Origin of the sequence: Streptomyces sp. NPDC089919 (genome assembly GCF_040684615.1) — a bacterium.
Lineage (GTDB): Bacteria > Actinomycetota > Actinomycetes > Streptomycetales > Streptomycetaceae > Streptomyces.
This window is the reverse complement of the sequence record NZ_JBFBGK010000009.1, coordinates 1-115343: the sequence shown is the minus strand read 5'-3', so window position 1 is coordinate 115343 and position 115343 is coordinate 1. Positions and strand designations below refer to the sequence as shown.

Genomic DNA, 115343 nt, shown 5'->3' with positions numbered 1-115343 from the left:
CCACGCCCGCACCCGCTACGGCAACATCGACGTCCTGCGCGCCCGCGACTGACCGCCCGCTCCGGGGGCCCACCACCCCCGGAGCCGGTACGCCCGGCCCCTCGTCATCCGGTACCACCCCGCCCGCCCAGATCCCACCCTTCCCACGGGGGACACCCATGCCTTCATCTGTCATGCCCACGCCCAGGCAGGAGGACGGCCGCCCGGTCGCCGTCTCGGCCACCGGCCTGCGCAAGTCCTACGGCGACAAGACCGTCCTGGACGGCGTCGACCTGCACATCCCGGCCGGCACGGTCTTCGCGCTCCTCGGCCCGAACGGCGCCGGCAAGACCACCGCCGTGAAGATCCTCTCCACCCTCGCCGCCGCCGACGGCGGCCGGGCCGAGGTCGCCGGCCACGACCTGGCCCGGGCCCCGCAGCAGGTCCGTGCCGCCATCGGCGTGACGGGCCAGTTCTCCGCGGTCGACGGCCTGATCACCGGCGAGGAGAACATGCTCCTGATGGCCGACCTGCACCACCTCCCCAAGGCCGAGGGCCGCCGGGTGGCGGCCGAGCTGCTGGCCCGCTTCGACCTCACCGACGCGGCGGGCAAGCCGGCCTCGACGTACTCCGGCGGCATGAAGCGCCGCCTGGACATCGCGATGACCCTGGTGGGCAGCCCCAGGATCATCTTCCTCGACGAGCCGACCACCGGCCTGGACCCGCGCTCCCGCCACGACATGTGGCAGATCGTCAGGGAGCTGGTCGCGGACGGCGTGACCGTCTTCCTCACCACCCAGTACCTCGAGGAGGCCGACCAGCTGGCCGACCGGATCGCGGTCCTGAACGACGGCCGGATCGTCGCCACCGGCACCGCCGACGAGCTGAAGCGCCTGATCCCCGGCGGCCACGTCCGGCTCCGCTTCACCGACCCGGCCGCCTACCGGTCCGCGGCCGCGGCCCTCTCCCACGCGCTCCGGGACGACGAGGCCCAGAGCCTCCAACTCCCCAGCGACGGCAGCCAGCGCGCGCTGCACGCCACCCTCGACGCCCTGCGCACCGCCGGCGTCGAGGCCGACGAACTGACCGTGCACACCCCCGACCTGGACGACGTCTTCTTCGCCCTGACCGCGAACCGGCCCACGGAGGCATCCCGATGAGCACCAGTCCCTTCGCCCTGGCGGTCCGCGACTCGTCCACCATGCTGCGCCGCAACCTGCTGCACGCCCGGCGCTACCCCTCCCTCACCCTCAACCTGCTCCTCACCCCGGTCATGCTCCTGCTGCTCTTCGTCTACGTCTTCGGCGACGTGATGAGCGCGGGCATCGGCGGCGGGGGAGCGGACCGCGCGCAGTACATCGCCTACCTGGTGCCGGGCCTTCTCCTGATGACCATCGGCAGCACGGTCATCGGCACCGCGGTCTCGGTCTCGAACGACATGACCGAGGGGATCATCGCCCGCTTCCGCACCATGGCCATCCACCGGGGCGCGGTCCTGATCGGGCACGTCGTCGGCAGCGTCCTGCAGGCCGTCATCAGCGTCGTGCTGGTCGGCGCGGTGGCGGTGGCCATCGGCTTCCGCAGCACCGACGCCTCGGCCCTGGAATGGCTGGCGGCCTTCGGCCTGCTGGTCCTCTTCGCCACCTCGCTGACCTGGATCGCGGTCGGCATGGGCCTGGTCAGCCCCAGCGCGGAGGCGGCCAGCAACAACGCCCTCCCGCTGATCTTCCTCCCGCTGATCTCCAGCACCTTCGTCCCGATCGACTCGATGCCCGGCTGGTTCCAACCGATCGCGCAGTACCAGCCCTTCACCCCCGCCATCGAAACCCTCCGCGGCCTCCTCCTCGGCACCGACATCGGCCCCAACGCCTGGCTCACCCTCGCCTGGTCCCTCGCCCTCGCCACCCTCGGCTACCGCTGGTCCAAGTCGGCCTACAACCGCTCCGCGGCCTGACCGTCCGCCCTGTGACCCGGCCGGGGAAGTCCCCCGCCGGGTTCCGGGGTCGGGTTCCGGCCGGGGGCGTTTCAAGGGGGATTCGAGCGAGTAGCTTGCTCGCATGGAAACCAAGGCTGGCGATTCCGCGTCCGATTACCGAGCCCTGTTAGCCGCGTCGATCACGGTCGTGCTGTGGGCTTCCGCTTTCGTCTCCATCCGGGCCTCCGCCGACCACTTCGACCCCGGTGCGCTCGCCCTCGGGCGGTTGCTGACCGCGTCGGTGGTGCTCGGCGCGGTGCTGCTCGTCAAGCGGGTGCCGGTGCCGCCGCGGCAGGCCTGGCCCGGGATCCTGGCCTCGGGCCTGCTCTGGTTCGGGCTCTACATGGTGGTGCTCAACTGGGGCGAGCAGCTGGTCGACGCCGGTACCGCCGCCATGGTCGTGAACATCGGCCCGATCGTCATCGCCCTGCTCAGCGGCTGGTTCCTCAAGGAGGGCTTCCCGCCCATGCTGCTCGCCGGCATGGGGGTGTCCTTCCTGGGCGCCGTGGTGGTCGGCCTGTCCACCTCCTCCGGCGGGTCGGCCTCGCTCGGCGGGGTGCTGCTGTGCCTGACCGCCGCCCTCGCGTACGGCGCCGGGGTGGTCCTGCAGAAGCCAGCGCTGTCGTACGCGAGCCCGATCCAGGTCACCGCGTACAGCTGCTTCGTCGGCGCCCTGGGCACCCTGCCGTTCGCCGGCCAGCTGGTGCGCCAGCTCGGCAACGCCCCCGCGCACGCCACGCTCAACGTGCTCTACCTGGGCCTGTTCCCGACCGCCCTGGCCTTCAGCACCTGGACGTACGCCCTGTCGCGGACCACCGCCGGCAAGCTGGGCGCGACCACCTACGCCGTCCCGGCCGTGGTCGTGCTGATCGCGTGGCTGGTGCTGGACGAGGTGCCCGGCTGGCTGACCCTGGTCGGCGGCGCCATCTGCCTGGCGGGCGTCTCGGTCTCCCGCCGCCGCCCGGCCCCCCGCGGCCAGGACCGGCAGGCGCAGGAGCCCTCCCCGGCGGGCGAACCCACCGCCGAGCCCACCGCCTCCGACGCCTAGGGCGTGCCCGCCCAGACGGCGGGCCTGCGGTGGTCCCAGGGTGCGGCCCGCTCCAGTTGCGCGGCGAGCCGGAAGAGCAGGTCCTCGCGCCCGTAGCCCGCGGCGAACTGGACGCCGATCGGCATGCCGGTGGCCGGGTCGCAGGCCAGCGGCACCGACATCGCGGGCGTACCGGCGACGTTGAAGGCGGCGGTGAACGGCGAGCGGTGGAACAGGTGCTCCACCCAGCCCAGCCCGTCGGCGTCCTCCGCGCCCCGGCCGTAGGCACCCAGGGCCACCGGCACCTCGGGGAGCGTCGGCGTCACCAGCACGTCCCAGGAACCGAAGTGGGCCCCGATCGCACGGGCGACGCGGTTGCGCACGTCGAGGGCGCGCACGAACTCCACGCCGCTCACCCCGAGTCCCCACGCGTAGCTCGCCAGCATCTCGGGCTCGACGGTCGACTCGTCCACGGGCCGGCCGAGGGCCCCGGCGAGGTCGTCGATCCACTGCACCAGGTTCGCGCACCACAGGCGGGCGTTGGCGAGCACGAACTCCTCCCAGCTCACGCCGAGGTCCAGGGCTGCCACCTCGACCGGCTCCACCCGGTGGCCGAGCGAGTCGAGCAGCCGGGCGGCGGCCAGGGTGGCCCCGTGCACGGCCGGCTCCACGCCGCGCCCGCTCCAGGGGGTGGTGACCAGGCCGACGCGCAGGCGGCCGGGGTCCCTGGTGATCTCTTCGGTGTACGGGCGCCGGGGGCGTTCGGCGAAGTAGGGGTCGCCGGTCTCCGGGCCCTGGATCAGGTCGAGCAGGGCGGCACCGTCCCGCACGGTCCTGCTGAGCCCGCCGTGCACCGCGAGCCCGTTGAAGACCTCGTCGGCGTCCGGGCCCAGGGAGACCCGGCCGCGGGTGGGCTTGAGCCCGAACAGCCCGGTGGCGGAGGCGGGCACCCGTATCGACCCGGCCGCGTCGGTGGCGTGCGCGAGGGGGGTGATGCCGGCGGCGACGGCCGCGGCCGACCCGCCGCTGGAGCCGCCCGGTGAGCGGGAGGGGTCCCAGGGGTTGCGGGCGGCGCCGTACAGCAGCGGCTCGGTGGTGGTGCTGAAGGCGAACTCGGGGGTGCTCGTGCGGCCCAGCGTCACCAGACCGGCCCGGCGGAACCTGCGCATCAGGAAGGAGTCCGCCGCCGCCACGTTGCCGGCGGCGAGGCGGCTGCCCAGCTCCACGCGCTTGCCCCGCATCGACACGGCGAGGTCCTTGATGAGGAAGGGCACGCCCGCGAGCGGGGTGCTGCCCGGGACCGGGGCGTCCTCGGCGGGCCAGCTCTCCACGACGGCGTTGATCCGCGGGTTCACGGCCGCGATCGCGGCATGGGCCGCCGCGGCGAGCTCCGCCGCGGTCACCTCTCCCCGCGCCACGAGCCCGGCCAGCCCCACGGCGTCGTACCGGGTGTACTCGTGCAGCTCCACGGATGACCACCTGCGTTTCCGATCGGTCCCGTGCGATACCGATCGGTATCGCTTGAGGATGATCGGTAACGTAACATGATCCCGAAGGCACCGGCCGCCGCCGACCGAAGCGAGGCAGACCATGACGAGCAGCCCACCGAGACCGGGCCGGGACTCGAGGGTCGCCCTCCTCCCTCCCCGCGAGCGCATCCTCGACGCGGCCGAAGAGCTCTTCCTCCAGGAAGGCGTCAAGGCGGTCGGCGTCCAGGCCATCGCCGAGCGGGCGAACACGACGAAGATGGCCCTCTACCGCCACTTCGCCACCAAGGACGCGCTGATCGAGGAGTGGCTGAGGATCGTCGCGGCGCAGTACGCGAACGCCTTCGACCGGGTGGAGGCCGAGCACGCGGGCGACGGCCGGGCCCAGGTGCTCGGTGTGACGCGCTTCGTGGCCGAGGGGCTGCCGGACATCGTCCGCAGGGGCTGCCCCTTCGTGAACTCCGTCGCGGGCCTGACCGACCCGGGCCATCCGGCCCGCCGGTTGATCCAGGAGCACAAGGCCGAACAGCGCCGTCGCCTGACGGCCATGTGCGCGCGGGCGGGAGCGCAGGTGCCGGACGAGGTCTCCGCGGAGATCACCTTCCTCCTGGAAGGGGCCCAGGTCAGCGCGCAGAACGGCAGCGTGGACCGCGCGGGCGACCGGCTCGTGGCGGCGGTGACGGCGGTCCTGGAGCGGGGGACGGCCGTGCGGGAGGAGGGCCGGTGAGTCCCGGAGGGCGCCCTCGAGGGCGGCTCGGCACCCGCCGGACCGTGCCTTTCGGATCAGGGCGGATCAGGGCGGATCGGAAAGGCGCGGTCTAGATGACGAAGGTGGCTTCGTTGCGCCCCAGCAGGTACCCGAGCTGGAGCCGGTTCCCGGCGCCCAGTTCCTGCTTGATCGCCGCGATGTGCGCCTGCAGCGAGCGTTCGCTGATGCCGATCCGGCGGGCGATCGCCTTGTCCGAATACCCCTCCACCAGTAAGCGGCTGATCGACTCCCGGATCGCCGGCACCACCTCGTCCGCCGCCTTCGCAGCGTGCAGCGGTACGAAGGGGAACTCCTTCGCCCGGTCCCACGCCTTGTCGAAGGTGTCCCGCAGGAACCGCACGATGGTCGGCTCGGTGATCTCAATGGCCGTCGTGCGGTCCTCGTTCGCAGAAATGAACGCGATGTCGTCGACGATGATGAGCCGGTCGAAAAATTCTTCCAGAGTGCGGACCTGGGCCCCGTATTCCGTCACCCGGCGGACGTATTCCTTGGTCGCCTCGTCGAATCGCGTGGTGTGCTGATAAAGCGTCCGCATCGAAATTCCGGCGGCGATCTGCCGCCGTACGCGTTCCAGCGCGTCCTTCAGCACCGCGCTGGGCCGGGCCCCGTCGGGCTGGGCGGTGAGGATCTCCCGCCGGACCGCTGACAGCGCCTGGTCGATCGCCTCGCCGATGCTCTGCATGCCGTGCAGGTACCGCACGCCCGGCCCGGCTACCTCCGTCCCAAAGGCACCGCCGCCACCAGCGTCGTCGCCGCCCGCGCCGGGGCCCGGGAGAGGCCCCGCGATGGGCGGGTCCCACACCCCGGAGGCGGCCTGCTCGGACGCCTCCCGGGCCAGCCTGTCCAGGTGCGTTGCGAGTTCCCGCAAGAAGGCCTGCGGCGCCCCGCCGGCCGCCAGCGGTGGTGTGTACACCGCGGCGTTCTGCCCGGAATCACCCTGTTCGAGCACGCCAGCCCCACCCCTGTCTGTCCGGTTTGGCGCTCTATGGGGCCTTGAGACCCCGTGGATAACCGCACTGCGGAAACCGGAGCCATCGTAGGCCTGTCTCGGCCCCGCCCACACAGGCAGATTTGGTCTCACCGAAGGAACGAAAGCCGGGGAGCAGCCCGGCGGACCTCCTACGGATAAGGAGCGGAATCTGTGATTCCGATTCTTGTGTGATCAAAAGCCGAACCACGCCGAGGGGATTGATGAAAATGGGGGACCAGCCGATGGCCGTCACCGCGAACCGCGCCCTTTCCGCAATCCGCACCGCTGCCGTCCTCGCCGCCGCCGGAGTGGCCTTCGGGCTCGCCTCGGCGCAGGGCGCCCTCGGCGGCGACGCCGCCACCCACCTGCGCCTGGACGTCGGCTGGAACGGCCCGAAGCCGGTCGTGCACGCCGCCGCCGGCACCGTCCGCGACGTCACCGGGGACATCGGCTGGAACGCCGCCCAGGGCGAGGGCGACGACGTCGGCTGGAACGGCACCACCCCCGACCCGGGCACCACCACCCCGCCCGCCGGCTCCACCGACGACGTCGGCTGGAACAGCACCACCCCCGGCACCGGCACCCCGACCCCCGGCACCGGCGACGACGTCGGCTGGAACTGACCCCTCAGCAGCCCGCCCCGCCGGCCCGCACCGCACCCCACCACCCACGTCCGTCCCTGACTCCCCTCCCGGCCCCGACCGGGCCGGCAGAAGAATGGCCGAACAGCATGCCTCCCCTGGCTCCCTCCCCGTGGTTCCTGACCGCCGACGACCCGACCGGCACCGCCGCCGCAGCCGCCGCGACCACCGCGAGCGCCCAGGCCCCCGCGGCAGCCGGCCCCGACGCCCTCCTCTTCTGCTTCCCGCACGCCGGCGGCAACCCGCGCACCTTCCTCGGCTGGCAGGACGCCCTCGGCCGTGACGGCCGGGTGCTCGCCCTGTGCCCCCCGGGCCGGGGCCACCGCTTCCGGGAGCCGGCCCCCGCCTCCGTCGCCGAACTGGCCGACGGCGCCGCGGCGGCCGTCACCGCCGTCACCGCCGGGACCGACCTGCCCTTCCTGCTCTTCGGCCACAGCTTCGGCGCCGCCCTCGCCTTCGAGGTGGCCCGCCGCATCGACGGCCGGCCCGGCTTCGCCGGCCTGGTCGCCTCCGGCTGCTCCGCCCCCTCGCTGCTGCCCACCCCGCGCGTGGTGGAGACCGCCCGCCTGACCGGCCGCGCCTTCACCGAGGCCGTCGCCTTCTTCGGCGGCCTGCCCCCCGAACTCGCCGAGGACGAGGTCATGCAGGAGCTCCTGCTGCCCCACCTCAAGGCCGACTTCCGACTGGTCGCCGAGTACGCCTACCGGCCCGCCGCCCCGCTCACCGTCCCGGTCACCCTCGTCAACGGCACCGGGGACCCGCACGTCAGCCCCGGCGCCGTCGCCCCCTGGGCCCGCGAGTGCACCGCCGAGCCCGCCCGCCACTGGACCGACGGCGGCCACTTCTACTTCGAGGACCGGCCCGCCGCCGTCGCCGAGGTGCTGCGCCCGCTGCTGCGCGCGGCAACGGCGTCCGCCCGTACCGCGGATGAGTACGTTGAGCTGATCTGACGACCCGTCCGCAGGCAGCGACCAGGCACCGCGAGGAACCGACCATGACCGTGAACCCCCGTCCCACCGAAGCCCGCTACCGCCGGGCGCTCGCCTTCCGGGCCCTGCACGAGGGCCCCCGGCCCTTCGTCGTCCCCAACCCGTGGGACGCCGGCTCGGCCCGGCTGCTGGCCGGCCTCGGCTTCCCCGCCCTCGCCACCACCGGCGCCGGGCTCGCCCACAGCCTGGGCCGCCCCGACGGCACCCTGACCCGCGCCGACATCCTCGACAACGCGGCCGCGATCGTGGCCGCCACCGCACTGCCCGTCACCGCCGACCTGGAGAGCGGCTTCGGCGAGAAGCCCGAGGACGTCGCCGAGACCATCGAGCTGGCCGCGGCCGCCGGCCTGGCCGGCGGCTCGATCGAGGACTCCACCGGCCGCGCCGGCGACCCCGTGCGCCCGCTCGCGGAGGCCGTCGAACGCGTCGCCGCCGCCGTCGAGGCCGCCCGCGGCCTCGACTTCCCCTTCACCGTCACCGCCCGCGCCGAGAACTTCTTCGTCGGCCGCCCCGACCTCGACGACACCATCCGCCGCCTGCAGGCGTACGAGGAGGCCGGCGCGGACGTGCTCTACGCCCCGGCCCTGCCCGACGCCGAGGCGATCGGCGCCGTCTGCGCGGCCGTCTCCCGCCCCGTCAACGTCCTGATGGGCGGGGCCCTCCAACTGTCCGTCGCCGAACTCGGCGCCCTGGGCGTACGCCGCGTCAGCACCGGCTCGGCGCTCTCCCGCGCCGCGCTCGGCGGCTTCCTGCGGGCCGCCCGGGAGATCGCCGAGCAGGGCACCTTCGGCTTCGGCGCCGACACCCTGCCCTACGCCGAGGCCAACGCCCTGCTCGCCGCCCCCGCAGCACCCCACCACCCCGCCGCCGACCCAGAGAGCGATCCGGCACCGTGAGCCTGACCCAGGACCTCCCCGGCGCGGACCCCGGCCACCGGCCGGGCCAGGCGCCCACCCGCCCCGCCGTCCACCTGTCCGCCCCCGCCTACGTCCTCGGCGAGCAGGCGGCCGACCACACCACCATCCCCCAGCTGGCCGAGCGCGCCCGCCAGTTCGGGATGCCGCCCAAGGCCGACCTGTGGGGCTGGGGCACCATCCGCCGCACCGCCCGGGGCCTGGCCGACCTGGCCGTCGAGAGTTCCCGCGCCACCCTGGCCGGGGCCGGCGCCGACCCGGCCTCCGTCGACTGCCTGATCCTGTGCTCCACCCGCTTCCCCGGCGGCCCGCGCACCCACGGCAGGTTCGTGGCGTCCGTGCTGTCCGGCATCGGCCTCGGGCCCGGCACCGCCTTCACCGGCATCACCCTCAACCGCTGCACCAACCTGCTGGTCGGCATCCGCACCGCCCAGGCGCTGGTCGCCGCCGGCCAGCACCGCCGGGTCCTGGTGGCCACCACCGACAAGGTCTCCGACGAGGCCGTCCGGATGGAGAACTTCGCCCTCTTCAGCGACGGCGCCGCCTCCTGCCTGGTCGCCGCCGAACCCCTCGGCGCGGACGCGTACGAGATCGTCGGCGGCGCCAGCGCCCAGGACCCCGGCGCGCTCGACTGGTCCAACGAGATCAGCGCCGACCTCGCCCGGGCCGTCAACGAACGGATCCTCGCCGACGCCGGGATGAAGCCCGGCGACATCCAGGGCGTGCTGCACCCCAACCTCTTCAAGCCCCTGGTCGCCCTCAAGGAGCGGCAGGCCGGCTTCACCAAGGACCAGCTCTTCCTCGACAACATCACCCGTTTCGGGCACTGCTTCGCCGCCGACCCGCTCATCAACCTGGCCGACCGGGCCGCGGCCGGCGGCGTCCGCCCCGAAGGCCACTACCTGCTGGCGTCCAGCGTCCCCGGGGTCCGGGTCGGCGTCCTGCTGCGCAAGCCCGCCACCGTACCCGCGGAGTGCTCCTGATGACCGCCCAGACCGTACAGAGCGCCGGACCCCTGGCCGGGGCGCCCCTGGTGCCCGGCGCGCCGGCCCTCCAGCCGGCCGGCGGCTCCGCCGCCTACCCGCTGCCGGACCTGACCACCGCCCTGCCCCGGGCGCCCTTCGAGGCCTCCCCGGCCGGGGCCGCCGCCGCCGCCGAACTGGCCGCCGCCGAGCCCGCCGAGCTCTTCGCCCGGCTGCTGGCCGACCAGGAGGACGAGCGCGCCCTGCTGGCCGCCCGGCACGTCCTGGCCGGCTTCCTCGACGCCGCGGCCGAAGACGCCTCCGCCGACGACCCGGAAGTCCGCCGGGACCTGCACGAACTCCCCGACGGAGCCGACGCCGACACCGTGGCCCGGTACGTCCTCGCCGCCCGCGCCCCGCTCGCCGTCGACCTCGCCGCCCTGCGCGCCCACGCCGACCCCGAGGCCCGCGCCGCCGTCCTGCGCCAGCGCGCCGTCCTCGCGCTGGCCGGCGGCTGCTGGCTGGACACCGTCTCCCAGGCCGCCACCCAGCCCGCCGAGATCGTCGGCCGGCTCTTCGGCCACCACTGGCTCCTCATGGGCGAGGGCAGCAGCGAGGCCGGCCAGAGCGCCCGCCGGAGCCGGGCCCTGGCCGAACTGGGCGTGCACCTGCCCGCGATCGAGGCCGAGGGCTTCCTGCGGGCCGCCGCCGCCCGCCCCCTGACCGCCCTGCACGGCGCCTTCCGGCTCGCCCTGTCCCGGCTGCCCGCCGCCTTCCTGCCGGAGGTGGTCGGCTTCCACTACGCGAGCCACGCCCTGGGCCTGGACGACCTGCTGCTGGGCACCGCGCCGATGCTCGCCGAAGCGGACGTACGGCCCCTGCTCGCCGAGTACCTGGCCCTGACCGAGGTGTCGCCCACCGGCGCCGCGGACCGCCGCCGCGCGCTGGCCGCGGTCCGCCTGGCCGTCCGGCTCGAGCGGGAGCACACCGCCGCCCTCACCGAACTCGCCGCCTGGCAGGCCGGGCTGTCCCTGGACGCCAAGGTCGCGCAGATCGTCGCCCGGCACGCCCCGCACGCCGGCCGCCAGCACCGCGCCGTCCGCGTCGGCAGCCGCAAGCTGACCGACTGGCTGGACGACGAACACCTCGACGCCGCCGCCTTCGTCGCGGAGTTCCGCACCGCCCGCCAGCTGCGCCCCGGCCGCGACGGCGGACCTTGCCGCTTCCTGCAGTCCATCAAGTTCGGCGGGCCGATGTTCGGCATCTTCGACGCCCGCGAGGCCGCCGTCTTCGCCGACTGGGCCCGCTCCATCGCCGCGGGCGAGAGCGCCGGTCCGGTCGGGGAGCTGGTCCCGCGGGCCGGCGACGGACCGGCCGCCGCCTGGCGGGCCCGGATCACCGCCGCCGCCCCCGCCGACATCGTGGTGCGCGAGGGCGGCCCGGCCGCCGACGACCGCACCTTCTTCCACCGGATCGTCAACGTCGAGCAGTACCCGAGCGTGCTGCCCGCCGCCCGGGCCCGCGCCGAGGCCGCACTGGCCGAGGCGGAACTGCTCTTCGAGCACGGCGCCGGCGGCCGGCTCACCGACGCCTCGTACTTCGACTACACGCCCGAGGCCCTGATGGAGCGGGTGGAGCGGATCTACTGGGACAAGCTCGTCGACCCGTACAAGCCGCTCACCGAGATCCCCGACCGCGACGAGGTCATCTTCGAGCAGTCGACCTTCGCCCTGGGCAGCCTCATCGACGGCACCTGGGCGCACCGGATCGGCAACCTCGGCCGCCGCTCCCGCACCGGCGACGACATGCTCTTCTCCATCTACGCCGACGAGATGGGCCGCGGCGACGGCGCCAAGAACCACATCACGATCATCCACCGGGTCCTGGCCAGCATGGACATGGACCTGCCGCACATCCGCCAGCAGGCCTTCCTGGACCAGGGCGACCTGCCCGACCACCTCTACGGCTTCTCGATCCACCAGGTGTGCCTGTCGCTCTTCCCCGACACCCTCTACGCCGAGATCCTGGGCTACAACCTCGGCATCGAGATGTTCGGCCTGGGCGAGATGCGGCTGCACGAGATCCAGAAGCTGCGCAGCCACGGCCTGGACATCTCCTACGAGGAAGCGCACCTGTCCATCGACAACTTCTCGGCGGGCCACGCCCGCCAGTCGGCCGAGATCATCGTCGCCCACCTCGACGACGTCCGGCGCGCCGCGGGCCCGGAGGCGGTGCAGCGCGAGTGGCGCCGGATCTGGCGCGGCTACGCCTCCTTCGCCTCCTTCGTCGAGTACGCGCTGGTCAAGCAGGCCAAGACGGCCGCCGAGGCCACCGCCGACGCCGACCTGGTCATCTGAGGGGGCGGCGGACATGGACACCCCGACGGGGTACGACACCGAGCTGCTGGGCCTGCCCCTCTACGACGACGCCCACCGCGCACTGGCCGCCGAGGCCGACGCCTGGTGCCAGGCGCACCACGTCCTGTGGGACGAGGTGCGCACCCTGGACCCGCACACCGCGGGCCGCCGCCTCACCCGGGCGCTGGGCGCGGCCGGCTGGTTCACGGGCCTGGACCCGGCGCCCGGCGCCCGGCCCACCGGACTGCGGGAGATCTGCCTGCGCCGCGAGATCCTCGCCCACGCCGAGGACCTGGCCGACTTCGCGTACGCCATCCAGGCCCTGGCCGCCACCCCGCTGCTGCGGCACGGCACCGAGCAGCAGCGCGCCGCGTGGCTGCCGGGGCTGGCCGACGGCACCCGGATCGGGGCCTTCGCGGTCTCCGAGCAGGAGGCGGGCTCGGACCTGGCGGCGGTGGCCCTGGCCGCCGAGAGGCAGGACGACGGCTCGTACGTGCTGGACGGCCGCAAGGCCTGGATCGCCAACGCCACCATCGCCGACGTGTTCGTGGTCATCGCCCGCACCGGCCCCGGGCCCGGCGCGCTCGGCCTGTCCGCCCTGCTGGTCCCGGCGGACACGCCCGGGCTGCGGGTGGAGCCGGTGGCCGCGATCGCCCCGCGCTCCTTCGGGCACCTGCACTTCGAGGACTGCCGACTGCCGGCCGAGGCGCTGCTGGGCCGCCGGGGCCGGGGCTTCGTGGTCGCGGTGGACCTGCTGGAGCGCTTCCGCACCACGGTCGGCGCCGCCGCCCTCGGCTTCGCCCGCCGGGCCTTCGACACCGCCCTGGCCCACACCCGCGCCCGCGCGGCGTACGGTGCCACCCTCTTCGACCTCCAGCTCGTCAAGGGCCGGCTGGCCGACATGGAGATCGAGCTGGCCGCGGCCGGACTGCTGGTCGCCCGGGCCGCCTGGGAGACCGACCGGGGCAGCCGGTCCTTCGCCCGGCACTCCAACATGGCCAAGGTCCACGCCACCGAGGCCGCCCAGCAGGTCGTCGACTCGGCCGTCCAGCTCATGGGCGCCGCCGGCATCGTCCAGGACTCGATCACCGAACGCCTCTACCGCCAGATCCGCTCCCTCCGCCTCTACGAAGGCCCCACCGAAGTCCTCAAAACCGCCATAGCCAACTCCCGCTAACCCGCCCCCCGGGGTGTGGGCAATCGTTCCGCAGGGCGGAACGGGTGGGCACACCCACCCACCGGGCCGCACCCGGCCCGCTCCCCGCACCACCCACCGGCGGCATCCGTACCACCGCAAAACCGCACCGCACCGCACCCGCAAGGAGACCCCGTGACGACCCCGATCGCCGCCGTCCGCGCCCAGGACCCGTACCCGTACTACGCGAGCCTGGTCGCAGACCGCCCCTTCGCGTACGACGCAACGCTGAACGCCTGGGTCGCAGCCGACGCAACCGCGGTCCAAGCGGTACTGGCAGCCCCCCAGCTAAGGGTCCGCCCCACATCAGAACCCGTCCCCACGGGAATCAAGGGCACGGCAGCCGGCGACGTCTTCGCCGACCTCGTCCGCATGACCGACGGCCCCGACCACCACCGCCTCAAGTCCCTCGTGGCCCGGACCCTGGCCGCCGCCGACCTGACCGAGGCCGCCGCAACGGCCACCACCCACACCCAGAAGGCCCTCGCCGAGGCAGGCGGCCCGATCCCCTACGACGACCTCATGTTCGCCGTCCCCGCCCGGACCGTCGCCGGCCTCCTCGGCCTCACGGACGGCGCCGACGAGACCGCCGCCCGCCTGATCGCCGACTTCGTCCAGTGCATCCCGGCCGGCGCCACCGAAGCCCAGTACGGGGCCGCCGCCCGGGCCGCGGAAACCCTCCGGGACCTCCTCGCACCCGGCCTCGAGGCCGGCGCCCACGGCCTGCTGGCCGACCTGCTGGCCGCCGCCCGGCAGGACGACCGGCAGGACGACCGGCCCGACACCGCCCCCCTGCTCGCCAACGCCCTCGGCTTCCTCTCCCAGACCTACGACGCCACCGCCGGCCTGATCGGCAACACCCTGCTGGCCCTGGCCCGCGGGGCCGAACTGCCCGGCACCCCCGCCGCCGTGGACGCGCTGGTCCGCGAGGTGGTCCGGTACGACGCCCCGATCCAGAACACCCGGCGGTTCGCCGCCGAGCCCTTCGGCCACGCCGGCGCCACGGTCGCCCCCGGCGAGCAGGTGCTCGTGCTGCTCGCCGCGGCCAACCGCGACCCGGCCGTCAACCCCGATCCGCACGCCCTGCTCCCCGGCCGGGTGAATCCCGCGGTCTTCACCTTCGGCGCCGCCGCCCACCGCTGCCCGGGCGAGGAGCTGGCGGCGGCGGTCGCCGGCGCCGTGGTCGGGGCCCTGCTCGCGGCAGGCTGGGACCCCGCCGCCCTGCCCGCCGCGCCCGCCTACCGGCCGCTGGCCAACGCCCGCATCCCCGTGCTGTGACCGCCGGGGCCGGGCCCCTCCCGGCCCGGCCCCCCGCCCGCCCCGATCCGCCGTCCGGCCAGAACCGCACAAGCGCCCCGCACCGCGCCCGCCGCCCCCGTGGCCCGGGTGCCGCCCACCCGCATGCCTGAAGACAGGACAAACCAGCAGATGTCGGACCGACCGCACCTCTGGATGCGCCACGAGAGCCGTCCCACCGAACGCCGCGCCCCGCTCGTCCCCGAGGACGCGGCCGCCCTCGTCCGCCAGGGCGTGCGCATCACCGTCGAGTACTCCCCGGGGCGGGCCTTCCCGCTCGGCGAGTACGCGGCCGCCGGCTGCGCCACCGCGCCCGCGGACAGCTGGACCGGGGCCCCCGCGGACGCGTACGTCCTGGGCCTGAAGGAACTCCCCGAGCGCCCGGCCGCCCTGACCCACCGCCACATCTACTTCGCGCACGCCTACAAGGGCCAGGCCGGCGCCCGGGAGCTGCTGGGCCGCTTCACCGCCGGCGGCGGCGCCCTGCTCGACCTCGAATACCTCACCGACGACGCCGGCCGCCGGGTCGCCGCCTTCGGCTACTGGGCGGGCTACGTCGGCGCCGCCCTCGCCGTCCTGCACCGCCGCGGCCGGCTCACCGCCCCGCTGGTGCCCACCGCCCGTCCCGCGCTCGACGCGCTGCTGGCCGAGGAGGCCGGGGACGACACCAAGGCCCTGGTCGTGGGCGCCCTCGGGCGCAGCGGCCGGGGCGCCTGCGACGCCCTGGAGCGGGCCGGGCTGACCCCCACCCGCTGGGACGTGGCCGAGACCAGGGAACTGGACCGGCCCGCGCTCCTCGCCCACGACCTGCTGGTCAACACCGTGCTGACGCAGGCCCCGGTGCCACCCTTCCTCACCCCGTCCGACCTGGACGAGCCCACCCGCCGGCTCGCCCTCGTCTCGGACGTCACCTGCGACGTCACCTCCGACTGCAACGTCCTGCCGGTCTACGACGAGACCACCGACTGGGCCGCCCCGGTCCGCACCCTGCGCGGCGGCGCCGGCCCGCTGGACCTGATCGCCATCGACAACCTGCCCTCCCTGCTGCCGGTGGAGGCCAGCCGGGCCTTCTCCGCCGAACTCGCCCCGCACCTGGCCCGGCTGACCGGCCCCGCCGCCCCCGCTGCCGACCGGGACCCCGTCTGGTCCCGCGCCCTGCACCTCTTCGAGACCCACACCGCCACCGCCCCCCTGGAGGAGGCCACCCGTGTCCGCTGAAACCCCCGCGCCCGCCTCCGGCACCGTCCACTGGATAGGCACCGGCCTGTCCACCGGCGCCTCGGGCCTGGGCCACGTCTGCGACCGCGCCGAGCGCGTCCTGCTGTGGGACCGCACCGCCGAGCGGGCCGCCGAGCGGCTGGCCGCCCTCGGCCTGACCGGCCGCGCCGAGGTCCGCGCCTACGAACCGGCCGCGCTGGCCGCCGAGAGCGCCCCCGGCGACGTCCTGGTCTCGATGCTGCCGGCCGCCGAGCACCCGGCCCTGCTGCGCATCGCGCTGGCCGCCGGCGCGCACTTCGCCTGCACCAGCTACACCTCCCCGGAGCTGGCCGAACTGGCCGGCCGGGCCGGGCGGGAGAGCCGGACCGTCGTCCTCACCGAGGCCGGGCTCGACCCGGGCATCGACCACCTCTACGCCCACGACCTGGTGGCCCGGGCCCGCGCGGCCCTCGGCGACGCCCCGGCCACCGCCGTCTTCACGTCCTACTGCGGCGGCCTGCCGGCCGTGCCCAACGCCTTCCGCTACCGCTTCAGCTGGGCGCCGTACGGCGTGCTGGCCGCGCTCGGCTCACCCGCCCGGTACGTGGACGAGGGCGCCGAGCGCACCGCCGCCCACCCCTGGGAGGCGGTGCGCCCGCTGGTCCTCGGGGGCGAGGCCTTCGAGGTCTACCCCAACCGCGACAGCCTGCCGTTCCTGGCCCAGTACGAGTTCCCCGAGCACTGGCGGGCCGAGACGTTCGTCCGCGGCACCATGCGCTCCGAGGGCTGGTCCGCCGCCTGGAAACCGGTCTTCGAGACCGTCGCCGCCGGTGACGAGCAGGCCGTGCGGGCGCTCGCCGCCGAACTGGCCGCCCGCTACCCGGCCACCGCCGAGGACCGCGACCGGGTCGTCCTCTCGGTCGCCCTGGAGCTGCGCACCGACGACGGCCGCCGCTGGTCCGGCAGCCACCTGCTCGACCTCACCGGCGGGGCGGCCGAATCCGCCATGGCCCGTTGCGTCTGCCTGCCGCTGGCCCACGGCGTGGCCCGGATCCTCGACGGCGCCCTGGCGCCGGGCCTGCGCCGGGCCGCCGACCCCGGCGCCGAGACCGGCCGCTGGCTGGCCTTCCTCGCCGCCCAGGGCCTGGCCACCCGTACCGAAGAGCACGTCGACGTCCACCCCACCGACCCCGCGACTGGAGTTACGGCATGACCCGCACCGCCCCCGCCCCGCACGCCGGCATACCCGCCCCGGCCCCCGAGGCCTTCGTCCTCACCGGCGCCTTCCGGGTCGTCTGCCGCAACCCCCGCTACCTCGAGGAGCTCGCCGCCCGGGGTCTGAAGATCCTGCTCATCACCCCCGAGGAGTACCGGGAGACCGCCACCGCCGCCCGCAAGGACCCGGCGCACCCGGCCGCCCTGATCGACGACGTCGCCTACGTCGACGGCTCGCTGGACCAGGAGGGTTCCTTCACCCCCTCCTTCGCCGCCCGGGCCCGGGAGTGGCACGGCCGCTACACGATCGTCGGCGCCTACGCCGTGGGCGAGACGCTGGTCGAGCAGACCGGCCTGCTCTGCGACGCGCTGGGCCTGCCCGGACCGGGGCTGCGCGCCACCCGGGTGTGCCGCAGCAAGTACCTCCAGCGCTGGTACCTCGACGAGTTCAGCCCCGCCACCCTGGTCGTGCCGCCCGGCGGCCGCGAGGACGCCGACCTGGAGGCGCTGCCGTACCCGGTGGTCGTCAAGCCGGCCACCCGGCACTCCAGTTCCGGGGTGGTCGCGGTGGCCGGCCCCGAGGAGCTGCGCGGGCTGCTGCTCGGCTACCCCGCCCACGAGACCGTGCTGGTCGAGCAGAAGATCACCGGCCAGGAGTACTCGGTGGAGTCCCTGGTCCAGCAGGGCGAGGTGGTCTTCACCTCGGTGACCCGCAAGGAGACCACCGAGTCCGGCGCGCAGACCTTCGTCGAGCTGGCGCACTCGGTGCCCAGCGCCGACGTGGCCGCGCACGCCGAACTCCTCGCCGCCAACCTGCGGATGCTGACCGCCCTGGGCTTCCGCGACGGCATCGCGCACGCCGAGTGGCGCACCGGCGACGACGGCCGCCCCTACCTGATGGAGGCCGCCGCCCGCACCCCCGGCGACGGCCTGCTCGCCCTCTACCACCTGGCCACCGGGCAGCCGATGGAGCCGGAGATCCTGCGCATCGCCCTGGGCGAGAGCGCCGCCTACCCGGCCCCGGCCCGCTACACCCGCCAGGTCTACCTGGAGCACGAGGAGGGCGCCCTGGGCGATGTCCGGCTCGACTGGCCGGGCGTCAGCCCGCAGTGGGTCGGCGAGGGCGGCATGTGGCCCGAGCCGGTCCCGGGCGCCCCCGACGACCCGGCCGCGCTGCGCGCCCTGCTGGTCCTCAAGGAGGCCGGCGCCCGGCTGGCCCCGCTGGCCAGCTCCGACGACCGGGCGGTGACCTTCCTCATCGACGCGCCGAGCCCGGCCGAACTGGACGGGCTGGAGCTGCGGGTGCGGGCCGCCGTCTGCGTCACGGTCGACCCGGTGGTGGCCGATGAGCGCTGACCTGACCACCGCCGAGCCCGGCGAGGACGTCCGGGGCCCCCGGTCGCTTCGGTCGCTCGAGTCGCTGGCGGCCCCGGAGCGGGCCCCCGGGCAGACCGCGCCCGCGGCCCCCGCCGGCCCCGGCGTCTGGGAGACCTTCCGGGAGTCCAGCCCGGCCGTGAAGACCGTGCTCGCCGGGGTGCTCGTCAACCGGCTCAGCGGCTTCCTCCAGCTCTTCCTCGTCCTCTTCCTCACCGCCCGGGGCTACTCCGACGCCCGCACCGTCATCGCGCTGGGCGTCTACGGCGCCGGGGCGGTGGCCGGGTCCCTGATCGGCGGCTCGCTCGCCGACCGGCTCGGCATCCGCGGCGCCACCACCCTCTCCATGGGCAGCACGGCCGTGCTCACCGCGGCCCTGCTCCACCTGCCCTCGTACGGCCTGCTGCTGGCCGCGATCGGGCTGGTGAGCCTGGGCGCCCAGCTGTTCCGGCCGGCCTCGGCCACCCTGCTCGCCGACCAGACCGACGGCGACCGGCAGGTCATGGTCTTCGCGATGTACCGCTTCGGCCTGAACGTCGGCGCCACCGCCGCCCCGCTGGTCGGGTACGCCCTCTACAACGCCGGCGGGCACTCCTACACCCTGCTCTTCTGGGGCGAGGCGGCCCTCGCGCTGGTCTACGCCCTGGTCGCCCGCGCCACCCTGCCGGCCCGGTCCCCCCGTACCCCGGCGCCCGCCGCACCGGCCGGCGAGGCGGTCCGCGGCGGCTACGCGGCCGTGCTGCGCGACCGCCGCTTCCTGCTCTACCTCGCCGCGGCCTTCTTCCACTCGGCCGTCTACATGCAGTACCTGTCCACCCTCCCGCTGTACATGAAGGACGCCGGCCTGGCGCTCTTCTGGTACACCTCCGCGGTCGCGCTCAACGGCGTCATCGTCATCGCCTTCGAGCTGCTGGTCACCAAGCTCTCCCAGAACTGGCCCCTGAAGATCACCGTCGGCCTCGGCTTCGCCCTCGTCGGCGCCGGGGTGGCCTGCTACGGGCTGCCCATCGGCCCGGCCGCGGTGGTCATCGGCACGCTGGTGTGGTCCCTGGGCGAGATCCTGGGCGGCCCCGCCGTCTTCGCCTACCCGGCGAAGGCCGGGCCCGAGCCGCTGCGCTCCCGCTACATCGGCAGCTTCCAGTTCGTCTTCGGCCTCGGCTCGGCGCTGGGCCCGATGGCCGGCAGCTGGCTCTACGTCACCACCGGCGCCCTGGTGTGGCCGCTGGTGGGCGCCTGCTCGCTGCTCGCCACCGTCTTCGGCCTGATCGCCGTACGCCCCCGTCCCGACGCGGCCGCCGCAGCCGCGCACTGACATCGCACCACCCCGTCACCCGCACCACCCCGTCACCCGCACCACCCAAGACCCCTGCGCCCGTTCCACCCCACCCGTCACCGCTTCACACACGAGAGGTCCGATCCATGGGGCACGAGAGCAACCGGTCCGGCGCGGCCGCCCACTACCGCTGCATAGGCGTGGGCGTCGGCCCGGCCAACCTCAGCCTGGCGTCGCTGCTGCACGGCCGGTCCGGCATACCCAACCTCTTCCTCGACCGCAAACAGTCCTTCAGCTGGCACGACGGCCAGCAGATCCCGGGCACCACCCTCCAGGTGTCCCAGTTCAAGGACCTGGTCAGCCTGGCCGACCCGGGCAACCCCTTCTCCTTCCTGGCCTACCTCCACGAGAAGGGCCGGATCTACCACTTCCTCAACGCCCGCTTCGACGACGTACCGCGCCTGGAGTTCCGCAACTACCTCGCCTGGGCCAGCCGCCGCAACGAGAACATCGCCTTCGGCGAGAGCGTCGAGGAGGTCGCCTACGACGAGGCGGCGAACCGTTTCACCGTGCGCACCGACCGCCGCACCGCCACCGCGGACAACGTGGTCGTCGGCATCGGCAGCCGCCCCTGGGTCCCGCCGCAGGGCGCCGGCCGGCTCGGCGCCAGCCAGTTCCACGTCGCCGACTACCTGGCCCGCGCCCGGGACCTGGGCGGCAAGCGGGTGGTGGTGATCGGCGGCGGGCAGTCCGGTGCCGAGGCCTTCCTCGACCTCATCTCCCGCTCGGGCGCCGACCTGCCGCGCCGGGTCTCCTGGATCTCGCGCCGGCAGAACTACTTCCCCATCGACGACTCGCCCTTCACCAACGACTTCTACATGCCGAGCCACGCCGACTACTTCTACCAACTGCCGCGCGAGCGCCGCCACGAGCTCAACGACCGGCACATCCTCACCAGCGACGGCATCTCCGAGTCCACCCTGCGCGAGATCTACCAGGCCATCTACGTGCACCGCTTCATCGAGGGCAACGAGGACCTGGTCGCCCTGCACCCCAACCGGGACGTCACCGACGTCCGCCCCGGCCCGCTCGGCGGCTGGGAGGTGGCCGCCCGCCACAACGGCGAGGCCGCCGCCGCCCCGGAGAAGTTCGACGCCGACGTCATCGTCTGGGCCACCGGCTACCGCCCGGCCGCCATGGACTTCCTCGCCCCGCTCGCCGGCCGCCTGGAGACCGAGGGCGAGGAGCTGCGCGTCGACGAGGACTACGCCGTGTGCTGGGACGGCCCCGCCGACCGCCGGATCTTCATCCAGAACGGCGTCCGCGGCCAGCGCGGCCTGGCCGACCCCAACCTCAGCCTCAACGCCTGGCGCAGCCGCCGGATCGCCGACCGCCTCTGCGGGGTCCGCGGCGACGAACAGCTGTCCTCCTTCATCGAGTGGTCCGCCAAGCCGGCCCCGCGCGCCGAACGGTGGAGCGCATGAGCCCCGCCGCCGCGCACACGGACATCGCGGTGGTCGGCGCCGGCATCCTCGGGGTGCTCACCGCCCGCGAGATCCTGGCCCGCGCCCCCGGCACCTCCGTCACCCTCCTGGACCGGGACCTGATCGGCTCCGGCGCCACCCGCCGCTCCGCCGGCCTGCACTTCCCGCGCGGCGCGAGCGCCACCACCCGCGAACTGGCCGCCGAGAGCCAGCGGTTCTACGCCGACCTGCACGCGGCCCGCCCCGACCTGCCCATCCACCCCCTGGAGATGACCGTGCTCGCGCCGCTGGCGAGCGAGCCGGCCCTGCGGGAGGCCTACCTGCCCGAGGCCAAGCTCCGACCGGTCGAGGAGCTGCCCCCGCAGGTGCCCGCGCTGCCCGCCGGGTACGGGCTGTGGGAGGGCGACGGCTGCCAGTACGCCGACGTCCAGGGCCTGGCCCAGCAACTGGCCGCCGACCTGCGGCCGGCCGTCGCCTTCCGCGAGGGCGTCGCCGTCACCGCCCTGGAACCGGGTCCCGACGAGGTCCGCCTCACCCTGAGCGGCGGGGCCGCGCTGACCGCCGGGCACGTGGTGCTCGCCCCGGGCCCCTGGCTCGCCGAACCCGCCTGGGCCGCGCTGCTGGCCCCGCTCGGCGCCCGCGTCAAGAAGATCGTCGCCCTGCACGTGGACGTGGCGCCCGCGCCCGGCGACCGGGCGATCGTCTTCCACGACGAGGACGCCTTCCTGCTCCCCTTCCACCACCGCGGCCACTGGCTCTTCAGCTACACCTGCCAGGAGTGGGACGTCGACCCCGCCACCGTGCACCCCGAGGTCCGGGCCGGCCACCTCGACGAGGCCCGGGCCCTGCTGCGCCGCTACGCCCCCGACCTCGCCGCCGCCTGCGCCTCCGGCCGGGTCTTCTGCGACGCGTACGGGCCCCGGGGCACCGCCCTCGTCGAGGCGCTGGCCGGCGGCCGGATCGTCTTCGCCGGCGCCGCCGGCGGCTCCGGCTACCGCCTCGCCCCCGCCCTCGCGGCCCGCGCCGCCGACCTGATCCCCGCCCTCCCGCGCCCGCGAAAGGCCACGACATGATCATCGCCAGTTACGACGCCGACGTCCTGGAACAGGCCTTCGGCATCGACATGAGCTCCGTCGAGGGCCTGGGCACCGGCGCCGGCTGGGGCCGGGTCGCCCCCGGCGCCACCTCCGAGCGCCACCACCACGACGAGACCGAGCTGTTCGTCGTCGTCGCCGGCAGCGGCGAGTTCCAGGTCGACGGGGCCGTCCACCCGGCCGCCCCCGGCACCGTCATCCTCTTCGAACCCTTCGAGACCCACGTCCTGACCAACACCGGCGAAGCCGACCTGGTCTTCTTCACCCAGTACTGGCGCGACGCCGAGCGGGCCATGACCTCCGCGACCAGCCCCGTCCGCAAGGGCTTCGGCGACCGCCCCGTCTTCGTCTTCTCCACCCCGCCCACCCCCAACGGCGACCTGCACCTGGGCCACCTCTCCGGCCCCTACCTCGGCGCCGACGCCTTCACCCGCTTCCAGCGCATGAACGGCGCCGAGGCCTACCACCTCACCGGCAGCGACGACTACCAGAGCTACGTCGTCGGCGCCGCCCGCGCCGAGGACCGCACCCCCGCCGAGACCGCCGCCCACTACAGCGCCGAGATCGCCGAGACCCTGCGGCTGATGGACATCCCCCTGGACCAGTACACGGTCACCGACCAGGACCCGCAGTACCGGGAAGGCCTCCAGGACTTCTTCAGCAAGGTCGTCGCCTCCGGCCGCATCGCCGTCACCCCGCATGACGCCCTCTTCGACGCCGCCTCCGGCCAGTACCTGTACGAGGTCGACGTCAAGGGCGGCTGCCCCGGCTGCGGCCACGCCACCTCCGGCAACATCTGCGAGGAGTGCGGCGAGCCCAACACCGTCGCCGACCTCACCGACCCGCGCTCCGCCGGCGGCGCCCCGCAGCTGGGCACCGCGGCCCGCTGGACCCTGCCGCTGCACGAGCACGCCGCCACCGTCCGCGAGCACCACCGGCTCGGCCGGGTCCCGGCCCGGCTGCGCGAACTCGCCGACCGGCTCTTCGCCCGGCCCGCCCTGGACATCCCCGTCACCCACCCCTCGACCTGGGGCGTGGAACCCCGCGAGGACGCCACCGAGGGCCAGGTCATCTGGGTGTGGCCGGAGATGAGCTACGGCTTCCTGCACGGTATCCAGTCCCTGGGCAGCCGCCTGGGCCGCGACTGGCGGGCCGCCGAGCCCGCCGCCGACTGGAAGATCGTCCACTTCTTCGGCTACGACAACAGCTTCTACCACTCGGTCCTCTACCCGGTGCTCTACAAGCTGGCCCACCCCGGCTGGCAGCCCGACATCGACTACCACGTCAACGAGTTCTACCTGCTGGAGGGCGAGAAGTTCTCCACCAGCCGGCGCCACGCCATCTGGGGCAAGGACATCCTGACCCCCGACACCGTCGACGCGGTCCGCTACTTCCTCGCGTCCACCCGCCCCGAGGGCCTGCGCACCGACTTCCGGCGCGCCGCCTACGAGAAGACCCTCGAGGACACCCTCATCGGCACCTGGCAGGCCTGGCTCACCGACCTCGGCGCCCGCGTCGCCAAGCACCACGGCGGCCTCGCCCCCGACGCCGGCAACTGGACCCCCGAGCACCAGGCCTTCCTGGCCCGGCTCGGCACCCGCCTGGACGCCGTCACCGGCGCCCTGTCGGGCGACGCCTTCTCCCTCAACCAGGCCGCCGCCGAACTCGACGGCATCGTCGCCGACACCGTCCGCTTCACCCGCGCCGAATCCCTCCTGACCGACACCCCCGGCTGGGCGAACGAGACCCGCACCGCGATCGCCCTGGAACTGGCCGCCGCCCGCCTGCTGGCCCACGCCGCCACCCCCGTCATGCCCCGCTTCGCCGCGAAGCTGGCCGCCGCCCTCGGCGCCGCCGACGCCCCGGCCGCCTGGCCCCGTACCGTCGAACTCCTCGCCCCCGGCACCCCGGTCGCCCTCGCGGACACCGCCTTCTTCACCGCCCCGGCCGCCGAGGCCGGCCCCGGCCCGCTCACCGACTGGCTCACCCGCGTCGTCCAGGGCGCGCTGCGCCTGGAGCCCGGCGAGCCGATCGCCCACTGCACCCTGCCCCAGCTGGCCGCCGGCTCCCTCCAGGCCGTCACCGTCCAGTACCAGATCCTCGACGCCCTCGACGTCGACCTGTCCATGGACGAGCTGCTGCACGGCGGCACCCTCGCCGAACTGGCCGCCGTCCTCGTCGAGCGCGCCGAGCCGGCCGCCGTCGCCGCCCTCACGGAAGGCGAGAACTGATGGACCGCCACGACCCCACCACCGACCCCGCCCCGGGCACCGACGCCGCGCCCGACCACCTCGCCGTCCTCCAGGACATCACCGACCGGGGCCTGACCGTCGAACTCGTCGACGGCGACCTGCGCCTGCAGGGCCCCCGCGACCGGATGGACTCCGGCTTCATCGCCCGCATCAAGGCCGCCAAGGCCGACCTGGTCGCCCACCTCGCCGCCGAGGCCGCCCTCGGCCCCGGCTTCCCCCTCACCCCGCTCCAGCGCGGCTACTACCTCGGCCGCTCCGGGGTCTTCGAGATCGGGGACGTGGCCAGCCACGTCTACCACGAGATCGAGGGCGCCTGGGACCTGGACCGCCTCCAGGCCGCCCTGGACACCGTCGTCGCCGCCCACAGCGCGCTGCGCTCCCGCTTCCTGGCCGACGACCGCCAGGTCACCGTCCCGGCCGACGCCGCCAAGGTCCGCATCGGCCGACTCGACCTGCGCGGCCAGGACCCCGCACAGCAGCAGCGCACCCGCGCCGACCTGCGCGAGACCCGCTCCCACCGCGTCCTGGCCGCCGACGGCGGCCCGCTGCTGGCCGTGGACGTCACCGTCCTCGCCGACGACGCGATGGTCCTGCACGTCGGCCACGACGGGCTCGTCATGGACGGCATCAGCATGTTCCTCTTCTTCCGCGCCTGGTGGCACGCCTACCAGGCACCCGCCGCCGAACTCCCCGAGGAACTGCCCTACGAGCGCTACGTCGAGGCCCGCGAGGCCGCCCGCGCCAAGGCCCCCGCCCAGCGCTCCCAGGCGTACTGGACCATGCGCGCCCCCGACCTCGCCCCCCACCCCGACCTGCCGCTGCGCACCAGCCCCGCCGCCCTGACCCGGTCCCGCTTCAGCCAGCGCACCGCCGAACTGGACGCGGCCACCTGGACGCAGCTCAAGCGGCGCGGCACGGCCCTGGGGCTGACCCCCTCCGCCGTGCTGATCGCCGCCTACGCCGAGACCCTGTCGACCTGGGGTGCGGGGGAGCGGTTCACCCTCACCACCACCCTCGCCCAGCGGCCCCCGCTGCACCCGCGGATCTTCGAGGCCATCGGCCAGTTCTCCGACACCCTGCTGCTGGAGGCCGAGGTCGACCGGGCCCTGCCCTTCGCCGACCGGGCCCGGGCCCTCCAGCGGCGGCTGCACGCCGACATCGACAACCGCCACCACTCCGGCGTCGAGGTCATGGCCGAACTGGCCCGGCTGCGCGGCGGGGTGGCCGGCGCCCGGCTGCCCTTCACCTTCAACAGCGCCATCGGGCACGCCAGCACCGAGGTCGACGGCTCCGCCCTCGACCTGTTCGGCCCCGAGGTCTTCACCGTCTCCCAGACCCCCCAGGTCTGGCTCAACGCCTTCGCGATGGAGCGCCAGGGCGCCCTGGTCGTCCAGCTCGACGGCCTCGACGAGCTCTTCCCCGAGGGTCTGCTGGACGACTTCGCGCACGGCTACCGGCAGCTGCTGACCGACCTCGCCGAGGAGAGCGCCTGGCAGCGGCACTCCTTCGACCTGCTGCCGCCCGCCCAGCGCGAGCGCCGCGCCGCCGCCAACGACACCGCCGTGCCGCGCGCCCCCGAGATGCTCGGCGACGCCATCGCCGCGCAGGCCCGCCGTACCCCCGACGCCCCCGCCGTCCTGACCACCGGCGGCGTGCTGACGTACGGCGGACTGCTGGAGCGGGCCGCCCGCGCCGCGACCTGGCTGCGCGAGCACGGCGTCGGCCGCGGCGATCTTGTCGGCCTGGTCATGCACCGCGGGCCCGAGCAGATCACCGGCATCCTCGCCACCGTCCTGGCCGGGGCCGCCTACCTGCCCGTGGACGCCGCCCTGCCGGCCGCCCGCCGCGACTACATGCTCACCGACGGCAAGGTCCGCTGCGTGCTCACCAACACCGGCTGGCAGGAGGAGGACCCCGACCGCGCCATCGCCGCCCTCGACCTCACCGCACCGGCGCCCGGCGCCGGACCCGCCGAGGTCCCGCCCCGGCTGCCCGGCTCGGACCCCGAGGACCTGGCGTACGTCCTGTACACCTCCGGCACCACCGGCGCCCCCAAGGGCGTCATGGTCACCCACGCGAACGTCACCAACCTGGTCGCCGACTGCCACGAACGCTTCGCCCTCACCCCCGCCGACCGCTTCATGGCCATCAGCGCCTTCAACTTCGACCTCTCCGTCTGGGACGTCTTCGGCGCCCTGGCGGCCGGCGCCGCCCTGGTCATGCCCGACCGGGACCGGGCCGTGGACCCCGCCCACTGGCTGGAGCTGGCCGAGGAGTTCGGCATCAGCGTCTGGAACTCCGTACCGGCCATCGTCGGCCTGATGCACGACCAGGCCGTCGCCGACGGCACCGCGCCGCCCGCCCTGCGCCTGGTCATGATGAGCGGCGACCGGCTGCCCCCGGCCCTGCCCGCCGCCCTGCGCCGGCTGGTGCCGGGCCTGGAGGTCGTCTCCCTCGGCGGCCCCACCGAGACCACCGTCTGGAACATCCTGCACCCGGTCGGCGAGGACGAGGACGGCAGCGAGTCCATCCCCTACGGCCACCCCAACGCCAACAACCGCGCCTACGTCCTGGACCGCGACGGCCTGGACTGCCCCGACTGGGTCACCGGCGAGATCGTCGCCGCCGGCACCGGCCTGGCCCGCGGCTACTGGGGCGACCCCGCCCGCACCGACGAGAAGTTCTACCGCGACGAGGCCCGCGGCGAGCGGATGTACCGGACCGGCGACCTGGGCCGCTACCTGCCCGACGGGGAGATCCAGATCCTGGGCCGCGGCGACTTCCAGATCAAGGTCAACGGCTACCGCATCGAGGCCGGCGAGGTCGAGACCCGGCTCGCCGCCCTCGACGCCGTCGCCACCGCCGTCGTCGCCGCCCGCCCCGGCCCCCGCGGCGACCGGCTCGTCGCCCACCTGGTCCCGGCCGGCCCGGCCCGCCCGGACGCCACCGCCCTGCGCCGGGAGCTGCGCGCCGACCTGCCCGAGTACATGATCCCGACGGTGGTCCGCTGGCACGACGCCCTGCCGCTCACCAAGAACGCCAAGGTCGACCGGACCCGGCTGGCCGCCCTGGACGAGGGCCCCGCCGAACCGGACCCGGCCGCCGCCGAGGGCGCCGCCGCCCCCGAGACCGAGACGGAGAAGCTGGTCGCCGAGATATGGGCGGGCGTGCTGCACCGCCCCGACCTCGGCGTCACCGACACCCTCGCCTCCCTGGGCGGCGACTCCATCGCCGCGGCCCGCATCCTCACCGCGGCCCGCAAGCGCTTCGGCGTCACCCTCACCCTCGACCAGTTCGCCGAGATCCCCACCGTCCGCGCGATGGCCGCCCAGCTGGCCCCCGAGCAGCCCGAGGACCTGGAGAGCCCGGAGCGCCCCCGATGACCCTCGCCGACACCCGCCCGGCGGCCGGCCCGGCACCGGACTTCGACCCCGCCCCCGCGATCCAACGCCTGGTCAGCAGCCCGCCGGCCGGCGGCCGGCTGACCGTGACCCGGCTCGACGGCACCTGCACCCTGCCCCTGACCGAGCTGTACGAGCAGGCCGGCCGGCTCGCCCTGCACCTGCGCGAGCGCGGCATCGGCCCCGGCTCCCGGATCGGCGTCCTCGCCGCCAACAGCCTGGAGTGGGTGCTGCTCGACCTCGCCGCCCTGCGCCTGAAGGCCCAGACCGCCGGCCTGGAGCCCGGCAAGTTCACCCCCTCCGCCGACCTGATGGAGCGCTACGGCCTGGACCTGCTCTGCACCGACCAGGAGGTCGAAGGGCTGCCGGGCGCCCTGCCGATGGCGCAGGTCCGCGAGCTCGCCGACACCCCGGCGGCCGAGCCCGCGCCGCCCCCGGTCAGCTGGCACCCCCAGGACGTCACCACCGTCAAGTTCACCTCCGGCAGCACCGGCGTCCCCAAGGGCCTGGGCGCCACCGTCGGCAGCATCGACAGCTCCCTGGCCGCCGTCCAGCAGCTCTTCGGCCACGGCCCCGACGACCACCTCTTCGTCTTCCTGCCCCTGTCCCTGCTCCAGCAGCGGTACTGGGTCTACTCCGCCCTGCTGCACGGCCACGACCTCACCATCAGCACGTACGAGGCCGCCTTCGCCGCGCTGCGCCGCACCCGGCCCACCGTCGTCATGGGCGTACCGGCCTTCTTCGACACCGCCCGCCGCCAGATCGAGGCCCGGCACCGCCGGGCCGCCCCCGGCACCCCGCTCGCCGAGACGGCGCAGGTCCTCTTCGGCGACCGGATCCGCTACCTGTGGACCGGCTCCGCCCCCGCCGCCCCGGCCGTGCACCGCTTCTACGCCGAGGCCGCCCTGCCCCTGTGGGAGGGGTACGGCATGAACGAGACCTGCATCGTCACCAAGAACCACCCCGGCGCCCACCGCGAGGGCAGCGTCGGGCAGGTCCTGCCCGGCAAGCAGGTCCTCATCGACGCGGACGGCGTCATCCACGTCCGCGCCAGCCACCCGGTGGGCACCCGCTACCTGTACGCCGGGCCGGGCGACTCGGAGAAGGTCTTCGCCGCCGACGGCACCGTCCGCACCGGCGACCTCGGCCACCTCGACGCGGACGGCTTCCTCTTCGTCCACGGCCGCGCCGACGACGTCATCGTCCTCGACAACGGCAAGAAGATCGTGGTCCGGCCCGTCGAGGAGCTGATGAAGGCCGACCCGGCGATCGGCGAGTGCGTGCTCTTCAGCCCCGCCCAGACCGAGCTGGTCGCGGTGGTCTCGCCGGCCGCCGTCCCCGCCGACCACGCCGCGATCGCCGCCCGGCTGGCCGCCGTCAACGCGGCCACCACCGCCGACGAGTTCATCAGCCGCGTGATCGTCGCCGAGCGGCCCTTCAGCATCGACGACGACCTCCTCACCTCCCAGTACAAGCCCAAGCGCCCGCAGATCCGGGCCGCCCACGCCACCCAGCTGCTCGACCAGGAGACCGGTATCCATGCCTGACACCACGACCACCAGCCGGATCGAGGCCGCCGCCCGCGACCAGCTCTCCCTGGTCCTCACCCCCGAGGTCGCCCCCGAAGCCCTCGACCCGGACGCGGACATGGTCGCCGCCTACGGCCTGACCTCCCTCAACAAGGTCCTCTTCCTCACCGAGGTCTGCGACGAGACCCACGTCGACCTCGGCTGCTTCACCGAACACGACCTCGCCGAGATGACCACCCTGGCGCACGTCATCGCCGCCCTCACCCGCCACAGCGACACCACCGGAGCCTGACCATGACCGCCGCCTGGGCCACCAGCGCCGCCGCGCACCTCGAAGACGACCACGTCGTGGTCCGCCCGATGACCGAGGCCGACCGCGAGGGCGTCCGCGCCGTCGCCATGGACCCCGACATCTGGCGCTACTTCGTCTCCGCCGTCGAGACCGACGCCGACTTCGAGACCTTCTTCGCCGCCAACCTCGCCGACCAGGCCGCCGGCCGCCGCGCCGTCTTCACCATCGTGGACAAGGCCAGTGGCGCCGTCGCCGGCAGCATGAGCTTCGGCAACCTCGCCGAGGCCGACCGCCGCCTGGAGATCGGCTGGTCCTGGCTCGGCAAGGACTTCCGCGGCAAGGGCGTCAACCACTGGGCCAAGCAGCTGCTGCTGCGCCACGCCTTCGAGACCCTGGAGGCGGAGCGCGTCGAGTTCAAGACCGACGTCCTCAACCTCCAGGCCCGCAAGGGGCTCGCCAACATCGGCGCCACCGAGGAGGGCGTGCTGCGCAGCTTCAACTACATGCCCGGCGGCCGCCGCCGCGACGCGATCTTCTTCAGCGTCCTGCGCGCCGAATGGCCCGCCGTCGCCGCCCACCTCGCCCGGGGCCCGAAGAAGACGGTGGCCCACGCATGACCCCCGCCGCCCAGGCGGCCCCCGCGGCGGCGGAGCACTCCGCCGCCGCGCCCGGGGTCACCTTCATCGACGCCGCGGGCAGCCCCTACGAGCTGGGCCTCGCCCACGGCCGGGCCCTCGCGGGCCCGCTGCGCGCCTTCCTCGACGACGGCCTGGCCCGCCTCAACCACCTCACCGCCGCCCCCTTCACCCTCGCCGGGCTCACCCCGCGCATCACCGCCTACCGGGCCGCCGTCACCGCAGCGCTGCCCGCCCTCGCCGAGGAGGTCGCCGGCCTGGCCGCCGGCGCCGGGATCAGCGAGGGCGAGGCCTGGCTGCTCCAACTGCGCCGCGAGATCATGGGCTACTCCCGGATCCCGACCGCCGGGGACTGCACCACGTACGCCCGCACCGGCACCGGCGCGCCCGTGCTCGCCCAGACCGTCGACCTCAACGGCGACCTGGACCAGCACATCAGCGTGCTGCGGCTGGCCCCGGCCGGTGCACCGCGCCGCACCCTGGTCCTCAGCTTCGCCGGCCTGCTCGGCTACCTCGGCGTCAACAGCGACGGCCTCGCCGTCGGACTGAACCTGGTCCTGGGCGGTGAGTGGCGCCCCGGCGTCCCGCCGTACCTGGCCATCCGGCACCTGCTCGACACCGCGGGCAGCGTCACCGAGGCCCTGGACGTGCTCGCCGGGCTGCCGCTGGCCAGCTCCCGCTCGCTGATGCTGTGCGACGCCCGGCGTGCCGTGTACGTCGAACTCCTGGGCGACGAGATGCGGGTGACCGAGGCGGCGCCCCAGGCCGGGGTCCGCACCGCGGTGCACACCAACCACTTCCTGCACCCCGACCTGACGGCCCGCGACGAACTCAACGTCTTCGCCCGCAACTCCTCCCGGCGCCGCCTGGCGGCAGCCGCCGAGGGCCTGGCCGCGCTCCCCGCCGACGCGGCCCCCGGCGACCACTTCGCCCTGCTGTCCCGGCCCCCGATCTGCGTCCCCGACCGCGGTGACATCCGCGCCGAGCGCACCGTCGCCGCCGCCGTCCTCCACCCCGCCGCGGGCACCCTCCACCTGCGCCCCGGGGATCCCTCCCGGTCGGCGACGAGGGCGTTCACCCTGTAAGAAAGGACGGCGCCCATGGACGCCTGGCTGGTCGACCTCGACCGTACGGCCCCCACCGACATCACCCCGCACTACCCCGACGGCCTCACCGAGGACGAACTGCGCCGCGGCGCCGAGTTCGTGCACGCCCGGGCAGCCCACCGCTTCTACCGCGCCCGGCTCGCCGTCCGCCGGCTGCTGGCCGACCGGCTCGGCAGCGACCCGCGGGAGCTGCGCATCGACTACGACCCGGCGGGCAAGCCGCACCTGCCCGACCACCCCGGCACCCACATCAGCTGGTCCCGCTCCGACGGCCTGCTGCTGGTGGGCGCCACCGAGAGCGGCCCGCTCGGCGTGGACGTGGAGCTGGTCCGCCCCGAGACCACCAACCTCGACGTGCTGGCCTTCGTGTACCCGGCGATGCCCCGCACCGCCTCACCGGAGACCTTCTTCCACGCCTGGACCCTCCTGGAGGCGGCGGTCAAGGCCACCGGCCGGGGACTGACCGAGGGCGCCGGCGACGTCGCCCTGAGCTTCCCGCCGGACGGCTCGGTGGCCCTGACCGGCATCCACCGGCACGGCGACCTGCCCTGGCACGGCCACACCCTGCTGGAACCCACCGAGCGCGAGCACTGGGCCATGACCGCCTTCGTCTCGCACGAACATCTGGCGCCGAGGTTGATGCCTTGGCCGGACCACACGCACAGCCACACGCATCACGGGCATGCCCACGTGCATGCGCACATTCATGCGCATGACGGGCATCCGGAGCCGCATACGCATGTGCATGTTCATGCGGGGTGAGCTGCGGGGGGCCGGCGGGTCCGGGGTGCGCGGGGCCCCCGCACACCCCGGACCCGCCGGCCTTGGGGGGTCAGACGCGGCTGAGGAAGTCGGTCATCAGCTCCAGCCACTCCTGCGGGCGTTCGGCGAAGGGGAGGTGGCCGGTGGCCAGTTCGGCGACTTCGGCGTGGGGGATGGCGGCGGCCAGCTGGCGCTGCAGGCCGGGGGCGATCAGCGGGTCGCCGGTGGTGACCACGACCAGCGTGGGCACGGTGATGCGTGCGAGGTCCGCGCGGACGTCGATCCGGCGGACCAGGTCGACGTGGTCGCCGGTGCCGGCCGGGATCACCGGCGCGAGCCCGCGCGCCGCGTCCTGGACCGCGGCCGGGGTCAGGGAGTTGAGCACCGGCTCGCTCAGCGCCATCAGCTGCACGTACTGCGCGAGCAGTTCGTGCTGCCCGCTCTCGAAGAGCCGGTGCCACACGGCCGCCGCGAGGTCGGTGCGGGTGTCCGCGTGGGCGAAGGCGGCGCTCAGCACCAGCGCCGTGACCCGCTCGGGGTGCCGCGCCGTCAGCCGGACCGCGAGCGCCGAGCCCAGCGAGTACCCGCTGACCGCGAACCGCTCCAGCCCCTCCGCGTCCGCCGCCTCGACGAGCCGGTCCACCAGCTCGTCCGCGTCCAGCGCCCCCTCGGACGGTGGAGTCAGCCCGGTACCGGGCAGATCGGCCCCCACCACCCGCCGCACGGCGGCCAACCCGTCCAGCACGGGCCCGTAGTTGGCCTCCACCCCGCCCCCGGCCCCGTGGACGAGCAGCAGCCCCGCCCCGTCCCCCCGGACGGTCCGGGCCAGCGCAGGCGTGGTGGTGGTCGATACGGACATGACGGATCCCCCTCCATCGGCAACAGCTTTAGCGATCGCTAAAGCCAACGAACGAAGATCACCGTAACAGACCTCTTTAGCGATCACTACAGTCGGCCGACCGGGCGCCCCGCCCCCGCGACCGCCACGTCCCGGGCCCGGACGCCCGGGTCAGCTGCCGCAGGCGCATCCCGCGGCGGCCTTGGCCTCGGCCGGCGTCCGGGCCGGGTCGACGGCCTGCTCGTCGGGGGTGCAGCAAGCGGTGGTGCCGCAGCAGGCGTCCGGGGTGCCTTCGGCGCTCTTGCCCAGGGTGTCGGCGTCGGCCTTGACGACGTAGACCTCCCACGGCTCCTTGCCGGGTGCGGTGACCCAGACCTTGTCCTGGAGGGCGTAGCAGCAGGACGTGTCGTTCTCCTCGAAGGTCGCCAGTCCGGCGTCCTTGAGGCGGGTGGTGGCCGCGGTGACGTCCTCGGTGGTGGTGACCTCGACGCCGAGGTGGTCCAGGCGGGTGTCCCCGTCGGACTCGCCCTCGATGAGGACGAGCTTGAGCGGGGGCTCGGCGATGGCGAAGTTGGCGTAGCCGTCGCGGCGCTTGGCCGGCTCGGTGTCGAAGAGCTTGGAGTAGAAGGCGATCGACGCTTCGAGGTCGGCGACGCGCAGGGCGAGCTGGACACGGGACATGGCGGTCTCCCAACGACTCTGTTTCGACGTCTGTCGATACAGCCGACCTTGCCACCGGGATCGACGGCTGTCAATATTGAGGAATGTCGAAACAAGCTGGTCTGCCGGTGCTCGGACAGGACGACGAGACGGCGTGCTGCGCGCCGATGGTCCGCGAGCCGCTCGGCGAGGAAGCCGCGGCCGAGCTCTCGCGGATGTTCAAGGCGCTCTCGGACCCGATCCGGCTGCGGCTGCTGTCGCTGATCGCCTCCCACGAAGGCGGCGAGGCGTGCGTGTGCGACCTCACCGGCCCCTTCGACGTGTCCCAGCCGACCATCTCCCACCACCTGAAGGTGCTGCGCGAAGCCGGGCTCGTCGGCTCCGAGCGGCGCGGGACGTGGGTGTACTACTGGGTGCTCCCCGAGGCGCTGGCGAAACTGTCCGCCCTCCTGGAGATCCCCGGCGTGTCCGCGAAGGTACCGGCGTGAGCGCGCCCGCGCCGCTGGTACGGCGGGCGACGGTCGAGGGGCTGGGGACGGCCGCGCTGGTCGCGGTGGTCGTCGGCTCCGGGATCCAGGCCACCGAACTGACCCGCGACGTCGGCACGCAGCTGCTGGCCAACTCCCTGGCCACCGTCTTCGGCCTCGGCGTGCTCATCGCCTTCCTGGGGCCGGTCTCCGGGGCGCACTTCAACCCCGCGGTCACCCTGGCCGCCTGGTTCACCGGCCGGCGCGCCGGGGACGGCCCCTCCCTGCGCGAGGTCGCCGCCTACCTGCCCGCCCAGGTCGCCGGGGCGATCGGCGGTGCGGTGCTGGCCGACGCCATGTTCGGCAAGCCCCTGGTCGCCTTCTCCACCCACGAGCGGTGGGCCGGGCACCTGTGGCTCGCGGAAGTCGTCGCCACCGCCGGCCTGGTCTGGCTCGTCTTCGGCCTGGCCCGAGCCGGCCGCGCGCACCTGGCGCCGCCGCTGGTCGCCTCCTACATCGGGGCGGCGTACTGGTTCACCTCCTCCACGTCCTTCGCCAACCCGGCCGTCACCATCGGCCGGGCGTTCACCGACACGTTCGCCGGGATCGCCCCCACCTCCGTACTGCCGTTCCTCACCGCCCAGTTGCTCGGCGCTGCTGCCGGTCTCGGCCTGGTCGCCGTCTGCTTCGGCCGCGCGGCCGCCGCAGGCGAGGACGAAGTCGTCCCCCGGACCGGGCAGCAGCCCGTCGCCCCCGCCCGTTCCCCCGAAGAAAGCGCCCTGGCCTGATGAACACCCCCTCCGCCCCGTCCGTGCTGTTCGTCTGCGTGCACAACGCCGGCCGCTCCCAGATGGCAGCCGCCTTCCTCACCCACCTCGGCGGCACCCGCGTCCACGTCCGCTCGGCCGGCTCCGCTCCCGCCGCCGCCGTGAACCCCGCCGTCGCGGAGGCGCTGGCCGAGGTCGGCATCGACATCAGCGCCGAGACCCCGAAGGTCCTCACCACCGAGGCGGTGCAGTCCTCGGACGTGGTGATCACCATGGGCTGCGGCGACGCCTGCCCGTACTTCCCCGGCAAGCGGTACCTCGACTGGCAGCTGGAGGACCCCGCCGGCCAGGGCGTGGCGGCGGTCCGGCCCATCCGCGACGAGATCGAGCGGCGCATCCGCGGCCTGCTCGCCGAACTCGGCATCGAGCCCGCAGCGTGACGGCCCCCGGCACCGGCATGCGCATCGCGCCGATGCGGCCCGAGCACGCCGGGCAGATCCTGACGATCCACCAGCGCGGCATCGACGAGGGCAACGCCACGTTCGAGACCGCCGCCCCGACCTGGGAGGCGTTCGACAAGGCCAAGCTGCCCGAGCACCGCCTGGTCGCCCTGGACGAGAGCGGCCGGGTGCTGGGGTGGGCCGCCGTGGTGCCGGTGTCCGACCGGTGCGCGTACGCCGGAGTCGTCGAGCACTCCGTCTACGTCCACCCCGACGCCCGCGGCCGCGGGATCGGCCTCGCGCTGCTGGAAGCCCTGCTCGCCTCCACCGACGCCGCCGGCATCTGGACGGTGCAGTCCGGCATCTTCCCCGAGAACACCGCCAGCCTCGCCCTCCACCAGCGCGCCGGGTTCCGCGTCATCGGCACCCGCGAACGCCTCGGCCGCCACCACGGCACATGGCGCGACGTCGTCCTCGTCGAACGCCGCAGCCCCCTCATCAACTGACCCCGCACGCTCCGGCCGATCTGCGTAATCGGCCGAGAGATGGCCATGCCGAATGCCGGCCGGGGACCGGGGGCGAACGGGCCGCTGCCCGTTAGAGGTCGGCGGAGACCTTCAAGTCCGCGACGAACGTGCTCCATACCGTGGCATGGAAGATCAGTACCTGGCCCTCGACGTCCTTGCTGTCGCGGACCGGCACGGCGCCGGGGACGGCGTCCGCAACCTCGACGCACCCCCGATTACCCCCCGCCCATGCCGCCCCGCACACCCCATCCGCCCGAGCCCGGAGCGCGGTCAGCCGGTCGGGAGGAGGGGGTCCGTCGGTTCCGGGGCGGCGAAGCCGGGGAGCCAGCGCAGGGCCTCGGTGCGGAAGGGGATCTCGCACTCCAGCTGGCACAGCACCGCCGTCGCCGCCCCCACCACCCGGTTGACCAGCACGTACGACGGCGGCAGGTTGAAGCGCCGCAGCAGGCTGCCCGCGCTCAGGTCCACGGCCTGCACCACCTCCTCGCGCAGCCATTCGCGGGTGAAGCGGTAGCTGTCGGTGCGCGCCGGGGTCGCGATCGGCAGCAGGAACGAGGCGAGCGCGGCGTCGTCGAGGGCGGCGCCGGGCCGGATGAACCCCTCCTCGGCCAGCAGGTCCCGGGCCCCGGCCCAGTCGCCCAGCTGGGCCAGCCGGTTCAGCGTGCCCAGCGCCGGCGGGAAGCCGTCCGGCAGGTGCTTGACGGCCCCGAAGTCGATGACCCCGAGCCGCCCGTCGGGCAGCACCCGGAAGTTCCCGGGGTGCGGGTCGGCGTGCAGGTACCCGGCCCGCTCCGGTCCGGAGAAGAGCAGCCGCGCGTACCGGAGCCCCGCCGCGTCCCGTTCGGCCTGCATGCCCTCCCGGATGACGGTGGACAGCGGTACGCCGTCCAGCCACTCGGTGACCAGCACCCGCTCGGCGAAGGCCACCACCTCCGGTACCAGGATCTGCTCGTCCCCCCGGTACGCGTCGGCGAAGGCCTGCTGCGCCTTCGCCTCCAGCCGGTAGTCCAGCTCCTCGGCCACCCGTACCCGCAGTTCGTCGAGCATCGGCTCGGCGTCCAGGCCGGGGGCGATCACCGAGAACAGCTTGATGACCCGGCCCAGTTGCGCGTAGTCGCCGAGCAGCGCCTGGCCGGCCCCCGGGTACTGGACCTTCACCGCCACCTCGCGGCCGTCCGCCCACACCGCCCGGTGCACCTGGCCGATGGAGGCGGCCGCGGCCGGCTCGTCGTCGAAGGAGGCGAACCGCTCGCGCCAGTCCGCCCCCAGCTGCTCGGCGAGGACCGCGTGCACCCGTTCGGCCGGCAGTGCGGGCGCCGACTCCTGGAGCAGGGTGAGGGCGGCCCGGTAGGGGGCGACGACCTCGGGCGGCAGCGCCGCCTCGAACACCGACAGCATCTGCCCGAACTTCATCGCCCCGCCCTTGAGCTCGCCGAGCACCCGGAAGAGGTGTTCGGCGGTACGGCGCTGGAGTTCGCCGGTGATGAGGTCGACCGGCTGGCCCAGCAGCCGCTTGCCCATCCGCAGCGCGGAGCGCCCGGCGAAGCCGATCGGCAGTGAGGCCAGCCGGGCGTTGCGGCTGAAGGGGGAGCGGGGGATCTCGCGGGTGCGGCGGCGGGCCGCCGGCCCGCCCTGGTGGTCGTGCGCGGTCATCGGACCCCTGCCTCCATCCGGCCGGCGGTCCGGGTCAGCCCGGCCACCGCGTTCGCGATCAGGGTCAGGCCCGCGGCCCGCCCCGCCGTCATGATCGATTCGGGGTGGAACTGGACCGCGGCCACCGGCAGTTCCCGGTGCTCCACCGCCATCACCGTGCCGTCGGGGGTCCGGGCCGTCACCTCGAGGACGTCCGGCAGCGCGGCCGGATCGGCGTACAGGGAGTGGTAGCGGCCGGCCTCGATACGGGCCGGCAGGTGCGCGAAGAGCGTGCCGCCGCCGTCCAGGACGTCCACCGGCGAGGGTTTGCCGTGCACCGGCGGGGAGAGCCGGCCCAGCCGTCCGCCGAAGTACTCGACGATCCCCTGGAGGCCCAGGCACACGCCGAACACCGGCAGCCCGCGGCCCAGCGCCGCGTCCAGCAGGTGCTCGGTGCCGAAGTCCGCCGGCCGGCCCGGCCCGGGGGAGAGGACCAGCAGGTCGGGCGCGAGGCTGTCCAGCAGCGCCGGGGGGAAGCCCGCCCGGTAGGTCACCACCTCGGCGCCGGTCTGCCGGAAGTAGTCGGCCAGGGTGTGCACGAAGGAGTCCTGGTGGTCGACCAGCAGCACCCGCCGCGGCCGGCCGCCCGGGCCGCCCGCCGCACCCGGCCGCGCGTCCCGCAGCGGCCCGCCGACGGCACCGTCCGGCGGGCCCGCGAAGGCGCTGGCCGGGGTCCGGGCCGCCGCCGCACCGGCCCCCGCGTCCTCCACCGCGTCGATCAGCGCGAGGGCCTTGAGGACCGTCTCGCTCTCCTCCGCGGCCGGGTCCGAGTCGTAGAGCAGGGTCGCCCCGGCCCGTACGGTGGCCACCCCGTCGCGGATCTGCACGGTGCGCAGGGTCAGCGCGGTGTCCAGGCTCCCGTCGAAGCCGATCCGGCCCACCGCGCCCCCGTACCAGCGGCGCGGGCTGCGCTCGTGCTCCTCGACGAAGGCGATGGCGGCCCGCTTGGGCGCGCCGGTGACGGTGACCGCCCACATGTGGGTCAGGAAGGCGTCCAGCGCGTCGCGGTCCCCGCGCAGCCGGCCGCGGACGTGGTCCACGGTGTGGATGAGGGTGGCGTACTGCTCGATCTGACGGCGGGCCAGCACCTCCACGCTGCCCGGCTCGCACACCCGGGCCTTGTCGTTGCGGTCCACGTCGGTGCACATGGTCAGCTCCGACTCCTCCTTGCGGGAGGAGAGCAGGGTGCGGACCTGCTCGGCGTCTTCGAGGGGCGTGCGGCCGCGCGCGATCGTGCCGCTGATCGGGCAGGACTCCACCGTCCCGGACACCGGGTCGACCCGGACGAACATCTCGGGGGAGGCGCCGACCAGGTGCTCGCCGCCGGCCAGGTTCGCCAGCAGGCCGTACGGGGCGGGGTTGCGGTCCCGCAGCCGGCGGAAGACGGCCGAGGGCGCCGCGGCGCTGGGCCGGTGGAAGCTCTGCCCCGGCACCACCTCGAACATCTCGCCCTCGAGGAAGCGCTCCTTGGCCGTGCGGACCAGGTCGGCGTACTCGCCCGGCGCGTGGTCGCGGTAGGCCGCGGGCTCGGCGGGCGGCCCGTACGGAGCCTGCGGGGTGTCGCGGGGCAGGCCCGTCGTCGACCGGCCCGCGTAGGCGAACTCGTAGGTGTGCCGCTCGGCGGTGCCGCGCCGCCGGTCGACGGTCAGCAGCGCGTCCGGCAGGTGCAGCACCATGGTGCGGTCCAGCGGGTCCCGCTCCTGGTGCAGCGGCACCGGGTCGAAGCGCAGCACCAGGTCGTAGCCGAAGGCCCCGTACAGGCCCCACAGCGGGTCGTCCGGGCTGGCCAGCCCGGTCACCAGCGCGCGCAGCACGCCGAGTACGGAGGGTGCGCGGGTCCGGTCCTCCTCGGCGACCAGGGCCGGGGCGGTCGCCAGGGTCGTGGTGACCTCCGCCGCGGCCGCGTCCCAGCGCGCCCCGTGCGGCACCAGCAGGTCGGCGACGGCCGGCAGCAGCACCCGGCCGCGCTCGTTGAGGGCGCGGACCCGGACCTCGTCCCCGACGGCGGTCACCTCCACCGGCGGGTCCGCGTGCCCCAGGTCGTACGGCTGGTAGCGGCCGGGCTGTTCGGAGCGGCCCGACATCAGCAGGCCCCGCCGGCCGTCCAGTCGCTCCTCCAGCCGGGCCAGCTCCTCCTCGGCACGGACCGGGTCCAGCGGCTCGGAACGGCGGGTCACCACCACCCCGATCGGTGTGGTCCAGCTCTGCGTACGGGCGCTCATGGTGCTGCGGTCTCCTTCTGGTTCGGGGGCGCTCACGCGGAGCGCCGGACGCCGGCGGCGGGCGCGGGCACCGGCACGGCCCGGCGGCCGGCCGGCTCGGGCCCGGTCACGACGGCCGCCACGGCGGCGGGTACAGCAGGCACGGCAGCGGGCACGGCGGCGGGCAGGACGGCGGGTACGGCGGCGGGCGCCGCCACGGCCTCCGGCGCCCCGGCGGGCACCCGGCGGCCCGCGGCCGGCCGGGCCAGGTCCAGGACGGCCAGCGCGATCGCGTCGGAGTCCCCGAGGGTCACCGAGTTGACCCCCGGCCGCACCCCCGCGGCCGTCACCCAGTGCACGGCCTCGGTCGGCACCCCGTACGCGAAGCGCCGCGGGTGCACCGTCCCGTCGGCCGCGATCAGCCGGTAGGGGCGCCCGGTCACGGCCAGGCCGCCGGTCTCGTGGCCGCCGCTCCCCTGCGCGCCGTGCTCGTCGGCGCCCGCCCGCACGACGTACGGCTGGCACTGGCCGGCCGCGGCCAGCGCGCGCAGCAGCGGGTCCGCGGTGCGCCGCAGGTCCGGCTCCGGGAGCCGGGCCTCCACCAGCGTCGTCACCTCCGTGCGGGAGCCGGGCACCTCCGGCGACTCGACGACGAACGCCCCGGCCCGCTCGTCGGTGTGCACCCGCATGCCGGGCCCCAGGACGTGCAGCACCCCCGCCTCGACCAGGGCGGTCATCTGCTCGATCCGCTCGGGCGGCGGGCCGATCGAGAGGAAGGCGTTGAGCGGGGTGTACCAGCCGTCCAGGTCCTCGCGGTGCGAACGGCCGGTGAGACCGCCGTGGTCCACCACCACCCGGATCTCGTTGCGCAGGTCGCGCAGCACGTCCAGGGCGGCCTTGACCGGGCCGTCGACGTTCCCCTCGGCGGCCTCCGCCAGGTCCCGGCGCAGCGCCTCCAGCAGCCAGGACCGGTAGTCGCCCACCGAGCGGAAGGCGCGGTCGCCGTGCGGGCGGGCGATCCGCTTCCAGTCCCAGCGCTCCTCGGGTCCGATGCCGAACCGGTCCAGCACGTCGGCCTCCGCGGCCGACCCCCAGGGCTGCGCCAGGGTCGCCGCCTCGAAGCGGCGCGCGGTGTGCGCCCCGGCCCGCCGGGTGAGCAGGGCCGCGTGGTGGACCGTCTCGACCTCCTTGGCGATCAGCGGCCACAGGGTGCGGGCGAAGTCCAGGCCCGGCCCGTCGGCGGTGCGCCGCAGCTCCGCCAGCTTCGCCGGGGTGAGCAGCCAGGAGTGGTGGCGGCCGTGCGCGCCCTTTTGGTTCCGGCCCCGCGACCGGTACGGGACCCCGCGCCGGGAGGCCGCGTACAGCGTCGGCTCCCGCCCCGAGGGCCGGTAGACCAGCGTCCCGTCGGCGCCGCGCTCGAAGGCGCCGCCCCGGCCCAGGGTGAACAGGGCCAGGTGGTCGAAGAAGTTCAGGCCCAGGCCGCGCAGCGCCACCGGCTCCCCGGGGGCCACCGCGGAGAGATCCGCATCGGCCGGGTTGGCCGGCCGGACGTGGCGCAGCCCGTGCGCCCGGGCGAACCGGGCAAGCCGCAACTCGCCCTCGTCCGCCGTCACCGGCAGGTGGCCCTGGGCCAGGACCACCGCGTCCAGGGCGCCGAGCCGGCTGCCGTCCTCGAGGGTGAGGCACTGCCGGCCGTCCGCCTCGTCGCACAGGTCCACCGCCCGCAGCGGGTGCACCCGCACCCGCACCTGCGGGGGTGCCTCCCGGACCACCGTGCGGAACACCCATTCCAGGTAGTGGCCGTACAGGGCCCGGGTCGGGTACGAGTCGGCGGTCAGTTCCCGGGCCTCGGCCACCACCGGCTCGTCCCAGCGGCCGAGGTCGTAGCGCCGGTGCTCGTCGTGGCTGAGCGCCCCGTCGCCCGCGGTCGCGATCCGGCGGGCCCACTCGTACAGGCTCGGGCCGGGCGCGAGCACCCCGGACAGCTCCACGCTCGCGTCGGTGAAGAGGGTCACCTGGGAGGCGACCGTGTTCATCAGCAGGTGGCGGGACTGGTCGGTGCGCCAGACGGCGCCCGCGCCGGGCCGGGCCGGGTCCACCACGTGCACCGTGACCGAGGTGCCGGCGGCCCGCTGCCGCGCGTCGGCGCAGATCCGTTCCAGGACGGACAGGCCGCGGGGACCGGCCCCTACGATGCAGACCTCCAGGTCTGTGGCACTCACGTGAAACTCCGTTCCGGCGGTGGATGGACGGTGGGTGGACGGTGGATGGAGCGGGCCCCGGGCGGGCCGGTCAGAGGCCGAGGTCGCGGCCGATGACCTCTTTCATGACCTCGTTGGTGCCGCCGTAGATGGGGTGCACCCGGTTGTCGACGAAGGCCCGGGCCACCGGCGTCTCGCGCATGAAGCCGTAGCCGCCGTGCAGTTGCACGCACCGGTCCAGCACCCGCCGCTGCACGTCGGTGGCCCACCACTTGGCCTTGGCCGCGGCGACCGCGTCCAGGCGGCCCGCGTTGTGCTCGGCCACGGCCCGGTCGACGTAGGTGCGCGCCACGTCCAGCTCGGTGGCCATCTCCGCCAGCTCGAAGCGGACGTGCTGGAAGGCGCCGATGGGCTGCCCGAAGGCGCTGCGCTGCCGGCAGTACGCCAGCGTCTGCTCGAAGGCGGTCTCCGCGGCGGCCACCGCGTAGGCAGCGATGCCCAGCCGCTCCTGCGGCAGGTTGTCGGCCAGGTGCAGGAAGGCGCGGCCGGCCCGGCCCAGCAGGTTGGCGGCCGGCACCCGCACCTCGTCGAAGAACAGCTCCGCGGTGTCCTGCGCCGCCATGCCGATCTTGTCGAGCTTGCGGCCGCGCTCGAAGCCCGGCATGCCCCGCTCGACCACCAGCAGGCTCAGGCCGCGCGAACCCCGGCCGGGCTCGGTGCGGGCGACCACGATGACGAGGTCGGCGTGGATGCCGTTGGTGATGAAGGTCTTGGCGCCGCTGAGGACGTACGTGTCGCCCTCGCGGCGGGCGGTGGTGCGCACCGCCCCCAGGTCGCTGCCGGCCTCCGGCTCGGTCATCGCGATCGCCGTGACCAGCTCGCCCGAGCAGAAGCCGGGCAGCCAGCGCCGCTTCTGCTCCTCGGTGGCCAGCTCCAGCAGGTACGGGGCGACCACGTCGTTGTGGAGGGCGAAGCCGACGCCGGTGGCGCCGACCCGCATGATCTCCTCGCTGATGATCACCTGGTAGCGGAAGTCGCGCACGCCCCCGCCGCCGTACTCCGCCGGCACGTCGATGCCCAGCAGCCCGAGCTTGCCGGCCGATTGCCACAGCTCCCGGTCGACCAGGCCCTCCTGCTCCCAGCGGGGGTGGTGCGGCACCACCTCCCGCTCCACGAAGTCCCGGACCAGGGCCCGGAAGTCCCGGTGTTCGTCGGTCAGTTCGCTCTCACGCATCGCTGCTCCCGGTGCCTTCCGTGACGGTGGTGCCGGCGCTCGCCGCGGCGGGTGCCGCAGCGGTGCGGCCGGCCGTGCGGTGGATGATCTGCTCGACGGTGGCGCGGGCCGCGGTCCGGCCGTGCTGGACGAAGCGCACCTCGGCCACCGCGAGCCGGGTCGAGCAGCCGGTCAGCTCGGTCTCGACGGTGACCGGCCCGGGCACCAGCGGCGCGTGGTAGTCCACGTGCAGTCCGGAGGTCAGGAAGCCGACGCCGTCCGGGATGGCGGAGAGCATCACCAGGCCCGCGAAGTGGTCGACCAGGCAGGCGATCCAGCCGCCGAAGACCACGCCGGGGGTGAGGGTCAGGGCCTCGGGGAACTCCGTCTCGCAGGTGATCAGGCCGGGCAGCCAGCTCGTCGCGGGCGGCAGCGCCAGGGTGTGCGCGGCCGGCGGGTCCGGCACGCTCCCGTCGGCGAGGCCCGCCAGCATGCGGCGGCCGCCGGTGTCGGCGTCGGGCGCGGCCACACCGCGCAGCCGGCCGGGCACGGCGGGGGGCAGGGTCGTTTCGAGCATGGTGGGTTCTCCGCTGGTCCTGGTGCGGCGGGAAGGAAGGCGGGGGAGGAAGGCGCGGGAAGGCGGGCGCGAGAGGCGGGCGCCGGGGGGCGAGAAGGCGCGGGCAGGCGGCCCGGGCGGGGCCGAGGGGCCCCGCCCCGGGCGCGGGCCCGCCGCCGCCCGTCACGGGGGAGCCGGTATCCGGCGCGGCGGCGGGCCGTTCGGGTCCGGCTCAGCCGGCGGCGGGCCGGTCCGCCGCGGCCGCCCCGGGCTCCTGCGCGGTGCGGCCGAGGTCGACCACCGAGGCGATGTCGCGGCGGCGGAAGTCCATCTCCCGCGCGGTCAGCGCGTCCACGGCCGCCTTGTCGTCCAGCTCGCGCAGCGCGGCCTCGTCCACCGACTGGAAGCCGAGGACGCCCATCTTCTGCAGGGCCTCCTGCACCCGCGGCCCGAACATCCCGATCTCCTTGAGGCCGGGCACGATCCGCATGAAGACCAGCCGGCGGAACTCCCGCTTCGCGGGGGAGCGCCGGGAGGCCTTGATGGCCTCCTCGCCGTAGCCGAGGGTGTTCCAGATGTCGTCGTCGACGTACCGGTCGCGCAGCGCCCAGCAGCCCTCGACCACGAAGTCCTCGCGCTCGCGCAGCTCCGACTCGCTCAGCTGCGGGTAGTACTCGCGCAGCAGCAGCCGCCCGAAGGCCACGTGCCGGGCCTCGTCGCGTGCCACGTACGCGCTGAACGCCCGGGCCAGCGGGTCCTGCAGCCGCTCGCGGTGCACCCCGAAGGTGGCCAGGCCCATGTTCTCGACCAGGATGTGCGCCGCCAGCACGCCGAAGTCCCAGCGCGGTTCGCGCATCGCGTGCTCGAACATGGACGCGATCGAGGGGGACAGCCCGTACCGCAGCCCGATCTTGGTGTGCAGGAAGCGGTTGAACCCCTCGACGTGCCGGGCCTCGTCCATCAGCTGGGTGGCCGCGTACAGCTTGGAGTCCAGGTCGTCGACGGTCAGCAGGATCTTGCCGACCGCGATCAGCGCGGCCTGCTCGGAGTGCAGGAACTGCGAGTACAGCCAGCCGCTGGAGTGCTTGCGCACCAGCTGCCGCTCCTCCGGCGGCAGCCGGTCCCACAGCTTCGAGCCCGCGATGGAGATGAAGTCGTCCGGCAGGCCCAGCGGGTCGTCCGGGTCCACCTCGTGGTCCCAGTCCAGCCGCTCGTCCATGTCCCACTGACGCTGCTTGCCCTGCGTGTACAGGCGCACCATCTTGTCGTTGCGCCGGTCGTAGTCCCACTGGATCACGGCGTTGCCGTGGACCGGGACGGCCCACTCGCCGGCCAGCGCCGTCAGGATCTCCGGACGGGTGTAGTCGGTGGTGGTGGTCATCGGGGGTCCTCCGGTTCGTTGATCGTCCGGTGGGCCAGCTCCCGCAGCCGGGGCCGCAGGGCCTTGCCCGCCGGGTTGCGCGGGATCGCGTCCACCCGCAGGAAGTGGCTGGGCCGCTTGTAGGCGGCCAGTTGCCCGATGCACAGCGCCAGCAGCCCGTCCTCGTCGAACTCCGCGCCGGCGGCCGGCACGACGAACGCCACCGGCGTCTGGCCCCAGACCTCGGAGGCCACCGGGACCACGACCACGTCCGCCACGAGCGGGGACTGCCGCAGCACGTGCTCGACCTCGGCCGGGTAGACGTTCTGCCCGCCGCGCAGCACCAGGTCGTTGCGCCGGTCGACCACCCACACCAGGCCGTCGTCCCCGACGCACCCCAGGTCGTGGGTGTTGAGCCAGCCGTCGCGCAGCACCTCGGCGGTGGCCTCCGGCTTCTTCCAGTAGCCCTGCATCAGGCCGGCGCCGGCGACGTGCAGCTCGCCGACGGTGCCGGCGGGCACCGGCGCCCCGGCGGAGTCCGCGACCTTCAGCGCGGTGCCCAGCATCGGCCGGCCCACGCACACCGCCCCGGGTACGGGCGGCTCGCCCACCGGGGTCCCGGGGGCGAGGGACACCACCGGGCCGCCGCCCTCGGTGATACCGAAGACCGTCTGGAGCCGCACGCCCAGCCGGCCGGCGGCCTCCCGGGCCAGGTCCGCGGGCATCGGGGCGGCCCCGTGCAGCAGCAGCCGCAGCGCCGCCAGATCGGTGCCGTCCAGGCCCTTGGCGTCCAGCAGCAGCCGGACCATCGAGGGCACCAGGAAGGCGTGCCCGATCCGCCAGCGCTCCAGGGCCGCCAGGCAGCCCTGCGGGGTGAAGCGGTCCAGCACGCAGACCGTGCCGCCGGCCGCCAGGTGGTCCAGGGCGATCACCACGCTGCCGTGGAAGAGCGGCCCGGCGTTCAGGAACGCCGTGTCCGCGTCCGGCCGGACGTCCGCCAGCCAGGACAGCGCGTTGAGCTGGAGGGAGCGCTGGTCGACGACCACGCCCTTGGCCGCCCCGGTGGTCGCCGAGGTGTGCAGGATCATGACCGGGTCGGCCAGCGTGCCGGCCCCCTCGGCCACCGGCTCGGCGGCGTCCGGCAGCGCGGCGACGGTGGCGACGTCGGTGAGCACGAGCATGGGGTAGAGCCCGTCGAGCCGCACCAGCTGCTCGCCCTCGGCCACCGCCGCCACCGGCTCCACCGCCTCGACGATGTCGCCCAGCTCCCGGTCGGTGAGCGCCGGGTTGACCGGTACGGCCACCAGACCGGCCACCGCGCAGGCCAGGTACGTCTCCAGCACCTCGACCCGGTTCCCGCTCAGGACCAGGACCCGGCTGCCGCGCGGGGCGCTGCGGCGCAGCCGGGCCGCCAGCGCGGCCGTGTCCCGGTGCAGCTGCCGCCAGCTGACGTCGCGCCGGACGTCGCGCAGGGCGAGCGCGTCGGGGTCGCGTTCCAGACCCCGGCGGATGATGTGTGCCAGCCACATGGTCAGGCCGCCTCGCTGCCCAGGTCGCCGGCGCCGCCGGCGAGCAGTGCGGCCACCGCGCGGACCGAGGTCAGCTCCAGCAGCTCCTCGTCGTCCAGCGGACGCCCGAGGTGGTCCTCCACGTGCAGGGCCAGCCGGATCAACTCGCCGGAGCCCACGCCGGCCTGGGCCAGGCTGTCCTCGTCGCCGAGGCGGTCCAGCAGCCGCGGGTGGTCCAGACTCTGTCGTACCAGGGATCGGGCCAGGCTCATGAGGTCCTCCGCGGGCGGGCGCCGACGCCGACCATGGCCCAGTACGGGGCCGGTTCGCCGTCGAAGTACACAAGGGGTTCGGCGCTGTCCGTCACGCACGGCAGCAGCCGGTTGAAGCGGCTGCCGAAGCAGGCCGCCGCGAACTCGGGGGAGCGCGCCACACCGCGCTCGTCCCCGACGGTGGCCACGAAGGCGAAGACCGGGTCCAGCGACTTGTGCACCCCGTCCTCCACCACGTCGCACCAGGCGTGGTCGCTGCCGAACAGGCCCAGCAGGTAGCCGCGCCGGGCGGTGGCCTCCAGGCCCTGCGCGCGCAGCCGGTCCGCCAGCAGCCGCGAGGCCACCACGCAGTCCGCGACGCCCAGCTCCCAGGCCCGGTGGTGGTCGGCGCGCAGCGGTTCGGGCACCGTCTGGTAGACGACCCGGCGCGAGGCCAGGCCCTCGACGACCTCGTTCCAGGCCGCGTGGATGCGCGGGTCGCGCACGTTCTGGTCGGCGCCGGTCAGCCGGACGGCCGCCTCGTAGCCGCCGGTGCGCAGCGCGCCCTCGAACGGCCCGCCGCCCACCAGCTCCACGCCGGGCGCCGACAGGTCGGGCACCCGGACGGTCACCTCCGGCAGGCCGGCGCCGGCGGCGAGCGCCGCCTCCGCGCCCACCGGGTCGCCGCCCGCCGTGCGGGCCGGGTAGACGCCGACCTCCCACTCCCGCGGCGCGTACCAACTGCTGCGCGGGGCGGCGGCGAACCGCATCAGGAAGCGCAGGCCCAGCTCGGGCACGGTCTGCCCGGTCCCGCAGAACATCCCCACGTTCATCAGGTCGTCGTAGTCGAACAGCGGGCCCCGCTCGGGGTCCACCACGTGCGGCAGCCCCTCGGCGGCCAGCAGGTCCACCTGGCCGGGCGCGGCCCGCAGGGCCTGCGCGGCGGTCGCGGCGTCGGTGTCGTACCGGCCGATGTCCCGGGGGACGGTCCGGAAGCGGCCCAGCGCGCCGACGAGGGCGTCGGGGGCGGCGCTCTCCACCGTCATGCGGCGTCGTCCTCCCGCTCCAGGGAGGCCACGAACGCGGCGAGTTCGCGCACGGTCGCGGTCTCGAAGAGGAAGTCGTCGGGGATGACCACCCCGCACTCGTCCTCGATGTCGGTGATGGCGCGCAGCGCCTTGACGGACTCGATGCCGGGGACGGCCGAGAGCGGCTTGTCGGCGTCGATGCCGGTGGCGGGCACGGCGGCCTGGGCGGCCAGGGCGCGGACGACGATGTCCAGGGTCTGGGCGGCGGCACTCACGGGGTGGTTCCTTCCGAAGCGGAGACGGTCTGACGGGGGGCGGCGGGCTCGAGGGGGCCGGAGCCGGCGCCCGCCTGCCGGTAGAGGTCGGCGGCGCCGGAGCGCTTGACCTTGCCGGAGCTGGTGAAGGGGAGGGACTGGGGAGAGACGGCCAGGGTCTCCACGGCGCCCAGGCCCAGGTGTTCGGCGAGCCGCTGCCGGATGGCCTCGCCCACCGCCGCGGCGGCCTCGGTGCCGAGCTTGGTCTCCCAGATGACGATCATGCGTTCCTCCCCGTCGTCGTCCCAGGCGAAGGCCGCGCAGTGCCGGCGGTCGACCCCGGGCGTGGCCTTGACGATCTCCTCGACGTCCTCGGCGTAGTAGTTCTGGCCGCGGACCACCGCCATCGCCTTCTGGCGGCCGATGACGTAGAGCTCGCCCTCGTGCAGGAATCCGATGTCCCCGGTGCGCAGCAGTCCGTCGGGGGTGAAGGGCTGCTCCTCAGCCGGCAGACCCAGGTATCCGGCGGCCACCGGCGCGCCGCCGATCTGGATCTCGCCGACGACCCCCTCGGGGGAGGCGGTGCCCGCCTCGTCGCCGATGCGGACCTGGATGCCGGCCACCGGGGCCCCGCAGGAGACCACGGTGCGCACGGTGGGGCCGTCCGCGGCCGCCTCGGTGACCGCCTCGCCCACCGACAGGCCGGCCCGGTCCACCAGGAGGCTGCGGTACGGCGAGCGCGGCACACCGGTGGAGACGATCAGCGTGGCCTCCGCCAGCCCGTAGTTGGGCTGGACCACCTGCGGCCGCAGCCCGTAGGGGGCGAAGGTCTCCTGGAAGGCCTCCAGGCTGGCCCGGCGCACCGGCTCCGAGCCGTTGCCGCCGTAGCGCCAGGCGGACAGGTCCAGGTCGTCGGGGATGCCCTTGGCCGCGGCGGCGACCAGGTAGTCGTAGAAGAAGTTGGGGGCCGGCAGCACCGTCGCCCGGGAGGCGGCGAACTGCGAGAGCCACTGCATGGGGCGGCGGACGAAGTCGCCGGGCTGCCACAGGGTCACCGAGGTGCCGTTGCGCAGCGCGGCCAGCATCGTGAACAGGCCCATGTCGTGGAAGAGCGGCAGCCATTCGCCGAGGCTGTCCTCGGCGGTCCACCGGGTGCCGGCCTGGATGGCGTCCAGGCCCGCGTCGACGTTGTCGTGGGTGACCACCACGCCCTTGGGCGCCGAGGTGGAGCCGGAGGTGTACTGGATGACGGCCGGGCGGTCCCCGCCGCGACCCACCGGCGGCAGCGGCCGCATCTCGTGCGGCGGCTCGGCGATGTCGACGAGCGGCAGGTCCGGGACGGCGGCGGCGATCCGCGAGATGATGCGGCTGCCCACGCTGCCGTCCACCAGCAGGGCGTCGAGCTGCGCGTCGGCGGCGATCCGCCGGATGTGCCCGGCGTAGGCGTCGGCCCCGCCGAAGGCCACCGGCAGCGCCAGCGGCACGGCGGCCGCGTCCAGCCGCAGCAGGGCGAGCAGCCCGCGCACCCACGGCTCGCCGTTGGCCATCAGGAGGCCGGCCCGCAGCGGCGGGCGGCCGCCGCAGGCGGCCAGTACGGCGCCGGCGGTGCGCTCGGCGCGGGCGAACAGCGCCGGTCCCGAGACCGGTTCGGCGCTGCGGGTGGGGGTGTGCAGCCAGGTGGTGTCGTGGACGGAGTCGCGGAGCAGGTTCCACAGCTGGACCATGGCGGTCAGGCCTCCTTCACGGCGGTCGTCGCGGAGTTCTGGACGGGGGCGGCGGCCGGGCCGCCGCGCTGGATGCGGCCGGCGAGCTTGCGGCGCAGGACGGAGCGGCGCACCTTGTACGAGCCGGTGACCGGCATCGCCTCCCACTCCCAGAAGCGCACCTGGAGGTCCGGCAGCCCGAAGGAGGCGGCCACCTCCTGGAAGCGGGCGGCGTCGGGCACCGTGCCCGGCCGCGGGCAGGCCACCGCGAAGACCGTGGCGTCGTCGGCGTCCTCGGCCTTGACCAGCACCAGTTCCACCAGCTCGGGCAGCGCCTCCAGCAGCTGGTCCTCCTTCTCCAGGAGGCTGCCGACCCCGTCGACGTGCTCGACGATCCGGTCCAGCAGCTCCAGCGAACCGTCCTCCAGGCGGCGGCCGATGTCGCCCATGGGCCACCAGGAGTCCTCCGGGGGCATCGGGTCGCCGCCGACGTAGCCGCGCATCCGGCCCGGCGAGCGGGTCTCGATGAAGCCGGGCTCGTTCACCGCCGCCGGCCGCCCCTGCTCGTCGACGATGCGGATCTCCATGCCGCCGCCGGCGTGCCCGACGTTGCGCGGCGAGTAGTCGGCCGACTCCTCGCGGCTGACGATGCGCAGGCAGATCGGCCCGGACTCGGTCTGGCCGTACGCCTGGAAGTAGTGGGCGTCGGGGTGTTCGGAGGCGCCCAGCAGCTTGCGGACGGTGCGCGGGTGCATCGCGTCGAAGGTGGAGATGAAGCGCTCGACGTGCCGGAAGGGGCGGTCCGGGTCGTCGGCCAGGCCCTCCCACTGGATGTAGACGTTGGGGTGGGTCTCCAGCGAGGTCGGCCGGTGCTCCAGCATCAGCCGCTTGACGTTGGCCGGGTCCGGGTCGGCGATGGCCAGGGCGGGCATCGCGGTCTCCAGCGAGGCCAGCGTGCCGGCGCAGGTCCGGGCGTGCACGAAGGACAGGTGCTTGGCGTTCAGGTCGCTGGGGGAGTACTGGTCCCGGAAGATCATGATCATCGGGGCGACCATGCCGAACAGCGAACGGGTCGAGTGGGCGGCCATCTTGGGGGAGCCGGTGGTCCCGGAGGAGTGGGTGATGACGAACCACTCGTCCTCGTCGCGCGGATCGGCCGTGTGGGGCAGCCGGTCCTGCAGCGGGACCACCCAGTTCTCGCCGCTCTCCTCCAGGCACAGGACGTTGCGCACCAGCAGCCGCAGCGCGTGCCGGGACTCCGCCAGCCGGGACAGCCCCAGCGAGTCGACGACCAGGTACGGGTTCTCCAGCCGGGCGAAGCACTCCAGCAGCTCGCCCACCTCCATGGCGGAGGACAGCAGCGCCGGCAGTGCGCCGAGCTTGCCCAGCGCGCACATCACGGCCTCGACCTCGATGTGGTTGCGCTGGACCACGGCCACCACGTCGTTGCGGCGGATGCCCGCGGCCCAGAAGCGGTCCGCGTAGTCGTCGACGGCCCGGGCGAACTCGGCGAAGGTGCGCACCGGACCCTCGTAGGTCCGCCAGGGCGTGTCCGAGAGGAAGGGCGTGTCGGGGTGCTTCTCGGCGGCCACGGCGGGCAGGACGCCGAGCGACGCGGTGGGCTCGGGTATCACGTCGAGGTTGAGTGCGGATACGTCGGGCATTCGTCTTCCCTCTGCTCGGCCTGGCGATCGCGTCCGGGCAGCACGAATGCGGCCCAGCGGCGGATGGATTGAGGTGGGGGGTGGTGCGGAAGCCGGGTGCGCCGACCCGAACGCTTCCGACACCAGACAAGAGTCGGCACCGGGCCGGGACACTCCACCGGACTTCGAGAAATTTTCCGGAGGACCTGGATCCGGCCCGGCGCCCGCCCCGTCCGGGCGCCGGGCCGGCCCCGCGCCGCCCTACCGGGCCCGGCCGAACAGCTCCCGGGCGGCCTTGGCCACCAGGTCGGGCCGCTCCTCGTGCACGTAGTGCCCGCAGCCGTCGACCACCTCGACCCGCAGGTCGTCCGCGTGCCGTTCGCCGCCCGCCAGCACGCCCGGCGGCAGCATGAAGTCCTGCTCGCCCGCCAGGATCACCGTCGGCACGCGCAGCCGGTGCTTCTTGAAGGAGCCCAGCAGCAGCCGGGCGATGTCCCGCAGCGCGAAGGCCCGGTGCAGCGCCTCCCCGGCCCGCGCCCGGTCCGGCTCCCGGCTCGAGCGCACGAACTCCGCCATCGCGGCCGGCTCCCACACCGCCTGCTGCACCACGCCCCTGCGCATCAGGTAGCGGGTGAACCCGGGCCGGTTGCGCAGCACCCAGCGGCCCAGCAGCGGCTGCTCCAGCAGCGCGGTGTACCAGAAGCGCCAGGACTGCGGCATCAGGCGGCGGTGCAGCGGCCAGGGGTGCAGCATGTTCAGCGACAGGAAGCCGGTGAAGCGCTCCGGCGCCTTCAGGGCGGCGTGGAAGCCGGTCCAGGCGCCCCAGTCGTGCCCGAGCAGCCCGGCCCGCTCCACCCCCAGCACGTCCATCAGGGCGAGCACGTCCGCCACCCGGCTGTCGGTGTCGTAGCCCCCGGCCGGCGCCTGGGACCAGCCGAAGCCCCGCAGGTCCGGACAGATCAGCCGGTACTCCCCGGCCAGCAGCGGGATCAGCCGCCGCCAGCCGTACCAGTGCTGCGGGAAGCCGTGCAGCAGCAGCAACGGCTCCCCCTCGCCCGCCTCCGCGATGTGCAGCCGCACCCCCCGCACGTCGGCATAGGTGTGGCGGACGCCTTCCAGCTCGGGCATCGGCGGTGTGCGGCTCTCCATGACGGCTCCCGGGGAGTGGTTCTCGAATCGGTCGCCAGGTCAGGAGGGGCCGCGCGCACCAAACGTTCCGCAGAGGTCGAAGCCGGGATTCCGGGCCGCCCGGAAAATCTCGGACCCCGGGGGAACATTTCGCGGCGCCGCCCCCTCCTGACCCTCCGCAACCGGCCCCGAAGGCCGGACACCCCACGCACCCCCGTCGTCAGGAGAAGACCGTGACACGCAGGCGAGGCTTCGCCGAAGCCGCCGGACGCTGGAGCGCCACCCACCGATGGGCGGCGGTGCTGCTGTGGCTGGCGTTCGTCGTCGTCGCCACCCTCGCCGGCTCCGTCCTCACCCAGCAGTCGCCCACCCCGGCCGAGTTGACCAACGGCGAGGCCCGCCGGGCGGAGCGCATCCTGGAGGACGTCGGCCTGGACCTGCCCGCCCACGAAGTGGTGCTGGTGCGGTCCGCACACGAGAAGGCCGGCTCGCCCGCCTTCGCCGCCGCCCTCACCGATGTGGTGCGGCGCCTGGACGCCACCGGCAAGGTCCGCGACGTCGTCTCGCCCCTGGACCCGGCCGGCCGCGGCGCCGTCGCCGCGGACGGGCACGCGGCGCTGGTCCAGTTCGACATGGCCGGTGACGCCGTGAAGGCCAAGGAGGAGGTCCAGCCGGTCCTCGACGCCGTCGCCGCCGCCGGCCGGGCCCACCCCGGCATCACCGCCGAGCAGTTCGGCGAGGCCTCTTTCGCCCACACGTACGAGGAGAAGCTGCACACCGACTACTCCAACGCCGAGCTGGTCTCCTTCCCGGTGACCCTCGGCATCCTCTTCGTCGCCTTCGGCGCCCTGGTCGCCGCCCTGCTGCCGGTGGTCCTCGCGCTCACCAGCGTGGTCGCGGCCGGCGGCCTGCTGGTCCTGGCCAGCCAGGTCGTGCACATCGACCAGAACGGCGGCTCCGTCATGTCGCTGATCGGCATCGCCGTCGGCGTGGACTACTCGCTCTTCTACATCCGCCGCTTCCGCGAGGAGCGCGCCCTGGGCCACGACGCCCGGGCCGCCGTCGCCGCCGCGGCCGCCACCTCCGGCCGGTCGGTCGTGGTCTCCGGCCTCACCGTCATGGTCTCCCTGGCCGGCCTCTACCTCTCCGGCAACGGCATCTTCCTCGGCATGGCCACCGCCACCATCATCGTCGTGGCCGTCGCCGTCCTCGGCTCGGTGACCGTCCTGCCGGCCCTGCTCTCCCTGCTGGGCGACCGCATCGAGAAGGGCCGGGTGCCCTTCCTGCGCCGCGCCGGCCGCGAGCGCCCGGCCGGCGGCCGGCTCTGGGGCGCCGCCCTGGGCACCGTGCTGCGCCGCCCCGTCCTCTCCCTGGTGCTGTGCGCGGGAGCCCTCGGCGCCCTGGTCGTACCGGCGTTCACCCTGCACACCTCCGACCCCGGCGTGAGCGACCTGCCGGCCGGCAGCCTGCCCGTGCTGCGCACCTACGAGCGGATCCAGCAGGCCTTCCCCGGCTCCTCCACCCCCGCCAAGGCCGTGGTGCGCGCCGAGGGCCTGGACGGGCCCGCCGGCCGCGCCGCGCTCGAGGAGCTGCGCACCGCCGTCGCGCACACCCCGGGCCTGGCCGGCCCGGTCACCTTCCGCCGCTCGGGCGACGGCGGGGTCGGCGTGGCCACCGTGGGCCTGGCCGGCACCGGCACCGACGACGCCTCCGTGGCGGCCCTGCGCACCCTGCGCGAGGAGGTGCTGCCCGCGACCCTGGGCCGGCTGCCCGGCGCCGAGGTGGCGGTCGGCGGCACCACCGCCTCCTCCGTCGACACCAACGCCCACCTGTCCGGTGCCACGCCCTGGGTGGCCGGCTTCGTCCTGGTCTTCACCTTCGCGGTGATGCTGCTCTCGTTCCGCTCGCTGGTGGTGGCCGCGGTCACCCTGGTCCTCAACCTTCTGTCGGTGGGCGCCGCGTACGGCATCGTGGTCCTGGTCTTCCAGCGCGGCTGGGGCGAGGGGCTGCTCGGCTTCACCAGCACCGGCGGCATCGCCTCCTGGGTGCCGCTGTTCATGTTCGTCTTCCTCTTCGGCCTCTCGATGGACTACCACGTCTTCGTCGTCAGCCGGATCCGCGAGGGCCACGACCGGGGCCTGAGCACCGCCCGGGCGATCGAGGACGGCATCAAGGGCACCGCCGGGGCGATCACCGGCGCGGCCGTCGTGATGGTGGCGGTGGCCGGGGTGTTCGGGATGCTGCCCCAGCTGTCCATGAAGGAGTCCGGCGTCGGCATGGCCACCGCCGTCCTCGTCGACGCCACCCTGATCCGGGTGGTGCTGCTGCCCGCCGTGATGAAGCTGCTCGGCGAGTGGAACTGGTGGGTGCCCCGCTGGCTGTCCTGGCTGCCGGCCGGCTTCACCGAGGCCGCCCCCGAGCCCGCGCCGGCGCCCGCCGCCGAGCTGCGGCGCCCCGTCCCCGCCGGCCGCCCCTGACCGGCCGGACCGCACGCACGCGAAGGCCGCCGGACCCGAGGAGGGTCCGGCGGCCTTCGCGCGTCAGCGCCCGGGCGGCAGCGGCCTCACTGCGCCGCGCACAGCCGCGCCACCAGCTCCGCCAGCTGCGCGGTCTGCGCGCCGTTCAACCGCGGGTCGCAGGCCGTCTCGTAACGCAGCGGCAGGTCCCCCTCGCGCACCTCGGGGGAGCCGCCCACGCACTCGGTGACATCGGCCGCGGTGGCCTCCAGGTGGATGCCGCCCGGCCAGCCGCGGGCCGCCCGTACGGCGGCGAAGAAGCCGGTCAGCTCCTCCCCCAGCACGTCCACGTGCCGCGTCTTGTGCCCGGTGCCGCTGGTGTACGTGTTGCCGTGCACGGGATCGCACACCCACACCACCGGGTGCCCGAGCGCCGCGACCTTCTCCACCAGCGGGGGCAGCAGTTCGCGCACCTTCGCCGCGCCCATCCGGGAGATCAGCACCAGCCGGCCGGGCTGGTGGTCCGGGTCCAGCCGGGCGCACAGCTCGGCCAGGTGCTCCGGGCCGGTGTCCGGGCCGACCTTCACGCCCACCGGGTTCGCCACCCCCGCCAGGAACCGCACGTGCGCGCCGTCCGGTTCGCAGGTCCGGGCCCCGATCCAGGGCAGGTGGGTGGAGGTCAGGTACCAGGACCCGGTCAGCGGGTCCCGGCGCACCAGCGGCTCCTCGTAGTCCAGCAGCAGCGCCTCGTGGCTGGTCCACACGGCGGGGGCGCCGGCCGGCGCGTCCCGCATGGCCATCCCCGAGTCGGCCAGCTCCCGCAGCAGGGCCAGCACCTCCCGGGCGTGTGCGTGGCCGCGCAGCAGGCGCATCGCGTCCGGTACCCGGGCCGCCGGATCGGGTGCCGGGTCGTTGACCAGGTGCCCGCGGAAGGAGGGCAGCAGGAGGTCGCCGACCCGCTCGGTGGGGGAGGACCGGGGCTTGGCGTACTGTCCGGCGATCCGGCCGATCGGCAGCACCGGCCGGTGCAGGGCGGCCCCGATGGTCCGGGCGGTGGCGTGCAGCAGGTCCACTCGGGCGGCGGTACCCGCGAACTCGGGCGTCTCGAAGGTCTCCGCGCAGTCGCCGAGCTGGACGACGAAGGCCTCCGCGTGCGCGGCCCGGGCCAGGGCCTGCCGCAGCTCCTGCACCTCGGCGGGGGAGACCAGCGGGGCGGTGCCGGCCAGTCGCGCCCGGACCCGGCGCAGCAGCGCCGCATCCGGCCACTCGGGCTGCTGGGCGGCGGCCCGCAGCCGCCAGTCCGAGGGCAGCCAGTCGGCCGGCCGCGCCGGGGCGGCGGAGGGCGGTGCGGGCAGGGGTGGTGCGTGCATGACGGGATGACCTCCGTGAGGTGGGACGGGAACGGCCCGGGCGCCGACCGGCACCCGGGCATGAAGGATCGTCAAAGGTCCGAGGACGGACGGGGGAGGGAGAGCAGGGCGGAGCGACAGAAGGGCAAAGGGACAGAAGGGCAGAAGGAGGGGCGCGGCGCGGGCGACGCGCGCGACTATCCGGCCGCGTTCACGCGTCCGGGCCCGCCAGCACGGCCCAGCACAGCACGCCCTGCGGCAGCCGCCGTACGCTCACCGGCACCCGCAGTCCGGGCCGCTGCTCGGCGTGGGCGAGGTACCCGTCCGCCCACGGCTGCAACCGCAGGTCCCGCAGGCCCCGCAGCTCGGGTCCCAGCACCGGGCTCAGGGCCTTGAACGCCGCCTCCTTGGCCGAGTACAGGACCCGCAGCCGCTCGCCGGCGGCCCGCGGACCGGCGGGCCCCCGGAGCAGCCCGGCCTCGGGGCCGGCCAGCACCAGGTGCGCGGCGGCCGCCGGCAGTTCGGTCAGCTCGAGGTCCACGCCCACGGACCGGAACCGCCCCGCGGGGCCGGCCACCGCGACCGCCACCCCGTCGGAGTGGCTGATCGAGGCGGCGATCCCGGCCGGCAGCCGCGGCCGGGGCCCGTCGAACAGCACCGCCCCGGCGTTCAGCCCGGCCGCGCGCAGCGCCCGGTGCAGCGCGCTGCGCCCGATCAGGAAGTCCGCCCGCCGGTACGGCTCCATGCCCTCGGCCAGCTCGCGCTCGGCCGCCCGCACCGCAGGCGGCGGTCCCTCGTGGACGGAGGCGACCGCGAAGCCGAGCCCCGGGACGCGGGGCCGGAAGTGCGCCAGGGCGCGCGGCAGCGGCAGCAGGGTTCCCATCGAATGCACGGCTCTTCTTCCCCGATTCCCGGATCTGGGCGCCCCCGGCACGGCGGTGCCCGGCGGACGCGGTGCGATGGCGCGGAACGCATGTGGACGGCGGCGGGCGCACCCGCGCCGGGTCAGGCGGTGAGGAGCCGGCGCTGCACCTTCCCGGTGGAGTTGCGCGGGAGTTCGTCGATGACCTGGAGGTCCGCGGGGACCTTGTACGCGGCCATCCGCTCGAAGAGGTACCCCAGCAGTTCGCCGGCCCCGCCGGCCCCGCCGGCCGCGTCGGCCTCCAGGACCACCAGGGCCAGGGGCACTTCGCCCTCCTCGGCGTCCGGGACCGCCACCACGGCCGCGTCGGCCACGGCCGGGTGCCGGCGCAGCACCCGCTCGATCTCCGCCGGGTAGACGTTGCGGCCGCCCCGGATGATCAGGTCGGTGAGCCGGTCCACCAGGTGCAGCCGGCCCTCCTCGTCCAGCCGGCCCAGGTCGCCGGTGCGCAGCCAGCCCCGGACCGAGGCCGCGGCGGTGGCCGCCGGGTCGCGCCAGTAGCCGCGCATCCGCCCGTCCCCGCGCACCAGGATCTCCCCGGTGTGCCCGGCGGGCAGCGGCCGGCCCTCCGCGTCGCCGATGCGCAGCGACATCCCGGGGATCACCCGGCCCGCCGGCAGCGCCTCGGGCAGCTCCCCCGCCGGGTCCGGGTGTTCGGCCGGGCCGAGGGTGACGATCGGACCGCCGGCCTCGGTCAGGCCGTACACCTGGCGGAAGCCGCACCCCAGCGCCCGGGCGGCCCGCGCGTACAGCTCGACGGGCAGCGGCGCCGCCCCGTACAGGACCTCCGTCACGGACGGCGCCAGGCGCTCGCCCGGGTGCGCGGCCAGGTGGTCCACCAGCGCCCGCAGCCGCTCCGGGACCAGCCACAGGTGCGTCGCCCGGTGCCGCTCGGCGGCCGCCAGGACGTCGGCGGGCCGGGACCCGGCCACCACCAGCGCGGCCCCCGCGGCCAGGTGGGCGAGGGCCAGCACCACGGTGCCGTGGAAGAGCGGCCCGGAGGTCACCAGGACCGTGCCGGCCGGCGGGGCGGTCGCGGCCAGCCAGCCCAGCGAGATGTCCTTGACCGAACGGTGGTCGACCACCACGCCCTTGGGGTGGCCGCCGGTCGCCGAGGTGTAGAGGATGGCCAGCGGGTCGTCGGAGCGCACCTGCGGCTCCCCGGCGCCCCCGTCGGCGCCCGCCGCGTCCGGGCCGGCGGCCGCGGTGAAGGGCGCGTCCTCGAAGGCCAGCCGCCAGACCCCGGCCCCGGCCCCGCCGGCCCGCTCCAGCAGGTCCGCCTCGCCGACGAGTCCGGTCACCTTGGCGTGCGCGACGATCTCCGCGACCTCACCGGCGACCAAGCCCGGGTCCACCGGGACGAACACCGCGCCCAGGTGCCCCAGCGCGAAGTACGTCTCCACCACCTCGGCCCGGTCCCGCGACAGGACGGCCACCCGGTCCCCGCGCCGCACCCCGTGCGTCCCCAGGTACCCGGCCAGCGCCTCGACCCGGGCGGCCAACTGCTCCCAGGTCAGCGTCCGCCGGGCGTCGGCGAGCGCGAGGCGCCCGCCGGAGCACTGGCGGTTCCGCTCCAGCAACTGAGTAAGCCACATGCCGTTCGCTCCCCTAGTACAGCGCAGAACCTGCTCGTCGAAAGGACTCGTCACAGGAAGAGAGAGCGGACCCGGCCGGCACACTCCCTCGGGAGGCGTCCTTTCTGCGCGCACCCCGGCAAGGGAGCCGCCCGCGGACCCGCGCGCCGGCCTATTCCGTTGTGTCTTGACCGGGTGCGGGTATGGTGCGAGTCTCGCCCGCACACAGGACAAAGAGGAGCGGTGGCCGATGACGGGTCCGCGCAGCAGCCACTGGCCGACGGTCGAACTCGACCCGGTGCGGCGCCTGAAGGTCATCGCCTCCGCCACGAAGAACGCAAATTACGCGGAACGCCTTTTCGACGAACCGGTCACCCGCCTGTGGGCCGTGGCTTCGGACCTGGAAAACGAACTCCCGCTGATAGTCCCCGGGCTGAAATCCTTCACGCTCACCGGCGCCGGCGGGGAGCGGTTCACCGGGCAGGCGCTCTCCGCCCTCGGCCACCGCGAGAATTTCGACGTGGTGCTGCGCCCGGGCTGGTGCCTGATGCAGAGCAAGGTCCTCGCCAGCGGAATGGCGGCCGTCGCCGAGGGCGGCGGCACCCGCTTCGCGTTCTTCAGCAGCCTGCGCTTCCCCGGCGGCCAGAGCCTCGACCGGGTCCGCGCCCTGCGCGCGGAGCAGCGGATCGGGGGCTACTTCGACCGCCTCCAGGAGCGGGTGCTGGCCCGCGCGCTCCCGGAGTGAGCCTCACTCCCAGGCGCTGCGGAAGGACCGCCGGGCCCGGAACAGCCGCGACCTGACCGTCCCCACGGGCACCGACAACACCCCTGCCACCTCCTGTTCGTCGAGGCCGTCGACATGCCGCAGGGTCAGCACCGCCCGGTGCTCGGGGGCGAGTCTGCGCATCACGTCGGCGATGTCCGAGGAGAGCTCGACGTCCTCGATGCCGGGCCGGTCCTCCCACTCCGCGGGCGTGGCGGACTGCCGCTGACGCTGCTTGGCGAACTTGACCGCCTCGCGCACGGCGATGGCCCGTACCCAGCCCAGGAACGCGGCGGGGGTCTTGAGCTGGTGGAGGTTGCGGAACACCGAGATCAGGGCCTCCTGCGCGGCGTCGGCCCCGTCCTGGAGGGCCACCGGCCCGCAGATGCGCCCGACGTACGGGGCGATGAGCCCCAGCAGTTCGTCCATGGCCAGCGCATCGCCGCGTTGCGCGCCCTCCACGAGCCGGGTCAGCTCCGCCAAGTCCCAGCCGCTCACCCGCGCAGCGTCGGTTTCAGTCACTGTGCCCCCCTTGTCCGATGGCCCAACTCACCGGACGGGGACGGCGCCGAACTTATTCGGTTTTAAAATGCATCAAGGAATTCCGGAAACGCCGAAACCGCTCCTGTCGCCATATTCGGGTCCCCTCCCCGGTCCTGCCTTTCCCGGGAGGGGTGGAGTTGGGCTGTCAACCCCCGTCGCGCCCAACTCAGACCCCGACAACACCCGGCCACCCTAACACCAGCCGATGAATCTGACCCGCGCTCAATTGCCCTTCCACTATGTGAGAACCGGCTGGTCGACCGGTTTCTCGCGGGCATATTCGACGGCCCGTCGACAAGGGTGCGCACCGCCGTGCACACAAGCCCCTAAAGCAGATCGAGCACGCCGAAAGGCCACCCTTCCCACACCCGCCGGGAGGCCCCCAGAGGGTCGGCGGCCACCGAGTCCACCGCGTCGAACACCTTCGTCGACCGCCCGGGCACCCGGTACTGCGCCCAGCCCGGCCGCCCCGAGGCCGCGAAGCCCACCCACGCCGCCCGCATCCGCGCCGACAGCGCCACCGCCTCGGGCGGCGGCCGCTCACCCAGCATCGCCCGCGCCAGCGGCGCGCCCAGCGTCCCGAACACCAGCGGCACGTCCAGCCCGTGACAGGCCCCCAGCCGCCCCCCGAAGACGGGAGCCGGCCACCGCAGCTCGTACGCGTACGCCGCACCGCCCGCCGCGCACTGGGCCTCCAGCAGCTGCACCGTCGGCACCCGGCACAGCCAGTCCGACATCACCTGCTCGTACACCTCCTCCGCCCCGGCCCCCGGATGCGCCTCCCGGTAGGCCCGCGCACCCCGGGCCCCGCCCGGCCCGAACGCCTCCAGCGCCCACGCTGCCCGCTCCTGGTCCACCGTCCCGAACTCACCCCGCTTGGCCATGAACAGCCGGTATTCGTCCCGGTTGTGACCGAGCAGCAGGTCCAGCTCCCGGGCCCGGCCCGCCGCCACCGCCTCCCAGGGCGTGCACGTCATCACCTCCCCGTCCACCACCGGCGAGAACACCGTCTCCGCCGCCCCCACCACCCCCCACCGCGCCCGCGCCGCCCGCCGGTCGAAGACCTCGTCCGCGGCCCGCACCAGCACCCGGGGATCCACCCGGCGCAGCTGCGCGGCGCTCGCCCCCGACCCGAGCCGCGCCCCGATCGCCCGGGCCACGTCCCCGGCCAGCTCCGGGGTGAAGTACGAGCCCGGCACGCTCTGCGCCACCACCCGCCGCAGCAACCCCGCCGCCGCCGGCACCGCCAGCAGCGCCGCGATCGACCCCGCCCCCGCCGACTCGCCGAAGACCGTCACCCGGTCCGGGTCCCCGCCGAACGCCGCCGCGTTGCGCCGCACCCACTGCAGTGCCGCGACCTGGTCCAGCAGCCCCCGGTTGGCCGGGGCGCCGGCGAGCTGGGCGAAGCCCTCCACCCCCACCCGGTAGTTGAAGGTCACCACCACGACCCCCGCCCGGGCCGGCGCCGCGCCCTCGTACACCGGGTCACCGGCCTGCCCGAAGACGTAGGCGCCGCCGTGGAACCACACCATCACCGGCAGCCCGCCGGCCGCCACGTCGGGGGACCACACGTTGAGCGTCAGGCAGTCCGGCTCCGCCTCGTCCCGCGCCCCGGCCGGCGGCGGGCTCATCCGGTCGTACTGCGGCGGCGGCGGGCCGTACGAGAGCGCCGGCCGCACCCCCTCCCACGGCTCGGCCGGCTCGGGGGCGGCGAACCGCAGCCGCCCGAACGGCGGCCGCGCGTACGGGATGCCGCGGAAGACCGCCACCCCGTGCTCCTGCCGCCCCCGCACCAGACCCTGTCCGACCCGCACCTCGACGGCCCCGTCCATGCCCCTCCTCCATGTCGCCGGCACCCGGGAAGAGCGCCGCCGGCCCCGCCGCACTCCCTCGCCGCCGGAATTCGTTGCGAGGAAATGAACGACCGGGGGAGTGTCCTGGCCCTTTCGTCCCTCTGACCCTGTGACGCAGCGACGTGAACCGAGGGAGGGCAGACGCGCATGACGGCAGCCGACACGGGCATCGCGCACCACGAGCCGACGGTCCGACCGGTGGAACCCGATCCATGGGCGGCCGTGGCCCCCCTGGTCACGGCCGCCCAGTCCGGCGACGTCATGGCCGTCAACGACCTGCTCAACCTGCTGACGCCCTACGTCAGCCGGCTGTGCCGCCCCATCGCCCTCGGCGACAGCGCCGACGCCGTCCAGGAATCCCTCATCGCCGTCTTCCAGGGCCTGCCCAAGCTCAAGGACCCCACCGCCCTGTACGCCTGGGTGCGCACCATCACGGTCCGCGAAGCCCTCAAGGTGGCCCGCCGGAGCCGCCGCGAGACCCCGGTCGCCGAGTTCTTCGACGAACTCCCCGGCCCGCGCAGCACCGAACTCGCCTCGGACGTCCACGACGTCCTGCGCCGGCTGTCCTCGGAGCACCGGGCCGTCCTGACGCTGCGCGAACTCGAAGGCCTCGACGAACGCTCGGCGAGCCGGCTCCTCAACATCTCCTGTGGCACGGTGAAGTCACGCCTGCACCGCGCCCGCAACAGCTTTCGGAAGGCATGGACGCGATGACCACCGGCTGGCCGACCGCCGAACTCAACCCCGTCCAGCGGCTGCGGGTCATGGCCGCCGCGACGGACGCCGTGATGTACGCGGAGCAGTACCTCGAGGTCCCCGCCACCGAGCTGTGGCAGGTCGCGAGCGACCTGGAGGGCGAACTCCCGCACCTGGTCCCCACCCTGCGCTCCTTCACCATGGAGCCGGGCCGCGGCGACAGCGCCTGGGCCGAGAGCCACCTCGGCCACCGGGCCCGCTTCGACGTCCTGCTGCAACCGGGCTGGTGCCTGATGCAGAGCCGGCACGTCATCGGGGCCATGGCCGCCACCCCGGAAGGCTCCGGGACCCGCTTCGCCGTCCTCGGCGGCCTGCGCGGCACCCGCCTGCCCCGGCTGCTGACCCCGCTGCGCGCCCTGGGCCGCACCCGTGCCCTGCGCATGATCTCCCGCGCCCACACGCGCACCCTGATGCGCATCCGCTGACCCGCGGGCCCGCCGGCCGGCGCCCTCCCCCTCCCCGGAGGCCGCCGGCCTCCTTTAGCGACCGCTACAGCGATCCCGGTACCCTGCGCCCGTGACCACCACGACCCCCGACCCCGCCAAGCCGGCCAAGGGCCGCCGCGCCTTCGACCGCGACCGGGCCCTGGCCGTCGCGCTCCGCGAGTTCTGGACCCACGGCTACGAGACGACCTCCATCGCCTCCCTCACCAAGGCGATGGGCATCAACCCCCCGAGCCTGTACGCCGCCTTCGGCGACAAGCGACGGCTCTTCGGCGAGGCCGTGGCGCTCTACCTCGACACGTACGGCACCCCGATCGAGGGGCCCGACGCCCGCACGGCGATCGAACGGCTGCTGCGCCACGTGGCGGTGGACTTCACCGACCCGGGGCACCCGCCGGGCTGCCTGGTCATCACCGCCGCCACCAACTGCGGGCCGGCCTCCCAGGACGTCAAGGACGAGCTGCGGGCGCTGCGGGAGCGGACCAGGTCCGCGATGGCCGAGGTCATCCGCGCCGACACCACCCTCCCGGCGACCGCCGACCCGGACGCCCTCGCCACCTTCTACGCCGCCGTCGTCCAGGGCATGAACCAGCAGGCCTGCGACGGCGCCACCCGCGCCGACCTGGACCGCATCGCCGACACCGCCCTCACGGCGTGGCCGGCCGGATGAGCCGAGCGGGCGGGCCGGGCGCCCGCAGAATCCATACAGTCGTATGGAACAAGCGTATTGAACAACCGTCATAGACGTGCGTATAGTCGATCTCGCAGGCAAGGCCGAGACCGACCGGCCCGCCACGACCGAGGGAGCACCGACATGACCACGCAGACCGCCGAGACGACCGTGATCGCCGAGACCACTCAGGCCACCGAGACCCCTCAGGCCGCCCGGACCGCCGAGACCGCTCAGCCGACGCAGGCGGCCGCCGCCGCGCTCCGGACCGCCACCCGCGCCACCCTGACCATCGACGGACGCGCCCTCTCCTACCTGGACTTCGGCGGCACCGGCCGCCCCCTGGTCGCCCTGCACGGCCACCTCTCCGAGGGCGCCTCCTTCGCCGCCCTGGCCGCCGCCCTCGGCCCCGACTGGCGGGTCATCGCCCCCGACCAGCGCGGCCACGGCGACTCCGACCGCGCCCCGGAGTACACCCGCGCCGGCTACCTCGCCGACCTCGAAGCCCTCCTCGCCCACCTCGGCATCGACCGCGCGGTCCTCCTCGGCCACTCCCTCGGCGCGATCAACGCCTCCCACCTGGCGGCCCGGCGCCCGGAGCTGGTCGAGGCCCTGATCGACGTGGACACCGCCGCCGACCTCCCCGAAGGCGGCCCGAGCCCGCTCTCCTTCGTGCTGGGCTTCCCCTACACCGCCCCCACCCGCGAGCAGCTGGACGCGGTCTGCGGCCCGCTCGCCGCCGCGGTCGGCCCCGTCACCCCTCGCCCGCTGGCCGACGGCAGCGGCTGGCGGCTGCCCTTCCACCCCCAGGACACCGTCGACTCCGAGACCCTGGTCCACGGCGACCACTGGCAGCAGTGGCTCGCCACCGACTGCCCCGCCCTGCTGATCCACGGCCTGCGCAGCCAGGCCCTCCCCGCCGCCCAGGCCCAGCAGATGGTCACCCGCCGCCCCCGCACCACCTACGTCCCCGTCGACACCGACCACTTCGTCCAGCACGCCGCCCCCGAAGCCTTCGAAGCAGCCGTCCGCACCTTCCTCGCCACCCTCTGAGCCCCCGTCACCGGGGCGCGCTCAGCCGGTGCCGGCCTTCCGCAGCTCGTAGACCTTCCCGGAACCCGGCTGCCCGACGCTCTGGTAGATCCAGGGTGTCCGAGCGGTCCCGCTGACCCGCCAGGCCGGCCAGGAGCACCCCGGGACGCTGACCCTGACCTCCTGGGCCCGCCCGCCCGGCCCCCGTTCGTACGACCAGGTCCCCGTCCCCGTGCACTGTCGCGACGGGCCGCTGGGCTCGTCGAAGGGCAGGTGCATCCCGACGTCCGAGGCGTTCACCCGGCCGTCCGCCGTGAACGTCAGGGAGCCTCCCCGGTGGTCGACCCAGGCCCCCGGCATCGTCCCCGGCCCGATCCGCGGCGGCTCGTACCCCCACAGCCCCGTGCCGAAGCCGAGCGCACCGATCAGCCCGGTCCCCACGACCACCGCCGCGCCCCAGCCCGCCACCCGCCGGATCAGCCGGCCCGCCCGGATGCCGGCCAGCACCGCCCCCAGCGAGAGCGCGGCCGTGGCCCCGCCCCAGAAGAGCAGCAGCGGCCCCCGCGACACGTCGTTGTACGCCCCGAAGGCCCCCACCGGTACCGCCACCAGCGCGGCGACCACCACCGGCGCCCACCACCCCCAACGCCCGCCGCCCCGGCGCTCCACCACGTCCCCCACCCACACCGCAGGCACCACGAACACCAGCGAGAACACGAAGGCGAGCACCGCGGTCAGCGTCACGAGCGGCAGCAGACCCGTGAAGTCGACCGTCCCCGACGTCGAAGGCTGCGTCCGCACATAGAGCGAGGCCACCACCACCGCCAGTGCCACCTCCAGGCACCCCACCACCACGGAGGTCGCCAACACCACCCCGTATGAACGCACCTGACGCACCGTCGCCCCCTCAGCGGCACCCCCCGGCGCCCGCTCCCATCCTGCCAGCGCGACTGAACGCGTTCAATTCAACGGCGCGGGTACCCGTCTCGGCATCCCGCCCGCAGCGAGACGCAGGTCACACCGGCCCGTGTCACAACCGGCCCGGCTCGCCTGTCCTCCCTGCAACAGCGCAACGAAGAGCGCACCAAGAACGCCGAACACCGGACAACACCGAGGGAGTCCCCGCCATGAACGCTCGTCTGAACGTCGCCGCCGACCCGGTCGCCATGAAGGCCTGGAAGCACATCATCGCCGCGAGCAAGGCCCTGGGGGAGTCGACCCTGCCGGCCGCGACCCGCGAGCTGGTCATGCTGCGCGCCAGCCAGATCAACGGCTGCGCCGCCTGCATCGACATGCACACCAAGGAGGCCTTCGCCGCCGGCGAGGAGGCGGTCCGCCTGCACCTGGTCGTGGCCTGGCGCGAGGCCACCGTCTTCACCGACGCCGAACGCGCCGCCCTGGAACTGACCGAGGAGGCCACCCGCATCGCCGACGCGGCCGGCGGCGTCAGCGACGAGGTCTGGGCGAACGCCGCCAAGCACTACGACGAGGCCCAGCTCGCCGCCCTGATCACCCAGATCGCCGTCATCAACGCCTTCAACCGCGCCAACGTCATCGTCCAGCAGCCCGCCGGCGGCTACGTCCCCGGCCAGCACTGAGGCCCGGCTCAGCCCTTCGTGGGGTGGAAACCGTCCAGCACGAACCCCTCGCCCCGGCAGGCGATCCCGTGGTGCCGGTCGCCGAAGGTGGCGTACAGACCGGTGAACGCGTCGTACACCTGGTCCAGCGGCAGGTTCTCGTGGAGCCTGAACCGCACCTGCACGTGCACCGAGGTCCGAGGCTTCAGCGTCGTCGGGGCCGGGACGGACCCGCCGGCGTTCCCCCCGGCCCGGCGCAGCGTCCGCCACGCCTGCTTCGAGGTGTCCCAGTACTGCAGGTCGGCGTACGGGCTCAGATCGCGCTCGCCCTCGTTGTAGACGTGGCTGCCCAGTTCCCCGCTGAGTTTGAAGGACTTCATCTCGAAGGCCGAGGCGTTGGTGACCGTCGCGGTGTACCGCGTCCAGCGGCTGCCGAGCGCGACCGGCCCCGGCACGCCGAAGGTCCGGCCCTGGAAGACGTTGTGGTGGGGGTAGTCCCCGGTGCCGGTGTCGACCTCGCTGCACGTCGGCGTCTTCCCGGTGGCGGCCCCGGCCGCGGCGCCGGCCGCACCGGCCGAGGACTGCCCGGCGCGGCGGATGGTGAAGTCGTACCACCGCTCCTGGGACGAACCGCAGGAGCCGTCACGGCCCAGGTAGTCCCCGGCGGCGACCGCGTACCCGGCGGCGGCCCGGGCCTCCTTGACCGCACGGGTGCGCAGCCTGAGCGTCTTCGTGCTGTGCGGGCCGACCGCCGAGCTGCCGAACACCTGCGCCGAGGTGGCGTCGTGGAAGCTCTTCCACCGGCCCGTCCGCGCGTCCCGGTACTCGGTCTCGACCTCCCAGTACGGCCGGTCGACCGGCGCGGCGGAGGTGACGGACAGGAAGGGCTGGGTCCGCTCGAGGGTCTTCCCGGTGGTGTTCGTCAGCGTGGCGGTGAACGGGCTCCACGCACCGCCCGCGGTCAGCACCCGCGGCAGCCCGTGCAGCGCCACCCGCAACCGCCCCGACTCGAACGCACACCCCTGCCCCGCCGCCGCCCCGCTCCCGGCGGACCGTACCTCCGTCGCCGAAGCCCCCGGCGCCGCCAGCAGCCCGACCCCCACCACACCCGCCGCCACGATCCGACGTACCTTCATCGACCAACCCCCGAGCCTCGGACGACCGTTGTCCCGTGTACGACTTCCGGGGCCCCCGAACGGTTGCCCCAGGAGACGATCGCCCCGCAGAAGCCGCTCCGGTCCGCACCGGCCCGGCCGACCCGCTCCCTGTCACACCCGGTGGGGCGCCGATGTGACAACCGCTGTGACACCGCGCCCGTCACATGCCCTGACCTGGGACGCGAGCCCTCCACCCGCCACCCCGTCCCCGCGGTGTCACACATGTCACGACCGCTGGAACCACCCGCGTGCATCGTGCATCCTTCTCCCTGCAGCCGCCCGTCAGAGGCGGCCGTCCTGGGGGAAGACCATGCCGGAGATGTCGGGTATCAGCGGTGCGTTCGGCGCCGTCTTCGGCCTGGTGGGCCTGCTGTTCGCGGCCGGCGGGGCGACCATGGCGGTCGTCCAGGTCCGCCGCGTCCGCGCGATCGGCCACACCCGCGCACACGGCCTGACCGCCGAGGCCCGGTGCCTGGAGACGTACGTGACCCAGTACCGGGACTCCGAGGGCCACCGGCGCACCCGGCGCCACGTGATCCTCGGCTTCCGGACCCGCGACGGGCAGGACGTCCGCGTCGAGGACCAGAGCGGGGTGCCGCGCGTGGTCGGCGACTTCGTCCCGGTCCACTACCTGCCCGACCGCCCCCAGCAGGCCGTGGCGGCCGGACCGGTGGCGCCCGGGGTCCAGCTCGCCACCTGGTTCGGCGTCGCGTTCTGCACGGTCTTCGCCTGCCTCGGCCTGTTCTTCGCCGGCATCGGCTTCGGCATCGGCTCCCTGGACCTGGGCCCGTCCCCGGACCCCGCCGCCCCCACCGACTTCTTCCCGGAACCGGTCACCTTCCCCTGAGGCGCCTCTGACGGCCCCGACTACGCCGGCCCCAGCAGCCGGTCCACCAGCAACTCCGGGTACCCCGACGCCGGCAGCTCGATGCCGAAGATCGTCCGGATGTAGAAGGGGGCGATCAGCTGGTCGAGGATCTGCTCCAGCGGCGGCGCCTGCTCGCCGCGGGCCGCGGCGCGCTCCCGGATCTGCTCGATGGACCGCATGCGGCGTTCGAACTGGCCGGCCCGCTCGCCCTCCGGCAGGGCGGACCCCGGCATGGACAGCACCACGGCGCGCACCAGGGCGCGCCCCTCCGGCGTCCGCATGCTCGCGACGCTGGCCTCCGCCCAGGCGATGAGGTCGCCGCGCAGGCTGCCGGTGTCCTTCAGCGGTGAGTTCCGCTCCAGCCGCGTGGTGACCGTGTCGGCCAGCAGGGCGTCGAGGCCGCCCCACCGCCGGTACACGCTCGTGTGGTTGACCCCGGCCCGCTGCGCGATCGCCGGGATGTTCAGCTCCTCGCCGTCCGCGGCCGACAGCAGGTCCACCACCGCCTGGTGGACGGCCGCACGTACCTGCTCGGGACTCCTGCGCAGGCGCGGGGCCTGCTCCTTCTCACTCACACCCCCCACTTAAGCACAGATATTTGCTTCGGGCCGCCCGAGGCCCTACAGTCGACCCCACAAGCACAGATCTGTGCTTGCAGGTCTGGCCTGAGATGAGGACGCCGTCATGAAGCAGCTGCTGTTCCCGGACAACACCCAGTTCTGGTACGAGACCCTGCGCTCGATGAGCCACATCGCCTACGGCGGCGCCGACTTCGGCGAGGTCGTCGCCACCGCCGGCCGCATCACCGAGGGCGACTACGACAGCTGGTACACCGAGTGGTTCGCCACCGCCGGCCGGGTCGCCTCGGAGGCCGAGAAGGCCCTGGCCGCCGGCCACCGCGTCAGCGCCCGCGACGCCTTCCTGCGCGCCTCGAACTACTACCGTTCGGCGGAGTTCTTCCTGCACGGCAAGGACTGCGACCCGCGCCACGACCACGCCTACGACCGCTCCGTGGAGTGCTTCCGGGCCGCCGCCGCGCTCTACACCGGCCCGCGCATCGAGCCGGTCGAGATCCCCTACGAGGGCACCACCCTGCCGGGCTACCTCTACCGCGCCGACGACTCCGGCACCCCCCGCCCCACGCTGATCATGCACAACGGCTTCGACGGCACCGCCGAGGAGATGCACTTCTTCGGCGCCCTGGCCGCCGTCGAACGCGGCTACACCGTGCTGGTCTTCGACGGCCCCGGCATGCCCGGCCCGCGCCACCACCAGGGCCTGGTCTTCCGCCCCGACTGGGAGCACGTCATCACCCCGGTGGTCGACTTCGCCGAGACCGTCCCCGAGGTCGACCACACCCGCATCGCCCTCCTCGGCCTCAGCATGGGCGGCGTACTCGCCCCCCGCGCGGCCGCCTTCGAGCACCGCCTGGCCGCCCTGATCGCCGTCGACGGCCTCTACGACCTCGGCCAGACCTCGGTCCGCAACATCCCCGGCCCCCGCCCGGAGGCCGAGGCCCTGCTGCGCGCGCAGTCCGCCCCCGAACTCGACGCCGCCCTCGAGCAGATCATGGCCAAGGACCCGATCGCCCGCTGGGCCCTGAACCACGGTATGTACGTCATGGGCGTCGACAGCCCCCGCGCCTTCAACGCCTCCTACCTCGACTACACCCTCGCCGACGGCATCGCCGAGCGGATCCAGTGCCCCACCCTGGTCTGCGACGCCGAACAGGACGAGTTCTTCAAGGGCCAGCCCGAGCAGCTGTACGCCCACCTGACCTGCCCCAGGACCCTGATGCTCTTCACCGCCGAAGAGGGCGCGGGCGCCCACTGCCACCCCGGCGCCACCCGCCTGGCCAACGCCCGCATCTACGACTGGCTCGACGACACCCTCGGCAACACCCGCCCCTGACCCTGACCAGCCCACCACCCCGTAAAGGAACCCCCATGTCGCACACGCCCCGGACCGCGGCTCAGCCCACCGACATCAAGTCCGCCCTCACGGACCTGCTCCTCAACCCCGACCTCACCCTCGCCGAGGCCGCCGACCGCCACTTCACCCCCGACTACCGCCAGCGCACCGACGGCGCATGGGCCGACCGCGACCAGTTCCTCGACCACATCGCCCACCTGCGCACCCTGATCGCCACCGCCGAGATCGAGGTCCACGAAGAACTCCGCGACGGCCTCGGGTACGCCGACCGCCACACCTGCCACGTCACGAAGAAGGACGGCACCACGGTCACCATGGAGGTCTACCTCTTCGCCACCCTCTCCCCGGACGGCCGCTTCCACCGCATAGAGGAGACCACCTTGATGCTCAAGGGCTCCGACACCGACCGCACCCTCGGCAGCGCCCGCTGACCCCCGGCCCGGCCGGCTCTAGTCCGGCTGCCCACCGCGGTCGTACCGGCGCTGTCCACGCAGCAGCCAGTTCGGATCACGCACGGGCACGACCGTGGCGGATCCCTCTTCGGCGAGGTCCGCGTCGGAGATCGCCATGATCTTGTCGAAGAACCAGATGAACCGGGCGAACCGCAGCGCGGCGAAGACCATGGCGTACTCGAAGACGAAGCGGGCCGAGAGGGGATCGCCGTCCCGGTCGAGCGAGAGGGCGGCCAGGAGCAGCGCGCACGCCCATGCGGTTCCCTGCAGCAGGCTGCGCCAGGTCCGTCTGAGCTCGCCCGGCCGTTGCCGCTGCCGTACCGCGCGCAGCCGTTCGCCGTTGGCCGTGGTGTAGATGGCGATGGCGATGGCGCTGAGACCGCCGATGGCCGACACGGCGCCGGTCGCCGCCGCGTACAGGTCGGTGCGCTGAGCGGATCCGATCCACGCGAGCCAGTCACCCGATCCCGACGTCCGCAGGACGAGGAGGTGGGCGCCCAGGGCCGCTATCGCGACCGGGTGGTCGGCCCAGGCGCACTCGACCCACCGGTCGACGATGCTCGTACGGACGGCCACCCGATCCCCCCACGCCTAGGCCATGACTGCCCCGCGTCCACCGCGAGTCGGAGCGCGTCCTCGTGCTCGGCCGCTGCTGCCAGGATGGCATCCACCGCTGACACGATCCGGATCGAGTTGCCTTCCGCGTCCGTGGCGGGCACCCGCTTCTTGGCCGTGATGCTGTGCTCGGCCAGCTCGACGAGCCGGGTCTGTTCCGGGCCGCCGGGGTCCGCGTACACGAGCTGGGCCCGGGCGCGTTCGGCGCCGCTGACGACATCGGAGATCGCGTCGAGGTCCGCCAGCAGGTGCTCCCGGTGCTCCCTCAGTTCCTTCCCCCGCGGCACGGAGATGACCATCGTGACGCTGACCTCGCCGTAGGCCTCGCCGGCGACGCGGAGGAGTCGGGCCAGACCACCGCTCCGGTCCTGCAGGGCGCCCATCTTGTTGCCCATGAGCTTCACCTCGACGCGGTTCGCCCCCGCGGCGGTCTTGAGCTTCTCGATCTCGGCGTGCGAGACGACGGGGCGCAGCTGTAAATCGGCGCCGGGAAACATCTCGATGCCGTTGAGCCAGGTCTCCAGAGCCTTGTGACTGGGCGCGGACACGCCGCCCTGCATGATCCCCACCACGTTGCCGAACGGCAGGAAGCAGACCACGGAGGTCTCCAGGTAGCCCTCGTTCGCGGACTGTTCGAGTTCGCGGAGGTCGCCGGTGTCGAAGTTGATGACCGACAGCCATTCACCGGCGTCCTTCACCCGGTGCAGGAGCAGGTGGTCCTCCATGTTGTGGGTGATGGTGGTGCCCACGACCCGGTGTTCGCTCTCGTGCGAACGCGCACCGAGGGGTGCCCGGGACAGCGCCGCGAGCGCTCCGTCCCAGTCCATGAGCTCGGGAATGCGCCGGGCTTCGCCTTCTTTGACGACGACGACCTCGAAGAAGCCGACGGTGCGTTCCTTGTGGTTCAGCGTGGCCACGACGTACCCCCTCGGTCCTGCCGCCCCGGCAGCCGGGTCCTCCAGCTGCCCGGCCCTGGTTCTCGGAAGATCGTAGGCGGATTTGGAAGGCGCCGATCCGCATACGCGCACAACCAGCCACCGCCGGGGCCGCCGCACTCCACCGGCGAGTGCCGCCGCACTCCTCCGGCGAGCGCTACCGCACTCCACCGGCGCGGGCTACCGGACGACCGGCCCGCCCCCGGCCCGCCAGTCCGCCAACCGCTTCCGGATCCCGTCCACCATCGGCAGCGCGTCGACCTCCGCCGGCAGGAACCACCCCACCTCGGTCGACTCCTCCGACACCAGCAGCTCGCCCCCGACCGGCCGCGCCAGCAGGCAGATCGAGAACTCCTGCCGCACTTCCCCGTCGTCGTACGCGAAGACATGACCGGGATCGGTGTACGTCCCCACGATCCCGGTCACCTCCACCCGGATCCCGGTCTCCTCCAGGGTCTCCCGCACGGCGCACTGCCCGATGGACTCCCCGATCTCCATCTTCCCGCCCGGCAGGGCCCACATCCCGTTGTCCACCCGCCGCTGCAACAACACCCGCCCGTCCCCACCCACCACCACAACAGAGGCCGCCGGCACCAAACTATTGGCCACCGGAGCCCCCGGATCATCCTGATAGTCCCGCCTACCCACGCCTCCCACCGTCCCCTCCACCATGGATGTCCCGCCCCCGCCCCCACAGCTCCTCGACGTGCTCCGCGAACCGGTCGAACATCCCGTCGGCCTGACTGCGCCGCAGGTGCATCATGGGCGAGTCGTGGCCGACCTTCCGGGCGAGGTGCGGGGTCACCAGCATCTCGTCGTCGAACCGGAACACCGACAGGCCGATGTGCCCGCTCTCGAAGCGGGCCTCGATGTTCCGTACGTCCCGCAGGTGCTGCAACTCGTTCAAGGTCACCGAGATCCGCGTCGTCAGCGTGAGCGGCACGTCCTCCTCGGCCTCCCGTGCGGCCGTCACCGGACTGTCGGGGTCACCGACCAGGAACCGCACCCGGCACCCCGCCTCGGCCTTCCGCCGCAGCGCGCCCCTGAGGTTCGCCTGCTCGAGCCACAGGAAGTAGTTGGTGTACCCCGCGAAGGTCAGCTCCCGCTGCGCCTTGGTGATCAGGGAACGCCACAGCCCCGACGGCGCCGCCGACCGGTAGGGGAAGACCTGTACGACCTCCCGGTCGGGCCCCGTCGAGAGCACCGAACGAATCGCTCTGGGCCACAAGGTCTTCTCCTCCTCGCCTAACGCCTCGCAGGCCGCCCACCGGTGCCGGGCATGCGGGATACGTGCGGGCTCGGTGATCCACCGTCCCACCGTCTTCGCATCGACCCCACAGGCCTCCGCGAGCTGTCGTTCGGTCATCTTGGCATTCGCCAGAGCCTGGCGGAGAGCGTGGTTCACGGTTCGCCTCCCAGGGACGTCAGGGACGATTCGAACCGTAGCGACAGTACGTCCCAAACGTCCGCCAAACGCGGTGGGAACGCCCCTACGGGCGACGGAGGATCACCCTGCCGCCTCTGTGTCGACTCCGGTCCACCGCCGGCGGCGGGCGGCTCCGCGCTGCCCAGCGACAGAAGACCCCCGCGACCGTGCGACCGGTCCGGGGGCGTGGCCAACGCTTTCTCGGAGCGTCAACATGCTGCACTTTATCGCCCTGCTCATGACGCCGCTGCTGCGTCTGTGCCTCCCGCCCACCGGCCGCCATCGTGCCGGCCGCCTCAACTCGACCCGTCTGCACCGGCACCGACGCCGGGTCCTGGTCCTGGCGACGTACGGGGTCGACCTCGGCCCGCGCTTCATCCACGGGCGGGAGGCCGCCCGATGACCGAGACCGTGGTCCACCGCTGGCGCCGCGAACCGCGGTCCGTCCCCCGGGCCCGCGCCGAACTCCGCAGCACCCTGACGACATGGCAGTTGTCGGCCCTCGAGGATGCCGCCACCCTCCTCCTCTCGGAGTTGGTGACCAACGCGGTCCGGCACGCCGTCGCCCCCGGTGACCGCCATCTCGAAACCCGCTTCACCCGCCTGCCCGCCGGCATCCGCATCGAGGTCCACGACGCCTGCCCGGCCCACCCCCAGGCCCAGCCCCTGGTACCGGAACCGACCCAGGACGCCGGCCGGGGCCTGTTCATCGTCTCCTCCCTCGCCGACCGCTGGGCCGTCGCCACCCGCGAAGGCGTGGGCAAGCGCGTCTGGGCCGAACTGTCGCTCCCCGCCGAGCCGGGCGGGCGCCGTGTCCGATAGCCCGATGACGGCCTTGCGCGTCCGCCCCGGCGACCTGGTCCACGTACGGGGCGCCTGGCGCGAGGTCCGCCACGTCCGCGACGACCGCTTCCTGACCGGCGGGGCCGCCGTGATCCTCCTCTTCCACCACGGCGCGCCCCTCCGCGTCCGAGCGGGCGACCTCCTGGCGGTCCGACGATGAGCGGCCGGAACCCCCGGGCGATCGCCCCAGCAGCCATCGACACCCCCGCCGACTGGCTCCTCACACCCGACCACCGCGGCACCACCCCGATCACGGAAATCGAGTGCACCACCTGCCTGGACGGCCCGGGCCCGCTCTGCGACGAACCGACGGCAACCGCCTGGTGCCTGGCCCACGCCCGCCACGCATCCCACGACACCTTCCGCCGCATCACCACGGACTTCCACCGCGCCGTGCTGACGCCCCACACCCCCGGCGGCTGACCCCACCGCCGCCGACTTACCGCCCTGGCCGCCGCCACCCCGGCGGCCAGGGCGGGCCAGTGACGTCGTACGCCCCGCCGGAGACGTCGCTACCCGACAGCCCCCGCCACCGCTGCGTGACCCCCCACCCCCGCCCCCTCGAAGGTCCGGAAGAGGTTGATGGACTTCTCGTGCCGCGCGCGCAGTTCCGGGTTGCGGACGCCCAGGCCCTCCTCCGGGGCCAGGCACAGGACGCCGACCTTGCCGTGGTGTTCGTTGCGGTGCATCGAGCGGACCGCGCGGTCGACCTCCGTCAGGGGGTACGAGCGGGAGAGGGTGGGGTGGATCCGGCCGCGGGTCACCAGCCGGTTGGCCTCCCAGGCCTCGCGGTAGTTCGCGAAGTGCGAGCCGATGATCTTCTTGAGCGACATCCACAGGTACCGGTTGTCGTACTGGTGGAGGTACCCGGAGGTCGAGGCGCAGGTGACCACGGTGCCGCCGCGCCGGGTGACGTACACGGAGGCGCCGAACGTCTCGCGGCCCGGGTGCTCGAAGACGATGTCCACGTCCTCACCGCCCGTCAGCTCCCGGATCCGGGATCCGAAGCGGCGCCATTCGCGCGGGTCCTGGGTGTGCTCGTCGGACCAGAAGCGGTAGTCCTCGGCGCTGCGGTCGATGACCAGCTCCGCGCCCAGCGCCCGGCTGAGCGCCGCTTTCTGCGGGGAGGAGACCACGCAGACGGGCGTGGCGCCGCCGGCCAGCGCGAGCTGCGTCGCGTAGGAGCCGAGGCCGCCGGCCGCGCCCCAGATCAGGACGTTGTCGCCCTGCTTCATGCCGGCGCCGTTGCGGCTCACCAGCTGCCGGTAGGCGGTGGAGTTGACCAGCCCGGGGGCGGCGGCCTCCTCCCAGGTCAGGTGCTCCGGCTTGGGCATCAGCTGGGTCGCCTTCACCAGGGCCAGCTCCGCCAGACCGCCGTAGTTGGTCTCGAAGCCCCAGATCCGCTGCTCGGGGTCGAGCATCGCGTCGTTGTGGCCGTCGGCGCCCTCCAGCTCCACCGACAGGCAGTGGGCCACCACCCGGTCGCCGGCCTGCCAGCGCCGTACGCCCGGACCGGTCCGCAGGACCATCCCGGCAAGGTCGGAGCCGATCACGTGGTACGGCTGGTCGTGGCGCGCGGCGAGGCCGCCGGTCCGGGCGTACCGCTCCAGGAAGGCGAAGGTCGGCACCGGCGAGAAGAGCGCGCTCCAGACGGTGTTGTAGTTGACCGCGCTGGCCATCACGGCGACCAGCACCTCGCCCGGACCGGGCTCGGGCGTGGGCACGTCCTGGATGTGGATGGCCGCGCCGGGGTCCCGGTCGGCCGGCGCGACCCCCTCGAACATGCCGGTCTCGGACTTGTGCAGGACGGCGGCCCGGTACGAGGCGGGGACGGGCAGGGCGGCCGCGTCGCGGGCCGTCGAGTCCGGGGACTCGATCACCTCCAGAAGCTCGCGCATGGCACGCATCCCCCCTAATTCATCACTCATTGAAATCAACGCTTGATGAGTTCTACACCGGGCCCCCGCCCCCGGGCAACCCCCGGACGGCCGCTTGCAGCCCAACTCCCGCCCCCCGCACGGGCGAAGGTGCACCGGAACGCCTTGTCCCGCTGCAATCCGGCATGTAAAACTCATCAAGAGTTGACTTCATCATCCGAAGAATTAGGTGGTGGTCGTGTCCGATCCGCACAAGACCGAAGCTCTGCAGGCCACGGCCTTCGCGGGCATCGCGGTCATCCTGATCGTGGGGGCCCTCCTGAGCGGCGCGGCCAGACGCCTGCGCCAGCCCGCCGTCATCGGCGAGATCACCGCCGGAATCGTCCTGGGGCCGAGCCTGCTGGGGCTGCTGCCGGGGGACCTGACGCACGTGCTCTTCCCGTCCGGCGTCCGCCCGTTGCTGTCCATGGTCGCCCAGGTCGGCCTGCTGCTCTTCATGTTCACGGTGGGCTGGGAGCTCGAATGGACCGCCCTGGGCAAGGGCAAGAAGACCGTCGGGGCGGTGACCTCCGGCAGCATCGCGCTCCCCATGCTGCTCGGCTTCGGCGCCGCCGCCCTCCTCTACGACAACCACTCCGTCGTGGGCGGCAAGGAGGTCTCCTTCCGGTCCTTCGCGCTCTACCTGGCCGTCAGCATGTCCATCACCGCCTTCCCGGTGCTGGCCCGCATCCTCACCGAGAACCGGCTGGCCAGCACCAAGGTCGGCACCATCGCGCTGACCAGCGCGGCCCTCGGTGACGTCCTGGCCTGGTGCATGCTCGCCGGCGTGGTCGCGATCGTCACCGCGGCCGGCCCGACCGGCTTCACCGACACCCTGTGGCAGTCGGCCGCCTACGGCGCCGTGATGTTCGGCTTCGTCCGGCCCGCCCTGGCGAAGGCCGTCGACCTGGCGGCGGCGCGGCGCTCCCTGCTGCCGCACCTGGTCACCCTGACCACCGCCGGGCTGCTGCTCTCCGCCTTCTGCACCTCGAAGATCGGCATCCACCCGATCTTCGGCGCCTTCGCCTTCGGGCTGGCGATGCCGCGCGGCCCGAAGGAACTGCTGGAGGAGCAGGTTCTCAAGCCCCTGCACAGCACGTCCCGGCTGCTGCTGCCGGTCTACTTCATCGTCACCGGCCTGGCCGTGGACATCGCCGGCATGACCGCCACCGGCTGGGCCGAACTGGCCCTCATCCTCGCCGTCGCCATGGTCGGCAAGCTCCTCGGCGCCTCCCTGCCGGCCCGCTTCACCGGCCTGACCTGGCGGGAGTCGGCGGGAGTCGGAGTCCTGATGAACACCCGGGGCCTGACCGAACTGGTCATCCTCAACGTGGGCCTGAGCATGGGCGTGCTGGACGGCAGCCTGTTCACCGAGATGGTGCTGATGGCCCTGATCACCACCGCGCTCACCGGCCCGCTGCTGCCCCGGCTGCTCCCGCGTCCCGCCCTCGACCTCGTCGAACCTCCCAAGGACGCGCCCGGGGTCACCCGGATCCGTCCGGCCGCCGCACCGGGCTTCGCCGACGGCGGCGAAGAACTCGCGGGCTGACGCCACCGATCGGCTGACGCCGCCACCCGCCCGACGCCACCACCCGGCTCACGCCACCACCCGCCCGGAGCCCCCGACCCGGCCGGGATCCCGACCCGCCCCCGGACCGTCCCCCCACGGTCCGCCGCGTACCTTCCCTCTGGAGCGACACCGTGGAGTTCAGCTGGACCGCGGGCCAACAGGCCCGCTACGAGGACGTGCTGGCCGCGACCCGGGACGCCTTCCCGCGGCCGGACGGCGCGGGCGCCGCCGAGCCGGGCTTCTTCCGCCGCGAGGACTGGCTCAAGCTCGGTGAGATCGGGATGCTCGGCGCCAGCCTGCCCACCGCGTACGGGGGCCAGGGCCTGGGCGCCCTGGACACCGCGCGCGTGGTGGAGGCGGTGGGCCGCGGCTGCACCGACACCGGCCTGGTCTTCGGCGCCGCCGCGCACACCTTCGCCTGCGCCATGCCCCTGCTCGGCTTCGGCAGCGAACCCGTCAAGAAGCGCCTGCTGCCCGAGCTGGCCGCCGGCACGCTGATCGCCGCCAACGCCATGACCGAGCCGGACGCCGGTTCCGACTCCTCCCGGCTGTCGGTGGTGGCCCGTCCGGTCGACGGGGGCTTCGTCCTCGACGGCACCAAGAGCTTCGTGACCAACGGCCCGATGGCCGACGTCTACGTCGCGTACGCCACGGTCAACCCCAAGATGGGCTTCCTCGGCGTCACGGGCGTCGTCGTCGAGCGGGGCACGCCCGGCCTGCTGGTCGGCGAGCCCTTCGAGAAGATGGGCATGGCCTCCGCCCCCGCCGGCCGCATCACCTTCCAGGACTGCTTCGTCCCCCAGGAGAACGTCCTGGGCGGCGCCGGCCAGGGCGCGGCGATCTTCCAGTACTCCATGGGCTGGGAGCGGGCCTGCCTGTTCGCCCTCTACGTCGGCCTGCTGGACCGGCTGGTGGAGCAGTGCGTCGCGCACGCCCGCGAGCGCCGCCAGTTCGGCCGCCGCATCGCGGAGTTCCAGGCGGTGTCCCACCGCATCGTCGACATGAAGCTCCGCCTGGAGAGCGCCCGGCTGCTGCTGTACCGGGCCTGCTGGGAGATGGACCGGGGCGGCCCCGCGACCCTCTCGATCGCCCTGTCCAAGCTCGCCGTCTCCGAGGCGGCGCTCGCCGGCGCCATGGACGCGGTACGGGTCTTCGGCGGCCGCGGCTACCTGCGCGACGACGGCATCGAGGCGGCCCTGCGCGACGCCGTCCCCAGCACGATCTTCTCCGGCACCTCGGACATCCAGCGCCAGCTCATCGCGAAGGAGATAGGACTGTGAGCCTCCACCGCCCCCAGGGCCTGCACCGACTGCACCACCTCGTCGCCGACTCCGCCCGCCGCACCCCGGACGCGCCGGCCGTGCGGACCGCCAACGCCGTCCACAGCTACGCCCAACTCGACGCCGCGGCCGACCGGTACGCGGCCGCCCTGCACGCCCGCGGCGTCCGGGCCGGCGACCGCGTGGTGCTGTGGGCCCACAAGACCTTCGAGGCCATCGCGCTGATGCAGGGCGCCCTGCGGATCGGTGCCGTGTACGCGCCGGTCGCGGCCGCCAACCCGGCCGCCCGGGTGCAGCGCATCACCGCCGGCTGCACCCCCGCCCTGGTGGTGGCCGACAGCTCCGGCCTGCGCCGCGCCTCCGGCGCCCGCTGGGACGACGTGGTGCCGCTGGTCACCTTCGCCGAACTCGCCCAGGAGGGCGAGGGCCGCACCCCGCCACCCCCGTACGAGAACGCCCCGGACGATCCGGCGTACATCCTCTACACCTCGGGCTCCACCGGCGACCCCAAGGGCGTGTGCATCAGCCACCGCAACGCGCTCGCCTTCGTCGAGTGGGCGGCGGCCGAGGCCGGGGTCACCGCGGCCGACCGGCTCTCCAACCACGCGCCGTTCAACTTCGACCTCTCCGTCTTCGACCTGTACGCCGCCTTCCTCGCCGGGGCCTCGGTGTACCTGGTGCCCGAGGGGCTGGCGTACGACCCGGTGCAGCTCGCCGCGCTGCTGCACCACCAGAAGATCAGCGTCTGGTACTCGGTGCCCTCCGCGCTGGTCCTGATGATGCAGCGCGGCGCACTGCTGGACGGCCCGCCGCCGGCCGCGCTGCGGACCTGCGTCTTCGCCGGGGAGCCCTTCCCGGTCCAGCAGGTGCACGCGCTGCGCAAGGCCTGGCCGGAGGTCCGGCTGCTCAACTGGTACGGGCCCACCGAGACCAACGTCTGCACCAGCTACGAGGTCACCGACCGCGACCTGGGCAGCTCCCGGCCGCTGCCCATCGGCACCGCGGCGTCCGGGGCGCGGATCGCCCTCCACCCGCCGCGCTCGAAGGAGGGGGAGATCGTGGTGACCGGCCCGACGGTGATGCTGGGCTACTGGGGCGCCGAGCCGCACACCGGGCCCTACTTCACCGGTGACGTGGGCCGGCTGGGCCCGGACGGGAACCTGGAGTACGTGGGGCGGCGCGACCACATGGTCAAGGTGCGCGGGCACCGGATCGAGCTGGGCGAGATCGACTCGGTGCTCGCCGACCACCCGGCGGTGGCCGCGGCCGCCAGCTTCGTGGTCGGCACCGGCCTGGACGCCCGTATCCACACCGCGATCGTGCTGTCCGGCAGCGACGTCCCCGGACTCCTCGAACTGAAGCGGGACTGCGCCGGCCGGCTGCCCACCTACATGGTGGTCGACGCGGTGCACGTGGTCGACGCCCTGCCGCTGACCGCCAACGGCAAGACCGACCGCCGGGCCCTGGCGGAACTGACCGGCGCCACCGCGGACGGGGGAGGGGAGTCGTGACCGCCCCCGACATCCCCCGACTCGGCCTGACGGAGCGGGAACTGACGGCGGCCCGGGTGCCGGACTACCCGCCGCCCGAGCTGGACCAGGTCGACCTGGACACCTTCCGCGCGGTGATGGGCTCGCTGCCGACCGGGGTGAGCGTGGTCACCAGCCACACCAGCGACGGCGCCCCGCGCGGTCTGACCTGCAGCGCGGTGTGCAGCGTCTCCGCCTCCCCGCCGCTGCTGCTGGTGTGCGTCAAGGCGCCGAGCCCGACCCTGGCGGCGATCCACGAGAGCGGGGTGTTCGGGGTGAACGTGCTCGCCGCCGGCACCGACCAGACGGCGCGCACCTTCGCCGCCCCGGTCCCCGAGCGCTTCGCCGGCGTGCCCTGGCGGCCGGGCCCGCGCACCGGCGTCCCGCTCCTCGGCGACACGGTCGCGGCGGCCGAGTGCGTCCTGACCCGCAGTCACATCGCCGGCGACCACCAGCTCCTCATCGGCCGCCTGGTCTTCGGCCGCAGCGCCCCCGACCAGGCGCCGCTCGCCTTCTGGCGCACCCGCTTCTCGGAGCTGCGCCTCCAGCCCTGCCCCAAGACCAAGGGAGAGTGACCGGTACCGGGGTCTGACGGGGGCTCCGGTACCGCTCGCGCGGTGGGCCGGAAACGCCGGTGCCCGCCCGGAGTCCTTCCGGGCGGGCACCGGCGTTCTCCGCGGTCAGGCGAGGACGGCCGCGGCCTCCGGGAGGGCGGCGGACAGCAGGTCGGCCACGTAGGCGTGGAAGGCCGGGTCGTCCAGGACGAAATGGCCGCCGGGCAGCCGGGTGATGTGCACCTCGCCGGTGGTGTGGTGGTCCCAGTCGCGCAGTCCGGCCGCGCTGACCATCGGGTCCGCGCCGCCCGCGGTGACCCAGACCGGGCAGTCCAGCGGGGGGCCCGGCAGCGGCCGGTGGGTCTCGGCGAGGGTGAAGTCGGCGCGCAGCACCGGGGCGAAGAGCTCGACCAGCTCCGGGTGGTCGAAGAACTGCGGCGGGGTGCCCCCCAGTTCGCGGATGGCCGCCAGGAACTCGGGCATGGCCAGCGGGTGCAGGTCGGGGTGGAGCCGGCCCGCGGTCGGGCCGTTGCGCCCGACGGCCAGCAGGGCGGCGGGCGGGCGGCCCAGGGCCGACCAGTGCCGGGCCAGCTCGTGCCCCAGGGCCGCGCCCATGCTGTTGCCCAGCACGACGTACGGGCCGCCGGTGTGCGCGGCCGACTGTGCGATGAGGTCTTCCAGGACGCCGGACAGGTCGTCCAGGACCGGCTCCCGCATCCGGAAGCCGTGGCCCGGCAGTTCCAGCGGGACCGTGCGGATGCCCGGCAGGGCGGCCCGCAGCGAGGCGAAGGCCGCCGAGGAACCCCCGGCGTGGGCCAGGCAGAGCAGGGTGAGGCGGCCGTCGGGACGGTGCCCCGCCGGCCGGTCGGTGGTGCCGTTCGTGGTCAGGTTCATGGTCCCTCTCCGGTTCGCATGGCCGCTCCCGTCCTGGTTCCGGTTCGGGTTCCGGTTCCCGTCGGGGTGGGCGGTCGGGTGGGTGGTCCCGGCTGATCCGCCCGGGCCGGCGGCCCTGCCGGTGGGGGGCGGTGCGGCCGGGGGGCGGCGGGCAGGGCGTCCGGCGGCAGCCAGGAGAGGCGGACCCGCCGGCCGCCGCCGGCCACCGCCACCGCCGCGCGGTAGTCCCGCCGGCCCGGGCCCAGGTCGAGCAGGTGCAGCGCCCAGGCCCGGCGGCCGCTGCCCGCGGGCAGGCCGCGCAGCGGCACCGGGCCCGAGCGCCGCTCGCCGGGGTCCACCTCGACGGTGGCGAGATCGCCGGTCAGTCCGCAGCCGATGGCCTTGAGGACGGCCTCCTTGCAGGCCCAGTGGGTGAGCAGGCGGCCCGGTTCGCCCGGCGGGTGCCGCGCCGGCCAGCGGGCGGCCTCCCAGCGGGAGAGCACCATGTCCTGCAGGGCGGCGGGGCTCTCCAGGGGGTGCAGCCGTTCCACATCGACTCCGATCGGACCGTCCCGGCTGACCGCGACCAGGGACAGCCCCGCGGTGTGCGACAGGCTGACCCGCAGCGCGGGGTGCCCGGCCACGTACGGCTTGCCGAACCGGCCGGCGACGAAGCGGACCTCGTCGCTGCGGACCCCCGCGTACGCGGCGGTCAGTACCCGCAGCGCGGCATGGGCGGAGGCGTACAGCGCCCGGTGCTCGGGCACGATCCGCCGCCACCGCTCGCCCTCCTGCGGGGAGAGCAGCGCCAGGCAGCGCCCCAGGGCCCCCTGCTGGTCCTCGCGGACCGCGGGCGTCGCCCACACGTGCACCTCTCCGGCCGGCGGGCCGTGTCGCGCCCCGTCCATCGGCTCGCCCTCCTCCCAGGGCCCGTGCGGGCCGGATCCGGTGCGGCGCCGCCCAACATCCCGTTGCCTCTCGGCACTTGACGACGTGCTCGACACTAGTAGAGTTCATCAGGAAATGAAATCACCGAGTGTTGAACTCTTCAGGTGATGAGTTCAACCTGAGCCCGGTGACCGTGTCGATGCCCGCCCCACTCCCCGTGGTGGCGACCCCCACCCACCACCGCATCTCCTCAGGAGGCACCGAGTGGCCGCGAACCGCGAAGAACTACTGACCCAGCTGACCGAGTTCGTGGAGCAACGGCTGCTCGCCGACCCCGACTCGCAGGGCGTGGAGCCCGAGACCCCGCTGCTGGAGTGGGGGATCCTCACCTCGATCAACACCGCGCAGCTGCTGACCTACATCCGGGACGACATGGGCATCACCGTCCCGCCGACCGAGCTGACCGGCAGCAACTTCCAGGACCTCGACAGCCTCACCGGCCTGCTGCTGTCGCTCACCGAGTCCGCGTAGCCGGCCCGCGGGCCGCCCAGGGCCCCACCGAAACGCCACGACACACCACGACACGCCCTTCCGACTCTGAATGGAGACCAAGGTGTCCGCTACGTACGACTACGACATCGGCATCATCGGCGGCGGCCCTGCCGGCTCGACCGCAGCCTCGTACCTCGCCAAAGCCGGACTGTCGGTCGTGGTGTTCGAGTCCGAGACCTTCCCGCGCGACCACGTCGGCGAGTCCCTGGTGCCCGCCACCACCCCCGTCCTCATAGAGACCGGGGCCATGGACAAGGTCGAGGCGGCCGGCTTCCCCAAGAAGTACGGCGCCGCCTGGACCTCGGCCGAGGACCGCACCATCGACCACATGGGCTTCGAAGGCCTCAACCACGACTTCAGGGCCGCGGAGGTGTTGTTCAGCGAGCGCGACCAGGCGGGGGTGGACCGCGACTACACCTTCCACGTCGACCGCTCGAAGTTCGACCAGATCCTGCTGCAGAACGCGGAGAGCCTGGGCGCGAAGGTCTACCACGGCGTCCGCGTCAACCGCGTCGACTTCTCCGAGCAGGACCGCCCGGTCATCGAGGCCAAGATCGGCAACCAGCCGGTGCGCGTCCCGGTCCGCATGGTCGTCGACGCCAGCGGCCGCCGCACCATGATGGGCAGCCAGCTCAAGTGCAAGGTGCCGGACCCGGTGTTCAACCAGTACGCCGTGCACACCTGGTTCGACAACTTCGACCGCAAGGCGCTGGCCACCAACAAGGAGCAGTCCGACTACATCTTCATCCACTTCCTGCCGCTCACCGACACCTGGGTGTGGCAGATCCCGATCACCGACACCATCACCTCCATCGGCGTCGTCACGCAGAAGGAGCGCTTCAAGGCCTCCAAGGACGACCTGGAGGGCTTCTTCTGGGAGACCGTCGGCAGCCGCCCGGCGCTGGCCGACGCCCTCAAGAACGCCCAGCGCGTCAAGGAGTTCAAGACCGAGGGCGACTACAGCTACGCCCTCACCAAGGTCGCCGACGACTCGCTGATCATGATCGGCGACGCCGCCCGCTTCGTCGACCCGATCTTCTCCAGCGGTGTCAGCGTGGCCCTCAACAGCGCCCGCCTGGCCTCCGCGGACATCATCGCCGCCTTCCACGCCGGCGACTTCCGCAAGGACCGCTTCGACACCTACACCAAGACCCTGCGCAAGGCCGTGGCCAACTGGTACGAGTTCATCTCCATCTACTACCGCCTGAACATCCTGTTCACCGCCTTCGTGCAGGACCCGCGGTACCGCCTGGACGTCCTCAAGATGCTCCAGGGCGACGTGTACGACGCCGAGGAGCCCAAGGCCCTCGCCGCCATGCGCGACATCGTCACGGCCGTCGAGAACGACCCCGACCACCTCTGGCACAAGTACCTCGGCACCCTCAAGGCCCCGATGGCAGCCGCCAGCTTCTGATCCCGACGGTGGGGGCGCCGGCCGGCCGTCTCCGGCGCCAGCCCACCGAACCCGCGCCGAGCAGCACCCCGAGGAGGATCCCCATGCCCGCCCGCCCCGCACCAGTCCAGGACCCGGCCATCGCACTCGTCGGCGTCGGCTGCCGCTACCCGGGCGGGGTGGTGGACCTCGCTTCCTTCTGGCAGGTCCTCGAGGACGGCGTCGACGTCATCGGCGAGATACCCGCCGACCGCTGGGGACCCGAGTACGTCAGCGAGGACGGCGCCGCCCCCGGCACCGGCTACTGCCGCTGGGCCGGCACCCTCCCCGACCTGCCCGGCTTCGACGCCGACTTCTTCGGCATCTCCTTCCGCGAGGCCCGCGAGATGGACCCCCAGCAGCGGCTGCTGCTGGAGGTCTCCTGGGAGGCCCTGGAACACGCGGGCCTGACCAAGCCCGGCCTGGCCGGCTCCCGCACCGGGGTGTTCTTCGGAATGCTCGGGATGGACTACTCCCTGCTGCACGCCAAGACCCGCGGCGTGGCGGCCATCGACCCCTACTTCGCCAGTGGCAAGGAGTTCAGCTTCGCCCCCGGCCGCCTGGCCTACACCCTCGGCCTGCACGGCCCGGCCCTCTCGGTGAACACCGCCTGCTCCTCCTCGCTGGTCGCGGTGCACCTGGCCTGCCGCAGCCTCGCCTCCGGCGAGTCCGACACGGCGCTCGCCGGCGGCGTCAACGTCCTGGCCGCGCCCGAGCTCTCCGTCTTCATGAGCAAGGTCCAGGCCCTCTCCCCGACCGGGCGCTGCCGGCCCTTCTCCGCCGAGGCCGACGGCATCGTCCGCGGCGAGGGCTGCGGCGTGGTCGTCCTCAAGCGGCTCGACGACGCCCTGGCCGACGGCGACCGGGTCCTCGGCGTCATCCGGGCCAGCGCCATGAACCACGACGGCCGCAGCGCCGGCCTGACCGTCCCCAACGCGCTCGCCCAGGTGGCCCTGCTGCGCGAGGCCCTGCACCGCGCCGACGACGCCGACCCGCGCCGGGTCCGGTACGTGGAGACGCACGGCACCGGCACCCCGCTCGGCGACCCCATCGAGGCGCACGCCCTCGCCGAGGTGTTCGGCCCCGGCCGCGAGCCCGGCAGCCCCCTGTACATCGGCTCCCACAAGGCCAACTTCGGCCACACCGACGCCGCGGCCGGGGTCGCGGCCCTCATCAAGACCGTGCTGACCGCCCGGCACGGCCTGGTCCCGCCCCAGCTCCACCTGGGCACCCCCACCCCGGCCATCCCCTGGGAGGGCGGGCCGCTGCGGGTCAGCGCCGAGGCCGTCCGGCTGCCCGTCACCGAGGACACCCTGCTGGGAGTCAGCGCCTTCGGACTCAGCGGCACCAACGCCCACGTCCTCCTCGCCGCCCCGCCCGAGCCGGCCCCCGCCGACCCGGCGGACGACGACCGGGCACCCGGCCAGGCCGCACGCCCCGACCGGCAGGTGCTGCTGGTCTCCGCCCCCACCGAGGAGTCCCTGCGCACCCGGGCCGAGGACCTGCGCGCCGCCCTCGACACCCCCCGGCCGGCCGCCGACCTCCTGCACACCGCCGCGGTCCGCCGCACCCACCACGAGGCCCGCGCCGTCGTCACCGGCGCCGACGCCCACGAACTGCGCGCCTCCCTGCGGTCCCTGGCCCAGGGCGAAGCCGACTCCCGCACCGTCACCGGCACCGCCGAGCCGCGCCGCCGCCACCAGACCGTCTTCGTCTTCTCCGGCCAGGGCTCCCAGTGGCGCGGCATGGGCCTGGACCTCTGGGACCGCGAGCCGGCCGCCGCCGCCTCCCTGCACCGCAGCGACGAGGCGGTCCGCGCGGCCGGCCTGCCGGGGCTGCGCGAACTCCTCGGCCAGGGCGACCTGGCCGCCACCGAGCTGGCCCAGCCCGCCGTGGTCGCCGTCCAGCTCGCCCTCGCCGAGGTCTGGCGGGCCCGCGGACTCGAGCCCCACAAGGTGCTCGGCCACAGCCTCGGCGAGATCTCCGCCGCCTGCTGGACCGGGGCGCTCGACCTGCCCACCGCCCTCGACCTCGCGGTCCGCCGCGGCAGGATCATGGCGCGGGCCGCCGGCACCGGCCGGATGCTCGCCGTCCCGCTCCCCGAGGCCACGCTGCGCGAGCTGCTCGCGGCCGGCGGCCCGGGCACCGACGGCGTCACCGTCGCCGCCGTCAACGGCCCCGCCGCCACCGTGCTGGCCGGCCCCGCCGCGGAGCTGGAGGCCCTGGCGGCCCGGCTCGCCGCGGGGACGGACACCGGAACGAAGGTCACCTCCCGCCACGTCCCAGGCGACTACGCCTTCCACAGCCCGGCCATGGCCCCCTTCGCCGAGGAACTGCGCGCCGAGCTGACCGGTCCGGCCGGCCTCGCCCCGCGGCCGACCCCGGCCGCCTTCCGGTCCACCGTCTTCCCCGACCGGGCGCCCGAGTTCCTGGACGCCGGCTACTGGGCGGCCAACCTGCTGCGGCCGGTGCTGTTCTGGCCCGCCGTCAACGAGATCCTGGACCGGGGCGGCGCCGACTTCGTCGAGATCGGCCCGCACCCCACCCTGGTGCGCCCGCTCACCGACGGCCTGCGCGCCCGCCGCCGCCACGGCGTCGCCGTGGGCTCGCTGCGCCGCGAGGCCGACGGACCCGCCGCCCTCCTGGACTCCCTGGCCCAGCTGCACTGCGCCGGGGCCGACGTCCGGTGGGCCGACCTGACCCCGGGCCGCCTCACCGACCTGCCGCGCCACCCCTGGCAGCACGAGCAGTTCTGGCTGCCCGAGGTCACCCCCGGCCAGCAGTACGCCCCGGGCGCGGGCCCGGTCCCCGCCCCCGCCGCGCCGGCCCCCGCCGGGCTCTCCGTCCAGCTCCTGGACGCCGCCGGGCAGCCGCTGGGCCCGGCCCGGACCCTGGACCTGACCCCGGACGCGGCCCCCACGCCGGCCGACCGCCCCGCCCCGCAGACCGCACCCCCCGCCCTCCCGAGCCCGGCGGAGCCCACCCCCGTCTCCGCCGCGGACTCCGGGGCCGGGACCGCCCCTACGACGGCCCCGGCCCCGGAGCAGACCGCCCCGGAGCAGAGCACCGCCCCGCTCGACGCCGGCCCGGCCGGCGCCCCGGACCGGCTCCGCCGGACCCTGCTGCGCCGCGTCTCGCGCGTCCTCGGCGACGTCCTCGGCCAGGACCCGGACCGCCGGATCCCGCCCCGGCGCGGCTTCGCCGACATCGGCCTCGACTCCCTCAGCATCGTCGACTTCGTCGACGACCTGGGGCTGGAACTGGGCCTGGAGATCCCGGCGGCGGCCCCCTTCGAGCACCCCTGCCTCGAAGAACTGACCGACTACCTGCTGCCACTGGTCGCCGCCGCCGCCGGCCCGGCGGCGGACGAAGCCCCCGAGCCCGACCCGGCCCCCGAGCCCGCTCCCGCGCAGCCGCAGGCCCTCCCGGCCGCCGCCCCCGCGGCCCCGGTGCCCGCGGCCGCCGCGCCCGCCCCCCAGGACGACCCCGTGGCCGTCGTCGGCATGAGCTGCCGCTTCCCCGGCAGCCCCTCCGTACGCGACTACTGGCAGCTTCTGCTCGACGGCCGCGAGGCCATCCGCGACGTGCCGCCCGACCGCTGGGACGGCAACGCCTTCCTCTCCGAAGGGGCCTGGACCCCCGGCACCATGTCCTCGCTGCGCGGCGGCTACCTCGACGACGTCCGCGGCTTCGACGCCGCCTTCTTCCGCGTCTCCCCGCGCGAGGCCCGCAGCCTCGACCCGCAGCACCGGCTCTTCCTCGAAGTCGCCTACGAGGCCCTGGAGGACGCCGGCGCCGACCGGGAGCGGCTGCGCGGCTCCGCCACCGGCGTGTACGTCGGCATGAACAGCTCCGACCACGCCCAGCGGGTCAGCAGCCGCCTCCAGGACGTCGACCTCTACTACGGCACCGGCAACTCCTTCGCCGGCGCGCCCGGCCGGCTCTCGTACTTCCTCGGCCTCACCGGCCCGAGCATGGCCGTGGACACCGCCTGCTCCTCCTCGCTCAGCGCCGTGCACCTGGCCTGCCAGAGCCTGCTGAGCGGGGAGAGCGACCTGGCCGTGGCCGGCGGGGTCAACGTCATCCTCAGCCCCGTCATCCCGGTCTCGGTGTCCGCGGGCGGCGCCCTCTCGCCCAGCGGCCGCTGCCGCACCTTCGACGACGCGGCCGACGGCTACCTGCGCGGCGAGGGCTGCGGCGCGCTGGTGCTCAAGCGGCTCTCGGCCGCCCGCGCCGACGGCGACCGGGTCTACGCCGTGCTGCCGGCCAGCGTCGTCAACCAGGACGGCGCCAGCAGCGGCCTGACCGTGCCCAACGGCACGGCCCAGCGCAACCTGGTCCGAGCGGCCCTGGACCGGGCCGGCCTGACCGGCGCCGAGGTCGGCTACGTCGAGGCGCACGGCACCGGCACCCCGCTCGGCGACCCCATCGAGCTCCGCGCCCTCAGCCATGCCCTGCGCCACCGGGCCGCGCCCGGCACGGCACCCCTGCTGGTCGGCTCGGTCAAGCCCAACATCGGGCACCTGGAAGGCGCGGCCGGCGTGGCCGGGCTGATCAAGGCCGTGCTCGCCGTCCACCACGGCCGCATCCCCGCGCACATCGGGGTGAGCACCCCGACCCGCCAGGTGCCCTGGGCGGAGCTGGGCGTGGAGATCGCCGCGGACGCGCCGGCCTGGCCCGGCACCGGCCGCCGCGTCGCGGGCGTCAGCTCCTTCGGCTTCACCGGCACCAACGCCCACGTCCTGGTCGCCGAGGCGCCGCCGGCCCCGGCCGCCGCCGACCGGGCCGCCGAACCCGCCGCCGCACCGGCCCGGTTCGCGGTCCCGCTCTCCGCCGCCCAGGGCCCCGCCCTGCGGGCCGGCGCCCGCGACCTGCTCGACGTACTCGACGCGAGCGCGCGCAGGGCACCGGACCCGGCCGCCGCGCTGGCCGACCTCGCCCACACCGCCGCCACCCGCCGCACCCACCTGGAGCACCGCGCGGTCGCCACCGGCCAGGACCTGGAAACGGTACGCGCGGCCCTCGAAGCGCTCGCCGGCGGAGCCGAGCACCCGGCCCTGGCCACCGCCGTCGCCGACCGCACCCGCTCCGCCGTGTTCGTCTACTCCGGCTTCGGCTCCCAGTGGGTCGGCATGGGGCGCCGGCTACTGGAGCGCGAACCCGTCTTCCGCGCCGCCGCCCAGGAGTGCGAGGAGGAGATGCGCCGCTGGACCGACTGGTCCCCGCTGGCCTCGCTGCGCGGCGACACCGGCAGCCGGCCCTTCGACGAGGGCATCCCCCAGGAGCTGGTCTTCCTGGTGCAGGTGGCCCTGACGGCCCTGTGGCGCAGCTGGGGCGTGACCCCGGCCGCCGTCGTCGGCCACAGCATGGGCGAGGTGGCCGCCGCCTGGGCGAGCGGCGCGCTCACCCTGGCGCAGGCCGCGGAGGTGCTGTGCCTGCGCTCCCGGCTGCTGGACGGCCTGGTCGGCACCGGCGGCGGCTCCCTGGCGGTCGGCCTCTCCCGGGCCGAACTGGCCCCCTACCTCGTCCTGTACGACGACCGGCTCGGCATCGCCACCGTCAACGGCCCGCGCACCACGGTCGTCTCGGGCGACCTGACCGCGCTGGCCGAGCTGGCCGAGGAGCTGACCGAGGCCAACGTCTTCGTACGGACCATCAAGGTGCCGGTGGCCCCGCACTCCCCGCTGGTGGAACCGCTGCGCGGGCCCCTGGAGGCCGGGCTCGCCCACCTGGTGCCCGCCGAGGGCCGGATCCCCTTCCACTCCGCGGTGACCGGCGGCGAGCTCGCCGGCAGCCTGCTCACCGCCGCCTACTGGGGCCGCAACCTGCGCGACACGGTCCTCTTCCAGGACGCGGTCTGCTCCGTGGAGGACCCGCAGGACCAGGTCTTCCTGGAGATCTCGCCGCACCCGGTCCTGGTCTCCGGCGCCGAGCAGTCGCTGGCCGCCGCCGGCGTCGAACGCCCGGTCGTGCTGCCCTCGCTGGTGCGCGAGGAGGACGAGGTGGACACCCTGCTCGCCACGCTCGGCGCGCTGCACGCCAACGGCGTGCCCGTCGACTGGGCGCGGTTCACGGGGTCCGGCCGCCGCGTCGTGGACCTGCCGCGCTACCCCTGGCAGCGCAAGGAGCACTGGCTGCCCGACCTCCCGGACCTGCCGGCCGGAGCCGCCCCCGCCGCGGGCACCGGCGCGCTGCTGGGCGCCCCGGTACGCACCCCCGGCAGCCCCGGCACCACCCTGCTGCCGGTCACCGTCGACGGCACCCGCAGCCCCTGGCAGGTGTCCGGCCCGGCCGTCTCGGCCGCCGCCCTGCTGGAGGCCGCGCTGGAGGCCGCCGCGGCCACCGGATCCCCGGTACCGGCCCTGGCCGACGTCCGGTTCGGCACCCCGCCGCGCACCGACGCCGACGGCCGCGCCACCCTGCAGGCCGTCGTGGACGTACGGGCGCAGCAGATCACGCTGCGGCCCGTCGGCGAGGGCCCGGGCGCCGACCCGGCCCTGCGGGCCGGCACCGCGCCGACCGCCCCCGCCCCGGGAGTTGCCCCGGGTGCCGCGGCCGTCCTCGACGAGGAGCTGCGCACCGACCTCGCCGGTGAGTTCCCGGCACTGGAGATACGTTCCGCCGCCACCGGGGCGGACGGAGCGGCCGAGGTCGCCCTGACCCTGCCGGCCGGCGCGGCCCGCCGCCGGCTCCCCGCCGACCTGCTGCGGCTGGCGCTCCGGCTGGTCGCCGCGGGCGCCCCGGCGGGTCCCGGGGCCCGGACCGCAGACCGGCCCGCGGCCCTGGCCGCGGTCCGGGTCCGGGCCGCCGCCGACGGCACCGTCCTGCTGCGCCGCGGCCCCGTCCGGCTGACCGAGGACGGCTCCGCCGAGGCCGACCTGACCGTGCTCGACCCCGCCGGCCGGGCCGTGGTGGAACTGACCGGGACCCGGCTGGCCCCGCCCGCCACGGCCCCGGACCAGACCCCCGACGACGCCGCCGCCCGGCTCCCCGGCCTGCTCTACCGCATGACCTGGGCCCCCGAACAGCACGACGCGGCCCAGCTGCCGGCCGCCACCACGACCCGCCGCTGGCTGGTCTGCGGCGACACCGCGCACCTGGCCGGCACGGTGGCCGCCGGCCTCGCCGAGGCCGGCCACGAGGTGGTCCGGGTCCGCTCGCAGAGCGCCCCGGCGGACCCCGGCGCCGACGCCCTGGTCGTCGACCCCGCCGACCCGGCCGCCTGGCCCCAACTGCTCGCCGGCCAGGGCGACCTCGCGGCCACCGCCGTGGTCGACCTGTGGCCGCTGGAGGACCTGGAGGCGAGCGAGGACGGCTGGCCGGCCACCACCGCGCTGACCGCCGCACTGGCCGGCATCAAGGAGGCACCGCCCCGGCTGTGGGTGGTGACCCGCAACGCCCTCGTCCCGCCCGGCCACTTCGGCTTCCCGCAGGGCGCACAGGGCGGGCACGCCGCCCTCGGCCGCAACCTCGCCATGGTCCGCCCCGAGGCCTGGGGCGGCCACGTCGACCTCGCCGGCGGCACCGCCGAGGAACTGCGCGCCCTGGTCGGGCGGCTGCTGCGGGCACCCGGCGAGGAGCACGCCCTGCTCACCCACGCCACCGTGCACGTGGCCGCGCTGACGCCCTACACCCCACCGGACCCGGTCCGCCGCCCGGCGCTGCGCGCCGACGGCTGGTTCCTGGTGACCGGCGCCGGCCGGGAGCTGGCACCCCCCGCCGTCGACTGGCTGGTCGCCGCCGGCGCCCGCCGCATCGCCCTGGTCCGCACCGAGTCCGCCCCCGCGGACGGCCCGGCCGCACAGCGCCTGGAGGCCTGGCGCGCCGCGGGCGCGGAGATCCGTACCGAGGACGCCCCCGACACCGCCGCGGTGACCGCCCTCGCGGCCCGGCTGCGGGCGGACGGCGGCCTCGCCGGCGTCGTCTGCGCCGGGGCCCCCGGCACCGCCGTCGGCCCCGCCGACACCCGCGCCGCACACGTCCGCCAGGAGCTGGCCCGGGCCCGCACCGCACAGGCCCTGCACGACGCGACCCTGGCCGACCCGCTGGAGCTGTTCGTCCTGCTCGGCACGGTCGCCGGCGGCGGCGCCGCCAGCGGAGCCGCCGCCCCCGCCGACGGGCTGCTGCGCGCCCTCGCCGCCCGCCGCGCCGGCGCCGGACTCCCGGTGGCGCACATGAACCTGATGCCCCTGGAGACCAGCGCCCTGCTCGACAACCGAACCACCATGCTCCTCGAGGGCAGCGGCATCACCCCGCTGCGCGAGGCGGACCTCACCGCGGCCCTCGACCTCCTGGTCCCGGTCGGCGCGGTGCAGGTCACGGTCGCCGACATGGACTGGCAGCTGTTCGGCGCCGCGCTCGCCGACTCGCCCCACCGGCGCCTGTTCGCCCCGGTGCTGGGCGCCGTCAAGGAGAGCGCCGGCGCCGGCTTCACCGCCCAGCTCGGCGACCTGGACCCGGTGGAGCGCCACGACCGGATGCTCGACTGGGTGTGCGCGCAGGTGACCGCCGTCCTCGGGATGTCCGAGGACGACCTCCGGCCGGACCAGGGCTTCTTCGAGCTCGGCATGGACTCGGTGATGTCCCTGGCGCTGCGGCTGCGGCTCTCCCGCGACCTGTCCGTGGAGCTCGCGGCGACCGTGGCCTTCGAGAACCCCACCGCCCAGGCGCTCACCCGCCACCTGCTGGAACGCCTGGGCCACCCGGTCGCCCCGGCGGCGGGCGCCGCGCCCGCCGCCGGCCCGGGGGCGCCGGCACCGGCACCCGCCACCGGATCCGACGGCGCGCACGACCCGCACGACCCGGACGCCTCGGGCGACCTGGACGACCTGGACGACGACGAACTGCTGCGCCAGCTGGAGGCCGAGATCGCCGGCCCGCAGGCCCTTGGCTTGGAGGAGAACTGATGTCGAGTCACCCTGCCGAACAGCCCTCTCAGGACGTGCTCCGAGGCCGCCTCAAGGACTCACTGGGAGCGATACGCAGCCTGAAGGCCCGGGTCCAGGAGCTGGAGCAGCCCCAGCCGCTGGCCGTGGTCGGGCTCTCCTGCCGGCTCCCGGAGGGCGCCTCCCCCCGGGAGTTCTGGGGGGCGCTGGTGGAGGGCCGCAGCGCCACCTCCGAGTTCCCCGAGGAGCGGCACCCCACCGACGGCTTCCACCACCCCGACCCCGACCACCCGGGCACCGCGTACACCCTGGCCGGCAACTTCCTCAGCGGACCGGTGGACGGCTTCGACCCGACCGTCTTCGGCATCTCGCCCCGCGAGGCGACCGGCATGGACCCGCAGCAGCGCCTGGTGCTCGAACTGGCCTGGGAGGCCATGGAGAACGCCTGCGTGCCGCCGGCCCAGCTGGAGGGCTCCCGGGTGGGCGTCTTCCTCGGCGCCAGCACCAGCGACTACGTCCGGATGCGCCAGCAGAGCGGGGCGCCCGAGGACATCGACGGCTACCAGCTGATCGGCGAACCCAGCTTCCTGGCCGGCCGCATCTCCTACACCTTCGGCTTCCAGGGCCCCAGCATGGTCATCGACACGGCCTGCTCCTCCTCCCTGGTCGCCCTGGAACAGGCCGCGCTCTCGCTGCGCTCCGGGGCGTGCGACACCGCCCTGGTGGGCGGCGTCAACCTGATGCTCTCGCCCTACGGCTTCGTGCTGGTCAGCAAGATGCGGGCGCTGTCGCCCACCGGCACCTGCAAGACCTTCGACGCCGCCGCCGACGGGTACTCCCGCGGCGAGGGCGGGGCGATGTTCGTCCTCAAGAGGCTGCGCGACGCGGAGGCGGCCGGCGACCGGGTGCTGGCCGTGGTGCGCGGCGTGGCCACCGAGCACGACGGCCGCAGCAGCGGGCTGACCGTGCCCAACCCGGCCGCCCAGCAGGGCGTCATCACCGCCGCCCTCAAGGACGCCGGCATCGCCCCGGCCGAGGTCTCGTACGTCGAGGCGCACGGCACCGGCACCCCGCTGGGCGACCCGATCGAGCTGAAGGCGCTGGACGCGGTCACCCGCACCGGACGGCCCGCGGACCGCCCGCTGCTGGTCGGGTCGGTGAAGACCAACATCGGCCACCTGGAGCCCGCCGCCGGCGCCGCCGGCATCCTCAAGGTCGTCCTCTCCCTCCACCACGACCTGATCCCCCGGCACCTGCACCTGGAGAACCCCAACCCGCAGGTCCCGTGGTCCGACCTGAACGTCAAGGTCACCACCGAGCCCACCGAGTGGCCGACCGGCCTGCGGGTCGCCGGCGTCAGCAGCTTCGGCGCCAGCGGCACCAACGCCCACGCCGTGCTCACCGAACCGCCCCGGCCCGCGCCGCGCGGCGGCACGCCCCGCGAGGTCGGCCTGCTGACCCTGAGCGCCAACACCCCCGACGCGCTGCGCGCGCTGGCCGCCGCCTACGGACCGGTCGTCGAGTCGGCCGACCCGCGCGGCCTCGCCGACATGTGCTACACCACCCACGTCGGCCGCGCCCGCCTCAAGCACGGCCTCTCCCTGACCGGCACCCGCGACGAACTGGCCGCCGGACTGGCCGCCTTCGCCGCCGGCGAGCGCGCCGAACAGGTGAGCGCGCACGCCCCGGCCGGCGCCAAGGCCCGCCGGGTCGGCTGGCTGTTCACCGGCCAGGGCTCCCAGTACGCCGGCATGGCCACCCGCCTCGCCGCGCACGAACCGGTCTTCGCCGCCGCCCTCGCCGAATGCGTGGCGGCCCTGGACCCGCTGCTCGACGAGCCGCTGGGCCCGGTCCTGGCCGGCGAGGGCGACCCGGAGCGGATCAACCGCACCGGCCTGACCCAGCCCGCGCTCTTCGCCGTCGGCTACGCGCTGGCCCGCATGTGGGAGTCCTGGGGGATCGTGCCCACCGCCGTACTGGGCCACAGCCTCGGCGAGATCACCGCCGCCTGCGCGGCCGGGGTGCACTCGCTGGCCGACGCGGCCCGGCTGGTCGCCGCCCGCGCCCGCCTCATGGAGGCGCTTCCCGCCGGCGGCGTGATGGAGACCCTGGTCTGCGACGAGGCGTCCGTCCGGGCGGCCCTGGCCGAGGCCGGGCCCTGCCCGTCGGTGGCCATCGCGGCCGTCAACGGCCCCACCGACGTGGTGCTCTCCGGCCCGGCGGACGAGGTGGATCGCGTGGTGGCGCTGCTCGCCGAGCGCGGCGTCAAGCACCGGCGGCTCACCGTCTCGCACGCCTTCCACTCGCCGCTGATGGAGCCCATGCTCGCCGAGTTCCACCTGGTGGCGCAGAGCCTGACCTTCCACCAGCCCCGCTACCGGATCGTCTCCAACGTCACCGGCAAGCCCTGGGGCCCCGAACAGCTGCGCCCCGAGTACTGGGTGGAGCACGTCACCGCGCCGGTCCGGTTCGCCGACGGCGTCGGCGCCCTCCACGACGCGGGCTGCCGCACCTTCCTGGAGATCGGCCCCGCCCCCGTCCTGCTGGGACTGGGCGCCCGCTGCCTGCCCGAGGACGGCGTCAGCTGGGTGCCCTCGCTGCGCCGCGACCGCGACGACCTGCACATCACCGCCCAGGCCCTGGGCGCCCTGCACCACCGCGGGGCCACGGTGGACTGGGCCGCGGTGCACGGCGACGAGCAGTCCCGCCGCACCAGCCTGCCCACCTACCCCTGGCAGCGGGAGCGCTACTGGTTCAAGGAGGGCACCGCCTCCCGCGCCGGGCACCCCGCGGACGACTCCCCGGCCGCGGAGTTCGACGGCCACCTGGTCTCCGGGCCGCCGACCTTCGCCCCGGACATCGACCAGCTCCCCGGCCAGTTCGTGCAGACCGGCCCGGACGGCCGGCGCTCGGTCAGCCCCGGCGGCTTCTGCAACTGGGCCCTGGCGGGCGCCGCCAAGCTGCCCGGCGCCGTGCCGCGGCTGGTGGACCGCTTCGTGGTCGGCGAACCGCTGTTGCTCGACCCCGGCCGGCGGCCCTCCCAGGTCCGCGTGTACGTCATGCCCCAGGACGACGAGGGCCGCTCCCTCTTCCTGTGCTTCTCGCTGGCCGGCGGCGACAGCGCCGAGCAGGGGGCCTGGCGGCTGCACGCCCGCGGCTCCCTGGTCCGGCGGCCGGCCGGCGCCGGCCCCGCCGGCGCGGACCTGGACGCGATCCGGGCCCGCTGCCGGCCCGCCGACCCGGCCGGCCTCGCCCTGCCGGACTGGGCGCAGCCCGTGCTCGACGCCGTCTACCAGGGCCCCGGCGAAGTGCTCGCCGAGGTCAACGGCGCCGCCGAGGACCTGCCGCGCGGATCGCTCCTGGACCTCACCCTGACCCTGCTGCGCCAGTCCACGTCGGTAGCGCAGACCACCGCGCCGGACGCCACCGCGCCGACGGCCGACGAGCAGGCCGGACGGACCCCCGGCACCCGCCGGTTCGTACACGGCTGGCTCGACCCGGACGGCGAGGACGGCGAACTGCGCGGCGGCCTGGAGATCCTGGGCGCGGACGGCAGCGTCGTGATCGCCATGCGCGACGTCCGGGTACAGCCCCACGCGGAGGAGGGCGAGGAGAACCCGCGCCGGCCGCGCGAGGAGACCATCTGGGACCAGGAGTGGCAGCCGGCCGCCCCGGCCGCCTTCACCGACCGGGACCTGGCCGGCCGCCGGATCCTGCTGATCGGCGGCCGGGACACCGCCGCCGCGCTCGCCGACCGCCTGGCGGCCCGGGCCGCCGTGGTGGCCCTCGCCGAGCCCTCCGTCGCCGCGGTGACCGCGGCGCTGGCGGCGGACGGCCCGTACGCGGACGCCGTGCTGCTCAGCGGCCTGGACCTGCCGGCCGGCCCGTGCGGCATCGAGGCCGTGCAGCAGGCCCGCACCGAGGGCGAGCACGTCTTCCTCGCGCTGGCCCGGACGCTGGCCGGGTCCGGCGCCGCCACCCGGCTGTGGATCGCCACCCGGGGAGCCCAGCGGACCGGCGACGGGCAGGACCGCTTCTGCCTCCCGGCCGGCCCGCTGTGGGGGCTGGGCAAGGTCGCCGCACTGGAGCACCCCGAGCTGTGGGGCGGCCTGATCGACCTCGACCCGGCCGGCGGCGCGGACGAGGCCGGGCAGCTGGCCGACTGGCTCGCCACCGACACCGTCGAGGACCTGACCGCCCGCCGCTCGGGCGAGGTACTGGTACCGCGCCTGGTGGCCGCCGAGCCCGTCGACGAGGCCGCCGGACCGGCCCGCCCCCGCCTCTCCGACCTGGGCAGCTACCTGATCAGCGGCGGCCTGGGCAGCCTGGGCCTGCTGGTCGGCGAGTGGCTGGCGCGCAGCGGCGCCGGCTGCGTGGTCCTGGCTGCCCGCAGCCCGCTGCCGGACCGCGCCGCCTGGGACGACCCGGCCCTGGACGACGCCACCGCCGCCAAGGTCGCCGGCATCCGCCGCATCGAGGCCCAGGGCGCGGAGGTACGCGTCGCCGCCCTGGACGTCACCGACACCGGGGCCCTGCGCACCCTGGTCCGGACGCTGTCCGGGGCCGGCCGCCCGCTGCGCGGCGTGGTCCACGCGGCGGGCCTGTCCGAGCCGCAGTTCCTGCGCGAGGCCGACCCGGCCGTCTACGACCGGGCCCTGCACGCCAAGGCGGCCGGCACCCTCGCCCTGCACGAGGCCACCCTGGGCGAACAGCTCGACCTGTTCGTCTCCTTCTCCTCCATCGCCTCCGTCTGGGGCTCCCAGCACCTGGCCGGGTACTCCGCCGCCAACGCCTTCCTCGACTCCTTCGCGCACCACCGCCACCTGCTCGGCCTGCCGGCCACCACTGTGGCCTGGGGACCCTGGGGCGCCAGCTCCGGGATGGCCGACGACGAGGTGATGGCCTTCCTGCGCTCCATCGGCCTGCACCACCTCGACCCGGGCCAGGCCCTGGAACTCCTCGGCGAGGCGGTCGCGCAGGGCGTGGCCAACCGCACCGTGTGCTCCGCGGACTGGGCGATGTTCAAGGACCTGATGGAGGCCCGCCGCGAGCGGCCCGTCCTGCGCGAGATCCGCTCCGCCCCGGCCGCGGGCGCCGACCGCGACGGCGGCACCGGCCCGCTGACCGCCCGGCTGATCGGCCTGGCCGGCCCGGCGCGGCGGCGCGAGCTGGACGAGTACGTCCGCGCCCAGCTCTCGGCCATCCTCCGCCTCGACCTCCCCGTCCTGACCGAGGACACCAAGCTCGCCGACATGGGGCTCGACTCCCTGATGGTGATGGAGCTGATCGGCCGCTGCCGCGACGACCTGGGCCTGGAGATCAGCAGCCGCGAGTTCTTCGCCTGCCCCGGCATCAACTGGGGCGCCTTCCTGTACGACCTGCTCGAGGCCCACCACCCGGCCGCCGGCGCGCCCTCGCCGCAGCCCGTCCCGGCGGACCGGACATGACCGGGGGCCCGCCGGCCGGCCCCGAGCCCGCCCCGCCGCCCGGTGACCCCGACCGCCCCGCACCCGACCGCACCCCGACCGCAGGAGGCATCACGGCCATGCACCCGACTTCCGGCCCGTCCGACAATCCCACCTACGACGTCGCCGTCCTGGGCGCCGGGATGGCCGGCAGCCTGCTGGCCGCGATCCTCGCCCGCAACGGGGTCAAGACCGTCCTCCTGGACGCCGGCGCTCACCCCCGCTTCGCCGTCGGCGAGTCCACCATCCCCAGCACCTCCGTGATGCTGCGGATCCTCGCCGCCCGGTACGACGTCCCCGAGATCGCCCACATCAGCCACTTCGCGTCCATGCGGAACAAGGTCTCCTCGAACAACGGGCAGAAGAAGAACTTCGGCTTCGTCTACCACCGCGAGGGCGCCCGCCAGGACCCGGCGGAGATCAACCAGTTCGTCATCCCGGTGGCGCTGTCCACCGAATCGCACATGTTCCGCCAGGACGTGGACACGTACATGTTCAACGTGGCGGTGCGCTACGGCGCCGAGCCGCGGCTGAACACCCGGGTGACCGACGTGGACATCGACGGCTCGGGGGCCACCCTGGAGGTGGCCACCGGCCCCGCGATCCGGGCCCGCTACGTGGTCGACGCGGGCGGCCACAACTCGCCGCTGGCGCAGAAGTTCGGCCTGCGCGACGAGGTGCCGCAGCAGCGCACCCACTCCCGCACCCTGTTCACCCACATGGTGGGGGTCCGGCCCTTCGACGACTGCCCGGCCGGCCGGCCGCACGACAACCCGAGCCCCTGGCACCAGGGCACCCTGCACCACGTCTTCGACGGCGGCTGGCTGTGGGTGATCCCCTTCGACAACCACAAGCACGCCACCAACCGGCTGTGCAGCGTCGGCCTCACGCTCGACCCGCGCCGCTTCCCCAAGACGGACCAGGCGCCGGAGCAGGAGTTCCGGGCCTTCCTGGAGCGCTTCCCGGACATCGCCCCGCAGTTCGCCCAGGCGCGGGCGGCCCGCCCGTGGGTCTCCACCGGCCGGCTCCAGTACTCCTCGAGCCAGGTGGTCGGGGACCGGTTCTGCCTGACTTCGCACGCCCACGGCTTCGTGGACGCCCTGTACTCCCGCGGCCTGACCAACACCACCGACGTGATCAACGCCCTGGCCTGGCGGCTGATCGAGGCCGCCAAGGACGACGACTTCTCCAAGGAGCGCTTCGAGTACGTCGAGCGGCTCCAGAACGGCCTGGTGCGCAGCCACGACGACGTGGTGGCCTCCTCGTTCACCGCCTTCCGGGACTACGGCATGTGGAACGCGACTTTCCGCATGTGGGCGCTGGGCCAGGTGCTCGGCACCCTCAACCTCCAGGACGCCTACGTCCGCCACCAGCGCACCCGCGACCCGATGGTCTGGCGGGAGCTGGAGGGCCAGCCGTACACCGGCAGCCTCTTCCCGCCCAGCGCCGGCTTCAACAAGATCACCGAGGCCGCCTGGGCCGCCTGCCGGGACGTCGAGTCCGGCCTGATGTCCCCGGACCGCGCCACCGGCGAGCTGTACGACCTGCTCCAGGACGACTCGTACGCCCCCACGCCCTTCGGGCTGACCGACCCGCGCAACCGCTTCTACAACCCCAACCCGATCCGGATGATCCGCACCGTGAAGTGGGCCAAGAACCGGGCCGACCCGGACACCGGACCGATCGTGGCCAGTGCCCTGACCGGGTTCCTGCGCTCCCGCTTCCACAAGAACTGACGAAGGAGGACCGAGCCGTGACTGACAGGAAGCGGACCGCCGGGGCCCCGGACGAGCCCGCCGGGCCCCCCGCCGCGAAGGCCGGCCCGGCGCCCGCCGGCGCCGCCGACCCGACCGAGGGGGCGGCGGCCGGCGCCGCCGGGTCCGCCCTGCCCCGGACCCCCGAGGACCCGGCGCACCACCGGCACCAGGTCGCCGTCCTCGGCGCCCACCTCGGCGGCGCCATGCTCGCCGCCGTCCTCGCCCGCTCCGGCGTGGACGTGGTCCTCGTGGACGCCCCCGCCGACCGCACCACCCCGGCCGGCGAGGACACCGTCCCCTACACCGCGGAGGTGCTGGAGCTGCTGGCCCGCCGCTTCGACGTTCCCGAGCTCTCCCGCCTGGGGCACTTCCGTGAGCTCCCCGAGGAGGTCCGGGCCACCTCGGGGGTCAAGTCCAGCATCGGCTTCGTCTACGCCCGGCCCGGCGCCCCCGTCCGGCCCCGCCAGGTGGTCCAGTTCAACGTCCCCAGCGAGCACGGCGAAGCGCACCTGTACCGCCCGGACATGGAGGCCCACGTCCACGAGATCGCGGTCCGGCACGGCGCCCGCGTCCCGCGGGGCCGCGCCCCGCTGGCCGGGGTGCGCGGCCGGGCCGGCGACTTCACCGTGGTGCTGGCCGACGGCAGCACCGTGGGCGCCCGCTTCGTCGTCGACATGGCGGGACCGGACGCCCCGATGCTCGACCACCTCGGCGAGGGCCCCCACCTGCGCCCGCTGCGCCACACCACCCGGGTGCTCACCGCCCACCTGCGCGGGGTCCGCCCGCTGGAGCAGCGGGTGGACCCGGGCCCCGGCGGCACCCCCTGGACCGGCGGCACCACGCTGGTGGTCTTCCCCGGCGGCTGGCTGCAACTGGTCCCCTTCGGCGAGGTCCGCGACAGCGCCCACACCCTGACCAGCGTGGCGCTGAGCCTGGACCCCAAGCAGTGGCCCCAGCAGGACGCCACCCCCGAGGAGGACTTCCGCCGGGTGGTGGCCCGGTTCCCCGACCTGGCCTGGCAGTTCGAGCGGGCCACGGCACTGGGGGAGGGCTGGCACGGCGGCGAGGGCGGCCAGTACGCGGCCGTCCGGACGGCCGGCGAGGGGTTCCTGCTGCTGGACCGCTCCGCCGTGCGCAGCGACTTCGTGCTGGCCCGGGACTTCACCCTGACGTGCGAGCTGGTCCACGAGGCCGCCGTGGCGATTCTGGCGGCCGACCGCACCGGCGACTGGTCGCCGGCGGCGTTCCGCGGGGTGGAGTCGTTCCAGAAATCCCTGGTCGAGCACGGTGAGAGCCTGGTCCAGGCGGCGCTGGCGGCCACCGAGGACTTCCGCTTGTGGAACGCCTTCTGCCGGGTGTGGCTGCTGCACTCCATGTTCGCCGCACTCTCGCTCAAGCGGGCGCGGAACGACGCACTGGCCCTGACCTCGGAAACTCGGTGGGCACAGCTCTCGCACTATCGTGGCAACGGCTTCTGGTTCCCCGTCTACCACGGGTTCCACGCCTTGTATGAGGACACGAGCCGGGTACTGCACCAGGTCGCGGAAGGGCGTATCCCGCCCGGGGCGGCCGCCGATCGGATCTTCGGCCAGCTGCGCACCGCCGCGTTCATCCCCCCGCTGTTCGGGTTCGCCGACCCCGACGACCGGTACTACAACTTCACACCGCTCAAGCGCTTCAAGGTCCTCTACTGGGCCAAGCGCCTGGCACCTCCACAGGTCAGGCGGGTCCTCACCCGTGGCGCCACCATCCAGCCGAGCACTGAAAGGTAGTTGCCCCCTATGACGACAGCGACCGAAGCGACTGTGTTCGACGAGGCCACCGAGGAGCTGGCGCAGTCCCTGGTCTCCGTCGCCCGACGGCTCTTCACCGAGCGGGGCTACCGGCAGACGGGCTTCGCGGACCTGGCCGCCGCGGTCGGGCTGTCGGAGGGCGAGGCGGCGCGCCTCTACCCGGACAAGGCCGCGGTGTTCGCGGCCCTGGTCGAGCGGACCGTCCTGGTCTCGGGCCTGCTGGCCGGGGACCTCGCCCGGGGCGTCGACGAGGAGCTGCCGATCCGGCTGGCGCGGACGTACCTGAGCCTGTGGGAGCCGCAGGACGGCGAGGAGTCGCCGCTGGTGGAGCTCTACCGGGTCGCGCTCTCGGACCCGGAGGCCTCGAGGGTGCTCAAGGACACCGTCACCGACCGCCTCAACGGCCAGGTCGACACCGAGGTCCCGGGCCCCGACCCGCGCTTTCGCACCGCGGCCTTCGGGGCGCACCTGGGCGGACTGGCCTTCGTGCGGCACCTGCTCGGGGTGGAGCCGCTGGCCTCGAAGTCCCTGGACGAGGTGCTCGAACTGGTCGGGCCGGGCCTGCGCCACGTCCTGCTGGGCGGCGAGGAGGGCTGACGGGCGGGGCCGCGTCGGCCGGAGGTCCGGTACGGATTCCCGTACCGGACCTTCGCGTTGGGTGGCCCGATGTGCTCTCAGGGTGGCGACTACCGGCCGGTCACCTGGCGGGCGTTTGTGCTAGTTTGATTTCCACAAAGAGTGAATTCTTTTAGCGTTGTGGGGTCTGATGGACGTGGCCAAGTCCTCCGGGACATCGCAGATCGAGGCGGAAGACCGGCGCACGACCGTCGGCGGCCGGCCCCTGCCGGCCCGCAGCGGCCGCCGCCCGGGCGACAGCGGCACCCGCGCCAAGATCCTCACCGCCGCCCTGGAGCTGTTCGCGACCAAGGGCTACGCCGGCGCCACGATCCGCGCGATCGCGGACCGGGCCCAGGTCGACCCGGCGCTGATCCACCACTTCTTCACCAACAAGGAAGGCGTCTACCAGGCCGCGATCGACTCGCGGCTCAGCGCCTCCAGCATCTTCGACGACCTCGCGGGCACCTCCATGCCGCACGGCGACGTCCTCGGCCAGGGCAAGCAGTTCGCCCGCGCCTACCTGAGCTTCTGGGAGGCCCCGGCCACCCGCCTGGCGATGATCGCCATCTACCGGGTCGCCCTGACCGACACCACCACCTCCGAGGTCTACCGGATCCGCGTCACCGCCAGCAACGACCACATCGCCCGGCACCTCGGCCTGCCCGAGACCGACGAGGTGGACGCCATGATGGCGGTCGGCTCCGCGCACCTCATCGGCATCGCGGCCCTGCGCTACGTCGCCAAGGTCGAGCCGCTGGCCTCGATGGACTTCGACGACCTCATCACCTGGGTCGCCCCGGCCCTCGACGCCATCTTCGCCCGCCGCGACCCGGACGCCTGACGAGGGCGGCCGGCACCGCCCACCCCACGCGGACGCGGTACGGCCGCCGGCTCGAAGCCGGCGGCCGTACCGCGTTCTCCAGGGAGTTCCGTGGGGCCCGTCAGGCCGCGGCGCCCACGTCCGTGACGTCCTCCGGCCGGATCTTCGGCAGCGCCAGGACCAGCAGGCAGCTCAGGGAGAAGCAGCCGAGCTGCCAGAAGGCGACCTGGGCGAAGCTGTCGCTGAAGTTCGCCTTGCGCGCCTCGGGCACGGCGCTCTCGAGCACCGCCGCCCGGACCTTCTCCTTGACCTCCGGCGGCGCCGGGCTGTCGGCCACCTCCTTCTCGATGCGGGCGCAGCTGGCCGGCGTCTCGGTCAGGTCCTTCTGGTTCATCCGGTCGCCGAAGCAGGTGGTGAAGCCCTTGACCACCTCCTCCTGCCGGTCCGCCGGGACCCCGGCCGCCGTCAGGTCGCTGCGCAGCTGCGGCACCACCGAGGCGCTGGAGCCGTCCGCGTTGGAGCCGAGCAGGCCGAAGAAGAGGATGCCCGCGACGGCGATGCCCACCGCGATGCCCACCTGCTGGGCGGTGGCCAGCACACCGGAAGCGGAGCCCGCCTGCCGCGACTTGATGCCGGCCAGCATGATCCCGGTGCACGGGGCGAGGAAGAGACCGCCGCCGATGCCCGCCACCATCAGCGACGGGATGAGCTGGTACCCGTGCAGGCCGGTGCCGACCTGGTCGACCGTCACCATCACGCCGGTGATGCCGATCAGCAGCAGCCCTGCGCCCAGCGACAGCGTCCACTTGCCGAGCCGCTTGACCACGGCCGCCGAGCGGGCCGAACCGACCGCGATCAGGAGCGCGAAGCCCAGGCTCACCGCGCCCGCGGAGACCGGGCTGTAGCCGAACCCGACCTGGAAGGTCAGGAAGAAGGTCATGAAGTACGAGGGCACCCCCGCGAAGAACACGAGGCTGATCAGCAGCCCGACCGAGAAGGACCGCTCCCGGAACAGCCCCATCGGCACCAGTGGCGCGCCGTCCGGACGGTCCGTCAGCATCTTCTCGTACGCCGCGAAGCCGAGCAGCACCAGCGGGCTGAGCCCCAGCAGCACCAGCGACCAGCCGGGCCAGTCCTGCTCACGGCCGATCACCAGCGGCAGGATCAGGCTGAACAGCCCGGCCGTGAGGATCACCGCACCGACCACGTCGAGCTTGTGGCCGCCCTCGCCCTTGGACTCCGGGATCTTCACCCAGCCCACCAGCAGGGCCAGCAGCCCGACCGGCACGTTGACGAAGAAGATCGAACGCCAGTCGGCGCCCATGATGTCGAGGTCGATCAGCCAGCCGCCGAGCACCGGCCCGAGCACCGTGCCCAGGCCCACCGAAGCACCGTAGGCACCCAGCGCCTTGGCGCGCTCCTGCGGGGCGAAGGTGACCTGGATGATCGAGAGCACCTGCGGGAACATCAGACCCGAGCAGATGCCCTGGAAGACCCGGGCCAGGATCAGGAAGGTGGAGCCGGGAGCCGCTCCGCAGAGCGCGGAGGCGAGCGTGAAGCCCGTCATCCCGATCAGGAAGAGCTTCTTGCGGCCGTGGATGTCACCCAGCCGGCCACCCGTCACCAGGGTGCAGGCGAAGGCCAGCGAGTAGACGGCGACGACGAGTTGGACCTGGGCGAAGGTCGCCCCCAGGTCGTTCTGCAGCTCGGGCAGGGCGACCATCGTGATCGTCGTGTCCAGCAGCTGCATGAAGACCGCGGACAGGGTGACTGCCAGGACAACCCAGCGCGCCTTGTGCGAGGCCTGCGCTAACCCGGACGGCGATGCGGCCGCCCGCGCTCCGGCCGGCTCCTCCGTACGAACTGTGTCCATGTTTCCTCCTTGCCGTTGCTGAGGACCGGCAGGTGCCCAGCAATTCAACCACTCATGAAGTCTACGAGCATTGAATTACCGGCGGCAAGCCCGGCGGACCCCGGCACCGTGCGGTTTCGGCCAGCCGACAGGCCTGTTCGACCAGGGGAGTTGGGCGTCCTCGACCGACGGCGACCACGGCCGGAGCGCGCCGCCCGGCCGTCAGGCGACGCCGCGGTCCGGCTCCCCGAGGTACGTCGTGACCGCCGGCTCCAGGGTCCGCACCAGCGCCTCCCGGTCGCCCTCCGGCAGCGCGCCGGCCGGCAGCATCCCCATCCGCCGGGCCAGCACCACGCCCACGAACAGGCTCCCGATCAGGGCCATCCGCAGCTCGTCGTCCGGTCGCGCGGCGGCCTCGGACGGGACGAGCGCCCGGCGCAGCCGGTCGGCCGCCACCGGCAGGTCCTGCGCCGAGGTGAGCACCCCCAGGATCCGCCGCTGCTGGTCGGGGTCCTCCCAGTCCGCCGCCGCCTTGCGCAGCAACCGCCGCGCCGTCTGCGGCCCCGGGTGCGCCAGGGCCTCGCGCAGTGCCTCGGCGGGCCGCACCGGCTCGGTCACCACCGCCTCGTACAGCTCCTGTTTGGAGGTGAAGTAGTGGCCGATCAGGGCCGGGTCGCAGCCGGCCCGCCGGGCCACCCGCCGCAGCGAGGTCCCGGTGTAGCCCTGTCGTGCGAAGAGGTCCGCGGCCGCGGACATGATGTCCCGCCGGCGCGCGGACGCGTCCCGCCTCGAACGGTCCATGCCGTCGCACCCCCTGACGCCTCGTCGCTTCCGGTCGTCCGTGCGGGGCCCGGGCGCCGACGGCCCGGGCCCCGCATTAATTCAACCAGAAATGAACTCAACGTACAGTGAGTACCAAGCCAAAGACTCCTCAGCGGTGCCAGTACCCCCGGCAGCCGATCGCCGTGAACCCCGGCCCGTAGCCCACCAGCAGAGCCGGCGCACCCGCCGGCGGCGCCGACTCGTGCGTCCGGGCGAGGATGTCGAGCACCGCGGTCGCGCCGAGGTTCCCGTACTCCCGCAGCGAGTCCCACGAGTGGCGCACCGCCTCCCGCGCCAGCCCGAGCCCGGCCGAGACACCCTCGAGGATCTTGGGGCCGCCCGGGTGCAGCACCGCCACCTCGGGAGGCACGTACGGCCCGGGCCGCTCCGCCCCCGCCGAGTCGACGTACCACTCGCGCAACGGCGGCAGCGCGTCCGACGCCGCGGCCATCAGCCCGTGCGGCGACTCCAGGCGCAGGCCGTCGTCGTCCATGAAGCCCCGCAGCTCCTCCGTGCTGCCCGGCAGCAGGTACTCCCAGCTGTCGGTGATGCACAGGCCCGGACCCAGCGGATCGCCGCCGACCACGCAGGCGGCCGCGCCGTCCCCGAAGAGCGCCCGGAAGAGCATCGACGACAGCGAGGTGGCCGCCCGGTTGTAGAGCACGCTGTGCACCTCGGACGCCACCACCAGCACCTTGCGCCCCGGGTGCGCCGCCACGTACTCCGCCGCCCGGGTCAGCGCGTGCGAACCGCCCGCGCACCCCAGCGTGGTGCTGGGGATCCGCCGGACCGTGGCCCGCAGCCCCAGGTCGTTGACCAGGTACGGCCCGAGCCCCGGCACGCCGGGCACCGTCGAATGGCTGGTCACCAGGCAGTCGATGTCCGCGGCCGTCAGCCCCGCGCTGTCCAGCGCCAGCGCCGCGGCCCGGGTGGCGAGATCCAGCGCGTCCCGCCGCGCCGCGTCGACCCGGGCGGCCGGACTCGCCTCCCCGGCCACGGTGGGGGAGTGCAACGGCCGAGTCATGTACCGGGTCTCCACACCGCAGTTGCCGATCAACCGCAGCGCCGCCGACAGCCGCGGATGCCCGGCATGCTGCCGCGCGATGTCCTCGACGATCTCCGCGGTACTCACCTTGTACGCCCCGAGCGCCATCTCGGGCCGCGTGGCGAACGCACCCCGAGCGACGTATTCCGGCGGAATTCCCTTTCCACCGGGCATGGTTGAGGCACATGACAAAACGGAGGGCATGGCACTCCTTTGACGAATCCCGCCCCGAACAGGGCTGAGGTGTATGCGGCACCGACCCACCGGCCGCACCGCAGGGATATGGAGGTACGCCGAAGCGACGCCGCCCCGGCATGCCGCATGCATGAATTCATGCGACGAAACGAAACCCGATCAATTCCCTACGCGGGCGCATCGGGCCGATCGGAACGGCCCCCCACAGTGATCACCAACACCGCACACGAACTGAAGATTCGACACACGGAGGCCCCCCGGTCCTCGAGCAGTGCTACCGAGAGCGACAGTAGACCACGCCCGACGCCACCAGCAAGGCCCGATTTCAACGGTTGAGGAATACCGGAAAGCCCCTAGGTACCTGCGATATGCAGGGATCCCCGCCCTCCCCCACCAGCCCACCCGCCCGCCACCCACCACCCAAAGTGACATAACTCAACATCCGTTGAAATCCCAGAAAAGCCCCTCACCCTCAAGCCCGAAGCACGAGACCCCGCCGCCCCATCCGCCCAACCCCCGCAGAATGAAATCCCTTTTGCGCCGACAAAGGACCTCAAAGAACGGTCCCGAACCCCCCACCCCCTCGCAACCGACTCGCACCCCGATCCACCCCCGACATGCGGTAGCTCCACCTCCGCCCCGGCTCCATTCGCCCACCCCCACCCACGAAGGTTCCCCTAAGAGAATCCGCCCCCGGGAAATGACCGCCGCCCGCCCGAATCCCGACCGCAATCCCACCCCGCCCCCGTGACACGGGGTAACCCACCAGAACCCAGCCCCCGGCCAAAGGCGGTGGCGGACCCCACGGCTCCCCACCGGAAGGGCGGGTGAGAAGCCGGGGGGCCGGCGTTCCGGATTGCCGGTGAACCAGGGAGGCTAAGCGGGAGGCGGCGGCGGGGTTCCGTCGAGACCCCCGAAAGCCGCAGGACCGTCAGGGGGCGCGGCCGGTTGACGCAGCCTGCGGAGCAACGGCCGCCGAGTGGAGACGCTCGCGGAGCGGACGAAGTATTCGGCGACCTCCGGGTGGCGGAAGGAGTAGCTGCCGTCCTTCTTCTCCAGGACACCGACGTGGGCGGCGTACTCGAGTGCACAGGGCACGGAGAGGAACGTGTGCCAGTCGAGCATCAGGTGCGGCAGCCAGCGGACGCTGGCCGCCGAAGCCGCGACCAGCGTCAGCCGAAGGGGCAGGTCGAACACTGCGAGAAAGCCGTCCATCTCGGTTGCGCCGCCTAAGCCGGTGGCGAAGAGAGCCATGAACAGGAGGCAGCCCGTCCACAGGAGATCCGCCGCGATGACGTTCCGCGCGCCCGGTTCTTCCTGGAGGAAGTAGCCCCCACCGGCAGGCCGGAGGGTTGACGGCCGCTCCTGGGGAGACGGGGTGCACGCAGCCCGCAGAAGGAAGAAACCGGCCATCACGAACCACACCGCGCTCAAGCCGGGATCCAGGACCACGAACGCCAGGCAGATCACCGCGGGTACGGCCTGCCTGCTGATCAGCGCGCGCTTCGCCCCGCGCCAGGACACGGGGAACGAGGCCGGCACGGGCGGATTCGACACCATGACGTAGGTGAGCAGCGCACAGACCGGCGTCATGATGAAGATGCCGATGCCCGAATGCCCGGCTCCGTACGCGCCCTCGTAGGAGCTGCTGTACGAGTTCGACTCGTCGGACGCGACGATGGTGAAGTGGAGCAGCACGAGCAGGGCGGACAGGCCGGTGAGACCGACCCGGAAGGCCCGGCCGGCCAAGCCGGTTCCCTCCAGGCTCATCAGGTCCCGCCCGGACAGCCGGCGTTGCACGCTCAGCAGCCGCAGCGCATCGGAGATCCACTCCCGGCCGACGGACCTCGTCCACTCGCGGGGGGAGGTCAGGCGGGCCTCCGGTGTGAGCCCCCGCATGAGACGGGCGACCAGCGGCTCCTCCAGCGCTGCCCGGTCAGGCTTCCTCAGCAGACTCATCGGATCGGTCCGGCCGTCGCTGCACAGGGCTTGGGCCGCTGCGGCCATGGGCGGCGAGGCCAGAACGGCCAGCAGCATCCGGACGCGCGGGTCGTCCGGAGCCTGCCGGCACTGCGCGAAGACCGGCTCCCACTTGCTCCGTGCGAGCGGTGCGCGGTGGGCATACCTGGTGAGCTGGACCCAGCCGTCGAGGTCGTCCAGGCCCAGGGGCTGGAGCACGATTCCCACGCTGTCGACGAGCGGGCTGTCGGTGGCTTCCACGGTCTCGGTGAACGGATCGATCCTGCTGGCCAGCACCATCCGTGCGGACAGCGAACCGAGCTGCCGCAGGGCCCAGACGCGCTGCAGGGGCTCCAGGTAGTCGAAGTCGTCCAGCAGCAGCACGATCTTCCCCTGTTCCAGGAGCTCGCTGAGCAGACCGGGCGTGAGGGCCCCCGTCGTGGCGCCGGACTCGGCCTCCATCCTCTCGACCAGCCACCCCACGAACGGTTCGGCCTCAGGTCGCCAGTGCCTCAGTGAGAGAAGGAGGGGCCTGCCTCCTTCCTTTCGAGGGTCCCTGCGCAGCGCCTGGGCCAGCAGGCCGAGAGCGTGCGTCCGCCCGCTCCCGGGATCACCCAGGACGACGAGACGCTGGTGGCCGGCCAGCAGCGAGAAGATCTCGGGCAGCTCCCCGAGGGAACCCGTCAGGTCGACGGGAGCCCGGTCGCTGACGAGATCGGGCGGAGCAGGGCAGAACCTGACCGGGAGCGGGTGGACCGAAAGGGGAGGGGGTGCGACCCGGGTGAGCTCGGCGGCGAACAACAGGGGGTTGGAGAGCACGTCACCCGAGGGCTCCTCCTCAGAAACCGCAGAAGGAGGTCCGGATGCCCCGTCGGGGACGGTCCCCTCGCCGGAGCCATGGGCCTGCACAGCCGCCGCCGCAGCCTTGTGGCGAGCCTGCCACAGGTCGAGGTTGGCTCCCGGGTCACAGGCCCTCACCCAGGCCGAGACCAGCTCCCACTTCGGCATCTCGCGCCCGGTGGTGGCGTCGTGCAGCTTCGTCTTCGACCAGGACACCTCCTTCGAGAGCTCGTCGAGTGACAGCCCGGCGTCCCGCCGCAGCTGGCGCAGGCCGAGGGCCAGCTGCGCCAGCTGCGGGACGGTCTCGTCCACCGCGTTCTCGCGGCGGCCACGTGCCACCGCTACCGCTCCCCGGTGCGGCGACCACGGGCCGGGCGAGCGCCGGAGACGAGCCGCTGCGCCAGCTCGAGGGCGGTCGTGCCCGTCACCGCGATCAGGGCCAAGGCGCTGCCGGCCTCGTACCCCTGTCGCACGAGCGACAGCACGGCGATGATCACGACGACGACAACGATGATCCGTGCACAGATGAGCCGCTGCTCGGTCAGGACGCACTGCAGGGTGCTGGCAGGCATGAAGGTGCTCCTCACGACGGTCCGGAATCGGTTCCCGCAGTTGGCGCTACGGCCCGGCGCCACACGGTGCCGGTGACCCCACGATGAGGTAACGCGCCCCCCAGATCCAGCAGTTGACGTGGCGGCAAGATGTCCTGTCCGTCGGCATTTGCGCTCCACCGAACATTTCCATGTCCGTCCCACCCGCCGCGAACAATTCCCTGCCGGCAGCCGCGCCACACGCCCAGGAACGACATCCGCCCAGCTCAGGAGACCTGTAGTCCGGCTCTGCCATCGAAGATGTTCTGTGACTGCGCGGGAAGCTTCCAAACAATCCAGGCCCCACGCACGATGGTCCTGGCCGCGAACCGCGAACAGCTCCCGCGGCCCCAGGCGCCTGGATGACGGTCCGGAAGCCTCCCGAGAGTCGGTTCGGGTCAGCCGTTGGCGCGGCCCCCACCCCGCCTCCCCCTCTTCGGCCAGTCACCCCACCAGTGACTGGCCGAACCGGCGACCGCCGACCCACCGGGCTTCACCACCCGAGACGTGACCGGGCCGCGGGATGGCAGCAGGCCGTGGATGGGCCGTCCGCTACCGCTGTTCGGCCTCCGCCGGTGCAGAGGGCAGGTTGTGCCACGGGTGTCCGCAGGCGTTCCTGCAGTACATCTCTCTGCGGCGGGTGTCGGCGACGGCGAACACGGAGACGAGCACCCGGAACGCCTTGACGTGCTCGTCGGCGGGCAGGCCGGAGAACCCGTAACGAGGCGGGTCCATGCAGATCATCACCGAGGGGTTCGCGGTGGCTTTCACCCCGGACCGAGCCACGCCGGCCCGTCCGTCCGCAGCTGTGCTGCCCGCCTGCATCACGTAACCGCCGATCTGCTGCAGCACCTCCCGCCGGTCTGCCAGACAGAGACCGGAGAACCAGGCCACCCCGTCGTCCAGACATCGGAGCCCCTGAGCGATCTCGTTGACGATCAACTCGCTCAGTAGAAGGCCGCCCGCACTACTCGTCGCAGACATTCAACAGTCCCGGTCCAGGGCGACGGTCCGCAGTCGGCGCGTCCATGAAGAACGGGTTCTCGCACACCTTCTGTGACCGGTAACGCTCAGCAACACAGGGGTACTCCTGACCGTCACGCCACAGAAAGCTGCCGGAGAACAAGAGGATGGGGCCGACCGGATTCGAACCGGCGTCCTCCCACATGCGGTGAAGGCGCGACAACCGCTGCGCTACGAGCCCCGTCCCATCCGCGAGCCTACAAGCCGCAGCACCCCGCCGCCTCGAATTACTCAAGGGATGACATCCACTCAGCGTGACGGACCCACAGAACGTGCCCCAGAGCCTGAGAACCGACAGCGCCCGGGGCTCCTTCGGCTGTGTCGGCGTCGGCGTACATAATCCGGTCGTGGACCTGAGACCGGAGTTGCTGCCCCCACCCGTGAGTCGGCAACGCCTGGAAGAGCTGTGCCACGAGATCGAGCGGATCGCCGACCTGGTGGCCGCGCACCTCGTGCAAGCGGACGCGGAGGTCGCGGCGTTCAACGCGCTGACGGGGCACGACTACAGCCCCTTCGACTTCGTCGACTACTCCTGCAGCCGGAGCCTGGAGGCCTTCGCCAAGGAGGCCGCCCGCCCCGCCCGACCGCACGTCCCGGACGTCACCCGGGACGAGCTCGTCGAGATCGTCCAGCAGCTGCTGGCAGCCTCCCCGGAGACCGACCGGTTCCTCCGGCTGCTCGAGGCCAACGTGCCGCACCCCCGGATCAGCGACCTCATCTTCCACCCACCGACCGAACTCCACGACGCCTCGCCCGCCCAGATCGTCGAGGAAGCCTTCACCCATCGGCCGATAGCACTCTGAACGTCCCGGCAGTGAGCCGCCGGACACCAAGCACTGAGCAGGCTGGCTGGTCGGCGACCTGCCCCGGAGCGCCGCCGGATAGGGGGAGGTCTCTCCGCCGCCAGAATCTATCTGGATGCCAGAATGAATCAGGGCCGCCGTCGAAATGGCCCGGGTGGCATGATCAGGTCATGCCTTTTGCTGTGGAGTTTTTTGTTGCTCTGGATGATGGGGTCGCTTCGGAGATGGGGCCTCATCATCGGTCTCATGGTTTGCCCGCGTTCATGTGTGCAGGTATGTATCCCGATGATGCGATGAGGGACTGGGAGGTTCTTCTTATTGGAGGTGCAGCCACGAACCCGCGGGTCGTTGTGGCGATGGCGAATGACGGTTTCGAGGTGTTCGAGCTTCCGGGGAGACTGGGTGTCGCCTTGACGCAGGCGGGCAAGGAGCGGCTGGTTGAGACTGCGAGAGCTTGGGTCGGACTTGAGACGATGAAAGACGAGGGGATTTTGGTCGGGGAAGCCGTCGAGATTCTTCACGAGGTAGCCGGTCTTGCCCGCACGGCGGCTGCCCTGCGTCAGTCTCTGTACTGCTGGGCTATCTAGGGACTGATGGACCTCACCTAGCATCGGGGAGACTGCAGCCCCGACCGCGCTACTGTCGGTCGCCCGCGGAGGGGGCTGGTCCTGGAGGCGGAGCGGATCCGCTCAACGGACTGAAGGTCCGAATCCTGGCAGTGGTTGTTCGGTGTTGAGGCGGGTTCCGGCTGGCGTAGGGAGGGGGGATGTGAGTGATGGGTGCCCACGTGAGTGTGTGATGGTAGGGCCGCGGCATACTGGCGTGTCATGGACAGAGGCAGCACGCGACGGTTGACATTGATGGTTGATGGGGAAGTGTTCGAGGTCGCCGAGCGACCTGACGAGTTGGGTACGTACGACTTCACTTGGCTATCAGGACCCGACCCCGGATACGGCTTCACTTCGGTCGTGCAGCCGGCCAGGGCGTTGGGCGAGCTGGAACTGCAGTCGTCAGCGCGGGATTTCTTGAAGCAGGTGGACTCAGCTACCGGACACATTGAATAACCGCTCCCGGCACTTGCCTCCGTAGCCAGCGGGGCCCGCTTGCGGGCCCTTCGGCCTGGAGGCGAAGCCGGAAGGGTGGGGTGGGAGCGAAGCGAACACCCGAACAGGCCGAAGGTCTGGACTCTGTGAAATGGGGTCAGCTTCGAGGGAGCGAAGCGGACTCGGAGTAGGTGCGCAGCGAAGCGCTGGACCCGGCTCGGAGGGCCGGCACTAGCCCGGCGAAGCCGGGCCAGCTCCTGGAGCGAAGCGGAAGGAGTCGGCTGCCGAAGGCAGCTCCGCCGGAGCGAAGCGCAGGCGGTTCTCTTCAGGCTGCTGGAGCGAAGCGGAAGCAGCAGGGCCCCGAAGGGGCCGGGCGCTCCTTCTCGTACCGCTCCAGCTCGCGCGCCGCGGTGGTGTCCGCCGTGATGTTGGCGTCGAGCTTGCGGTACAGCCACCAGGCC

General features: G+C 74.1%; 96 protein-coding genes and 1 tRNA gene (1 of these 97 running past the window's edge). 57 read left to right on the top strand and 40 right to left on the bottom strand.

Features of this window, described 5'->3' with window-relative positions; genetic code table 11:
- The 4 genes from AB0O40_RS06760 to AB0O40_RS06745 all read left to right on the top strand — a co-directional run.
- Positions 1–52, top strand: the 3' portion of a protein-coding gene (locus tag AB0O40_RS06760; protein ID WP_365036381.1) for a DUF4097 family beta strand repeat-containing protein. The gene continues 794 nt to the left of window position 1, outside the view; only the last 52 of its 846 coding nucleotides appear in the window; the start codon falls outside the window, past its left edge; its stop codon occupies positions 50–52.
- A gap of 106 nt (positions 53–158) precedes the next feature.
- Positions 159–1139 carry an ATP-binding cassette domain-containing protein gene (locus tag AB0O40_RS06755; protein WP_365036379.1) on the top strand — a complete coding sequence of 327 codons (981 nt, stop codon included), beginning with the start codon at positions 159–161 and terminating at the stop codon, positions 1137–1139.
- Positions 1136–1933 carry an ABC transporter permease gene (locus tag AB0O40_RS06750; protein WP_365036377.1) on the top strand — a complete coding sequence of 266 codons (798 nt, stop codon included), beginning with the start codon at positions 1136–1138 and terminating at the stop codon, positions 1931–1933. Before AB0O40_RS06755 ends, AB0O40_RS06750 begins: the two co-directional genes overlap by 4 nt.
- Positions 1934–2036: 103 nt before the next feature.
- Entirely contained in the window at positions 2037–3002 is a 966-nt protein-coding gene (locus AB0O40_RS06745) for a DMT family transporter (RefSeq protein ID WP_365036375.1), read from the top strand.
- On the opposite strand, the gene AB0O40_RS06740 is transcribed toward AB0O40_RS06745, so the two are convergent.
- The gene (locus AB0O40_RS06740; RefSeq protein ID WP_365036373.1) at positions 2999–4450 is read right to left on the bottom strand and encodes an amidase; all 1452 of its coding nucleotides are present in this window, start codon (positions 4448–4450) and stop codon (positions 2999–3001) included. The two genes, AB0O40_RS06745 and AB0O40_RS06740, sit on opposite strands and share 4 nt — an antisense overlap.
- Positions 4451–4571: 121 nt before the next feature.
- On the opposite strand from AB0O40_RS06740, the gene AB0O40_RS06735 reads away from it, so the two are divergent.
- Complete coding sequence (locus tag AB0O40_RS06735; RefSeq protein ID WP_365036371.1) at positions 4572–5195, top strand: helix-turn-helix domain-containing protein; 624 nt, start codon at positions 4572–4574, stop codon at positions 5193–5195.
- Positions 5196–5286: 91 nt separating this feature from the next.
- On the opposite strand, the gene AB0O40_RS06730 is transcribed toward AB0O40_RS06735, so the two are convergent.
- A complete protein-coding gene (locus tag AB0O40_RS06730) occupies positions 5287–6186 on the bottom strand; it encodes a LuxR C-terminal-related transcriptional regulator (protein ID WP_365036369.1) in 900 nt (299 codons plus the stop codon).
- A gap of 248 nt (positions 6187–6434) precedes the next feature.
- On the opposite strand from AB0O40_RS06730, the gene AB0O40_RS06725 reads away from it, so the two are divergent.
- The 20 genes from AB0O40_RS06725 (at position 6435) to AB0O40_RS06630 (ending at position 32175) form a co-directional block, all read left to right on the top strand.
- The gene (locus AB0O40_RS06725) at positions 6435–6830 is read left to right on the top strand and encodes a hypothetical protein (protein WP_365036367.1); all 396 of its coding nucleotides are present in this window, start codon (positions 6435–6437) and stop codon (positions 6828–6830) included.
- Between the two features lie 107 nt (positions 6831–6937).
- Positions 6938–7798: an alpha/beta fold hydrolase gene (locus AB0O40_RS06720; protein ID WP_365036365.1), complete on the top strand. Its 861-nt coding sequence runs from the start codon at positions 6938–6940 to the stop codon at positions 7796–7798.
- A 44-nt stretch (positions 7799–7842) separates the two neighbouring features.
- On the top strand, positions 7843–8733 hold the full coding sequence (locus AB0O40_RS06715; protein ID WP_365036363.1) for an isocitrate lyase/phosphoenolpyruvate mutase family protein: 891 nt from the start codon (positions 7843–7845) through the stop codon (positions 8731–8733).
- Positions 8730–9734 carry a 3-oxoacyl-ACP synthase gene (locus AB0O40_RS06710; RefSeq protein WP_365036361.1) on the top strand — a complete coding sequence of 335 codons (1005 nt, stop codon included), beginning with the start codon at positions 8730–8732 and terminating at the stop codon, positions 9732–9734. Before AB0O40_RS06715 ends, AB0O40_RS06710 begins: the two co-directional genes overlap by 4 nt.
- A complete protein-coding gene (locus AB0O40_RS06705; RefSeq protein ID WP_365036359.1) occupies positions 9734–12070 on the top strand; it encodes an iron-containing redox enzyme family protein in 2337 nt (778 codons plus the stop codon). The genes AB0O40_RS06710 and AB0O40_RS06705 overlap by 1 nt, the downstream gene beginning before the upstream one ends.
- A gap of 13 nt (positions 12071–12083) precedes the next feature.
- Positions 12084–13247, top strand: coding sequence for an acyl-CoA dehydrogenase family protein (locus AB0O40_RS06700; RefSeq protein ID WP_365036357.1), 1164 nt, complete (start codon positions 12084–12086; stop codon positions 13245–13247).
- A 153-nt stretch (positions 13248–13400) separates the two neighbouring features.
- On the top strand, positions 13401–14543 hold the full coding sequence (locus AB0O40_RS06695) for a cytochrome P450 (RefSeq protein WP_365036355.1): 1143 nt from the start codon (positions 13401–13403) through the stop codon (positions 14541–14543).
- Positions 14544–14693: 150 nt separating this feature from the next.
- Positions 14694–15779, top strand: a complete 1086-nt coding sequence (locus AB0O40_RS06690; protein ID WP_365036353.1) for a saccharopine dehydrogenase — start codon at positions 14694–14696, stop codon at positions 15777–15779.
- Positions 15769–16971, top strand: a complete 1203-nt coding sequence (locus AB0O40_RS06685; RefSeq protein WP_365036351.1) for a saccharopine dehydrogenase C-terminal domain-containing protein — start codon at positions 15769–15771, stop codon at positions 16969–16971. Before AB0O40_RS06690 ends, AB0O40_RS06685 begins: the two co-directional genes overlap by 11 nt.
- Positions 16968–18329: an ATP-grasp domain-containing protein gene (locus AB0O40_RS06680; protein ID WP_365036349.1), complete on the top strand. Its 1362-nt coding sequence runs from the start codon at positions 16968–16970 to the stop codon at positions 18327–18329. Before AB0O40_RS06685 ends, AB0O40_RS06680 begins: the two co-directional genes overlap by 4 nt.
- Positions 18319–19659 carry an MFS transporter gene (locus tag AB0O40_RS06675; RefSeq protein WP_365036347.1) on the top strand — a complete coding sequence of 447 codons (1341 nt, stop codon included), beginning with the start codon at positions 18319–18321 and terminating at the stop codon, positions 19657–19659. Before AB0O40_RS06680 ends, AB0O40_RS06675 begins: the two co-directional genes overlap by 11 nt.
- A 107-nt stretch (positions 19660–19766) precedes the next feature.
- Positions 19767–21104: a SidA/IucD/PvdA family monooxygenase gene (locus AB0O40_RS06670; RefSeq protein ID WP_365036345.1), complete on the top strand. Its 1338-nt coding sequence runs from the start codon at positions 19767–19769 to the stop codon at positions 21102–21104.
- A complete protein-coding gene (locus AB0O40_RS06665) occupies positions 21101–22177 on the top strand; it encodes an FAD-dependent oxidoreductase (protein WP_365036343.1) in 1077 nt (358 codons plus the stop codon). The genes AB0O40_RS06670 and AB0O40_RS06665 overlap by 4 nt, the downstream gene beginning before the upstream one ends.
- The gene (locus tag AB0O40_RS06660) at positions 22174–24429 is read left to right on the top strand and encodes a class I tRNA ligase family protein (protein ID WP_365036341.1); all 2256 of its coding nucleotides are present in this window, start codon (positions 22174–22176) and stop codon (positions 24427–24429) included. Before AB0O40_RS06665 ends, AB0O40_RS06660 begins: the two co-directional genes overlap by 4 nt.
- Complete coding sequence (locus AB0O40_RS06655) at positions 24429–27833, top strand: amino acid adenylation domain-containing protein (protein ID WP_365036339.1); 3405 nt, start codon at positions 24429–24431, stop codon at positions 27831–27833. The genes AB0O40_RS06660 and AB0O40_RS06655 overlap by 1 nt, the downstream gene beginning before the upstream one ends.
- Positions 27830–29398 carry an AMP-binding protein gene (locus AB0O40_RS06650; RefSeq protein ID WP_365036337.1) on the top strand — a complete coding sequence of 523 codons (1569 nt, stop codon included), beginning with the start codon at positions 27830–27832 and terminating at the stop codon, positions 29396–29398. Before AB0O40_RS06655 ends, AB0O40_RS06650 begins: the two co-directional genes overlap by 4 nt.
- Positions 29391–29672 carry an acyl carrier protein gene (locus AB0O40_RS06645; RefSeq protein WP_365036335.1) on the top strand — a complete coding sequence of 94 codons (282 nt, stop codon included), beginning with the start codon at positions 29391–29393 and terminating at the stop codon, positions 29670–29672. Before AB0O40_RS06650 ends, AB0O40_RS06645 begins: the two co-directional genes overlap by 8 nt.
- 2 nt (positions 29673–29674) lie before the next feature.
- Positions 29675–30289, top strand: a complete 615-nt coding sequence (locus AB0O40_RS06640; RefSeq protein WP_365036333.1) for a GNAT family N-acetyltransferase — start codon at positions 29675–29677, stop codon at positions 30287–30289.
- Complete coding sequence (locus AB0O40_RS06635; RefSeq protein ID WP_365036331.1) at positions 30286–31392, top strand: C45 family peptidase; 1107 nt, start codon at positions 30286–30288, stop codon at positions 31390–31392. The genes AB0O40_RS06640 and AB0O40_RS06635 overlap by 4 nt, the downstream gene beginning before the upstream one ends.
- A gap of 15 nt (positions 31393–31407) precedes the next feature.
- On the top strand, positions 31408–32175 hold the full coding sequence (locus tag AB0O40_RS06630) for a 4'-phosphopantetheinyl transferase superfamily protein (protein WP_365036329.1): 768 nt from the start codon (positions 31408–31410) through the stop codon (positions 32173–32175).
- Positions 32176–32245: 70 nt separating this feature from the next.
- Here the strand turns inward: AB0O40_RS06630 and AB0O40_RS06625 are convergent, their stop codons facing one another.
- Together AB0O40_RS06625 and AB0O40_RS06620 are read right to left on the bottom strand one after the other, a co-directional pair.
- Positions 32246–33034 carry an alpha/beta fold hydrolase gene (locus tag AB0O40_RS06625; RefSeq protein WP_365036327.1) on the bottom strand — a complete coding sequence of 263 codons (789 nt, stop codon included), beginning with the start codon at positions 33032–33034 and terminating at the stop codon, positions 32246–32248.
- 150 nt (positions 33035–33184) lie between these two features.
- Entirely contained in the window at positions 33185–33694 is a 510-nt protein-coding gene (locus AB0O40_RS06620) for an ArsI/CadI family heavy metal resistance metalloenzyme (RefSeq protein ID WP_365036325.1), read from the bottom strand.
- A gap of 83 nt (positions 33695–33777) precedes the next feature.
- On the opposite strand from AB0O40_RS06620, the gene AB0O40_RS06615 reads away from it, so the two are divergent.
- The 4 genes from AB0O40_RS06615 to AB0O40_RS06600 are packed head-to-tail and all read left to right on the top strand — an operon-like array spanning position 33778 to position 35853.
- Positions 33778–34161, top strand: coding sequence for a metalloregulator ArsR/SmtB family transcription factor (locus AB0O40_RS06615; protein WP_365036323.1), 384 nt, complete (start codon positions 33778–33780; stop codon positions 34159–34161).
- Positions 34158–34928 carry an MIP/aquaporin family protein gene (locus AB0O40_RS06610; protein ID WP_365036321.1) on the top strand — a complete coding sequence of 257 codons (771 nt, stop codon included), beginning with the start codon at positions 34158–34160 and terminating at the stop codon, positions 34926–34928. Before AB0O40_RS06615 ends, AB0O40_RS06610 begins: the two co-directional genes overlap by 4 nt.
- The gene (locus tag AB0O40_RS06605) at positions 34928–35347 is read left to right on the top strand and encodes an arsenate reductase ArsC (protein ID WP_365036319.1); all 420 of its coding nucleotides are present in this window, start codon (positions 34928–34930) and stop codon (positions 35345–35347) included. The genes AB0O40_RS06610 and AB0O40_RS06605 overlap by 1 nt, the downstream gene beginning before the upstream one ends.
- A 17-nt stretch (positions 35348–35364) precedes the next feature.
- The gene (locus AB0O40_RS06600; RefSeq protein ID WP_365036389.1) at positions 35365–35853 is read left to right on the top strand and encodes an N-acetyltransferase family protein; all 489 of its coding nucleotides are present in this window, start codon (positions 35365–35367) and stop codon (positions 35851–35853) included.
- Between the two features lie 91 nt (positions 35854–35944).
- On the opposite strand, the gene AB0O40_RS06595 is transcribed toward AB0O40_RS06600, so the two are convergent.
- The 14 genes from AB0O40_RS06595 to AB0O40_RS06530 form a co-directional block, all read right to left on the bottom strand.
- Positions 35945–36118 carry a DUF397 domain-containing protein gene (locus AB0O40_RS06595; protein WP_365036317.1) on the bottom strand — a complete coding sequence of 58 codons (174 nt, stop codon included), beginning with the start codon at positions 36116–36118 and terminating at the stop codon, positions 35945–35947.
- 26 nt (positions 36119–36144) lie between these two features.
- Complete coding sequence (locus AB0O40_RS06590) at positions 36145–37527, bottom strand: AarF/ABC1/UbiB kinase family protein (protein WP_365036315.1); 1383 nt, start codon at positions 37525–37527, stop codon at positions 36145–36147.
- Complete coding sequence (locus AB0O40_RS06585; RefSeq protein ID WP_365036313.1) at positions 37524–39788, bottom strand: anthranilate synthase component I; 2265 nt, start codon at positions 39786–39788, stop codon at positions 37524–37526. The genes AB0O40_RS06590 and AB0O40_RS06585 overlap by 4 nt, the downstream gene beginning before the upstream one ends.
- Positions 39789–39820: 32 nt before the next feature.
- Positions 39821–41989 (bottom strand): FAD/NAD(P)-binding protein, encoded by a 2169-nt coding sequence (locus tag AB0O40_RS06580; protein ID WP_365036311.1) that lies wholly within the window; start codon positions 41987–41989, stop codon positions 39821–39823.
- Between the two features lie 70 nt (positions 41990–42059).
- On the bottom strand, positions 42060–43202 hold the full coding sequence (locus AB0O40_RS06575; protein ID WP_365036309.1) for an acyl-CoA dehydrogenase family protein: 1143 nt from the start codon (positions 43200–43202) through the stop codon (positions 42060–42062).
- Complete coding sequence (locus AB0O40_RS06570) at positions 43195–43758, bottom strand: PaaI family thioesterase (RefSeq protein ID WP_365036307.1); 564 nt, start codon at positions 43756–43758, stop codon at positions 43195–43197. Before AB0O40_RS06570 ends, AB0O40_RS06575 begins: the two co-directional genes overlap by 8 nt.
- A gap of 211 nt (positions 43759–43969) precedes the next feature.
- The gene (locus AB0O40_RS06565) at positions 43970–45118 is read right to left on the bottom strand and encodes a ferritin-like domain-containing protein (protein ID WP_365036305.1); all 1149 of its coding nucleotides are present in this window, start codon (positions 45116–45118) and stop codon (positions 43970–43972) included.
- Positions 45115–46626 carry an AMP-binding protein gene (locus AB0O40_RS06560; RefSeq protein ID WP_365036303.1) on the bottom strand — a complete coding sequence of 504 codons (1512 nt, stop codon included), beginning with the start codon at positions 46624–46626 and terminating at the stop codon, positions 45115–45117. The genes AB0O40_RS06565 and AB0O40_RS06560 overlap by 4 nt, the downstream gene beginning before the upstream one ends.
- Before the next feature lie 2 nt (positions 46627–46628).
- A complete protein-coding gene (locus tag AB0O40_RS06555) occupies positions 46629–46877 on the bottom strand; it encodes an acyl carrier protein (protein ID WP_365036301.1) in 249 nt (82 codons plus the stop codon).
- Positions 46874–47902: a hypothetical protein gene (locus AB0O40_RS06550; protein WP_365036299.1), complete on the bottom strand. Its 1029-nt coding sequence runs from the start codon at positions 47900–47902 to the stop codon at positions 46874–46876. Before AB0O40_RS06550 ends, AB0O40_RS06555 begins: the two co-directional genes overlap by 4 nt.
- Positions 47899–48159 (bottom strand): acyl carrier protein, encoded by a 261-nt coding sequence (locus tag AB0O40_RS06545; RefSeq protein WP_365036297.1) that lies wholly within the window; start codon positions 48157–48159, stop codon positions 47899–47901. The genes AB0O40_RS06550 and AB0O40_RS06545 overlap by 4 nt, the downstream gene beginning before the upstream one ends.
- Positions 48156–49862 (bottom strand): AMP-binding protein, encoded by a 1707-nt coding sequence (locus tag AB0O40_RS06540; protein ID WP_365036295.1) that lies wholly within the window; start codon positions 49860–49862, stop codon positions 48156–48158. Before AB0O40_RS06540 ends, AB0O40_RS06545 begins: the two co-directional genes overlap by 4 nt.
- A 5-nt stretch (positions 49863–49867) precedes the next feature.
- Positions 49868–51505 carry a class I adenylate-forming enzyme family protein gene (locus AB0O40_RS06535; RefSeq protein WP_365036293.1) on the bottom strand — a complete coding sequence of 546 codons (1638 nt, stop codon included), beginning with the start codon at positions 51503–51505 and terminating at the stop codon, positions 49868–49870.
- A gap of 240 nt (positions 51506–51745) precedes the next feature.
- Positions 51746–52633, bottom strand: a complete 888-nt coding sequence (locus AB0O40_RS06530) for an alpha/beta hydrolase (RefSeq protein WP_365036291.1) — start codon at positions 52631–52633, stop codon at positions 51746–51748.
- A gap of 212 nt (positions 52634–52845) precedes the next feature.
- Between AB0O40_RS06530 and AB0O40_RS06525 the strand changes: the two genes are divergently transcribed.
- Positions 52846–55089, top strand: coding sequence for an MMPL family transporter (locus tag AB0O40_RS06525; protein WP_365036289.1), 2244 nt, complete (start codon positions 52846–52848; stop codon positions 55087–55089).
- An 86-nt stretch (positions 55090–55175) separates the two neighbouring features.
- Here the strand turns inward: AB0O40_RS06525 and AB0O40_RS06520 are convergent, their stop codons facing one another.
- From AB0O40_RS06520 to AB0O40_RS06510, 3 genes are all read right to left on the bottom strand, one after another.
- On the bottom strand, positions 55176–56438 hold the full coding sequence (locus AB0O40_RS06520) for a 3-deoxy-7-phosphoheptulonate synthase (protein ID WP_365036287.1): 1263 nt from the start codon (positions 56436–56438) through the stop codon (positions 55176–55178).
- Positions 56439–56628: 190 nt separating this feature from the next.
- A complete protein-coding gene (locus AB0O40_RS06515) occupies positions 56629–57300 on the bottom strand; it encodes a 4'-phosphopantetheinyl transferase superfamily protein (protein WP_365036285.1) in 672 nt (223 codons plus the stop codon).
- Positions 57301–57422: 122 nt separating this feature from the next.
- On the bottom strand, positions 57423–58934 hold the full coding sequence (locus tag AB0O40_RS06510) for an AMP-binding protein (protein ID WP_365036283.1): 1512 nt from the start codon (positions 58932–58934) through the stop codon (positions 57423–57425).
- Positions 58935–59163: 229 nt separating this feature from the next.
- On the opposite strand from AB0O40_RS06510, the gene AB0O40_RS06505 reads away from it, so the two are divergent.
- Complete coding sequence (locus tag AB0O40_RS06505; protein WP_365036281.1) at positions 59164–59658, top strand: hypothetical protein; 495 nt, start codon at positions 59164–59166, stop codon at positions 59656–59658.
- Positions 59659–59661: 3 nt separating this feature from the next.
- Here the strand turns inward: AB0O40_RS06505 and AB0O40_RS06500 are convergent, their stop codons facing one another.
- Positions 59662–60198, bottom strand: a complete 537-nt coding sequence (locus AB0O40_RS06500) for an RNA polymerase sigma factor (protein ID WP_365036279.1) — start codon at positions 60196–60198, stop codon at positions 59662–59664.
- A 347-nt stretch (positions 60199–60545) separates the two neighbouring features.
- Positions 60546–62051: a carboxylesterase family protein gene (locus AB0O40_RS06495; RefSeq protein WP_365036277.1), complete on the bottom strand. Its 1506-nt coding sequence runs from the start codon at positions 62049–62051 to the stop codon at positions 60546–60548.
- Between the two features lie 168 nt (positions 62052–62219).
- Here AB0O40_RS06495 and AB0O40_RS06490 point away from each other — a divergent pair, with 168 nt between their 5' ends.
- The 4 genes from AB0O40_RS06490 (at position 62220) to AB0O40_RS06475 (ending at position 64994) form a co-directional block, all read left to right on the top strand.
- Positions 62220–62786, top strand: a complete 567-nt coding sequence (locus AB0O40_RS06490) for an RNA polymerase sigma factor (protein WP_365036275.1) — start codon at positions 62220–62222, stop codon at positions 62784–62786.
- On the top strand, positions 62774–63253 hold the full coding sequence (locus AB0O40_RS06485; protein ID WP_365036273.1) for a hypothetical protein: 480 nt from the start codon (positions 62774–62776) through the stop codon (positions 63251–63253). Before AB0O40_RS06490 ends, AB0O40_RS06485 begins: the two co-directional genes overlap by 13 nt.
- 91 nt (positions 63254–63344) lie before the next feature.
- Positions 63345–63941 carry a TetR/AcrR family transcriptional regulator gene (locus AB0O40_RS06480; RefSeq protein WP_365036271.1) on the top strand — a complete coding sequence of 199 codons (597 nt, stop codon included), beginning with the start codon at positions 63345–63347 and terminating at the stop codon, positions 63939–63941.
- 144 nt (positions 63942–64085) lie between these two features.
- A complete protein-coding gene (locus AB0O40_RS06475) occupies positions 64086–64994 on the top strand; it encodes an alpha/beta hydrolase (protein WP_365036269.1) in 909 nt (302 codons plus the stop codon).
- A 21-nt stretch (positions 64995–65015) separates the two neighbouring features.
- Here AB0O40_RS06475 and AB0O40_RS06470 read toward each other — a convergent pair whose 3' ends face one another.
- The gene (locus tag AB0O40_RS06470) at positions 65016–65861 is read right to left on the bottom strand and encodes a hypothetical protein (protein ID WP_365036267.1); all 846 of its coding nucleotides are present in this window, start codon (positions 65859–65861) and stop codon (positions 65016–65018) included.
- A 239-nt stretch (positions 65862–66100) separates the two neighbouring features.
- Between AB0O40_RS06470 and AB0O40_RS06465 the strand changes: the two genes are divergently transcribed.
- The gene (locus tag AB0O40_RS06465) at positions 66101–66571 is read left to right on the top strand and encodes a carboxymuconolactone decarboxylase family protein (protein WP_365036265.1); all 471 of its coding nucleotides are present in this window, start codon (positions 66101–66103) and stop codon (positions 66569–66571) included.
- A gap of 8 nt (positions 66572–66579) precedes the next feature.
- Here AB0O40_RS06465 and AB0O40_RS06460 read toward each other — a convergent pair whose 3' ends face one another.
- Positions 66580–67686, bottom strand: coding sequence for a hypothetical protein (locus tag AB0O40_RS06460; protein ID WP_365036263.1), 1107 nt, complete (start codon positions 67684–67686; stop codon positions 66580–66582).
- Between the two features lie 340 nt (positions 67687–68026).
- Between AB0O40_RS06460 and AB0O40_RS06455 the strand changes: the two genes are divergently transcribed.
- The gene (locus AB0O40_RS06455; protein ID WP_365036261.1) at positions 68027–68554 is read left to right on the top strand and encodes a DUF3592 domain-containing protein; all 528 of its coding nucleotides are present in this window, start codon (positions 68027–68029) and stop codon (positions 68552–68554) included.
- A 20-nt stretch (positions 68555–68574) separates the two neighbouring features.
- Here AB0O40_RS06455 and AB0O40_RS06450 read toward each other — a convergent pair whose 3' ends face one another.
- Complete coding sequence (locus AB0O40_RS06450) at positions 68575–69150, bottom strand: TetR-like C-terminal domain-containing protein (protein ID WP_365036259.1); 576 nt, start codon at positions 69148–69150, stop codon at positions 68575–68577.
- 109 nt (positions 69151–69259) lie between these two features.
- Between AB0O40_RS06450 and AB0O40_RS06445 the strand changes: the two genes are divergently transcribed.
- Positions 69260–70486, top strand: a complete 1227-nt coding sequence (locus AB0O40_RS06445) for an alpha/beta hydrolase (protein WP_365036257.1) — start codon at positions 69260–69262, stop codon at positions 70484–70486.
- 35 nt (positions 70487–70521) lie between these two features.
- Positions 70522–70938 (top strand): nuclear transport factor 2 family protein, encoded by a 417-nt coding sequence (locus tag AB0O40_RS06440; RefSeq protein WP_365036255.1) that lies wholly within the window; start codon positions 70522–70524, stop codon positions 70936–70938.
- Positions 70939–70956: 18 nt separating this feature from the next.
- On the opposite strand, the gene AB0O40_RS06435 is transcribed toward AB0O40_RS06440, so the two are convergent.
- From AB0O40_RS06435 to AB0O40_RS06420, 4 genes are all read right to left on the bottom strand, one after another.
- The gene (locus tag AB0O40_RS06435; RefSeq protein ID WP_365036253.1) at positions 70957–71535 is read right to left on the bottom strand and encodes a hypothetical protein; all 579 of its coding nucleotides are present in this window, start codon (positions 71533–71535) and stop codon (positions 70957–70959) included.
- Positions 71466–72491: a hypothetical protein gene (locus AB0O40_RS06430; protein WP_365036251.1), complete on the bottom strand. Its 1026-nt coding sequence runs from the start codon at positions 72489–72491 to the stop codon at positions 71466–71468. Before AB0O40_RS06430 ends, AB0O40_RS06435 begins: the two co-directional genes overlap by 70 nt.
- Positions 72492–72689: 198 nt before the next feature.
- Positions 72690–73157: an NUDIX domain-containing protein gene (locus AB0O40_RS06425; protein ID WP_365036249.1), complete on the bottom strand. Its 468-nt coding sequence runs from the start codon at positions 73155–73157 to the stop codon at positions 72690–72692.
- Positions 73150–73875, bottom strand: a complete 726-nt coding sequence (locus AB0O40_RS06420) for an XRE family transcriptional regulator (RefSeq protein WP_365036247.1) — start codon at positions 73873–73875, stop codon at positions 73150–73152. Before AB0O40_RS06420 ends, AB0O40_RS06425 begins: the two co-directional genes overlap by 8 nt.
- A gap of 274 nt (positions 73876–74149) precedes the next feature.
- Between AB0O40_RS06420 and AB0O40_RS06415 the strand changes: the two genes are divergently transcribed.
- From AB0O40_RS06415 to AB0O40_RS06400, 4 genes are read left to right on the top strand one after another with little or no spacing between them, the layout of a single operon-like run.
- Positions 74150–74338: a hypothetical protein gene (locus tag AB0O40_RS06415; RefSeq protein WP_365036245.1), complete on the top strand. Its 189-nt coding sequence runs from the start codon at positions 74150–74152 to the stop codon at positions 74336–74338.
- The gene (locus AB0O40_RS06410; RefSeq protein ID WP_365036243.1) at positions 74335–74757 is read left to right on the top strand and encodes an ATP-binding protein; all 423 of its coding nucleotides are present in this window, start codon (positions 74335–74337) and stop codon (positions 74755–74757) included. The genes AB0O40_RS06415 and AB0O40_RS06410 overlap by 4 nt, the downstream gene beginning before the upstream one ends.
- Before the next feature lie 4 nt (positions 74758–74761).
- Entirely contained in the window at positions 74762–74938 is a 177-nt protein-coding gene (locus AB0O40_RS06405; RefSeq protein ID WP_365036241.1) for a hypothetical protein, read from the top strand.
- A complete protein-coding gene (locus AB0O40_RS06400; protein ID WP_365036239.1) occupies positions 74935–75201 on the top strand; it encodes a hypothetical protein in 267 nt (88 codons plus the stop codon). Before AB0O40_RS06405 ends, AB0O40_RS06400 begins: the two co-directional genes overlap by 4 nt.
- Before the next feature lie 89 nt (positions 75202–75290).
- On the opposite strand, the gene ccrA is transcribed toward AB0O40_RS06400, so the two are convergent.
- A complete protein-coding gene (gene ccrA, locus AB0O40_RS06395) occupies positions 75291–76676 on the bottom strand; it encodes a crotonyl-CoA carboxylase/reductase (protein WP_365036237.1) in 1386 nt (461 codons plus the stop codon).
- Between the two features lie 217 nt (positions 76677–76893).
- On the opposite strand from ccrA, the gene AB0O40_RS06390 reads away from it, so the two are divergent.
- The 4 genes from AB0O40_RS06390 to AB0O40_RS06375 all read left to right on the top strand — a co-directional run bounded on the left by AB0O40_RS06390 (position 76894) and on the right by AB0O40_RS06375 (position 81648).
- A complete protein-coding gene (locus AB0O40_RS06390; protein WP_365036235.1) occupies positions 76894–78243 on the top strand; it encodes a cation:proton antiporter in 1350 nt (449 codons plus the stop codon).
- Positions 78244–78395: 152 nt separating this feature from the next.
- Positions 78396–79544 carry an acyl-CoA dehydrogenase family protein gene (locus tag AB0O40_RS06385; protein WP_365036233.1) on the top strand — a complete coding sequence of 383 codons (1149 nt, stop codon included), beginning with the start codon at positions 78396–78398 and terminating at the stop codon, positions 79542–79544.
- Positions 79541–81055, top strand: coding sequence for an amino acid adenylation domain-containing protein (locus tag AB0O40_RS06380; RefSeq protein WP_365036231.1), 1515 nt, complete (start codon positions 79541–79543; stop codon positions 81053–81055). Before AB0O40_RS06385 ends, AB0O40_RS06380 begins: the two co-directional genes overlap by 4 nt.
- Complete coding sequence (locus AB0O40_RS06375) at positions 81052–81648, top strand: flavin reductase family protein (RefSeq protein WP_365036229.1); 597 nt, start codon at positions 81052–81054, stop codon at positions 81646–81648. Before AB0O40_RS06380 ends, AB0O40_RS06375 begins: the two co-directional genes overlap by 4 nt.
- A 105-nt stretch (positions 81649–81753) precedes the next feature.
- On the opposite strand, the gene AB0O40_RS06370 is transcribed toward AB0O40_RS06375, so the two are convergent.
- Both AB0O40_RS06370 and AB0O40_RS06365 read right to left on the bottom strand, forming a co-directional pair.
- Positions 81754–82521, bottom strand: a complete 768-nt coding sequence (locus tag AB0O40_RS06370; RefSeq protein ID WP_365036227.1) for a thioesterase domain-containing protein — start codon at positions 82519–82521, stop codon at positions 81754–81756.
- A complete protein-coding gene (locus AB0O40_RS06365) occupies positions 82518–83408 on the bottom strand; it encodes a 4'-phosphopantetheinyl transferase superfamily protein (protein ID WP_365036225.1) in 891 nt (296 codons plus the stop codon). The genes AB0O40_RS06370 and AB0O40_RS06365 overlap by 4 nt, the downstream gene beginning before the upstream one ends.
- A 244-nt stretch (positions 83409–83652) precedes the next feature.
- Here AB0O40_RS06365 and AB0O40_RS06360 point away from each other — a divergent pair, with 244 nt between their 5' ends.
- The 8 genes from AB0O40_RS06360 to AB0O40_RS06325 all read left to right on the top strand — a co-directional run bounded on the left by AB0O40_RS06360 (position 83653) and on the right by AB0O40_RS06325 (position 104731).
- Positions 83653–83919 carry an acyl carrier protein gene (locus AB0O40_RS06360; RefSeq protein ID WP_365036223.1) on the top strand — a complete coding sequence of 89 codons (267 nt, stop codon included), beginning with the start codon at positions 83653–83655 and terminating at the stop codon, positions 83917–83919.
- Positions 83920–84001: 82 nt separating this feature from the next.
- The gene (locus AB0O40_RS06355; RefSeq protein ID WP_365036221.1) at positions 84002–85354 is read left to right on the top strand and encodes an NAD(P)/FAD-dependent oxidoreductase; all 1353 of its coding nucleotides are present in this window, start codon (positions 84002–84004) and stop codon (positions 85352–85354) included.
- Positions 85355–85437: 83 nt separating this feature from the next.
- Positions 85438–94278 (top strand): beta-ketoacyl synthase N-terminal-like domain-containing protein, encoded by an 8841-nt coding sequence (locus AB0O40_RS06350; RefSeq protein WP_365036219.1) that lies wholly within the window; start codon positions 85438–85440, stop codon positions 94276–94278.
- The gene (locus tag AB0O40_RS06345) at positions 94278–99704 is read left to right on the top strand and encodes an SDR family NAD(P)-dependent oxidoreductase (protein WP_365036217.1); all 5427 of its coding nucleotides are present in this window, start codon (positions 94278–94280) and stop codon (positions 99702–99704) included. The genes AB0O40_RS06350 and AB0O40_RS06345 overlap by 1 nt, the downstream gene beginning before the upstream one ends.
- Before the next feature lie 98 nt (positions 99705–99802).
- A complete protein-coding gene (locus tag AB0O40_RS06340) occupies positions 99803–101458 on the top strand; it encodes an NAD(P)/FAD-dependent oxidoreductase (RefSeq protein ID WP_365036215.1) in 1656 nt (551 codons plus the stop codon).
- 17 nt (positions 101459–101475) lie between these two features.
- Entirely contained in the window at positions 101476–103251 is a 1776-nt protein-coding gene (locus tag AB0O40_RS06335) for a hypothetical protein (protein WP_365036213.1), read from the top strand.
- A gap of 9 nt (positions 103252–103260) precedes the next feature.
- Positions 103261–103869 carry a TetR family transcriptional regulator gene (locus AB0O40_RS06330; protein ID WP_365036211.1) on the top strand — a complete coding sequence of 203 codons (609 nt, stop codon included), beginning with the start codon at positions 103261–103263 and terminating at the stop codon, positions 103867–103869.
- 157 nt (positions 103870–104026) lie between these two features.
- The gene (locus AB0O40_RS06325) at positions 104027–104731 is read left to right on the top strand and encodes a TetR/AcrR family transcriptional regulator (RefSeq protein WP_365036209.1); all 705 of its coding nucleotides are present in this window, start codon (positions 104027–104029) and stop codon (positions 104729–104731) included.
- Between the two features lie 100 nt (positions 104732–104831).
- Here the strand turns inward: AB0O40_RS06325 and AB0O40_RS06320 are convergent, their stop codons facing one another.
- The 7 genes from AB0O40_RS06320 to AB0O40_RS06290 form a co-directional block, all read right to left on the bottom strand.
- On the bottom strand, positions 104832–106583 hold the full coding sequence (locus tag AB0O40_RS06320) for an MFS transporter (RefSeq protein WP_365036207.1): 1752 nt from the start codon (positions 106581–106583) through the stop codon (positions 104832–104834).
- A 201-nt stretch (positions 106584–106784) separates the two neighbouring features.
- Positions 106785–107363 carry a TetR family transcriptional regulator gene (locus AB0O40_RS06315; protein ID WP_365036205.1) on the bottom strand — a complete coding sequence of 193 codons (579 nt, stop codon included), beginning with the start codon at positions 107361–107363 and terminating at the stop codon, positions 106785–106787.
- A gap of 130 nt (positions 107364–107493) precedes the next feature.
- Complete coding sequence (locus AB0O40_RS06310) at positions 107494–108516, bottom strand: PhlD (protein WP_365036203.1); 1023 nt, start codon at positions 108514–108516, stop codon at positions 107494–107496.
- Between the two features lie 984 nt (positions 108517–109500).
- Positions 109501–111735 (bottom strand): helix-turn-helix domain-containing protein, encoded by a 2235-nt coding sequence (locus AB0O40_RS06305; RefSeq protein ID WP_365036201.1) that lies wholly within the window; start codon positions 111733–111735, stop codon positions 109501–109503.
- Positions 111736–111764: 29 nt separating this feature from the next.
- Complete coding sequence (locus AB0O40_RS06300; RefSeq protein WP_365036199.1) at positions 111765–111995, bottom strand: hypothetical protein; 231 nt, start codon at positions 111993–111995, stop codon at positions 111765–111767.
- 570 nt (positions 111996–112565) lie between these two features.
- On the bottom strand, positions 112566–112955 hold the full coding sequence (locus tag AB0O40_RS06295) for a DUF5958 family protein (protein WP_365036197.1): 390 nt from the start codon (positions 112953–112955) through the stop codon (positions 112566–112568).
- A gap of 189 nt (positions 112956–113144) precedes the next feature.
- Positions 113145–113218 (bottom strand) — tRNA-Ala (locus tag AB0O40_RS06290).
- 165 nt (positions 113219–113383) lie between these two features.
- Here AB0O40_RS06290 and AB0O40_RS06285 point away from each other — a divergent pair.
- Together AB0O40_RS06285 and AB0O40_RS06280 are read left to right on the top strand one after the other, a co-directional pair.
- Positions 113384–113839, top strand: a complete 456-nt coding sequence (locus tag AB0O40_RS06285) for a hypothetical protein (protein WP_365036195.1) — start codon at positions 113384–113386, stop codon at positions 113837–113839.
- A gap of 170 nt (positions 113840–114009) precedes the next feature.
- Positions 114010–114426, top strand: a complete 417-nt coding sequence (locus AB0O40_RS06280) for a hypothetical protein (RefSeq protein ID WP_365036193.1) — start codon at positions 114010–114012, stop codon at positions 114424–114426.
- The last annotated feature ends 917 nt before the right edge of the window (positions 114427–115343 follow it).

Excerpts from the sequence above, each read along its gene's own strand:
- AB0O40_RS06490 (WP_365036275.1), top strand. The coding sequence starts at position 62,220 with ATGACGGCAGCCGACACGGGCATCGCGCACCACGAGCCGACGGTCCGA.
- AB0O40_RS06315 (WP_365036205.1), bottom strand. The coding sequence starts at position 107,363 with ATGGACCGTTCGAGGCGGGACGCGTCCGCGCGCCGGCGGGACATCATG.
- ccrA (WP_365036237.1), bottom strand. The coding sequence starts at position 76,676 with ATGCGCGAGCTTCTGGAGGTGATCGAGTCCCCGGACTCGACGGCCCGC.
- AB0O40_RS06590 (WP_365036315.1), bottom strand. The coding sequence starts at position 37,527 with ATGACCGCGCACGACCACCAGGGCGGGCCGGCGGCCCGCCGCCGCACC.
- AB0O40_RS06415 (WP_365036245.1), top strand. The coding sequence starts at position 74,150 with ATGCTGCACTTTATCGCCCTGCTCATGACGCCGCTGCTGCGTCTGTGC.
- AB0O40_RS06495 (WP_365036277.1), bottom strand. The coding sequence starts at position 62,051 with ATGGACGGGGCCGTCGAGGTGCGGGTCGGACAGGGTCTGGTGCGGGGG.
- AB0O40_RS06465 (WP_365036265.1), top strand. The coding sequence starts at position 66,101 with ATGAACGCTCGTCTGAACGTCGCCGCCGACCCGGTCGCCATGAAGGCC.
- AB0O40_RS06475 (WP_365036269.1), top strand. The coding sequence starts at position 64,086 with ATGACCACGCAGACCGCCGAGACGACCGTGATCGCCGAGACCACTCAG.
- AB0O40_RS06755 (WP_365036379.1), top strand. The coding sequence starts at position 159 with ATGCCTTCATCTGTCATGCCCACGCCCAGGCAGGAGGACGGCCGCCCG.
- AB0O40_RS06410 (WP_365036243.1), top strand. The coding sequence starts at position 74,335 with ATGACCGAGACCGTGGTCCACCGCTGGCGCCGCGAACCGCGGTCCGTC.
- AB0O40_RS06700 (WP_365036357.1), top strand. The coding sequence starts at position 12,084 with ATGGACACCCCGACGGGGTACGACACCGAGCTGCTGGGCCTGCCCCTC.
- AB0O40_RS06645 (WP_365036335.1), top strand. The coding sequence starts at position 29,391 with ATGCCTGACACCACGACCACCAGCCGGATCGAGGCCGCCGCCCGCGAC.
- AB0O40_RS06350 (WP_365036219.1), top strand. The coding sequence starts at position 85,438 with ATGCCCGCCCGCCCCGCACCAGTCCAGGACCCGGCCATCGCACTCGTC.
- AB0O40_RS06505 (WP_365036281.1), top strand. The coding sequence starts at position 59,164 with ATGACGGGTCCGCGCAGCAGCCACTGGCCGACGGTCGAACTCGACCCG.
- AB0O40_RS06300 (WP_365036199.1), bottom strand. The coding sequence starts at position 111,995 with ATGCCTGCCAGCACCCTGCAGTGCGTCCTGACCGAGCAGCGGCTCATC.
- AB0O40_RS06690 (WP_365036353.1), top strand. The coding sequence starts at position 14,694 with ATGTCGGACCGACCGCACCTCTGGATGCGCCACGAGAGCCGTCCCACC.
- AB0O40_RS06485 (WP_365036273.1), top strand. The coding sequence starts at position 62,774 with ATGGACGCGATGACCACCGGCTGGCCGACCGCCGAACTCAACCCCGTC.
- AB0O40_RS06520 (WP_365036287.1), bottom strand. The coding sequence starts at position 56,438 with ATGCACGCACCACCCCTGCCCGCACCGCCCTCCGCCGCCCCGGCGCGG.
- AB0O40_RS06745 (WP_365036375.1), top strand. The coding sequence starts at position 2,037 with ATGGAAACCAAGGCTGGCGATTCCGCGTCCGATTACCGAGCCCTGTTA.
- AB0O40_RS06345 (WP_365036217.1), top strand. The coding sequence starts at position 94,278 with ATGTCGAGTCACCCTGCCGAACAGCCCTCTCAGGACGTGCTCCGAGGC.
- AB0O40_RS06340 (WP_365036215.1), top strand. The coding sequence starts at position 99,803 with ATGCACCCGACTTCCGGCCCGTCCGACAATCCCACCTACGACGTCGCC.
- AB0O40_RS06640 (WP_365036333.1), top strand. The coding sequence starts at position 29,675 with ATGACCGCCGCCTGGGCCACCAGCGCCGCCGCGCACCTCGAAGACGAC.
- AB0O40_RS06365 (WP_365036225.1), bottom strand. The coding sequence starts at position 83,408 with ATGGACGGGGCGCGACACGGCCCGCCGGCCGGAGAGGTGCACGTGTGG.
- AB0O40_RS06535 (WP_365036293.1), bottom strand. The coding sequence starts at position 51,505 with ATGCCCGACGTATCCGCACTCAACCTCGACGTGATACCCGAGCCCACC.
- AB0O40_RS06670 (WP_365036345.1), top strand. The coding sequence starts at position 19,767 with ATGGGGCACGAGAGCAACCGGTCCGGCGCGGCCGCCCACTACCGCTGC.
- AB0O40_RS06605 (WP_365036319.1), top strand. The coding sequence starts at position 34,928 with ATGAACACCCCCTCCGCCCCGTCCGTGCTGTTCGTCTGCGTGCACAAC.
- AB0O40_RS06665 (WP_365036343.1), top strand. The coding sequence starts at position 21,101 with ATGAGCCCCGCCGCCGCGCACACGGACATCGCGGTGGTCGGCGCCGGC.
- AB0O40_RS06550 (WP_365036299.1), bottom strand. The coding sequence starts at position 47,902 with ATGACGGTGGAGAGCGCCGCCCCCGACGCCCTCGTCGGCGCGCTGGGC.
- AB0O40_RS06510 (WP_365036283.1), bottom strand. The coding sequence starts at position 58,934 with ATGTGGCTTACTCAGTTGCTGGAGCGGAACCGCCAGTGCTCCGGCGGG.
- AB0O40_RS06585 (WP_365036313.1), bottom strand. The coding sequence starts at position 39,788 with ATGAGCGCCCGTACGCAGAGCTGGACCACACCGATCGGGGTGGTGGTG.
- AB0O40_RS06725 (WP_365036367.1), top strand. The coding sequence starts at position 6,435 with ATGGGGGACCAGCCGATGGCCGTCACCGCGAACCGCGCCCTTTCCGCA.
- AB0O40_RS06440 (WP_365036255.1), top strand. The coding sequence starts at position 70,522 with ATGTCGCACACGCCCCGGACCGCGGCTCAGCCCACCGACATCAAGTCC.
- AB0O40_RS06635 (WP_365036331.1), top strand. The coding sequence starts at position 30,286 with ATGACCCCCGCCGCCCAGGCGGCCCCCGCGGCGGCGGAGCACTCCGCC.
- AB0O40_RS06625 (WP_365036327.1), bottom strand. The coding sequence starts at position 33,034 with ATGTCCGTATCGACCACCACCACGCCTGCGCTGGCCCGGACCGTCCGG.
- AB0O40_RS06720 (WP_365036365.1), top strand. The coding sequence starts at position 6,938 with ATGCCTCCCCTGGCTCCCTCCCCGTGGTTCCTGACCGCCGACGACCCG.
- AB0O40_RS06570 (WP_365036307.1), bottom strand. The coding sequence starts at position 43,758 with ATGCTCGAAACGACCCTGCCCCCCGCCGTGCCCGGCCGGCTGCGCGGT.
- AB0O40_RS06370 (WP_365036227.1), bottom strand. The coding sequence starts at position 82,521 with ATGAACCTGACCACGAACGGCACCACCGACCGGCCGGCGGGGCACCGT.
- AB0O40_RS06420 (WP_365036247.1), bottom strand. The coding sequence starts at position 73,875 with ATGACCGAACGACAGCTCGCGGAGGCCTGTGGGGTCGATGCGAAGACG.
- AB0O40_RS06455 (WP_365036261.1), top strand. The coding sequence starts at position 68,027 with ATGTCGGGTATCAGCGGTGCGTTCGGCGCCGTCTTCGGCCTGGTGGGC.
- AB0O40_RS06540 (WP_365036295.1), bottom strand. The coding sequence starts at position 49,862 with ATGGTCCAGCTGTGGAACCTGCTCCGCGACTCCGTCCACGACACCACC.
- AB0O40_RS06330 (WP_365036211.1), top strand. The coding sequence starts at position 103,261 with ATGACGACAGCGACCGAAGCGACTGTGTTCGACGAGGCCACCGAGGAG.
- AB0O40_RS06650 (WP_365036337.1), top strand. The coding sequence starts at position 27,830 with ATGACCCTCGCCGACACCCGCCCGGCGGCCGGCCCGGCACCGGACTTC.
- AB0O40_RS06620 (WP_365036325.1), bottom strand. The coding sequence starts at position 33,694 with ATGTCCCGTGTCCAGCTCGCCCTGCGCGTCGCCGACCTCGAAGCGTCG.
- AB0O40_RS06735 (WP_365036371.1), top strand. The coding sequence starts at position 4,572 with ATGACGAGCAGCCCACCGAGACCGGGCCGGGACTCGAGGGTCGCCCTC.
- AB0O40_RS06445 (WP_365036257.1), top strand. The coding sequence starts at position 69,260 with ATGAAGCAGCTGCTGTTCCCGGACAACACCCAGTTCTGGTACGAGACC.
- AB0O40_RS06460 (WP_365036263.1), bottom strand. The coding sequence starts at position 67,686 with ATGAAGGTACGTCGGATCGTGGCGGCGGGTGTGGTGGGGGTCGGGCTG.
- AB0O40_RS06405 (WP_365036241.1), top strand. The coding sequence starts at position 74,762 with ATGACGGCCTTGCGCGTCCGCCCCGGCGACCTGGTCCACGTACGGGGC.
- AB0O40_RS06655 (WP_365036339.1), top strand. The coding sequence starts at position 24,429 with ATGGACCGCCACGACCCCACCACCGACCCCGCCCCGGGCACCGACGCC.
- AB0O40_RS06320 (WP_365036207.1), bottom strand. The coding sequence starts at position 106,583 with ATGGACACAGTTCGTACGGAGGAGCCGGCCGGAGCGCGGGCGGCCGCA.
- AB0O40_RS06530 (WP_365036291.1), bottom strand. The coding sequence starts at position 52,633 with ATGGAGAGCCGCACACCGCCGATGCCCGAGCTGGAAGGCGTCCGCCAC.
- AB0O40_RS06680 (WP_365036349.1), top strand. The coding sequence starts at position 16,968 with ATGACCCGCACCGCCCCCGCCCCGCACGCCGGCATACCCGCCCCGGCC.
- AB0O40_RS06750 (WP_365036377.1), top strand. The coding sequence starts at position 1,136 with ATGAGCACCAGTCCCTTCGCCCTGGCGGTCCGCGACTCGTCCACCATG.
- AB0O40_RS06555 (WP_365036301.1), bottom strand. The coding sequence starts at position 46,877 with ATGAGCCTGGCCCGATCCCTGGTACGACAGAGTCTGGACCACCCGCGG.
- AB0O40_RS06515 (WP_365036285.1), bottom strand. The coding sequence starts at position 57,300 with ATGGGAACCCTGCTGCCGCTGCCGCGCGCCCTGGCGCACTTCCGGCCC.
- AB0O40_RS06560 (WP_365036303.1), bottom strand. The coding sequence starts at position 46,626 with ATGTGGCTGGCACACATCATCCGCCGGGGTCTGGAACGCGACCCCGAC.
- AB0O40_RS06715 (WP_365036363.1), top strand. The coding sequence starts at position 7,843 with ATGACCGTGAACCCCCGTCCCACCGAAGCCCGCTACCGCCGGGCGCTC.
- AB0O40_RS06575 (WP_365036309.1), bottom strand. The coding sequence starts at position 43,202 with ATGCGTGAGAGCGAACTGACCGACGAACACCGGGACTTCCGGGCCCTG.
- AB0O40_RS06600 (WP_365036389.1), top strand. The coding sequence starts at position 35,365 with ATGCGCATCGCGCCGATGCGGCCCGAGCACGCCGGGCAGATCCTGACG.
- AB0O40_RS06675 (WP_365036347.1), top strand. The coding sequence starts at position 18,319 with ATGAGCGCTGACCTGACCACCGCCGAGCCCGGCGAGGACGTCCGGGGC.
- AB0O40_RS06400 (WP_365036239.1), top strand. The coding sequence starts at position 74,935 with ATGAGCGGCCGGAACCCCCGGGCGATCGCCCCAGCAGCCATCGACACC.
- AB0O40_RS06705 (WP_365036359.1), top strand. The coding sequence starts at position 9,734 with ATGACCGCCCAGACCGTACAGAGCGCCGGACCCCTGGCCGGGGCGCCC.
- AB0O40_RS06660 (WP_365036341.1), top strand. The coding sequence starts at position 22,174 with ATGATCATCGCCAGTTACGACGCCGACGTCCTGGAACAGGCCTTCGGC.
- AB0O40_RS06565 (WP_365036305.1), bottom strand. The coding sequence starts at position 45,118 with ATGACCACCACCACCGACTACACCCGTCCGGAGATCCTGACGGCGCTG.
- AB0O40_RS06630 (WP_365036329.1), top strand. The coding sequence starts at position 31,408 with ATGGACGCCTGGCTGGTCGACCTCGACCGTACGGCCCCCACCGACATC.
- AB0O40_RS06615 (WP_365036323.1), top strand. The coding sequence starts at position 33,778 with ATGTCGAAACAAGCTGGTCTGCCGGTGCTCGGACAGGACGACGAGACG.
- AB0O40_RS06280 (WP_365036193.1), top strand. The coding sequence starts at position 114,010 with ATGCCTTTTGCTGTGGAGTTTTTTGTTGCTCTGGATGATGGGGTCGCT.